We start from the raw sequence: 114,576 nt of genomic DNA, 5'->3' as shown, positions 1-114,576 counted from the left end.
GCGCAGTGATGTGCCTCTGTTGGTGGGCATTGTGTTTTTCAGCGCCTTGTTTGTCTATGCCGGCAATACCCTAGCTGACCTGTCCTACCAGATTGTCGATCCACGCATTCGCCTTGGCGGGAGGATAGGATGATCCCTTTTGCATCGCCTCGTGTTGCTGCTGCTGATGCCGATGGGGGGATGAAATTCTCAGAGTCCTCTGTCAAAGGAGAGCGCAGGCGGCAGACTCTGTGGGCAATTGGACTGTGTGCTTTTTTTTTGGTGTCTATCCTCTGCAGCGCTGGGCTTATCGGCGATACCGGACTGAGCCCGAACCTAACTCAGCGGAATCAGCCTCCTTCCCTGGCCCATCCCTTCGGCACCGACTGGCTGGGGCGGGATATGCTGGCCCGATCCTTGCACGGGATGTCCCTTAGTCTGTGGGTAGGCATGCTGGCTGCCGCCGTCAGCGTGGTGATCGCCGCTGTTTTGGGTTTGGTGAGTGGCACGGTGGGAGGCTGGGTGGATGCCTCGATCTGCTGGATGATTGACCTATGTTTCAGCCTGCCTCACCTGGTGGTGCAGATCCTTATAGCTTTTGCTGTCGGCGGCGGAGTTCGGGGAGTCATTGTTGCCGTTGCCCTCACCCACTGGCCCAGCCTAGCGCGCCTGGTGCGGGCCGAGGTGTTACAGGTCAGCAGTTCTGACTATGCCCAGAGTTCTTACCGACTGGGCCGCTCTTCCCTCTGGGTTGCCCGCTACCATATGATGCCTCACATTTTGCCCCAGCTCCTAGTGGGACTTATTCTGCTGTTTCCCCACGCCATTTTGCACGAAGCAGCCCTCTCATTCATTGGGGTAGGTATTTCGCCGCACCTACCGGCCATCGGCATTATTCTGGCCGAATCCATGCGCCACCTCTCCACCGGCTACTGGTGGCTGGGGGTTATGCCTGGACTGCTGCTGCTGCTGTCGGTCAAGGCTTTTGACTGGCTGGGAGAAAACCTGCAGGCCCTTCTCAATCCGCGTACGGCTCAGGAGTAGGGAAATGTTGGTGGTCTCCGGCCTAAACATTAGGTTCAGCCGATACGAGCGGGGGCTGCGCCGCCGCTACCTTCAGGTGATTACAGATCTGGATCTGGAGGTTAAGGCAGGGGAGGTGGTGGCAGTGGTGGGGGCCAGCGGATCGGGCAAAAGTTTGCTGGCCCATGCCCTCTTGGGTCTTTTGCCAGAGAACGCTACCCTGCGCGGTACTCTCCTATTTCAGGGGCAGCCCTTGACCCCTGAGCGGTGTAGGCAACTGCGCGGCAAGGCCATTGCTCTCATCCCCCAGTCTGTGGACTACCTGGATCCCCTCATGCAAGTAGGATCCCAGGTACAGCGGGTAGCTCGGCTCAGCGGTGCCTCCCAAGGCGAGGCCCGTAGAGCAGTGAGCCGCATCTTTGCCCGCTATAGCTTGCCGCCGGGAACAGAGGGCCTCTACCCTTTCCAGCTCTCCGGAGGCATGGCACGGCGGGTGCTGGTATCGACGGCGGCAGTTAGCAGAGCCAAGCTGGTGATAGCCGACGAGCCCACGCCAGGCTTGGACGCGGAGGTGGTGGCTGAGACCCTTGCCCATCTGCGGGAACTGGCCCAGGAGGGCCGAGGCGTTATGTTGATTACACACGATATTCAGGCGGCGTTGTCGGTGGCAGATCGAGTGGCAGTCTTCTATGCGGGCACTACAGTCGAGTTGGCCTCGGCTCAGGATTTCGAAAGGGGAAACTTGCGCCACCCCTACACTCAAGCTCTGTGGCGATCCCTGCCCCAAAATGAGTTTGCTCCCCTGCCGGGCAACCAGCCTGACCCTGAGGCACTGCCTGCGGGTTGTTTGTTTGGGGATCGCTGCCCCTGGGCAAGTGAAATCTGTCGAGCTGAGCATCCGCCTCTGCGGGCGGTTGGAGGAGGGTGGGTGAGGTGTATCCATGCTCAAGGGTGAGCATCTCTGGTTTCGCTATGGACGGCATCTGCCTTGGGTGGTGCAAGATCAGACCCTTCAAGTAGAACTTGGGGAAGTCGTAGGGCTGATGGCTCCCTCTGGTTTTGGCAAAACTACTCTGGCCAAGTTGCTGGCGGGCTACCTTACCCCCAGCCAAGGTCGGGTGAGTGTGACAGGGCAGCCTTTGCCTCGGCGAGGGTACTGCCCAGTGCAGCTTGTCTTTCAACATCCAGAGCAGGCCGTTAACCCCCACTGGCGCATAGCTCAGGTCTTGCGGGAAGGGCCTCCTCCCCAGCCAGAGGTTCTCCACACCTTAGGCATTTCCCCCAGTTGGCTCAACCGCTATCCCCATGAGCTAAGCGGGGGAGAATTGCAGCGGGTTGTCATCGCCCGGGTTCTCAACCCACAAACTCGCTATTTGATTGCAGATGAGATGACAGCCATGCTCGACGCCAATACCCAAGCCCTGATCTGGCAAGCTGTCTTGGCCTATGGGCGGGCACATCAGATGGGGCTTTTGGTCATCAGTCATGATCGCTTTCTCCTGGAACGGCTCTGCAGCCGCTACGTCATCATGACCAGCCATGACCCCTATCTGGTGGAGCGGGCCGGCCACCGGGTGGTGCGCATGGAGGGAGGGCGCCTGTATGATCTGCGCTGAGGGCTGCCGGGATCCCTATTTTGCTCTCCACAGGCTCTGTTGAGCTCCAGGGGGCAAGGGTCTGAGCCCATTGATTGTTGGATGGAGAACAGCATGCAATCTCTCTCCCGATTTCTCAATAAAATCCGCTATCTCCTACAGGAGACTTTTTTGGGGTTGCGGCGGGGGGGCTGGCTGAACTGGGCCGCTGTGAGCACCCTGCTGGTGTTGCTGTTCTTGGTGGGGATCGGCGTTGAGCTGTCCTGGGGCCTGGATGCCACGGTGCAGTCGCTGGGAGGACAACTGGAGATCTCCGTCTACCTGGAGCCGGAACGGCAGGGGGTGGAGCTGCAACCTCAGGTCGCCCAACTGCCTCATGTGGCCGAGGTGAAGGTCATCACCAAAGACCAAGCTTGGCGCACCCTCTTGATCGAGATGGGGATCCAAGACGAGGCGGCCATGGAAACCCAGTTGGGGGAGAACCCCTTGGTGGATGCTCTGCGGGTTAAGGCGGATTCCACCGAAGCCTTGGGGGAAGTGGCGGAGCAGATTCGCCAACTGGAAGGGGTGGATGAGGTCTACTACGGCGACCGCATTGTGGAGCAACTGGCCCAGCTCCAGGACATGCTACGGCTGGGATCCCTGACCATTACCGGCGTGTTGGCCCTGACAGCGGTGGCGGTCATCACCACCACCATTCGCCTCATCGTCATGGCGCGGCGGCGGGAGATCGAGGTGATGCAATTGGTGGGGGCGACGGCAGCCTGGATTTACTTGCCCTTTATTTTGCAAGGGTGCCTGTTTGGGGTGATCAGCGCAGTGGGAGCTTGGGGATTGATCTTGGGATCCCAGCAGTTGCTGCAGGAGCTGCTGGAGCAGTTGATTGTCTTGCCCTTCCTCAAGGTGATGCAGGCAGATCGCAGCCAACTGGAGTTTTGGCTCTTGCCGTCGATGTTGTTGGGGATGGGGGTTTTTCTGGGCACCACCAGCAGCTTGATCGCGGTGCGCAAGTCGGCAGGGCGATGAGCTGGAGGCGATGCTGAGGAAAGCCCTGGATATTCCAATCTGAGGATCGCCATAGGATAAGATGATGGACTCTACTTCCCTGGCTTTCCAAGATCTGGCCGCCATGAACCCATTGCCTCCTCCCGCCCACCCCTACCAGTTCCGCGCTTTGGGCCTGATTAAGGGATCCCTGAAATCGATCCCCAAGACTTATGCGCAGGCAACCTTGGTTGCCTCTGACGGAGCAGAATATCCGGCTACCCCCGGACGCGCCGAGCTTCTCGGCCCCTTCGAGCACTGCATCAAGAGCGGCCATACCTACTGGTACTACGTGCAGCCGCAGCCGCGTTCAGGGGGGGCTTTGGGCTTGAGCATCATCCGCATCCTGGCCCTGCCGGAAGAGGAGCAAGACCCAGAGTGGGAAGAAGAACCGTTTTTGCCTGCCCCTGAGGACACAGAGGAAGGCTTTAACATCCGCGGCATTGTCGAGCCCCACGATGGCTTTGTTGAGGTGACCGTGCGGCGCAAGCCCCAGGGAACCAAGCAATTTGCTCCTCTGCAATTGCGCTTGGAAGGGTTCTTGCCCGGAGCTGTGGCGGGCGAGTTTTGGGATCTGTTGGCAGAGCGAGAGGGCAACAAACTGCTGTTGGTGGATGGTACCCGCCTGTTGACCGCAGTAGCCTAGCTATCTAGATTGGCCCTGCTTGAGAACCTTAAAATAAACCAAAGAGCTTCCCAACCGATGGTGTCTGCTGCCGGCTTGTCCCAACGGGTCGCCCATCTATCCCCTTCCCCCACGCTATCCATTTCGGCTCTGGCTAAAGCCATGCAGGCAGAGGGGCTGGATGTGTGTAGCTTGAGCGCGGGCGAGCCGGATTTCGATACGCCTGACCACATTCGGGCCGCGGCCATCCGTGCTCTGGAAGAGGGCAAAACCCGTTACGGCCCCACCGCTGGGATCCCCGCCCTTCGCCAAGCAGTGGCCGATAAGCTGCGGCAGGAAAACGGCCTGGAGTTCAGCCACGACCAAATCCTGATCAGCAACGGCGGCAAGCAAACCCTGTTTAACCTGGCCATGGTGCTGCTGGATCCCGGCGATGAAGTGATCCTGCCTGTTCCCTACTGGGTCAGCTACCCCGAAATTGCCATTTTGGCAGGGGCAAAGGTTGTGCAGGTGCAGACGGAAGAGGCCCAGGGGTTCAAGCTCACCGCCGCCCAACTGCGCCAGGCCCTCACCCCCCGTAGCAAGCTGCTGATTCTCAACTCGCCGGCCAACCCCACCGGAGCCGTTTACCACCAGCACGAGCTGGCAGCTCTGGCAGAGGTGATCCTCTCCGCCCCCCATCTGTACGTGATCTGCGACGAGATCTACGAAAAGCTGGTTTATGGACAAGCCCGCCACATCAGCCTGGGATCCCTTTGCCCTGACTTGATGCCGCGCCTGATTCTCAGCAGTGGCTTTGCCAAAGCCTACGCCATGACCGGCTGGCGGGTGGGCTACTTGGCCGGGCCCAAGCCCATCATTGAGGCGGCCATCAACCTGCAAAGCCACAGCACCTCCAATGTCTGCACCTTCGCCCAGTACGGTGCTCTGGAAGCCCTGACCAGCCCCCTATCGGCAGCGGCTGTGGAAAAAATGCGCCAAGAATTCTGGCAGCGGCGGGATCTGATGCTGGACGGGATCCGCACCTTGCCAGGGGCGACTTGCCCGGAGCCAGAAGGTGCATTTTATGTGTTTGTCAACATCGGCCAAACCGGGTTAAGTTCGGTGGAGTTTTGCCGGCAGCTGCTCAAGGAACACCACGTGGCTGCTGTGCCGGGGGTAGCCTTTGGGGCAGATTCCTACATTCGCCTTTCCTATGCTGCCGATCGCACCACCCTCGAAAAAGGGCTGCAGCGGCTGCACCGGTTTGTGTCTTCCCTCTGAGAATTCAATCCGAGGATCGAAAAGAACTGAGGAAGCTCAGCTCCCAGCGGCTGGATCCCTGTAGGCCATTCCCAGCGGCGGGATCCCTATCTGAAGTGTGAACACTATTGCTTAACCCTAGCTATAGTGTTAGGGGATGGGCTACGAGGGGATAACTCATGTCTGGCAGAACGGCGCTTGTCATCACCGTTGCCTGTTTGAGTGGGGGATCCGGAAAGACCACAGCCGCCCTCAACCTGGCCATCATGTTGGCCGAGCATGGCAAGACGCTGGCCGTTGACTTTGACCCACAGGGCAACCTGAGCCAGTGGATGGGCTGGACGGATCTGTCGGAGTCGGCCACCATTGCCGAGACGATTTTGCCGGGGGCGGATCGGGTTCACATTCGGGAGATTATCCGTCCGCCGTTGAATGAGGATCGCCAGGAGCGGCTGTGGTTGGCCCCCAGCGATTACAGTCTCTCGCGGGCTATGGATGCGATCGTGATGGAGCCGGGGCGGGAGCTGTTTTTGAAGCGGGCTTTGCGACCGATTCTGCCGGAGTATGACTTTTTGGTCATCGACAGCCCCCCCTCGAAAGGGTTGCTCACCTACAACAGCATTCTCAGCGCCGATCTGCTGGTGGTGCCGACGGAATGTACCCAAAAGGGGGTGATGGGGGCCCTAAGTACCCTGGTGCTGTTGAAAGAATTGGAAGAGCTGGATTTTCATGTGCCCAAGTTTTTGGGGGTGCTCCCCACACGGGAACAGTGGGTGGGCAACAACCGCACCAAAATGTCGCGGGCCGCGGTGGAAGCCTTGGCGGAAATGATGCAAGGGATCCCCATTTTCACGCCGGTGCGGCAAAGTACAGTGGTGCAGCAAACCAACAGCATGGGCTGGTCCTTGGCGGAGGCGGGGGAAGATCTCCTGGCCCAACCTTATCGTGAGGTCCTCAAGGCTGTGTTGGAGGCCCGCTAACATGGCTACCGCCAAGAAGCCTCCCAAAAAAAAATTGCCCACCGGCCCCACCAAGGCAGATTTGCTCTCGCGCATGGGGGTGAATAAGCAGCCAGAGCCGATGGAACTTGCGCCTACGGCTGCCGATGGCGTTGAGGCTCCGCACCGTCCAGAGGACAACAGGGGGACGGATTCCCTGGATCTGCCTCACCCTGCGGCATTAGATGTTGAGCCCGATCCATCTGCCGCCGCCTCGTCCCCTCTGTGCCAGGTTGCCACAACCCCACCAGAGGCAGGACGGATGCCTCTCCTGGCCAGTGTGCTCTCCACACCTGAAGCTCCTTCTCGGGATGCGGATCCCTTGTCCAACTTGTCGCCCGCTCCGGTCGAGGTGGAAAGGGTTGTCTCCCCACCCCAGGTCAGTCTGGCCAAATGGGCCAATACTTCGCTGCCAACTGAAAAGCCAGCCGAGCTTTTGCCCCCTGCTACTGCTTGCACCGACAATGGGGTTCGCCGCAATGGCACCCCCAATGGGCAGGGTGCCCAGTCGGATCCCCGCGAGGCTCTGGATGCACAACTGGGCCTGCAAAAGCTTACCCTCAAATGGTCTGCCGAGAGGGTAGAAAAGCTGGGATCCCTGGAAAGCGCCACCGGCCTACCGGGCGAGATTTTGCTGGAAGTCTTGCTGGATCATTGGGAACAATTGCCCAAGCCCTTGCAGCAAGATTGCCTCCTGCAAGCCCACCGCATTCGCGTCGAGCGGCTGGTGATCAGCCAAAACTTCACCATTGCCACGATTGAGCAACTGCTCTTCACGTCAGCGTTGCGCAACAACAACGAGCAGCATCTGCTTTGAGTTCTGGCCGGTTGGCCTGGGAAATTCCCCCTCAAGATCTCCGCCAGTATGCCAGACAACAGGGATCCCTGTTCCTGTGCTAGGGTCAAAATGGTTCTGTTGGCTTTTCGCGCTTTTCGGCCTGTGCTCTCTCCCCCTCGCTACCTGGCGGCAACCCAACCTCATTATTCTCAAGCGTATTTCCCACTGATTTTCTATTTTTTCCTTCTCCGTATTTCTCCCATCCTTTAGGGGACAACATCGCGGCGGAATCTTCTTTAAGGCGACCAGGTTGTAGTGGAGCGGCAACAGTTGATGAAAGAACTTGATTTGGCCAAAGCTGTAGAGCAACGGCGCACCTTTGCCATTATTTCCCATCCCGATGCGGGGAAGACCACCCTCACCGAAAAGCTGCTGTTGTACGGGGGGGCCATTCAAGAAGCGGGAGCTGTGAAGGCCCGTCGGGCGCAAAAGCGGGCCACTTCCGACTGGATGGAACTGGAAAAGCAGCGGGGTATTTCCATCACCTCTACCGTCCTGCAATTTGATTACCGCAACATTCGTCTCAATCTGCTGGATACTCCCGGCCACCAGGACTTCAGCGAAGACACCTATCGCACCCTAGCAGCGGCTGACAATGCCGTGATGCTGGAAGATGCCGGCAAAGGGTTGGAAACCCAGACCCGCAAGCTGTTTGAAGTGTGTCAGATGCGGGGGCTGCCGATTTTTACCTTTATCAACAAGATGGATCGCCCAAGTCGGGATCCCTTGGAGCTGATGGATGAAATTGAGACAGAACTGGGCCTCAAGCCCTATCCTGTCAACTGGCCAATTGGCTCAGGCGAGCGGTTTACTGCGCTATTTGACCGCCGAACTCAGGAGTTTCATTTCTTTGAGCGGGTATCTGGGGGGCGGCTAAGAGTTCAAGATACCGTCATTAAACTTGGGGATCCGCAAATTGAGGAGTTGATCGACAAGGACTTGTATTACCAATTCAAGGAAGAGCTGGAACTGCTGGATGGTCTCATGCCCACCTTGGATCTAAAACAGGTGCATTCTGGCAAACAAACCCCGGTCTTTTTCGGCAGTGCCATGACCAATTTTGGGGTGGAGCTTTTCCTCAATGCATTTTTGGAGTATTCCTTACCGCCAATGCCTCACGAGAGCACTGCTGGGCTAATCCCGCCCGAACATCCTGAGTTTACGGGCTTCGTCTTTAAACTGCAGGCCAACATGGATCCCCGCCATCGGGATCGCGTTGCTTTTGTGCGCATCTGTTCCGGCAAGTTTGAGAAGGATATGGTGGTCAACCATGCCCGCCTCAATCGTCCCATTCGCCTATCTTATCCCCAGAAGTTGTTTGCTCAAGAGCGCATCTCCATCGATGAAGCTTACCCTGGGGATGTGATCGGCCTGAATAATCCCGGCATCTTCACCATTGGGGATACCATCTACACCGGCCCGAAGCTGCGCTACGCCGGGATCCCTAGCTTTTCTCCTGAGCTGTTTGCCTACTTGAAGAATCCCAATCCTTCCAAGTTTAAGCAGTTCCAGAAAGGGGTAGCGGAACTGCGGGAAGAAGGGGCTGTACAAATCATGTACTCTATCGACGATTCCAAACGGGATCCGATTGTGGCAGCGGTGGGCCAGTTGCAGTTTGAGGTTTTGCAGTATCGCCTTGAAAGTGAATACAACGTCGAAACCCGACTGGAGATGTTGCCCTACACACTGGCTCGCTGGGTCGAGAATGGCTGGAAGGCGCTGGAGAATATTCCCAGCTTGTTTAACACCCTAGTTGTTAAAGACATTCAAGACAGGCCCGTTCTTCTGTTTAAGAACGAGTGGACTTTACAGCAATTTGCTGCCAGCAACCCTAAAATCAAGCTCAGCAAAATTGCCCCTATCTCGGATCTCGGCCCAGAATTGGGTGACGGCCAATAGATCAACCTAAGAGAATCCGTCTCAAAGAGCCTTAGGTTCTGACATTCAGTCGAGATGCCATTGGTCTCCACATCAGCGGTGTTGATAGGTGTTGATATCTTCGGATTTCTGAGCAAACCCCTCACACAGATCGCAGCAATTCCCCCATCTTTTTCCTGCATCGTCCAGGGACAGAGGGAGTGAACCATGCCTTTCTTCTCCAACCTGGGATCCGATTCTCCCCACTTTGGCGCTGCCCTCAGTGCTTGTGCGCCACTTTGCGAACGCTCCTTGTGGGGACTGGATCCGCAAGCCGTTTTTTTGAATCACGGCTCCTACGGCGCGACCCCGAAAAAGGTGTTGCAGGCCCAGAGTGTATGGCGGGAACGCCTTGAGGCTCAGCCGGTGCAGTTTATGGGAGAGGAACTTCCTCGAGCCTTGCGGGCGGCGGCAGCAGAACTGGCCCATTTCGTCGGGGCCGAACCCGAAAATTTGGTGTTTGTGGAAAATGCCACCAGCGGGGTCAATGCCGTTTTGCGCTCGCTGCGGTTCCGGCCAGAGGATCAGATCGCCTGCACCAATCACGGTTACGGGGCCGTTCGTCAGGCATTGCAGTACATCTGTGCCCAGTGGGGAGCCATCCCAGTTGAGGCGCAGATCCCTTTCCCCATTGCGGGGCCAGAGCAGGTTATCGCGGCCTTCGAGGCCATCCTCACTCCCCAAACTCGCCTGGCGGTGTTGGATCACCTCACCTCGCCTACGGCTCTGATCTACCCCCTGCCTGAGCTGATCGGCCTCTGTCGGGAGCGCGGGATCCCGGTTTTGGTGGATGGCGCCCATGCCCCCGGAGTTCTCCCCTTGGAGTTGGAAAAGCTAGGAGCCGATTGGTACACCGGCAATGCCCACAAGTGGCTGTTTGCCCCGAAAGGCTGTGCCTTTTTGTGGGTGGCCCCCTATCGACAGGCCCAAACCCATCCTACGGTGATCTCCCACGGCTATAGGCAAGGGTTCACAGCGGAGTTCGACTGGGTGGGCACACGGGATCCCAGCGCTTGGTTGGCCATTTCAGCAGCCCTGGCGTTTATCCAAGGGGTGGGACTGGACAATATCCGTCAGCACAACCACACTCTGCTGCTGCAGGCGCGGCAGTTGCTCTTGGAGGCTCTTGAGGGGATCCCGCCCGCCCCCGAAAAGATGTTGGGCTTTATGGCCACCCTACCCTTGCCGCCATTTTGGCAGCAGTGGATCCCTGAGCTTCCTCTTGAGGAGCGCGCCCGTCGGCTTCACGATTACCTCTGGTACAAGTACCGCATTGAGGTTCCGATCATCCCCTTCGCCGGGCAGCTTTGGGTACGCATCTCGGCCCAGGTCTACAACCGTTTGGCAGAGTACGAACAGTTGGCGCTGGCCTTGCAGCATCTGCCCTGAGGTTTTGTCGGTTGAGCCGCTTTCACGACATTGCAAGTATAGTTGCTTCGCACACCAGTAAAACGATTCCAGATCTATGGTCAATTCAGTTGAGGATGAGATGACGTTACAGGTAGGATGGCATGCCAGTAGACCTCAGAAAGAAGCCTTGACTGAGAGAGTCGTAGGGCATGTCCAGGAAGGGAGCAGACCCACAGACGTACAAAGCCGGTCATACAGCGGAAGGGAAGGGTATGGGAGTCGGTAAAAGCAGCGCGGAACGCTTGGGGAGCGTCTCAATCTAGTTTGAAGCGACCGCAGTGCTTTCAAGAGGGCAAGGATGCATGCAGATGGAGGAACTTCTGTTGATGAAGTGACAAGGCCTGCTTTTGCGAGTCGGACTATTCTACTGGCCAGTGTCTCATTGCTATTTGAATTGACTATCTGAAAAAGTCAGAAAACGTATCCCGCAGATCCGAAAGCCGATCGTTGAAGCAAGTCAGCCGATCCCCTGCGGAGTTCACCAGCGTCAGATCTGCCCGACCGGTTGTCCCTTCAAATCCCAGTAGAGGAACGCTCATGCGGCTGGGATCCGTGGGATTCTGGGAAACGCGGATGACGGCTCGATCGCGGTTAAATTGATAAGCCTCGGCCACATAGCGGATGGGCTCGCTCAAGGTGGGATCTACCGGCAGCCCTGGGGCCGGCAGGAGATCCACCAGCTCGGTGAACGTGCCACTCCGCAGGCCCACCACGGCAGCAGCTCCCAACTGGTTACAAATGGCAATGAGAACCGGCTCTTGGGCAGTGGCGGTGAGGTTGGCCAAGGTAACCGTGACCGTGGCGCGGCTGGCTGCCGGCGGGTAGGTGACCTCAAAGGTGCGGGCAAAGGCATTGCCCAGCTCGTCGCGGGCGCGAAAGCGAAGCTGCCCGGTGTAGGGCAGGATGGAAGAAAAGTAGATGCCAAAGCGGTCGCTGGGACTCCGTCCGGGGATATTGGCCTGTCCGGGGACATAGGCAAGGGCAGCCCGGCTTTGCCACTGATTGGGCGGGGTGTAGGGCAGCAGCGGGCCACTGGTGAAGTTAGGGGGTTCTTTGGGGGGCAGATCCGGCTGGCCATCTCTGTTCAGATCCAGCCCATTGCCCAAGAAGGCCACCGAGCGCTGTAAGAGAATAGGACGGTTTTGGTTATCCAAAAGGGGATTCCGCCTTTCTGCCAGCCCGGCATTGTCCACATAGACATTAAGGGGGCGATTTAGGATTTGGTTATCCCGCTGCCGCCGCATGTTGAACTGTAGGTAGGGCCCCACTGCGCCCGCTGCCGGGGATCCCCCTGTAATTTCAAAATCATCTGCCCGCAGAAAGACATTTTCCAGTGGGCCCAGAGGAGTTGTTCCCTCGCCGCAACCGACCAAGCCAAGCGCTAAAATGGCCAAGGCTGTATAAGCTACAACAGAGCATCCTTTTTCGATAGGGGAATCCGAGCTCCCACAAGTCGGCAGCAGGGGCCGGCAGGCATGCTTTGGCTTCAGCATTCATCTCCTCTCCACAACAGACACCTTGGCGAGGGTTAAACCCAACCGGACTGAGTTGAGGATGGGCGGGGATCCCTCTGCACTCATCGGATTCGCCTGAACCACTATACCGTGAGCCTCGGTTCAGCTAGAAATCGCAGGAGCCCCGCACTGTACCCGTAGGGTCAGTGCCGGGAGGAATGCGCTTTGATGAAGTACAATGAACTTATGAGCCAAGTCCTGACCATATCCTGTAAGCTCAAGGCGTCCCAGTCGCAAGCCGCCAAATTGGACGCGACTTTGGAGGCTTTTGGCCAAGCCTTGAACTGGGTCAACCAGAACACGCCGGAGAAGATCGTCAACGCGGTCAAACTGCAATCCCTTTGCTACTACGAGATTCGAGCCCGGTTCGGCTTGTCCAGTAACTTGGCTCAACAGGTGTGCAGACGGGTGGCAGGCGCTCGCAAAGTGGCGAGACAGCGCAACCGTCCGATTAAAGAGTTCAAGCGTAGGTTCGTTACCTACGACGCACGTATCTTCTCATTCCGCGAGAAAGACTGGACGGTGTCGCTGACCACGGTTGAAGGGAGAGAACGCTTTGAGCTAGCCATTGGTAACTACCAGAGGGGAATGCTGGCTGGCTCTAACCCCAAATCGGCCACCCTAGTCCAGCGGAAAGACGGCTCCTACGACATCCAGATTTGCGTAGAGAAAAACCCGCCCAAGCAACAAGATACCGACAGGGTGATCGGGGTGGACTTGGGCAGGACGGATATCGCCCATACGTCAGAGGGGGACAACTGGAATGGACAGCAGTTGAACCGAGTCCGCGACCACTACTCCAAGCTGAGGGCGGCACTCCAACGCAAAGCCAGTAAGGGCACACGCAGTTCGCGGCGCAGATGCAGAGAACTGTTGCAACGGCTGTCTGGCAAGGAGAGACGCTTTCAGTCGCGTCAGCGTTGCGTAGCAAAAACGTGGGTCAATCATCGCATCTCCAAAGCTATTGTCTCTAGGGCAAAAGCTACCAACAGCGCTATTGCTCTGGAAGACCTGACAGGGATCCGGGAAAGGGTCAATCAACAGCCACGCAGCAAAGCCGAGCGGCGTAGGACCAACAGTTGGGCGTTCTACCAACTACGTCAGTTTCTGGAGTACAAGGCGAGGGTTGCAGGGGTTGCTCTGATTCTTGTGCCGCCCGCCTACACGTCGCAGACCTGCCACAAGTGTTTACACATCCATCCCGATCCTGCGCAATCCTACCGCAGTGGCAAGTCGTTCAAGTGTGGGCACTGTGGATGGGAAGGGGATGCGGATTTGAATGGTGCGAATGTGATTGCGCTCTTGGGGGCTGTCGTAAACCAGCCTAGAGGTCCGGGCTTGTTTTGTTCTCTGGTAGAGCAGAACAGGCTCAGGGCTACTGAAAGCCCGCTCCGTACCGCTTAGCGGTCGGAGCCGGGTAGTTTACCTCCCACCATCCCTAGGGGGCTGGCGGCAACGAGCAAGAAATGGTGGCGATCCCTGGCCTCATCTCCCGAACAGGCTTGATAGCCTAGAGGAAGCGAGATGTGGATACCCATGTCAGATACTCCTGCGGTCTTGGTAGAGCAACTTCAGAAGCGCTACGGATCCACAGTGGCCGTGGCGGACGTCTCATTTCAGGTGGAACCCGGCCAGATCTACGGCATTCTCGGCCCCAATGGGGCCGGCAAGACCACCACTTTGCATTGCCTCTGCACCTTGCTTCGTCCCGATGCGGGCCGGATAGAGGTGTACGGGATCCCAGCCAGCGAAAACCCCAAAGCGGTACGAGAAAAACTGGGGTTTGTTGCCCAAGAGGTGGCTTTGGATAAGGTGCTGACCGGGCGAGAATTGTTGCAGTTGCAGGCCGACCTCCACCACCTGCCGCGCCCCTTGGCTCAAGAGCGAATCGCTGCCGTCCTGGAGCTGCTGGGGCTGACCGACCGCGCCGACCAGCGCATCGGTACCTACTCCGGCGGGCTGCGCAAACGCTTGGATCTGGCGGCAGGACTGCTCCATCAACCCCAGGTGCTGGTCTTGGACGAGCCCACGGTGGGCCTGGACATTCCCAGTCGGCTGGCCATCTGGGATTTTTTGCGCCAACTCAAGAACACAGGGATCACGGTGGTGCTCAGCAGCCACTACCTGGAGGAGATCGACCTGCTGGCGGATCGGGTGGCCATCATCGACCGGGGCAAGGTGATTGCCGAGGGAACCCCCGAGGAGCTGAAAACCCGCGTCGGCGGCGAGCGCATCACCGTCAAGCTGCAGGAATTTGCCCCGGCGGAACTGGCCCAACGGGGTGCCCAACTGCTGGGATCCCTGCCCTTTGTCCAGAAGGTGGTGATCAACAGCGCCCAGGGCAACGCCTTGAACCTGGTGGTGCAGCGGAATGGGGAGGATCCCCTCAGCCAGATCCGCGCTCACTTGCAAGCTCATGGGCTAGAGGTGTTCAGCAGCACCCAGTCTCGTCCCAGCTTGGATGATGTGTATTTGGCGGCAACCGGGCAAACCCTCATGGATGCGGAGCTGGCCGCTGCCGAGGCCAATCTGGGCAAAAAGAAAAAGTAACTTCATCACCTCATGATCGAGCCCCATTGATCCCTGTACAAAGGCATATCGAGATATTTATTGGTTGTATTGGTTGATGGATTAGATACTGCATTCATTCATCACACATTCATTGATCACAACTCTACAGGAGCTTGGGTATGACCTCTGCCTCTTCCCCGGTTCAATCTAACCCGATCCCCCTTCTGACGGCTGATTTTTGGCAGGAGACCTTTGCCCTCACCCGCCGCTTGTTTATCCAACTGCAGCGTCGCCCCACAACCTTGCTGGCCGGCATTATCCAGCCGTTGCTCTGGCTGATTCTATTTGGAGCCTTGTTTCAGAATGCTCCTGCCGGCATTTTCGGGGCCGGACAAAACTACACCCAGTTTTTGGGGGCGGGAGTCATCGTGTTTACGGCTTTTGGTGGAGCCTTGAATGCCGGAGTGCCGGTGATTTTCGACCGAGAATTTGGCTTTTTGAACCGGTTGTTGGTGGCTCCCCTCACCTCTCGTTTTTCCATTGTTCTTGCTTCTAGCCTGTTCATCGTCAGCTTGGCGCTGCTGCAGACGGCGGTGATTGTGGGGGCAGATTACGCCCTTGGGGCCGGGATCCCCGACGGGCCAGGCTTGGCGGTGGTGGCCCTGATCGTGGGCCTGTTGGTCTTGGGCTTCACGGCGCTGAGCTTGGGCTTGGCCTTTGCCATGCCGGGGCACCAGCAATTGCTGGCTTTCATCTTTTTGGTGAACTTGCCCCTGATCTTTTCCAGCACGGCCTTGGCTCCCCTGAGCTTTATGCCCACCTGGCTGCGTTGGGTGGCCAGCCTCAACCCCCTCACTTTTGCCATCGAGCCCATCCGCCATGTTTACCGCAGCAGCCATTGGAGCTGGGCCGATGTGGTGCTGCAGGCTCCCTGGGGCGATCTCACCCTGGCGGGATCCCTGGGCCTTTTGACGGGGTTTGTGGGGGTGTCGGTTCTACTGGTGCAGGGGGTGTTGCGCAAAAGCTTGGCCTGAGCATCTCTGCCCAGGCTGTGCCGCTCAAAGCCACTGGCGGGAAACGGACTTCTCCATAGCTGCCTGTGCCCGCTGCACCAGAGCCAGGGGGCTGTCCTGGGCTGGGGAAACGCTGAGAGAAGGAGTAAGGCTGCGAGCCTGCAGAGCCATGTGGAGCTGCAGTTCGGTTACGTACTCCCGCAGGCCAAAGTTAGACCCAGAAGAAGAAGGAGCCGCTGAAGAGGGGTGAGACACAGACATCACGGCAAAGAGTCCTTCGCGAAATGGCCACTGTTGCTCTGCTAAGGTATCACGCCCACCCCTTTTCCGAAGCTTCCAAAATGTTAGCTTTGATTAAGATTTGCAACCGTTTGGCCATGGTGGTGCTCAAGGATTGGCAGCGCTCCAAGTTGGATCCCAGCGACGATGCCCTCTTTTACAGCTATCCTCGCTTCGTGACTCATGTGGATTCTGGCTTCATCGGCCAGCTCACCGATCTATACCGCGAGCATTTGCGGCCCCAGACCCGGATTCTCGATCTGATGAGCAGTTGGGTCTCCCATTTGCCGCCTGAGATGGAGTTTGCCCATGTGGAGGGGCATGGGATGAACCCGGAGGAACTGGCGGCCAACCCCCGGCTGGATCACTTCTTCATCCAGAACTTGAACCAAAACCCAAGTCTGCCCTTCCCTGATCAATCCTTCGACGCGGTGCTAAACACGGTCTCGGTGCAATATCTGCAGCAGCCAGAGCAGGTGTTTGCCGAGGTGTATCGCATTCTAAAGCCCCAGGGCCTGTTCATCGTCAGCTTCTCCAATCGCATGTTTTTCCAGAAGGCGATCCAGGCTTGGCGGGACAACTCTGAGGCGGGGCGGGTGGAGTTGGTCAGGCGCTATTTTGAGTCGGTGCCAGGGTTTGCGGTGGTGAAGGTGATCCAGCGGCCTGCCCCTATGGGTTGGCTGGGCTTTTGGGCAGGCGGAGGCGGGGATCCCTTCTATGCCCTGATTGGACAGCGGACGGCGGGGTAGAATTCTCCAGCTTGCCTGTGGCGTGCAGGCGGGATCCTTGGAAATATCCAACAAGAACCCATCATCCATCAGCTTTTTCAGCTTTGCTATCCTCGCTACCCTCAGAGGTCTGTCTTGTTCTCCGGTCTTCCTGACAGTGCTTCCCCACAAAACGGCAATCCTTCCCCCCTACCCATCTCGGCAATTGGGGAGGCAGGGCTGCTGCAGATCGTGCAGCGCTACTGTCCGGCCCAGGTGGTGGGAGACGATGCGGCGGTGTTGGCTGCTCCGGAGGGGCAGTTGGTGGTGACAACCGATGTGTTGGTGGAGGGAGTTCACTTCAGCGATCTGACGACCCCGGCCCATGCGGTGGGCTGGCGCGCGGTGGCCGCCAATCTGTCGGATCTGGCCGCGATGGGATCCCGTCCGCAGGCGTTGGTGGTGGGTTTGGGCTTGCCGGGCTCCACACCGGTTGCTTGGGTGGAGGAGCTTTATCAAGGGATGCGGGACTGTTGCGCCCGCTGGGAATGCCAACTGGTGGGAGGGGATCTGTGTCGGTCGCCGCATCGATTTGTGGCAATCACGGCCCTGGGATCGGTGCAGCCGGGGCGGGCCATTCAGCGCAGACGGGCTCAACCCGGCGATTGGCTGGTGGTAACAGGGCCCCACGGAGATGCGCGGGCAGGCTTGGAGCTGCTTCTCCATCCTGAACAGGGATCCTCAGCTACGGCGGCCGAGCGCGAGCAGTTGATCAGGGCTCACCAATACCCACGCCCGCGCCTGGATCTGGTGCCCCTCTTGGAAAGGATCCCGGATCCCTTGCGCATTGCCGGCATGGATACCAGCGACGGTTTGGCAGATGCCCTGGTGCAGGTGTGTCAGGCCAGTGGGGTGGAGGCAAGGATTGCCGTGGAGCGGATCCCGATTTCAGAAGCTTTGCGGCAGGCTTTTCCGGCCCAAGCCTTGGAATGGGCGCTTTATGGGGGCGAAGATTTTGAGCTGCTCCTCAGTGCCGAGGTGTCGGTGGCCAAGCATCTGTTGGAAAGATTGCCGGGGGCCGTTTGGATTGGAGAAGTGACAGGCTGGGATCCGCAGGGAACCGTCTGGCTGAAGGACGGGCAGGCCCTCAGTCGTCAGCAAGCCTTCCAGCATTTCTAAGAGGCGTTGTGCTGCAGGATGGTCACCCAAACTGCCAACAGTTGAAAACAAATCGACTTGTGGGAGAAAACAAGCCCTAGGAAGGATTCGATAACCTAGAAGTGGAGAGAAGCTGAGACAAGGAAGCAAATTGACTTGGAATAGCTTCAGGCAACTGCTCAGAACTCGGCAGAACTTGGAGAAGCATTGGAGACTCTACTCATGAAAGCTATCTTAACAGCAGCCCTTATTGGCCTGGCCGGGATCCCTGCGTTGGCCCCCTTGCCCAGTTCGGCTCAGCCGCTTTTTGAATTGGGTGCCTACCGCCTTGAGCAGGGGACGATTATCCCGGTCGGCAGCCTGAGTAGCGAAGGGCCGCAATACTTTTACCCCGACACCGTCTATCCCCTGGAAGTGGCCGTTACTCAGAACATTTTTGACAGCCAGGGGCGCTTGGTGATCCCGGCGGGTAGCCGCATTTTTGGACAGATGGAACCTGCACCGGGCGGATCCCGCTTTGTCGGCACTTCCATTGTTCTCGGCGGTCGTACCTACAGCCTGCGGGCTTCCTCCAACATCCTCCACGACGAAAAGGATCCCCGTCAGTATTCGGCTGAGGCCATCGCTCAGGATGCAGCCATTGGGGCAGCCGCGGGAGCCATTTTGGGGGCCATCACGGGCAGAGTATCAGTGGGCAATGTCCTGGGAGGTGCCGCGACCGGAGTGGTGGTGGGCAATGTTACCGCTCCGCAGGTGGTGGTGCTGCGCCCCGGCCAATCTTTCAATCTAACTTTGGAAGCTCCGCTGACTTTGTGAGGTGCCGTTTGGAGATTCCTCTGGGAGTGTTGAGGGTCGGCAACTTGTGATTCACTGGGGATCAGACTGCGGATCCCTGTTTTCATGGCTACTGAATCTAAGCCCACTTCCCCCCTCTCCTCCACCGAGCACAGGTTTACGGCTGGAGAGGAGAGCTTTACCTACAGAGCGCTGGCCGGTTGGCAGACCCTTTTTCAGCGGGAAAAACCGGTGGCCGAGATCTTTCACGTCGCCTATCTGAAGCAAGACTCCGCCTCTCAGCACCGCCCTCTCACTTTTGTGTTCAACGGTGGGCCTGGGGCAGCTTCTGCCTACCTGCACATGGGAGCGCTGGGGCCCAAACGGATTTGCTTCGGGCCCAACGGCAGTTTGCCCCCCTCCCCGGTGCGGCTGGTGGACAATGCCGAAAGTTGGTTGCCCTTTTCCGACCTGGTCTTTGTCGATCCGGTGGGGACAGGGTTCAGCCGCGCCCTGCCCAAGGATTCTCAAGACCCCAAAGATTCCCGGGAGAAATCCGATCCGGCATCCAAGCCCCCTCAGCCGGATGCTAAGGCGGAGGAGCCTCCTAAGGAATCGCCCTTCTGGGATGTGGAGCGGGATTTGCAATCCTTGGGCGAGTTCATTCAGGGCTTCCTTTCCCGATACAAACGCTGGCTCTCCCCCATTTTCATTGCCGGCGAGAGTTACGGTGGGTTTCGGGTGGCGCGGCTGGCCAAGGAGCTGCAGTCCAGGTTTGGCGTGGGCCTGTCGGGGGCCATTCTCATCTCGCCTGCGATTGAGTTTGGGTTGCTGGAGACCAACGATTACAACCTCAGCACCTGGGCAGCCCTTTTCCCTTCCTATGTGGCCACAGCAGCCCATCATGGACGGTGTGGCTGGGGGGAGGATTTGCAGATCCTGCTGCCCAAAGCAGAACACTTTGCCCGACAACGTCTGCTGCCCCTCTTGGCCATGGGGGAGGCAATGCCAGAGGCAGAACGGCAAGCGGTGTATCAGGAAATGGCAGCAGGGATCGGCCTATCTCCAGAATATGTAGCCCACAGAGGCGGGCGGATCGATATCGCCAGTTTTGCCCGCGAGCTGTTGCGGTCGCAGCGACTGGTGCTGGGGCTCTACGATGCTTCTGTAACCACGGTGGATCCCTTTCCGGATCGGCCTACCTTCGAGGGATCCGATCCCACCTTGGATGGGATCGATCGCCTGTTCACGGCAGCCATCAACAGCCACTTGCGAGAGACCTTGCAGGTGGAAACGGAGTTGACCTATCACCTACTGAACCTGGAGGTGTTCAAGTCCTGGCGGTTCACCCCAAAAGGAGAGTTTAAGCAAGGATTCATCGGGGCAATGGACGAGCTGCGCAGCAGCATGGCCCTCAACCCCCACATGCGGGTGAGCATTCATCATGGCTTTTACGACCTGGTCACGCCCTACTTTGCCTCGAATCACCTGGTGGATTTGATGAAGTTGGATCCGCGGTTGAAGGCCAACCTCACCCTACGTCATTATCGCGGCGGACACATGTTCTACACCTGGGATCCCTCGCGATTGGAGTGGTTTACAGAAATGCGTGAGTTTTACTCGAAAACAGCTTCCAGCTCAGAGTCATAACATACTCGCCGGGCGAGGATTCTGGTTCCTGGTTTTGCAGCAGCACTTATAGTCAATTCAAATGGCAATGAGACACTAGCCGGTGCAATAGCTCCGCTAGAAAGTTCCTCTATAGCGTGCATCCTTGCCCTCTTGAAATTTAGGCCAGGACAGTGGCCCACACCCAAAACGTTGCATGCACAGGGCCATAGGGCTTTTCTCAGTAGCTCAAACGACCCTACTCCCTACAACCAGTCGCGTAGCTCTGAGCTGGGGATCTCACGGCGCTCCCCGGTAACCGTGAGAAAAATCGTGAGAAAAATAATGAGCGGTTTTGATTCCTGTCTTTCCCTCTTCTTGAGAGAGAACTCAGATGGGATCCCTGTGGGCTAAGGGGCTTGTTGTTGATTTTGAACAGTAGGGATCCGGCGCAAATTCAAAAGCACCATTGCGCTAAGGGGGCGCGTGTTGGCCAGTAGCCCCACGATCAGCAGCAGCCAACTGTTCAAGGTAGTATTGTCCAGCAGCCAACCCATCAACAGAGCCGATCCTGCCCCTTCGGCAACTGCCGCCAAGATCCAAGCCCGGCTACCTTTCCAGCGCTGAGACCACAAGGCCCATTGCAGCCCACCAACGCCGACCCCCACCAGCAAACCGCGCAGCGCATCTCCCATTGCCTGCAAGACATTTTGGAGCCAGGGATCCGTCGGGTTAAAAGCAGAGGTTGCTACCCCCACCTGGGGAGCGAGGAAATCCGCCGCCGCCCAGCCCAAAGCCGTGGCCAGCAAAGTTGCAGCCACCCATCCCACCGAAACCTGCCGCCGCAACACCAGCCACTGCAGCAGCCCCATCAGGAAGCCAAGGCCGGCTCCAGCCACCGCTTCTTGTAGTGATCCCAAAGCCGCCAGCAGAGGCGCTGATGCCCCCAGCCCCAGGTAGCCGATCCCAGCCGCCCCCAAATTGGCCAAGAGCCAACTCAACGCCGACCCTTTGCCCAGGCGGGGTGCATTCAGGGGTGCATCCAACAGATGAGAGCCGGACTTGCTGTTGATATGTTCCTGCCCAACCTTCTGTTCCACCTCGCGCAGCCCCTGTTCCGCTGAAGGGTTACCCGGTTCCAGCCGCAGCACCCCTTGATAGTCCATCTGGGCAAGGCCCCAATGCCCCTGTCGTTGGTGGGCCAGGCCGCGGTAGAGATAGTAGCGGGCTTCGTTGGGGGCGCTCTGGATCAGCTCGTTGAGCAAATGGACGGCCATCTTGTACTCGCCTGCCTCGATCAGACTGACCGCCTGCTGGAGCTTTTCTTCCTCAACTGGGGCAGTTCGGGGCTGTTGGGAAGTCGGCTGGCCAAATCCGGTCGGGATCCGCGGGGGGCGAACACCTTGAGGTGAACGAGAGGAATTTGAGGGGACGAACGGGGCAGGAGGGGCAACCTTGTTTCCATAGACAGCCTGTAGCTGCTGGCCGAGCACTTCCATGTTGGCCGGGCGGAGGGCAGGGTCTTTCTCTAGGCACTGGAGGACAACCTTCTCCAGGGCAGCGGGGATGGGGTGGGCTAGCTTGTGGTCTTGGAAGGGGCGGGGCTTTTGAAAGTTGTGGACGTGGTACCAGCCTTGCAAGGTGTCGGTATCCGGCTCGAAGGGCAACGCACCAGTTAACAGCTCGTACAGCACCACCCCCAGGGAATAGATGTCGGAGCGGCCATCCAGCTTTTCTCCGCGCATTTGCTCGGGCGAGGCATAGACCATCGTGCCCAAAAAATAGCCCGTCTGCGTCAGGCCACGAGAGGTCTCCCCCATGAGCTTGGAAATGCCGAAGTCCAGGATCTTGACCCGCTCTTTCCCATCGGGCCCTTTCTGCACAAAGATGTTGCTGGGTTTAATGTCGCGGTGGATGACGCCGCGAATGGAGTGCTTGCCCAGATCCATCTGAAAGTTGTGGGCGTGGTGCAGGGCAGAGCAAATTTGCAGAGCCAAGTTCACCACTCGCTCTGGGTGCAAGGGGCCTTCCCGAGCCAGCACATAGTCCAACCCCTGGCCGCTGTAGGGTTTGGCATTCAGGTACTCCATCACCAGATAGGGCTGGTTTTGGTACAGGCCGTAAGAGCGCACCTGCACGATGTTGGGGTGCTCGCCCAACAGAGCGCTGACCCTGGCCTCATCCATGAAGCGTTGCTGCAGTTGCTGGTAGTACTCTGGGCCCATGTCCGGGGGCGGCGGGCGCAACAACTTGACGGCCACCAGCTCGTCATTGAGCTGGGTATCCACCGCCTCGAACACATTGCCGTAGCCACCCTCGCTGATGTGGCGGGTCAGCCGGTAGCGGTTGCCAATCAGTTGTCCAATCAGGCGCTGGTTCATGGAGGAGGGTGGCCAGCTGGGGAGTTTACCTATGATTTGATTCTATTCAGCTTATGGGCCTAGAACCTGCTTGTGAGGGATCCGCTGCCATTGCGACCCCTTTTCCACCCCAAAAGCCAGGGATCCCGCTAGGATTGGGGCATGAGTGCTCCTTCTGCAACTGCTGCTCTATCCCCTTTCTGGCTGGAGGTTACCGAGTTTGCCTTGCAGGCTACGGCCAGCGTGGGATCCCAGCTCTTGGCAGACTTTGGCCAGGCCCACCCTACGGTTCGCGCCAGCGGGACGGAGTCCTTAAAAGCCGACGGCAGCTTGGTAACCTCTTCTGACCAGTGGGCGGATCGCGCTTTTCAAGGGGCCATTGCCGCTGCCTACCCCGATCACGGTTATCTGAGCGAGGAATCCAACCACATTTTTCCCGAGAAGGAGTGGTGTTGGGTAGTGGATCCTTTGGATGGCACCACCAATTTTGCCCGTGGGATCCCCATTTGGGGCAGCTCCTTGGCTTTGCTGCATTGGGGCGTGCCGGTGTTTGGCTGTGTCCATCTGCCGCCCATCCGCCAGACTTTTTACGGTTATTGGCCTCGGTTTCCTGGGGATGCAGCAGCAGGAGCTTTTCTCACCCGCCACGACCGGGATCCCGCCTGTCCCCAGCCAATCCGTCCTAGCACCGCCTCACCCGGCCCCAACCAATTGTTCAATTTCTGTTCCCGCAGCAGCCATTGGATTAGCCCGCAATTCCCTTGCAAAGCGCGGATGTTGGGGGGCGCTGCCTACAACCTGCTGGCGGTGGCCGGTGGCAGCCTTTTGGGGGCGGTAGAACGCTCGCCCAAGATCTGGGATGTGGCGGCAGTGTGGGCCATTGTCAAGGGGGCCGGCGCCGTTTGGGAACCCCTGAGCTGTGCCGATCCGGATCCCGGCCAGCCTCTCATTCCCGGCAAGGATTATGGCCGACTCACTTACCCCGCCCTGGTGGCAGCTCAAGCCGAGTGGATCCCCTTATTTCGCGCCTTCATCGCTCTGTAGCTTTCGTAAACGGCCTGCACGTTGTACCAGTTGAGGAAAAAAATCCGGCACAGCTCCAAGGCCAACTGCGAGCGGCCATGCCGGATCAACCAGCGCAGCAGCGGTTCCACCCGCTTCTCGTTCAGCCAGCCCCCCAGGGATAAAAGGCCCCACAGGAATTGGTGCAGGGGCGTCAGTTGGATCATCAGGCGCACGGCCCAGGTGGGGTGTTTTTGGTAAAAGAGAATACCCATGCGGCCCCGCTGCCGTTCCCGCTCAATCAATCCTGGGATCTGCTGCAGCTCAAAGGGCGGATGCCAGTGGTAGCCGGTGGCCTGGGGGCACTTGACCAGGCGCAGGCCCAAACGTTTTAGCCGCACCCCCAGCTCCAGGTCTTCCCAGCCGTAGAGGTGAAACCGCTCGTCAAAGGGGCCGGCGGGGGTTTCGCAGGCCAGCTCCAACCAATGGCGGGCAATGGCCACGTTGCCGGTGGCGAAAAAGGCTGCCGAAAAATCGGTGGGCTTGAAGGGTTCGGAGCGGGGATCCTGAAAATTGCTCGTGTTGATCACCCGCCCGTAGGTGAAGACCTTGGCCTCGTGGGGGGAGCGGGGATCCCCTGTAACGCCGTGCCGCCGCAGCATCTGGGCGTGGCTGGCCAAGAAGTGATCCACCACCACCAGGTCGCTGTCGATAAAGACGATGAGGGATCCCTGGGCGTGGCGAAACCCCAGGTTGCGGGCAGCGGCGGGGCCGCGGTGCTCCTGCTGCAACAGTTTCCACTGGGGCAAGCCAACGGGGTTGTTCTGCAGCCATTCCACTGTGCCATCGGTGGAGCCATCGTCCACCACCACCACCTCGTAGCCCTCGTAGGGGCCGGGCTGCTGCTGCGCCAGGGCCCGCAGACACTGCTCCAAAATGGGACGGCGGTTGTAGGTGGGAATGATGACGCTGATGTACACCGGGGATCCCTGGAGATGGCCGTGCAACCTTAGAGCAAAAGTTGAGCAAAACGCTTCAGGGAGGAGGGGTTCGCGCTGCCTGTTAGGCTAGAGGGCTTTTAGGAGCATGACTCTAGTCAATAATAAGCTCAACTATACTGAAAATAATGTATAATATGTTCATTACGGATTACTACCAGTTGATCTTTCTGTTTACTTTCGAGTCTGCCAACATGGTAGCCAAAGCAAAGCAGAAAATTGGTAGTAAGACGACACGGAAACTGCGCTTTGGGTATTCTACTCAAAGCTTTGCGGGATACCGCCATTCTGTTTGGACTCCGTCCCGCTAACGCGAATGGAAACAAACAGAATGCTATCGCTGCATAGTTGAACAGTGATGTTCAGCAGTGTTCAGCGTAAATGTATCAGCTCTGCCGACTGGCGCACCGTCTCGAAAAAGTAATGGACATTGGCCTCTGGAGTGCTTGGGTGAATGCCGTGGCCCAGGTTCATGATATGCCCACGGGATCCGGCTTTTCGAATCACCTCTAGGGTGCGCTGCCGGATGAACTCCGGGGATCCCAGCAACACCATCGGATCCAGATTGCCCTGCACCGCTAGGGATCCCAGGCGAGCCCTGGCCTCTGCCATGTCGCTCATCCAATCGAGGCTGAACACGTCGATGCCGGCTTTGCCCACCCGCTCCAGCAAAGCGGCGCTGCCGTTGATGTAGAGGATCAGCGGCACCTGCGGATAGCGAGCTTTCACCTGATCCACAATTTGCTTTTGGTAGGGCAAGGCCCAACACTCGTAATCGACTGGGCTGAGCTGTCCGGCCCAAGTATCGAACAACTGCACCACCTGGGCACCGCCCTCGATCTGGTAGATCACGTAGCGGGCAATGCTGTCGGCCAGCTTGCTCAGCAACTGATGCAGCAATGGCGGCTGCGCGAAGGCCAAGCTCTTGATGTGGGCGTAATCTTTGGAGCTGCGCCCTTCCACAGCATAGCAGGCCAGAGTCCAGGGGGAGCCGACAAACCCCAGCAGCGTTGCTTTCCCTTCCACCTCGCGGCGCAGGGTGCTGAGAATGGTCTTGATAAAGGGCAGACTTTCTTCCGGTTCCAGGAGGCGGATGCGTTCAATTTGGGCTTGCGAACGAATCGGCGGGTCGATGATCGGCCCCTGATGCTCCACCAGCTCAAAGGGGATGCCCATGCCCTCAAGGGGGGTGAGGATATCGCTGAACAGGATCACTCCATCAGGGGCAAAGGCCCGAAACGGTTGCAACGAGATCTCGACGGCCAGCTCCGGGATCTCGCAACGCTGCTTAAAGGTGTACTTGCTTTGCAGCTCGCGGTAGGCCGCCATGTAGCGACCCGCCTGGCGCATCATCCAAACTGGAGGGCGATCCAGCACTTCCCCTCGGGCCGCCCGCAGCAAACGGTCACCCAAGTGCTCCGCACCGCTGGCGGTGGAGGAGGTGGCGCTGAGCTGAACAGGCGAGTGGGACATAGGAGGGCAATCCGGCTAAAGATCCTTATGAATCCTGACATTGTGGCGACAGCAACCGCAAGTTGGCGGCTCAGGATCCCTGCAGTTTCTTCATCGGCTGCAACTTGCTGTTACTTCTTACCCTTTTGGCCTCTGGGCTGGGATCCCCAATTAAAGTGGACATGAGATAATGACACCTGACAAGTCTGTTGAAGAACGGCTCGACAAGGATCCCCCCATTGCCGAGTTGAGAGGAAACCCCGCTTGGTTGCCCAAACCTTTAACCTGAAAGCCTACCTGAGCCAGCGTCAGCAACAGGTGGAAGAAGCTCTCTCTGCAGCTTTGGTTCCCGCCTATCCGGAGCGCATTTACGAGGCGATGCGCTACAGCCTATTGGCAGGGGGGAAGCGCCTCAGGCCCATCCTCTGTCTGGCTGCTTGCGAGTTGGCCGGCGGCACTGTGGAGCAGGCTCTGCCTACCGCCTGTGCCCTGGAAATGATCCACACCATGTCGCTCATCCATGACGACTTGCCGGCCATGGACAATGACGACTTTCGCCGCGGCAAACCCACCAACCACAAGGTGTTCGGCGAAGACATTGCCATCTTGGCAGGAGATGCCCTGCTGGCCTTTGCCTTTGAGCACATTGCCAGCCAAACTCAGGGGGTACCGCCGCAGTTGGTGTTACAGGTGATCGCCCGCATTGGCCATGCTGTGGCTGCAACCGGTTTGGTGGGGGGACAGGTGGTGGATCTGGAGTCGGAGGGCAAGGCCATTTCCCTGGAAACTCTGGAGTACATTCACAGCCACAAAACCGGCGCTCTATTGGAAGTCTCGGTGGTTTCGGGAGGGATCCTGGCGGGGGGAGATGAGGAGCTGCTGGCCCACCTGAGCCGCTACGCCCGCGATATTGGCTTGGCCTTTCAGATTGTGGACGACATTTTGGACATCACCGCCACCAGCGAGCAACTGGGCAAAACGGCAGGCAAGGATCAAGCTGCCGCCAAAGCCACCTATCCCAGCTTGTTGGGCCTAGAGGCCTCCCGGCAAAAAGCCGAGGAGCTGATTCAATCGGCCAAGGAAACGTTGCGCCCCTACGGACCGCGGGCAGAACCGCTGCTGGCTCTGGCGGACTTCATCACTCGCCGTCAGCATTAGGGCAGGACAAGAGGACAAGTTAGATGGGATCCCTGGAGACCCTGCTCGCATTCCTGTGCTGGAGAGCCGTATGCTGCAACAGTTGATGGCCAATCATGTCCTCTGGGTTGCTTTGCTGGCCAGTGTGTTGGCCCAAGCCATCAAGCTGATCCTTTCCTATGTGCGGTCAGGCAAGGTTAACCTGCGAGTCTTGGTGGAAACCGGGGGAATGCCCAGCTCCCACGCAGCGTTGGTGACGGCTTTGTCCGTTGGGGTGGGGATGCAGGAAGGCTGGGACAGCCTGCTGTTTGCCGCGACGGTGGTTTTCGCATTGGTGGTGATGTACGATGCCGCGGGGATCCGCCAAGCCGCTGGAAAACAGGCGCGGGTGCTGAATCGCCTCCTGGAAGAATGGTTTGAAGAAAAGGGCGCCGACCGTTTTCCAGAACCCTACCTGAAAGAATTGCTGGGGCACACTCCCGTTCAGGTCATGGCCGGCGCGGCTTTGGGGGCAGCCTGTATTACATTGTCGTTTGCCCTGGGAGTAAACTGAGAGCCATTGGGGCATGCTAAGGCAGAAGTACCGCGGGGTGGTCATGGCTTCCAGTTCTCAACCTCGTCCGATCCAACGTTGCCCTTCCTGTGGCAAGCCGATCCCAGCCTACCGGTTCAAGTCTCCCTACTGCGACCACTGCGGTTGGCGGGCGGCCCCGGCAGCGCAAGCCCCTCAAAAAGGCGGATCCCTGGGCCAGAAAATCGCAGCTCAGGTAAACGGGATCGGATCCCAAGGTCAACGCCTCAAGGTGCCCCCTCTGCTACAGCCGCTGCTGAACTTCAACTTTTACCTCTATCTGCTCTGGGGGATCAGCCCTCTGTTTCCGCTGGTGGTGGATCGACCCCTGCTGGCCGAATCCAACTATCTGCTCCTAATCCCGCTTTTGTTGAGCTGGGGGCTGCTTTATTTGGCGGTGCGAGATCTGCCGCTGCCGGACAATTTGCGGCTGCCGCGCCTGTTGTTGGATGTATCGTTCATCCTGCTGCCCTTCTTCCAGAAAATTAATGTGTCCAAAGCCCCCAACCGACCCTATTGGAATGCTCTGCTGATTTGGGTGATCGGGATCCTGCTGCTTGCCGCTTTGCGGCTTTGGAGCTTTAGCCTGCTCCTGACGGCGGTGACCTTGCTGTTGACCAGCTTTTGCACGCTGCTGTTCTAACCGAGATCCTTGCAAAGAACCTTAATATTTAATATTTAACATTTCATGAGCATTCCTGCTGCCCGTCAACGCTTTGCCCTTGAAATCCAATCGGAGCCCATCGATCTGGGTCGGGCGGCCCTCTGGATTGCCCAAGAAGCCTATCCCGATCTGGAGGTGGAAGAGTATGTGGCCGCTCTGGATGAGATGGCCGCAGAGGTGCAAGAGCGCCTTCCCCCGGAGCGTTATCCCCTGCGGGTCATCAAGATCTTGAATCACTATCTCTTTGAGGATCTGGGCTTTCGTGGCAATCGCGAAGATTATTACGACCCACGCAACAGCTTTTTGAACGAAGTGATCGATCGGCGCACCGGGATCCCGATTACGCTGTCGCTGATCTATCTAGAGCTGGCGCGGCGGATCGATTTTCCCATGGCAGGAGTGGGCATGCCCGGCCACTTTTTAATCCGGCCCCTGTTTGCAGGCGCCGAGATTTTTGTGGATCCCTTTCAGCAGGGGGAGATTTTATTTCCAGAAGATTGTCAAGAGCTTTTGTCGCAAATCTACGGGCCTGGGATCCCTTTCCAAGAACACCACCTACGCCCCACCCCTCCCCGCCTGATCTTGGTACGCTTGCTCAACAACCTCAAGCAAATTTATCTGAGCCGCGCCGAACTGGAACCCGCTTTGGCAGCAGCGGAACGGATCTTGTTGTTGATCCCTGAATCCTTGCCCCACCTAAGGGATCGCGGGCTGTTGTATTATCAGTTGGGCCGTTGGCAGCAAGCCTGCCAGGATCTCAAGCGCTACTTAAAACAGGCGCCTTTCCACCCCGAGATCAATCGCTCTGATGAGCATTTAATCCGGGAAATTGTCGAGAGATTGGAATCTCATCCCGACTCATGATAGGAGCATGCACAATTGCTCTCAGTTGTGCGTTGTGTAAGTGTGTAAGTTTTGAGCAAGATCTGCCGTCGTTTGCAAGCAAGGCTAGGTTTCTAGCAGGGATCGGAAGCAGCCCTTACCTCTTGGCGCAAAATGGCTTCTACCAACTCATCCAGAGCCTCTAGATCAGATGGATCATAGTTTCTTTCCCAGAGGATTTGGTTAATGTTGGACTCCTGCTGCAGAGTTAAAACCGAAGATTGTAAAACCTCATCGATGATCTGGCGAATGCTCATCTTAACCTCGCAATCGTGAGAAGAATTGATGGCTTTGGCTCATAAGCCTAGAATGCTGGAAACGCTCTGCGATAGCCATCGTGAGGATCACGTATTTTGACATCAGAATCTGGGGCGACTCATCCAAACCCTTTCGGGGAAATCGCCAATAGTACTTTTACGGACTTGAGCTATGGATGGCGCTGAAGTCTGCGAACTTCTCAGGATCTTCTGAGACAGACCTGCTCCCCATTGAGGGCAGCTTGGGCCTCATCGTCTGTTGCGAAGGCGGTGCGAATGATGCGCTCACCGGGATGGCGATCCCCTGCCGAAAGGCCGAGATCCCGCACCACAAATGAGCGCTGGATCCAGCGGTCGAAGCCATCGTAGCGGGGAGAGAAGGCAGTCCGTCCGTGGACGGTGCGGCGGTTGTCAATACAGAGCAGATCCCCTGTTTCCAGCTTGATGCCTCGGTAGACAGCGTGGATTCCCTTCCTCAGGGCTTCTAGAGCCAGACTGGCTTCGGGGGTGAGCCCCACCATCAGGTCTTCGTCGTAGTTCCAGAAGGGATCCTCTCGACGGCCATACAACACCGGCAAAATGGGGCCATTGATCAGGGCTTGCCGGTTGCCGAAGGAGTAGTCGATGCCGGTGCGATACAGGGGTTCAAACAGCAGCTCTCGATCGCGCTCTCCCAGCAAAGGCAGGACATGGCGGATGCTGGCGTAGGTGGTTTCCGCCACACGATCATGGTCGGGGCGCAGGCAAAACAGCAGCAAAAACTCCGGTGAGTGGGGATGAAAAACCGTCTCGCGGTGAAACTGTAGCCGAGTGCGGGATCCCTCGGAAGATTGCACCTCTTCGCTGTCGGGAGTAGGCACCAAGTTTTGAAACAGATCCCCGTTTTTTTCTTGGATGTAGGAGACCAAATGCCCCAAGCGGCTGCCGATCATCGCCAAGCAGCGTTCGCTGACAAAAGTGGTTTTCTCCTCAGAGCGCTGCGCCAGAGCCGGTGTGCGGGTATGGTCTAGTCCGGGATCCACGGGCAAGCCCCGCAGCAGCAGGATCCCTTCCGAATTGGAATACAACTGAAACTCCAGCAAGGCCCGCCGCAGATAACGGGGCAGCTCATCTGCCCGCATCTCGCAGTCCAGGAGAAATTCCTCTGTTTCCCGGTAGGGATCGGGCCCAGGTGCCAAAAACAGGTTTATCGTCTTTTCATCAAAGTCCCGACAATCGATCAGCAGGCATCCTTTTGCAAGCTGTGAAGTCTTCATCACGATCCCTCACCACCCACTGCCCTAGTCATAGCAGCCACAGCAACTTTTGGGCAGGGATCCTACACTCAAAACCCAATCTCGGCGAGTGTAGCGCACTACCCTTCGGTGCTAGAACCTCAGTCTGAGGCGGGGCAGAGTTTTGCCTGCTGCATCAGAAGTTAACTGGGGATCCCCATGTCTGGGCAAGATGTCCATTAGGATGAGTTCCAGGGGCTGGCCAGCGCAGGGAACCGGCGTGAGGTGGGCAAGTGGGATCTGCCGGGTTGTGGGAAAAGCTCCAACAAAATCGCAGGCGAGGTTGCAACACCATGGCACCAACTTGGCAAACCGATGGGCATACTTGGTTCCTTCTGCCCCCTCAACCCCGCGCCGTCGTTCACTTTCTGGGTGGAGCTTTTGTGGGAGCTGCCCCGCAAGTGTTCTACAGCCGCCTGCTGGAAGAACTGGCCCGTATGGGCATGGCCGTTGTTGCCACCCCCTACACCACCGATATCGATCACGCCCAACTGGCGCTCAACGCAGCCCAATCTTTGCACAGAAGCCTGCAAAGCAAGGGTTTGCTGGAGTTGCCTCTGTTTGGCTTGGGTCATAGCCTGGGCTGTAAGTTGCAGATCCTCTCTTGTCTAGCCGTTCCTTCTCTGGGATCCCGTCGGCGAGGCAATATTTTTCTGGCCTACAGCAATGCCGGGTTGGATCGGGCTTTGCCATTGCTGCGGCTGTTGACCCAAGCTTGGCCTCAACAACAGCTCGCCGATCTGTGGCGGATGTGGATGGGATCCTCCTCGCCGCCTGTGAACCTGTGGTTGGAGTTCGAGCCTTCCCCGACAGAAACCAACCGCTTAATTGAGGAGCAGTATCCGGTTAGAAACAACCTGCTTGTGGAATTTCGACAGGATGATATTGACGACATTCCTCTGCTCTACCAGCAGCTTTGCCGCAAGTATCAAGGCCACACCGAGTGGCAGCATCTCGAGGGGGATCACCTCACTCCACTGGGTTTTAGCTATCCTTTCCAAGTCGGGGAGGAGTTCAGCCCCATCGATGCTTTTGGACAGTTGATCTACCAGAACCTACTGGCCCCCAACCACCAAATGATCCGAAGCATCCGAGCCTGGCTGGCAACCCAATTGGCCCATTGACATTCTTCCCACGGCTCAAGTCAACGGATTTTTTCACAGCTTGCAGGATTTCTCCCGCTCACTGTTGGCAAGCGGGCGGCAGGTCTTGCTACTCCATCCTTGCGGATGCAGGAGGATGCCATAACCCCAGATACTTTGGCCTTCCATTTCAAACTAGATTGAAACACTCCCTAAGCGTTCTCCGCTGCCGCCCTACCCCCAGCAAGAGAGGGGAGCTAGATGGAAATGTTTCATTCCGGCTTAAAACGACTATAAAAGCTGCGTCACAACCTCGCTAGCGGAGCTACTGCATTGGTGTAGCTCATGACCGCCCATTTACTGATCAAGCCAGCTCAAATCGGAGAGCAGATCTTGAGAGTAGGAAGAGGGGGACTGCGCTTGCAGATGAAACAACATCTGAAGGGTATCGCTCATCAGAAAGTAACAGGTCAAGACGCCGCCGGCAGCCACAGCCACCAGTGTCCCTGCCAACATGCGCGAGAACTCCTGACTCTGAAAAGCCTGCTCCATCAAGCGCAGCGCCCAGAATCCCAGGAGGACAACAATGGCAAGGATGATCAACATATCGTAATTTATTGTAACAAGCCTGCTGCTCAACGGCCATTGACAGAATTGAATAAGAACATAAGGACTCCCCTTGTCCCTCATGCTCCATGACTCTGAGTCAGTGTACAGAAGGGCTTGGCGTGCCTGGATTTGCAGCCCTTTTCGGTTGCCCTTGCTGCAGGCCATGAGCACAAAAGGGATCCCACCAGCGAAGATTGCAGGTTGGGCCGGCGTTCAAGCGGGCTACAGCCGACGCCCGTTATCGGAAATGCGGGTGGATCAGGAGCTGATGTGGCTGATTCAGGTAGGGCTGTTGCGGCGGGAAGTGGATGGGCAGGGGATCACGGATCGGTATCGTCTGGCACCTCTGGGTCGGCAGTTGCTGCAAGATCTGGAGAGGGATGAAGCTTTTGCCGGGATCTCGGCAAGCTGGGCAGACCACCTGCAGAATAGGCTGACCCGCTGGCGGCTGCTTCCCTGAGGATCCCCTACACTGGATCCAACGTTCAACGCCGCTCTCGAGGGGGGATATGGTACGGCCAAGGTTGATGCGTGTGCCCGGATCCCTGGCACTCCAACGTCCACTCCAAACCTCTTTGCAGCGGCGCAGCCAAGCAATTAACCGGCGCAGCAAATCTATCTACCGCAAAACCCGCTCCCTCTACCGACGCAACTTGCCCCTTTATCTGCGCAATTTGCTGTTGCAATACCGCACCAGCCTTATCTACAACCTCAAAGCCAGGCCTGTCAGCAGAACCCGTCGAGGATAGCAAGCCCCCCTCTGGATCCCAGCACAGCGGTCTTCACCCCGTCGGAGTTGGTGATGGAGATTGTCCACCCCCAAGCCTGTGTAACCCCGTAGGAGGGGTACTTCTTGCAGGAGACTACCGGATCGTGAAGCGGCCAACTCCCACCTTCTCGCCGTTGACATGAATCTCGACGCGGTAGCGGCCGGTGTAGGGTTGGCTGAAGCTCAGAAAGCCTCGCACGGTATCGGCCAAGGGATCCCAGGGAACATCTAGCCTGCGGATCAGTTGCTCGCCCCCGGCTTCTCCGCCCTCGTAGTACCAGAGTATCTCCACCTTGGCGTTGGCAGGAAGGTTGCCCACCGGCAAGATGGCCCAGATCAAGGTGTCAGTGGTCTTGAACTCGGTTGTGGCCTCGCCAGGGCTGCCGTCCCCCCGACCTCGGTACAGGCCGATTGTCCTTAGCCCCGCCTCTTTGGGGGTTCCTTGGCTGTAGGCACGGGCATCCGCCTGCGCTTCCTGACCTAGGCGATCCAGCTCGGCCAGCAAATCTTCCTGCTGCTTCAGGGCATCGGTTGCTTCCTGCAGCCACTGGGCGATCTGCCGCTCTGAGGTTGGGACTTCTGAAGCCGGGGAAGAAGGCTGTGCAGCCGCCCCGCTGAGGTTGCGAATGGGAAAACCCTGAGCTGTCCCCACCTCGCTGCCCAGTAAGTTCAGCCAGCGGCTGCGCAGTTCAGGCATCATCTGGGGCTTGGCGGCGTAGGCAATGCGCACACTGCCGCGCGGGCCTCGGGTGATCCGGCCAATCTCATGTTCCTCAACTCCACTCACCGTCCCACGGCAACCAGCACTGCGGAACTCGTAGAGCACATCTTCTTCGCTCTCCCGATGAAACTCCCAAGTCGTTTGGGGGCAGCTAGCCAGGATGTTGTCCCGCATGTGGTTGGCGAGAAAGCGCGGCGATCCCTGGACATGAACGTCCATGACGGAGAGCATTTCTCTCCAAGAGGCCAAGCTCTCTCCGGGCCGTGTGAGAAGGGTTAGAGTAACCCCTTCTAGGACTTGATGATCGGCGAAAACCCATTCCCCCGAATCCCCTTCGATAACAACGTTTCCCGAGGGGCTGATGAAAGCGGATGCAAACAGCAGGCCGGCAAAAAGATTCAACACAATGCCCTTCCTTATCCTGGGATTTGCACCTGAAAACGGGACAGGAGAGCTTTCAAACTGCTCACTGGGCAAGCAAAGAAGGGCTGAACAAGGTCGTTGCCGTTTACAAGGCTCACCTCAGAAGAATCTTGATAGATTCCTATAGCTTGATTTTGCTAACCTTACCCAAATGTTATTGACTCCCCAGAACGCCGACTAGCTTAGCACAATTTAGCTCAATTCTGAACCCTATTGTGCAGAAATGTTGTGTTTTTCTGATGAGTATATCCATTTACATTGAACAGATATCAGCCTGTTCGTTCAGAAACCTGAAGCTCCCTGTATGGCAATCGAAAGCTGGTCACTTTAGTAGGCTACTGTGGCCAACTGAAGAGGAGATCTTTCCGATGATCAACCAGTTATCCCCCAAGGTCTCCAGCCGGGGCTCCACCAGTTGCCAGCTCTGGTTTACATCAGGGATCCCCTCCCCTGCTACCGGGGTTGGCGCAGCGGCTCCGCCTAGGATCTTGGGAGCGATGAAGGCGGCTACTTTCTGGATCGCCCCATCTTTGAGGGCTGCCCAGGCCAGCGTGCCCCCGCATTCCCAGAGGGCACTCAGACACCCCCGCTGAAAGAGCACCTGTGCCGCCCGCGAGGGGGTTACTTGGGGCAGATGCAGCAGCTCCACCCCCTGCTTGGCCAGGGATCCCCACAAAGGATGGGTTGCCACAGCTTCTGTGATCACCAACGTCGGCGCTTCTTCCACCTGCCACAGATGGGCGACGGGAGGTAGGTTCAGGGAACGGCTGAGGACCACCCGCAACGGCTGGGATCCCTGCAACTCCGCCAGGCGACAGGTGAGGCGCGGGTTATCCTGCCAAACGGTTCGGGATCCAACGATGACGGCATCATGCCAGGCCCGCTGTTGGTGTACCCACTGCCGCGCCGGAGAGTTGCTGATCCAGCGGCTGTGGCCGGTGGCGGCGGCGCTCTTGCCATCCAGGGTCATGGCGTATTTCAGCAGGCCGAAACACTGTTGCCGCACAATGGCGAAGGCAAACCCCTCGTTCAGCTCCTGGCACTCCCGCTCCAGCACTCCCACCGTCACGTCGATCCCCGCCTCCTGCAGGCGTCGGATCCCTTTGCCGGCCACCAAGGGATTGGGATCCTGCATCCCCACCACCACCCGCCGGATCCCGGCAGCTAGGATGGCCTCGGTACAAGGGGGAGTGCGCCCATAGTGGTTGCAGGGCTCCAGGTTGACGTAGAGCGTTGCCCCTCTGGCCAGGGATCCCGCCTGTTGCAGAGCCAACACCTCCGCATGGGGCTGCCCTGCCCCCGGATGAACGCCTTCCCCCACCACCCGATCCCCCTGCACGATCACGCAACTCACCCGCGGATTGGGAGAGGGACGCTGAGGTGTGGAACGGGCCAGGGATAGACACCGTTCCATCCACTGCTGATCCGAAATCATAAAATGGGCATCCGCTCCAGAGCGGCTCAAGCCGGTGACAAGGCTGCCAACTTGCGGTTGAAAGCTGCAATTGCCTTGGATTCTAGCTCTGCCACCTGCAATGCGTAGTCGCGGGCGCGGGCCTTTTGTTCGTTGCTAACAATCTCTCCCGAACGCAGGCGATCCAACAAATCGAAGGGATCCAACACCTCATCCATCGGGAAGCGGCCCAGATGAATCATGATCGGCAGGCATATTCTTCGCCAAGAATCAGAGCGGAAGTGAGCGTGGGTGATTCCCTCTCTCCCAGCTTGAGGGTGGGACGAGCCTTGCGGCCAACCACCACCTGGCGATGGGTCTCGATCACTGCTCTGGCCCGATCCAGATCTTGATTTTTCCAATCCACAGCCAGCCTGAGGCGGTGGGCGATGAAATCCGCAGTGGCGATGTAGAGCAGAGAAGAATCAAAGCATAAACCCGCGTCTGGGCAGTTGACGCCACCGTTGCACAAAACGCCGGGAAGGTGATCCCCGCCTCCACCACCGTGGTCACCCCTGAGCGGATCCCCGCCTCATCCGCCGGCAGACAAAAATCCCCCACCGACGTGAAAACCCAGTTGCCCGATCTCGTCCAATCCCTGGTCGGGATCCAGCAGATGTGCGTTGATAAACAGGGTGGCAGCCACCAGAACTCCTGTCAACAAGGCGTTAGACCGGTATTGCGGCAAGGTAAAACACTTTTTTCTTGCAATTTGTAGGCTCAACTACAAAATCCGACGCGGAGAAGACCGCAATCTGAGCGTGATACCTGCTACATCTGCCGTTTCGACAAACAGGCTCTAATATTGGGATGGTTATTCTAGGAGCTGCCTTCATGACCTCTTCCCCCCACCTGACCGCTGCAGAGGGGGCAGCGGGTTCTGCCAACGGGCTGAAGGAGGCATCCCTGTTTGGGGAACGGGATCCCTTGGCCCATTCCCTTCAAGTCAACGAAGCCTTCAACCGCAGGAACAACCTGTTGAACCGTCGCCTGCAATTGGTGGAAGAACTCTGGGAATCGGTGATCCTGCAGGAGTGCGGTCAGTCTCTGGTGGATCTGTTGCAGCGACTGCGTTCCATGTGTTCCCCAGAAGGACAAGCCCTGGAGTACCCGATCCCAGAGGTACTACAAATTATCGAGTACCTCAGCCTCGACGCCACCATCCAAACGGCACGGGCCTTTGCCCTCTTCTTCCAGTTGATCAACATTGTTGAACAGCACTACGAACGGGCAGAAGACTCGGACATGCGCATGGTGGATAGCCAACAACGTACCGTGCGAGAAAACGAAAAATTTGAACGGCTGTTCCCTTACCTGCGGGCTCAAGGGGTGCCGCCGGGCCTACTGCGCAGATTGCTGGAGCAGTTGCACATTCGCATGGTTTTTACCGCCCACCCCACCGAGATCGTCCGCCACACCATCCGCGAGAAGCAACGAGCTTTCTCTCGCTTGCTCAGCCAACTGGATTGGGCAGAACAAACCCAGCCTTTGCAGGCCCAGATGATAAAAGAACAGATGGCGGAAGAAGTTTTGCTTTGGTGGCGCACCGACGAGTTGCATCAGTCCAAGCCGACTGTTTTGAACGAAGTCGATTACACTTTGCACTATTTTGAAGAGGTGTTGTTTCAGGCCATCCCCCTGCTGCACGAGTACCTCAGCCGCAGCCTGAAAAAAGCTTTTCCCAGCGTCGAGCCACCGCCGGCAGGATTTTGCAACTTCGGCTCGTGGGTAGGCGGGGATCGGGATGGCAACCCTTCCGTCACCGCCGATGTTACCTGGCAAACGGCTCGCTATCAGCGCAACCTCATCCTGGGCAAGTACATCGAATCGGTGAAGGCTCTTACCAAAACCTTGAGCATTTCCCTGCACTGGGGGGATGTGGACAGCCAACTGCTGGATGCCCTTGAGCAGGATCACCGCCTCATGCCTGAGGTTTACGAATCGTTTTCGCTGCAATACCGCCAAGAGCCCTACCGCCTCAAGCTCAGCTACATTCAGCGGCGGCTGGAGTTGACGCGGGAGCGCAATCGCAACTTGGCCGACTCCGCTTGTTTGCCCACCCCTCCCCCTGTGGACAACGCCTATGCCAACGCAGAAGAATTTCTGGCCGACTTGCAGCTTATCCAGAAAAGCTTGAAAAACAGCGGCCTTTCCTGCCGTCAGTTGGATCATCTCATTCAACAGGTACAGGTGTTTGGCTTTCACCTGGCCCATCTGGATATCCGCCAAGACAGCAGCTACCACGAAGCCGCTCTCACGGAGATTTTCGAGTACTTGCGCATTTTGCCGCGTCCCTACAACGAGATGACGGAAGAGGAAAAAACCGCCTTTCTCCTGCAGGAGCTACAAACACGTCGGCCTCTGATACCGCTGGAGATCGCCTTTTCCGAGAAAACGGCAGAGCTGATCGCCACCTTTCGCACCCTGCGCCGCCTGCAGCAGGAATTCGGCTTGGCCATTTGCCAGACCTATGTGATCAGCATGAGCCGCCAGTTAAGCGACCTGTTGGAGGTGCTGCTGATGGCCAAGGAGGTGGGTCTCTACGATCCCATCAGTGGTCGCGGATCCCTGGCGGTGGTGCCGCTGTTTGAGACCGTCGAAGACCTGAAGCGGGCCCCGGAAGTTTTGCGGCAGTTGCTGGAGATCCCTTTCTATCGCCAGTACTTGGCTCAGCAGGGGAATCTACAGGAGGTGATGCTGGGCTACTCCGATAGCAACAAAGATTCCGGCTTTTTGAGCAGCAACTGGGAGATTTACAAGGCTCAACAACGCCTGCAGACGGTGGCCGAATCCTACGGGGTGAAGCTGCAGATCTTCCATGGCCGGGGCGGTTCGGTGGGCCGTGGAGGGGGCCCGGCTTACGAGGCCATCTTGGCTCAGCCAGGGCGCAGTGTGGGGGGCCGCATCAAAATTACCGAACAGGGAGAGGTGTTGGCCTCCAAGTATTCCCTCCAGGATCTGGCCATTTTTAACCTGGAAACCGTCACCAGCGCCGTGATCCAGGCCAGCCTACTGCGCACCTACCCCAACGATCTGCACGAGTGGTCGCGCCTGATGGAATCCTTGGCGGAGCGCTCCCGGCAGGTGTACCGTAACCTGGTCTACGAGCAGGAGGGCTTTGTGGAGTTTTTCCACGAGGTCACCCCCATTGAAGAGATCAGCCAACTGCAGATCAGCTCCCGTCCCGCCCGCCGCAGCGGTAGCCAAAAAGACATCGGATCCCTGCGGGCCATTCCCTGGGTATTCAGTTGGACGCAAAGCCGCTTTCTCTTGCCGGCCTGGTATGGGGTTGGCACCGCCCTACAAGAATACGTGGCCAGGGGCGAGCACAACCTCAACCACCTGCAGCACCTCTATCGCGAATGGCCTTTCTTCCGCATGGTGATCTCCAAAGTGGAGATGACTCTGGCCAAAGTGGATCTGCAAATAGCGCGTCACTACGTGCGGGAGATGAGCTCTCCAGAGCGTCTAGAGCGGGCGATGGAGCTGTTTGAGTGTATTGCCCAAGAAATGCACCGTACTCGCACAATAGTGTTGCAGATTACGGGCCACAGGGAACTGTTGGAGAACGACCCTTATTTGAAGCGCTCGGTGCAGTTGCGCAACCGCTCTATTGTGCCCTTGGGCTTTATTCAAGTCTCTCTCCTCAAGCGCCTGCGGGAGCGTCAGGGATCCCGCACCGGACGAACACGCTACGACCGAGCTGAACTTCTGCGTGGGGCTCTGCTCACCATCAACGGCATTGCCGCCGGGATGCGCAACACGGGCTGAGGGATCCAACCGGATTCACCACACCTCCCAAGCAAGGCTGGCGCTGTCCCTATTGAGTTTCAGAGCAGTGTCGAGAGCCTATCAGAACAGATCGTCATCATACTCTTCTGGCTCCACTTCTACTGGCTCTACTTCGACAACGCGGCGGGAAGGACGGCGGGGAGGTTCATCCGCGTAGCTTTCCCCTTGGTCTTGGGGCAACCGTGGGGGACGGCGGCGGGTAGCTGTACCTGTGCTGCGCTCTTCCTGCACATCCACATCCTCTGGATACTCTCCGGCAGGGCGACGGGGGCGACGGGCCTCTGGCGGCGGAGCCGGCTCATCGTAGTCGGTGTCCTGACGCGGGCGGACTCCTGGCTCCTCGTAATACTCATCCCCTTCGGGTCGGCGGCGTGGACGCACACGGGTATCGCCGGTCAGTTGGGGCCTGGGGCGACGGCTAGGATCTTCACCACTGCGCCCAGGAATGGAGCGACTGTAAGAGGATGTATCGCGGATACGGGATCCCTCGGCTCGAGTGGAAACCGTGCGTCCTTGGGCATAGCCATCCGGGGGATAGGTGCGGCTGAAGCCTTGCCGCCGAACGGTCGGACGAGCCCCGCCCACCTGCCGTGCTTTTTCGCTTAAGAGAATCCGCAAACGGAAGGTTTCGATGGCAAACCAGCCGGCCATCACCGCCAGCAACACCTGCGCAAAGAACAGCAACGGGATGAGCCGCTGACCTTCCAAGAGCAAGCAGACGGAATAGATCAGGCCCATCGTGGCAAAAATCACGTCGTACTCAGCGGAGGCCTCGCGCTTGATGAACCGAACCGCGAAGATGGCTCCACTGGCAATCGCCACCAGCGCTGCCATCAAAAAGTAGGGGCTTTGGGTGAGAAACATGCCAGGGATCCCTAAACGATGAAGACGGGAGAGCGTTGAGCCTTATCCATTCCACAGCCGATCCTAGCATTGATCCTCCTGGTGGCACGGACAACAAAACCCAGGTTTGGGTGTAGGGACGGGATCCCTCTTCAATAAAAGGGATCGGTGCTAAAATCGGCAGCATCTTCCTGCATGTTCCATGCTGTATCTGGCACGGGTACACAAAAAAAGTCTCTTCGGCCAGGGGGAGCTGCAGCTCTTGGCCCGGCAGGCCGAGGACGGTGTTTGGATGCCGCTGCGCAAGCCAGAAGGGGTCACCTGCAAAGAGGTTGGCCCTTACAACATTGGGGTGTTGCTGCTGGTTGAGCTTTCGGAAGAGCGGCAGGTACGGCGGGCGGAAGAGGCAGCCATGAAGCTGGTGGAGATGTTGCACAACCTATCCCGAACCCACAGTCTGGTGGATCTGTCGGAGATTGAAAGCTGGCGGCAATCCTTGACTCGGCAAAGCCAAGAGCTGAGCCGTCGCGAAGCAGAGGTGGCCGCTCGCCAAGAGCAACTGCAACAGTGGGAAAACCGTCTGCGAGAAAAGCTGTCTCCTTGAGCTCTCAGATCTACTCTTATCTTAAGTAGAGTCATTTTAAGCTAATTGAGAAGCCCCCCAAGTGCTCTGTGCCGCTGCCATCACCCCATCTCCTAAAAAGAAAGGGGAGCTGGATGGAAATGTTTCATACCTGTTTAAAATGACTGTAAGTCCAAGTAAGTCTATGAGTGAATCTGGATGTTCTGCGCCTTCCCAAATCAGTAGTGATACGACCCGGATCAACTTGAGTTAAGCCATTCTTTTCCCCCAGAATAAGCGGGGCAAATCCGGGATCCATCATGCCCCATGTTGCCCATGGCAACAGACTGTCCCACCTCCAGTGTAGAAATCCCCCGACTTTAGTCGGTGAGAGTGTCAACCCTGTGCTGGTGCTGTATGGATCGATCAAACAGTGCTGAGATCTGGCCTTAACTCGCGGGCACCTCGCAGATAAACATGCTGCATGTCCGCTTGAGCAAGTGGAGTATTCAACTGGATCAAAACCCGAATGCAACGGGGTAAGTCGCCGCTCACCTCCATCTGTTGCACATCCAACAGAGGCACCGACTCCCAACCGGGGCGACGACGAGCAAACTGGGCGGGAAAAGCTGCATTTAAATCAGGAGTAACGGAAAAAATAACGCTGACTAGTTCAGCTGGATCGAGGGCGTTGCGGTGCTCTAGCGTATCCAGCAGCTCAGCCACCGCCGCGCCAATGGCCTCGGCACTGTTTGTAGGTACGGTGATGGCTCCCCGAATTGCTCTGACTCGCCACCCCAATGGCCACACCCTCGCGCGCTTGAGCTCGCCTTGCTTCCAGAAAATTATACAGACTCATCCCTGTTGGGATCCCATCCCTCTGGGGAAAACCAGCCCCCATCGCCTAGCTGGGCTGCAGGAGCTTTTCCAGGATCTGCTCGTGGCTGAGGCCGGAGTCCACCCAGGCTTCTCCCTCTTTGAGGCGGGCAGCAGCGGTTACGACAAACAAATTGCTCTTCGCTCCCAGAGCCTCGCTGGCGGTTTGCACGCAGAGCAAATCCTGGCCGGTTAGCTGGCTAAACCAGGTGGCCAACAGCCCTGCCTCCAAAAAGCCCATCGGACGCTTGAAATGGGGAGGGGTGACAGCAGCGAAGGGGGAATTGCGAATCGACACCACCAGCACTCCTTGATCTTTGTAAGTCCAGTCGATCTCGATCAATCCCCAGCCATGAGCTTTCCAGGCTTGTCTCAGACTTTGCAGAAAGGTGCCCATCTCTAGCTCGGCCAAAGGCTTCTGGTAGTAGTCGGAGAGTTCTTGGGCAAAACGGCGGAAAAACTCCTTGCCCCACATCCGACCACAGTTGCGCAACACCAAACGAGCAGCCTGGCCGGTCTCGTATTCCAGGCCCGTGTAGATGCCCCGCAGCAATGCCTCTGGAAGGGCCAAGAGACGTTCACCGTGGCGACTTTCCAGTAAGCCCGATTCCAAATCGCTTCGCAGATAAGCGCTGGGTGTGTAGTAGTTGGCCAAAACGGGCGTGTAGGGATCAAAGGTGACTGAGCCATTGGAGATAGAGCTAGTGCCGGTCATAAGGGATCCCCTGGTTATCCAATCCAAGTCGTTATTGAGCTTTAAGCATCCAAATAGGAGCAGGGTGCAGTTGACAGTTCGTTGGTTGTTGAGCTGGGAGAACGGTTGTTTACGCTCCAAATCTTATGGCGATCCCTCCAGCAATTGAATACCCCTTGGGCAGATTTACTACAACGCTAACATTAACTCCAACGACACTGAAGTCTCCGGCTAGTTGAGATAGAGCGCTCTAGCACCGAAAAATGCAAAAAGCAAAAAAGTATCTAGCTCTAAAACAGCAAGGCCACCTGTACCTGGGTGATCAAAGGGCGGATAAACTCCAACTCTCCAGGAGCCAAATGGTCTCTCAGCTCTTGCTGGAAAATCCGATAGGCAACCTCATAAACCCTCTGCAGCCCGTACAGGCGCACCTCTTCCTCCATCCACTCGAGCAGCCGCTCTTTCAGGAGGTTTTCGTCCTGCAGCAACATGGCCATAGCGCTGTGACGCAGCAGCAACAGCAGGTGTCGCCGGCACAGATCCAACACTTGGGGAGAAAGGTCGGGCATCTCCTTTTGCAGGGCATCTAGGGTTTTACTCACCACCTGGCTCTCCCGTTCCCGCAAAACTCGGTACACATGTTGTCGTTTTGGCCAGCCGAGAACATAGGCCTTCAGATGCTCCAGCTCCTCTGGCTTGAGGTAGCGGGCTTCCGACTCGATCAGCATCTGCTCCAAGGGGCTTACCATCTCGCTTCTTCCGGATGTCAGTGGGTGCTAGGAGACTCAAAACAAGCTGAACAGATCTGCCAAGGTGATCTGTTCTTCTGCCGGCTCGGGTTCTGGTGCTGCCGACAGGGATCCCAGAGAATGCGCAGCCAAACTCAGGGGATCCCCGGCCCAGGGAATGGAGCCAAAATGCTCCTGCACTTGCAGAAAAGGCATTGGCAGAGAGCGCATCTGTAGGGGGCGGTTATCCCAATTTAGACGGGCAAAAAAGCTCTGCACCGAATCCTCTAAAGTAATCTTCCAGGTCATGCCTTAGCTACTCCCTGACCTGAACGCAATTTTTGGGCAATTTCACCAGCACTGGCCCCTTCGTTCAGCCAGAAGGCAGCCGCATCAATGCGATCTTTGCTGCCGAGCAAAAACTTGCAGTAGCTTTCCCCCATAGAATAGCACTGGATCTCGATGCAGTTGAGCTGCCGTTCCACCATGGTGCTAAAAAAGCCGGCAAACAATCCGGCGTAAAGATGACAGACAGGTTTGCCCACATCCCCCAGGGTGCGGGCCACGGCGGAGTCAAAGAGGTTGATGAAAATAAACCCTTGCCGCCGACTCTCGGTTTCTACCTCCCAGCGCCCCCATCCTTGCGAGGTCAGAGGCCACCACCAGGTTTCCAAGAGAAACATGAGATTACTCTGCTTGGGGTGGCGCCGATATTCCTCCTCAAACCAGCGGGAAAAATGGACAGCATCGTTGCGTCCCCACTCTCGGCCAATGGTGTACATCAGAGAAGCTGAGGCATCTCCCACTTCTTCTTCCAGGCCCTGCTGCAAGCCCAGAATAAAGTCTTCGCTCACCAAGACATTGCGGGCGCCCGTCCAGTCCACAAGGGATCCCTGGGAGAGATTAAAGCGGAAAAAGTCTTCGCGGCTGTAGTGGTTATGCCGTTGGGCGGCAGGCTGAAGAGGTATCTCAATGGGGGCAGTCGTCATGGTTGGGTGAGGAGAGATCAGATTTTTTAACACTCCTTATCATACCCTTCTTAATTGGCATTTTTACCAAAAAACTGGGTCTAAAGCCTCGTCCTCAAGGCCTACGGCCCGCTGACGCAGTTGCAACAGCGTTGCGGAGCAATGGGGGACGGCTTTGGGATAGACTCAGGGCGACGGCAGGGTAGTCAACCACTCCAAAAACCCAGCAGGAGTGGGTCAACTGGAGAAAACTGCCCTCAGAGGGAGACAGAAAAGCCCTGAGTTGTTGTAAAGATTTATTCAAAAATTGGGAAGAAGAGCTGTACAGGGATCCGGAGCAGTACTTAAGACTGAGGCCTGACCTTGATGAAAGCAATGGCAGACCGCCACAGCAGCGACTCCCGCCCCTCGGCATCGGCTAAACAGAGGCAATCGGGATCCTGCCAGCGCAACTGGCCGACGAAGACATCTCCGGTATTGAGTTTGACCTCGAGGGTTTCCCGATCCTTGATGACCTTCTGCAGGCGACGCACGCTCGGGATCCCGGTGTTGAAATCGGTCACGACAGCCCTATCAGCCAGCGAGAAACGGTATGTCAGCAAGCCCACTGCCCCCAGTATAGGGGATCCCTGCCGCTTCCCACTGCCCCTCCACCACACTTCCACAACTTGGGCTCAAAACTCGCCCTCATCTTTGCCCATTTTTTCTGCTGGCGAGTACTATGTAGGGGGGATGGCGCTTAGAAAAGCGGTAAACCTTTCGAGTTCGCCGTCTTTTTTAAGCGAATCTACGGGTGTTCTCCCCGAAAAAAGCCAGCACAATAGGGCTAGGGTGATAGAGGGTGCGGCTGTCGCCCTAGGGAAGGTGAATCCTCAGCTGGGATCCCTTCTACATGCCATTTTGCCGCCGAGTTGTCTGTCCTTTTCAACCCTCATCAGTATCAGCAGTATCAGTGCAGGAGAGATCGTTATGGCAGTAGAGAAAGTGAACTCCTCGTCCAGCTTGGCCGAAGTGATCGATCGCATCTTGGACAAAGGTATCGTGGTCGATGCCTGGGTGCGGGTTTCTTTGGTTGGGATCGAGCTGTTGGCCATTGAAGCCCGCGTCGTTGTGGCTTCCGTGGAAACCTACCTGAAGTACGCTGAGGCTGTGGGTCTGACGGCTACTGCTGCTGCTCCTGCCGTCTAAATCTGCCTAACCAAAATCACTCAACCAAGGAAAGTGCCCACAACCCTCTCGCCTTGAGCATCGCAATGGTTGGATGAGTTATGCTCTCTGGGCGGAGGCGTAGGAAGCTAGCCGTCGGAAAGCGAGGCAGGGATCCACCGCCGGTCTCTGCCTTGCTTCTGCGGGTTTTGTTCGAGGATTGAGTCTTGCAGCCGCACTGAGCTACAGGTTGGCAGTGCCATCCAGTTGGGAACAGGCAGAGAAGCTGTATCCACCCAAGCATTGAAAACGACGTGAGGGATTGGAGATCATGAGTTTGCAGGAACAATGGGCCATAGCTCGCAGCCGGCGGGTGACTCAAAACCGAAGTTTGTTAAGCCGATCCCGGCAGCAGCGCCTAGAGCAGCACCAAGCCCTGATGGTTGAGCTGGGGCAGCGCCGCCAGCAACGACAAGAAGCAATACGGCACCAGACGGAGCAAACCCGCAGCCAATTGCAGAAACTGAGGCAGGAGCGGGCTGTGAGGCGATCCCTGGACGAATGCTCCCGTTCGGAAGCGGCGGCTCAGCGGGCCAAGTCGGTGGCAGAGAGTCTGGCTCGCCTGGAGCAGGAACGAGCTGCTCAATTGGAAGTCAGCCGGCAGCAATTGCAGGCTTTCCGGGCTAACTTGACTGCGGCTGTGGAGCATTTGCTGAGCACCTATACGCAGGCTCGGCAGGCGATGGCCGACAAAACTCAGCAAGCGCGGCAGTCTTTTTGCGCCGATTTGCGGCAGTGGGTACAGGCTCTCCGGCAAATGGCTCGACAGGAGCTGGCTCAGATGGCTCAGGAACAGCAAGCCCAGGCCCAGGCCCTACGGAGATCCCTGGCCACTTTCCGGGCGGAGTTGCATAAGCAGGTGTGGGGCAATGGGATCCCTGACCTCATCCCAGAACCTGAAGTCTCCACTTCCAGTGCAAGCTCTAACAGTGCCGTTGCGACTGCCGGTGAGACTGCTTCCGACTCAACGCCTGTAGCCGAAGGTCAAACCCCGGTGGAGCCGTCCGCCCCGGTCTCTGTTTCCCAACCCCCAGGGGGTTTGACAACGCTCGAACCCCCTGAAGTTCCGCCTACTGTTGAGAAACAGGTGGATCCCATCCTTGACTATGTCAACAAGTATGTGAGTGATCTACAAGCGCAGGATCCCAACTTGACCCTGCTGCAGGTAATTGGGGATCGGGAACGGGTGCGGGATTTGTTGGCCCGCGGCGCGGTGGATCTGGGGTTGGATCCCTCGGAAATCTTGGCTACGCTGCGGCGCATGGTGTCGGGGACGGTCGCAGTTTAGTTGAACAGAGCGCAGGAAGAACATCCGAGCTATAGTCAAGGCAAAAGAGTCCAGGGCAGCAAAGAGGTTGGGTATCTCTATGGCCACAGTTCTGCAGGCGCGTCCCCGCCAGTTCGTGAACACCCCCTACATTGAGCGGATTACCCGCCGCGCTTTGCGCTATTTGCAATCGGGCTTTGCGGTGCATTTGCGGGGGCCTTCGGGTACGGGCAAAACCACTTTGGCGATGCATCTGGCCAGCCTGCTGGGCCGCCCCATCATGCTGATCTACGGGGATGACCGCTTCGATTCTTCCGACCTCATCGGGGGGCGCACCGGTTTTACCCATCGGCGGGTGGTGGACAACTTCATTCACTCGGTGGTGAAGACGGAGGAGGATGTGCAGCAGCGCTGGGTGGATGCCCGCCTCACCTTGGCTTGCCGAGAGGGGTTTACCCTCATCTACGACGAGTTCAATCGCTCCCGCCCTGAGGCCAACAATGCTCTCCTGAGTGCCTTGGAGGAGAGGCTGCTGGTGTTGCCGCCGGACAGCAACCGCTCGGAATATCTGCGGGTGCATCCCCAGTTCCGGGCCATTTTTACCTCTAACCCGGAGGAATATACCGGGGTTCACAGGGCCCAAGATGCGCTGCTGGATCGGATGATCACCATCGATATGGGGGAGCCGGACATCGAGACCGAAAAGGAGATTCTCACCTCGCGAATAGGCTTATCCGGCCCCGACGCCCTCAAGATCGTCCACATTGTGCGGGCTTTTCGCCGCAAGTTGGATCTGACGCGCCACCCCAGCCTGCGCAGTTGTTTGATGATCGGGCGCATTGTCAAGGAACATGAGCTGGCAGTTAGCAAAGAGAATGCCGATTTTCGCGCTTTGTGTGCGGATGTGCTGTTGCCCCGGGCTGGCAAGCGCTATGAAGAGGGATCCCAGCTGCTGAATTATCTGCTAGACCAACTGCCTGGCTGAGTCTTTTGCCTGTTGGTACACTTTGGAGGTCGATGAACTCTGTGCCGATTAGCTCTCAACCCTTGACCACGGCTACTCACGGCTCCTCGCTGGCCGATGTGTTGGAGCGGGTGCTGGACAAGGGCATTGTGATCGCCGGAGACATCACCGTTTCGGTGGGCAATGTGGAGTTGCTGAATGTGCGCATTCGCCTGCTGATTTCTTCGGTGGATAAGGCCAAGGAGATCGGCATCAATTGGTGGGAGTCGGATCCCTATCTCAACAGCCAGGCGCGGGAGCTGCTGGAAGCCAACCGACAGCTCATGCAGCGCGTTGCCGAATTGGAAAGACAGCTTGCCCAAGCTCTGCCCCAGGGGGGAAAGGGAACGGACCCATAGGCTGCCCCCCGCCATTGTGACCTGGATTGACGGGCTAGACTGGCTGCTGGGGTGGTTTGACGGGGTGATGGGGCATGGCTTTGGAGATGGCGTTTGACCGGAAGGGTTGGCAGCGGCTAGGGACGCTGGGCTGGGCTGTGGGTGTGGTGCTGGCCCTTGGAATCCCGGCTTGGGGTCAGAATCCCCGTGCCATCAGCATCAGCGCCGATGTGCAGGAGGCCAACGCCAACACAGGGGTTTTTACGGCCATTGGCAATGTCACCCTCAGTTTTCCTGCCGAGCGGCTTACGGCCCGCGCCCAAAGAGCTGTGTATTACAGCCAGGAGCAACGCATTGAGCTGGAGGGCCAGGTCATCATCAACCAAGGGGAGAATCAGTTGCAAGCGGAGAAAGTCATTTACCACATCGACAAGGGCACCATCCAGGCAGTGCCATCGGCAGGGCGGCAAGTGGAGTCCATCTACGTTTTGCCGGAGCCCAGCTCAAGTCCTTAGCTGATCCCCACACTTTTTTCCAGCAGCACGGACTCAGCCAACACGGCTATACCGTGATTTCGTCACCGATCATCCCAGCCTGCAGGGTTTCCCTCACCCCCAACCCCTCTCTCAAAAGGAGAGGGGAGCCAGGGACAGACATAACAAATCGTTTCATTGCTGTTTGAAATGACTACATTTGAAATGACTACACATGGGGCAGCGCTGGAAACGAGCTCGGGGAATGTCGGCTTAGATCCGTTTAGGATGTAGTAATTCATTTAGGATGTAGTAGTTCGGGCGGCAGACTTTTTCCCTGACTCTGAATCAAAGGATGGCTGATGGATGTTCGGGATCCGAGTTCCTCGCCCCTGGCAACGAGAGGCACAGGTCACTCCAGAAGAGATGTTTTTCAGCCGGCGGCAATTTCTAGCGCAACTGGGATCCGTTGGGGTGGGAGCCAGTTTTTCTATTTTTGGGTTTGGCAGCAGGGGATCCGCTCCCTCGGTAGAACGAGAGCTGACGGGGATCCCACTCAACCCCCACTTTTCGGATGTGGGCAGGCCCGTCACCGAGGAGATTGTAGCTACTCGTTACAACAACTTTTACGAGTTTGGCTCCGGCAAGCGCGTCTGGCGGGCTGCACAGGCTTTGCCCACGGATCCCTGGACTGTCGAGATTACCGGGCTGGTGCGGCATCCTCAGCGGTTGGGCCTGGAAGATCTGTTTAACTTCCCCCTCGAAGAGCGCATCTATCGCTTTCGCTGTGTGGAAGCCTGGGCGATGGTGGTGCCGTGGTTGGGCTTTCCGATGCGGCTGTTGCTGGAACGGGTGGATCCTTTGCCGACGGCTCGATTTGTCCGCTTCACTTCCTTTTACGATCCGGAAATTATGCCTGGCCCAATCTGGCCCCCCAACTTGCCTTGGCCCTACACGGAAGGGTTGCGGATCGAGGAAATGGCTAACGAGTTGGCCTTTTTTGCCCTCGGCGTTTATGGCAAGCCGTTGCCCAAACAGCACGGAGCGCCAATTCGCATGGTGGTTCCCTGGAAGTATGGCTTTAAAGGGGGAAAATCCATCGTCAAAATCGAGTTTTTGGCCCGTCAACCCTCCACGTTTTGGAATACCCTCGCCCCTGAGGAGTATGGATTTGAGGCCAATGTGGATCCTAGGGTGCCCCACCCCCGCTGGTCACAGGAGCAGGAAGTCTTGATCGGTTTCGGATCCCGTTCCCAGTGGCAAATCGTTCCCACCTTGCCCTACAACGGGTACGGAGAGTATGTTGCCCACTTATATGGGTAAACTACCCGACCCTGACTGCTTCGCAGTACAGGGCGGGCTTTCGGTAGCCCTGCAGTTGGCAAGCCAACCACGAACCTCTAGGCTGGTTTACGGCAGCCCCCAAAAGCGCAATCACCTTCGCACCGTTAAAATCCGCATCCCCTTCCCAACCGCAGTGCCCGCATTTGAACTGCTTACCCTTGCGATAGGATTGAGCGGAGTCGGGATGAATATGCAGGCACTTGTGGCAGATCTGCGAGGTATAGGCCGCAGGGACAGCTACCACTTTGACACCCGCCCTCACAGCCTTGTATTCGATAAACCGCCGCAGCTGGTAGAACGCCCAGCTATTGCTACGCCGCCGCTCCTCACGACTGCGGGGGTGTTGATTGGTGCGTTCTCGAATGCCGCTTAAGTCCTCAATGGCAATGCAGGCAGAAAGAGATTTTGCTGCTTTAACGATGCGCTTAGCGATACTGTGGTTCACCCAAGCTTGAAAGCGTCTCTCCTTACCAGACAGCCGTTGCAGCAGTTGACGGCATCGCCGCCTGCAACTGCGGGTGCCCTTACTGGCCTTGCGCTGAAGAGACGCTCTTAACCGACAGTAGTGATCTCGGACTTTGTTCAGCTGCTGTCCATTCCAGTTGTCTCCTTCGGAGGTATGTGCAATGTCTCGCCGTCCCAGGTCAACACCAATCACCTTGTCGGTGTTCTGTTGCTTGGGGGGCTCTGCCTCGACACAAATCTGGATGGAGTAGGAGCCGTCTTTGCGCTGGACTAGGGTGGCCGATTTGGGGTTAGAGCCAGCCAGCATTCCCCTCTGGTAGTTGCCAATGGCTGGCTCAAAGCGTTCTCTTCCATCAACCGTGGCAAGCGACACTGTCCAGTCTTTCTCGCGAAACGAGAAGATACGTGCATCGTAGGTAACGAACCTACGCTTGAACTCTTTAACTGGACGGTTGCGCTGTCTCGCCACTTTGCGAGCGCCTGCCACCCGTCTGCAGACCTGCTGGGCCAGATTACTGGACAAGCCAAACCGAGCGCGAATCTGGTAATAGCAAAGGGATTGGAGTTTGACTGCGTTGACTACTTTTTCTGGTGTGTTTTGGTTGACCCAGTTCAACGCCTGCACAAAGGCATCCATTGTCGCATCCAACTTTGCGGCCTGGGACTGGGACACCTTGAGTTTGCAAGCTACAGTCAGGACTTGGGTCATGGTTCTATCATAACTTCCGCATTCCTCCCGACACTGACCCTACGGGTACAGTGCGGGGCTCCTGCGATTTCTAGCTGAAGACGCCCACGAAAGGATTCGAACCTCCGACACCTGGGACCGGAACCCAGTGCTCTAGTCCACTGAGCTACGTGGGCAATGCAACTGCACTAACCATCATATCTGCTGACTTTCAGTTCTGCCAAGGGGGCAAAGCTGCGGCGGTGCTGCGGGGTGGGCCCCAAGTTCTGCAACGCCAGTCGGTGCTCCCGCGTGCCATAGCCAGCGTTGGTGCGCCAGCCGTAGCCGGGGTACTGCCGATCCCAGCTCTGCATCAAGGCATCTCGCCAGACTTTGGCCACAACTGAAGCAGCGGCAATGGAGAGGCTGATGTGATCCCCCTTGACCAGGGCCGTTTGCCGGGATCCCAGCTCGGCCAGCGGCAATCCATCCAGCAAAATGTGTTCGATTGGATCCAACTTGGCCAAAGCCCGCTGCATGGCTAGCACCGTGGCCTGGCGAATGTTGAGCCGGTCGATCTCAGCAGCAGAGGCACTGCCAACGCCCACAGCCAAAGCCACCTGCCGAATCCGTTCCGCCCATTGAGCGCGTTGCTGCGGACGCAGTTGTTTGGAATCCCTCACTCCCTCCAGTTCTTTGGGATCCATCTGGGCGGGCAAAATTACCGCCGCCGCCACCACTGGCCCAGCCAGGGCTCCCCGCCCCACCTCATCCACCCCCGCCACCCGCAGGATCCCCTGCTGCCAAAGGGATCCCTCCCAGATCAAACTCGGCCTTGCCCGCTCCACCATACTCCCATGCCTGCCCCTGGGCTTGAGAGCAGCGCCTAACTGCTGCGGGAGCGCCGTCGCCTGGAGGCTGCTGGAGATTGCTGGGCAGGGCTGATCCCCAGTTCCGCCGCTGGCTCGGCCAAGCTGCTCTGCACGGCTGACGGGAACGATTCAGCAGAGGAGATTTCGGGTTCCGAGGGTTCGGGTGGAGAAACGGTATCCAGCGGCTCCTTCTCCTGCAAGGCATCCGGTTCGGGCGCCAACTCCTCCGCCTGAGAAGTTGCCTCAGTCTCCACCTCTGGGCTACTTTCCACCTCGAGAGTTCCCGGCAGAACCACCCTAACCGCCGTGTCTCGGCCCCAAGGCGGCGGCTGGTCAAGCAGCAACAGCGGCGACAGCCCCAACTCCGAGTAGACCCGTTGTTGTAACGGGGTCATCTCCACGGTGACGGTTTGCCGTACCGGAGCCGGACGGCCTTCTGAGGACTCCGTCCCGCTGGCGCGAACGGTGCGGGCTGGGGAAGTGTGATCTTTGCGTGAGGCGGATTCTGCCTCTTCCCCAGGGCCAGAACGGCGGGGTTCTTGACGCTTTAGGTCTGCTCCGCCCCCTGGCAGTTGCATCGGCTCTGGGGCTTCCTCTTCTACAGGAGTATCCAGGCTCCGGGCAACGAGGCGCTGGCCAGTGCGGGGATCCCCCCAGTCTTCACGGGGACGCTTGCGTCCCGTTTCAACCCGTGGCTCTTCCTCCAGATCGTCTGAAGTCGTAAAGGGATCCGGGCTGGGGCGTCGTTGTCCGGGGGCAGAGCGCGACCGCCGCAGCAGCGCACGGCTATCGCCTCGAGACAGCCCATCGCTCCCCACTCGCAGGCGTGCCCGTTGGGGGTTGCCATCGCGGGGCAGGATCGGGCCGGCCTCTTCCTCATCCCCTCCTTCCGCCTCGGTGGGTAGCGTTACCGTCAGGCCGCTTTCTATTGTTAACAGATGCCCTGGCTCGGCCCCCGGCAAGCGGGCTAGGATCCCCAGCCCCTCACAGGTGGGGCAAGAATAGCCGAAGATCTCGTAAAGGCTTTGCCCCTGCCGTTTGCGGGTGAGCTCCACCAGCCCCAATTCCGACAGTTGGACCACCTGTGGGCGAGCTTTATCGCTGGAGAGGGCCTTGTTAAAATGCTCCAAAACCAGCAACTGGTCGCGGCGGGAATCCATATCGATGAAGTCCACCACAATCACACCGGCAATGTTGCGCAGCCTCAATTGGCGGGCAATCTCGGTAGCCGCCTCACAGTTTGTCCACAGCACTGTCTCCCGAGAAGTGGCCGATTGGGTGAAGGAGCCCGAGTTAACATCAATTACCGTCAGGGCCTCGGTGGGCTCGATGATGATGTAGCCACCAGAGGGCAGATCCACCCGTGGCCGCAGCGCCTGCCGAATGACCGCGTTGACCCGAAAATACTCCAGAATGGGGGTGGGCTCGCGGTGGGCATCGACAACGACACCGGGGGGCATTTGGCCCTTGTTCCAGCCCTGCAGATAGCTACGGACTCGCTTCGCTCCTGCCGCAGAGTCGGTCACAATACGGTTCACATCGTCGGAGTAAACATCCCGCAGCACCCGCTGAATAAAGTCGTCATCCCGGTTGAGTAGCCCCGGCCCCCGTGCTGCCTGATACTGCTGTTGAATATCTTCCCAGAGTTTCTTCAATTGCTCCAGGTCGTCGATCATCGCTTCTTCGGACACACCTTCCGCTTCGGTGCGCACCAACAGGCCCATCTGCGGGGGTTTAATCAAAATGGCCAGCGACTTCAAACGGTTGCGTTCTTCTCGATCCTCGATGCGGCGGGACAGATGAACGCCTTTTCCGTAGGGTCGCAACACCAAATACCGCCCTGGAAAGGCCAAATCTCCGGTAAGCCTTGGCCCTTTGTTGCCGGTAGGCTCTTTCATCACCTGTACCAGCACCTTTTGCTGCGGCAAGACCAGCTCAGAAATCGAGGCATGACTTCGCTTGAGGCGCAGCGGGCCCAGGTCGCTGACGTGGATAAACCCATTGCGCTCTGCAGGGCCGATGTTGACGAAAGCGGCATCGATGCTGGGCAGAACGTTCTCGATGATTCCGACGTAAACGTCTCCCACTTGGTGAGCGCCGCTGGCGACGATCAGCTCTTGCACTTGATCTTCGGCGAAGACGGCTGCCACGCGATGTTGCTCGGCAATGACAATCTGCCTGGGCATTAACTTCCCTCCCCGCCCCAAGGGCACGCGGTTACGGATTGAACCCTCGTTCTGGCGAGGTGTTGTCCTTTTGCTGGGATCTGCTCAAGTTTCTTTAACCAGGATCGAGTCGTCATGGGGCTGTCCATTACCCTCAGCTCTGCTTTGACGCTTGGCTTTGTTTCCTCTCCAATGGGTGAGGTGAGTTTAAGTGCATGTGAACTACCCAATGCTGGCTCTGGTGGGTACAGCGGGGGGCTTCTGCTGATTGGAAGGAAAACTCATCGGATGGGATGAATGGATTCGGTGAGGTTTGCATGGAGATTCATGGATGGGCTCAATCGATAGGCTCAGGGAGCAAGACGGCTCCGCCTCGGGAGATCGAACGCTGGCCCATTGCAGAACCCCAGTTGTGCGGCCCAGCCTGTTCGCGAAAGCGTCGCGTAGCGATAGTCCACAACAAGACAGGGTTTGCGCGCGGAAAGAAGCACCTTCTCAGGGTAAAATTTTCTGGTTAGATCTGGGCTAGGTCGAAGAGGCACACTTTTCTGTTGCACCTATCGACTCGACCCCATCACGCCTGTTACCTGCCCTGGGTACTGAGTTAAGAGTGTCTCCATTCCAGAATCCGGCCCAGCTTTTGCCTGCTGCTCACCCCGCCCTTGGTCAAGTTGATGCTTGGCGAGCCCCACAGCGGCAGGAGCCAGCAATAGCAGCATTATAGCGCTTGTGGGATCCCTCAGCCCAGACAGACCCTTAGCCCTTGGGTTGCTCCCAGAGGAAGTGCTCAATCTGGATCGGCTAGGGGGTTCTCCCACAACAGGCGCAGCCGCTTTGCCGTCTGTAGTGTCCAGTGGGGCAACCCCAATGACTCGGCCATTTGAACCAGATGGGTGGGCCGCAGGTAGGCACCGTCGTTGCGGCAACTGCCCCGGTAAAGGAGGCAAGCGCTGCCCTCGGGGGTCAGGCCCTGAAACTCTAGGTAGTAAAGCAGGGCGCGGGCATTGAAGGGAGAGGACTTGCCAGACTTGGAGGTTTTTTCAATCCAGATTTCCTGCGCGTCTAGGATCTGGGTGACCCAGGCAGGCCAAGAGGACTCCGTCCCGCTGCCGTGAACGGCTTTGGGCAACTCGCAGCTCACCGTGAGCTGATATTCGGCGGCGTAAACGGCTGCGGTGGCCGAGGGATCCCGAAGGCTAATTTCTTGGACCGCTTGGATGGGGATCTCCGGGGGCAGCTGTTCGCTCAGAAGGGCGCGCAGTTTCTCAGGCGTCAGAGGACCTTCAGGCCGATCCAGCAGCTCCAGATCCAGGATTTCGCCGTAGCCTTCCTGGCCGATGGGCAGAGCGTTGGCGTTGGCCAGGCGGGGCATGGGGTGGTAGCCGCCGCTGAAGGCCAGAGGTAACCCCGCTCGCCGACAGGCCCGTTCCCACAGGCGCATGAGATCCAGGTGGCCCAGCCAGCGCAGATCCCCGATTTTGCCGTAGGTGATGCGGAAACGCTGGGCAGGTGGCTCCGGCTCCAGGGGATCCGGGGTGGGGGTGGGTTTGCTCTGCAGGGGCGGGACGGGCGGAGGGGGAATGACGATGTTGTGGCCGAAGCCGGGGCCGCAGATGCCGCAGGCGGAGCAGCCCTCGAAGGAGCAGTCTTCCACGGTGAGGGCTTCCAGGGCGCGGCGGTAGTCTTTTTGCAGCCATTTTTTGTCGATGCCGGTATCGATGTGATCCCAGGGCAAGGGATCCTCCAGGCCCAATTCCCGGATGGGGAGATGGGCGCAGAGGGCGACCGGATCGGCGGCAGGATCCACCTCTTCGCCGCAGTAGGCCCTCACCCAGGCAGCATAGGCGGTGTCGATGCTTTCCCACCAGGCATCCATGCCGGCACCGGCCCGCCAAGCCCGCTCGATCATCTGTCCCAGGGAGCGATCCCCTTTGCCGATGAAGTCTTCCAGGATGCTGAAGCGGATATCGGTGAAGTGGGCTTTGACGCCCCGCAGCCGCCGCAGCTCCTTCTGCAGCAGGGCCTGCTTCCGCTGCACGTCGGCATAGTCTACCCGGTGCCACTGGAAGGGGGTGTGTGGCTTGGGGGTGAAGTTGGAGAGGGTGAGGGTAAATTCCACCCGCTTGCGACCCAGGGCTGCACATTCTCGCTGCAGCATCTCGACGGTGCGGGCGATCCCCAGGACATCGGCGTCGGTCTCGCCGGGCAGGCCAATCATGAAATAGAGCTTGATTTTGTCCCAGCCCTCTTGGACGGCGGTGCGAATGCCGCGAATCAAGTCGGCATCGGTGAGGCCCTTGTTGATGATGTCCCGCAGCCTTTGGGTGCCAGCTTCGGGGGCAAAGGTGAGGCCGGAGCGGCGGGATCCCTTCATGATGGCGGCAATTTGCTCATCAAAACGATCCACCCGCTGGCTGGGCAGGGAAAGGGCAATGTGTTCTCTGAGGAGACGGTTGTGCAGCTCCGCTCCCACCGCCGGCAGGGAAAGGTAGTCGGAGCAACTGAGAGAAGAGAGGGAAAATTCGTTGTAGCCGGTCTTGCGCAAGCCCTGCACCACAGCCTCCACCACTGCTTCCGGAGCCACATCCCGCGCTGGGCGGGTAAGCATTCCCGGCTGGCAAAATCGGCAGCCCCGTGTGCAGCCCCGCCGCACTTCCATCACCAGGCGGTCGTGGACGGTTTCCACCAAAGGCACCAGGCCGACGGAGTATTGGGGTTGAGGCAGGGCCACCCGACGGCGGATGCGCTCCGGCACCCCAGGCACGATGGGCCGCGGTGGGATCCCTTCGTAAAACTGGGGCACGTACACCCCCGGCACCTGGGCCAGCTCCAGCAAGACCTCTCGGCGGGGCTTGGACAGGGATCCGGCCAGCACTTGGCCAATTTCCGGCAGCACCTCTTCCCCATCTCCGAAGACGAAGAAATCGAAAAAGTCGGCAAAAGGCTCTGGGTTGGAGGTGGCGGTTGGCCCACCGGCAAAGATCAGAGGGCACTCTTCCGGGGTAAAGGGCTGCCGCTCCCACCACTTGAGCGGGATCCCGGCCAGGTCCAGCATCTCCAGGATGTTGGTGCCCCCCAGCTCGTAAGCCAGGCTGAAGCCAATGATATGGAAAGCGCGCAGAGGGCGGCGGGACTCCACGGCAAACAGCGGGATCCCCAACTGCCGCAGGCGGGCCGCCAGATCCGGGCCTGGCAAGTAGGTGCGGTCACACAGTTGATCCGGCTGGGCGTTGAGGATGTTGTAAAGGATGAGGTGGCCTAGGTTGGAAGCTCCCACCTCGTACAGCTCTGGATAGCTCAGCACCCAACGCACCCGTGCCGAATCCCAAGGACGGTGGACGGCGCCAAACTCTTTGCCCAAGTAGCGGGCTGGCCGCTGAATCTCAGGGGTGAGCAGGCAATCCAGATCGATGGGACTCAGATCAGTTTGCGCAGTAGCTGGAGAAAGCATTGAGATCCGCCGAGACGTTGACACAGTCACTGATCTGACTCTAGCCGAACTTTTCCAGCAACCCAAACGAAGGGAGAAGCACTTTGCCCCTCTGAGCCCCTAGGTTACAGCCACATCCATTTTGAATGAGCCCGAGGAATGCTCCTCAACCCCTATTCTCGCAGCCAACGGGTGGTGCCATCTTTTTGATCGATGAGGGTGATGCCCAGGGCTTTCAACTGATCCCGAATGCGATCTGCCTCTGAAAAGTTTTTCGCCTTACGGGCTGCCGAGCGCTGCGCGATCAGCTCCTCGATTTTTTTAAAGTTAAGTTCCCCATTTGTAGCTGCTTCTTTGGATCCCTCGAATTCAGAGAATGAGGGCCAACAGAATCCCAAAGTAGCCAAAATCTCCAGCAAGGCAGCGCTTTTTTGTTTGAGGGCCTGGGGCTCCAGATGGGTTTGGCCTTGATGGGTGAACAGGTTGTGTTCGCGGGTGAGTTCTTTGGCCAATTCAAAGGCGATAGCCAGCGCTTCAGGGGTGCCAAAATCATTGTCCATAGCAGCTTGAAAGGCTTGCATGGCCTCAGCATCAGGGGATCCCTTTTCTTCTTTGCAGAAGTGCTGGGCACAGTGGATCCCTTTCTGGAGGGTTTCCCAGCCACGGCTAGCCGCCTGCATGGCTGCCTCGGTGAGATCTATGGGGCTACGGTAGTGGGTCTGCAACAGAAACAGCCGCAAGGCCATGGGGTGATAGACGGCGAGGGCCTGTCGCAGGGTGGTGAAGTTGCCCAAAGATTTGGACATTTTCTCGCCGTTGATGTTGAGAAAACCGTTGTGCATCCAGTACTTGGCCATCGGCTTGCCGGTGATTGGCTCCGATTGGGCCAGCTCATTTTCGTGGTGGGGGAAAATCAAATCTGCCCCGCCGGCGTGAATGTCGATGTGATCTCCCAGGGTCTCCCGCACCATGGCGGAACATTCGATGTGCCAGCCCGGTCGCCCCCAACCCCAAGGGGAGGCAAACCCCGGCTCAGAAGGGGGGGCCGCTTTCCAAAGGGCAAAGTCGAAGGGATCCTGTTTCTCAGCTCCTTCTTCTCCTACCCGGCCACTGGCTCCCGCCTCCATCTCCTCCAGTTTTCGACCGGATAGCTGGCCGTAATCCGGGAACTTGCGGACAGAGTAGTAAACAGAGTACTGAACAGAGGCGGGGGTCTCTGGCTGGTGTCCCGCTTGCAGGAGGGAAGACTGGTCGGTCTGGTGTCGAATGGGATCCCGTACCCGGTAGGCAAAGCCTTTGAGCTCCAAAGATTGGATCAACTGGAACATGGCTTGCAGCGATTGCGTTGCCCTCGGGTAGAAATCGGCCCGCTTGATGTTCAGGCAATCCATATCTCGGAAATACTCGGCGATGAAGCGCTCCGCCACCGCTTGCATGGATTCGCCACGTTCCAACGCCCGCTTGAGGATCTTGTCGTCCACATCGGTAAAATTCTGCACATACTTCACTCGGTAGCCGCGCCACTCCAAGTAGCGACGCACCATGTCCCAAACCACGTAGGTACGCGCATGGCCGAGGTGGCAGAGGTCGTAAACCGTTACACCACAGACATACATCCGCACCAGGGGCTTCTCCTCCGCAACTGGAGCTGCAGATCCCTGGGAATTGCCGACGGAAACGGATTGAGATCCACCTGCTGCCAGCGGCTGAAACACTTCCTTGCGGCGAGTCAATGTGTTATAGACAACCAAATCCATGGGTATCCCTAGTTTGTAGTTTCAGCTACAGCAAAACAGGCTTTGTCTTCCAAAAAAAGACGATGGCGCACTTTGTCTTGAATCGGATGAGGCTCGACAAAATCTCAACGAGCCAAGGGCTGGAACCATTGTGAGGCAAGCATTGTGGCTGAAATTACCTGCCAAGACTTGTCTAGATTTGTTAACTACGGTACTCTAACCTGAGTGCGAGCCAGCCTGTTCATTAGCGAGCTCCACCCCGGCTTGAGTCACCCCTGGGGTGCTCGGTGCCAAGGGGCTTATGCCCCTCATTTTGACATCTTCTTCTCTTGCACTCTAGTGTCAGCCTGTTGGTGTGAGGATGCCTTTAAAACCCACTTTCCCCAATCCCCAAAACGGGGAGCTGGATTTCCGCGGTGCTGCCGTGAGCACCCTTTCCCCCCCACCCCCAAAGGGCTCGGCAGGGATCCCTTCAGAACAGTCCTGGACTTCTGCGGATTCATCTGCCGAGGAAGCCTATCTTCTGGAGTGGGCTCCAGCCCCTCTCTCTGGGCGGTCGAAGCCAAGATGGGTTGGTTTGGCCCTCTCTCTCAGCTTAACGGGCCTGGTATGGCTTCTGAAGCTGGAGGCGGATCCCTGCGCAGAAGCTGGGGAAGAGCAGCTGCCGGCCACCCCCAGGTGCCCAACCGAGCCTGAGACAGCCCATCCAGAGCCGGGGGATTCTGCTCCTGCGCGTCGGGGATATCCGGCTTGGGCCACTGGTCTTTTGCTGATGCTGGGCTTGGCCGGAGTCGCTACCCTACAGCAGCGACAGTTGAATCGCCCCCTGTCTCCGGCGGTAGAGCCGATCCCACCCTCTGTGCATACGCTATCTGGCGCTCTGCAGCAAAACTACGAGCGGAAAAAGGAGCAGCTGCGCCAAGCCTTCGCAGAAGGGCGAATCCCGACAGGAGAAGGGCCCAGAGGCATTCTGGAGCATGAAATTCAGCCGGGGGAAACCCTCTGGCAACTGACCCAGATGTATCAGCTCGACGCGGCTGCCATCACCGTCTCCAATGGTATTCAGGCCAGTACTGAGCTGAAGCCGGGGCAAGTTCTCCTCATCCCCAGCCAACCGGGATTGATCTACACCGTCAAGCAGGGAGACACACTGGAGGACATTGCCAACCGCTACCGAGTTCCCCAGCAGCGGATTATCGAAGCGACTCCTCTGGATCGCCCGGAATATCTGCGCATTGGCCAACGCCTGCTCATCCCCGGCGATGTGGGCGAGTTGATCCAGCGTCAGAAGGAGATGATCGCTGCCCAGAAAGCTCGCGAAGAGGAAGAGCGCCGCCAGCAAGAGGAGGAAGCCCAACGCCAAGCCGAAGCCCAAGCTCGATTACAGGCGGAACAGCAACGCCGGGCCCAGCAAATGGAACAAGAACGGCAGGCCCTCTTGGCCGGTGGATCCCTGACCCACACAGTTGGAGCCAGTGACACCATCGAACGGATCGCCGCCCGCTATGGGGTAACTCAGCGATCCATTATTCAAGCCAACAACTTGCGCAATCCCCACTGGCTGCGCATTGGCCAACGCCTTACGATTCCGGCGCCGGGTACGCAGCCCACCCCTGCTCCTGCCCGACAGGCTCCGCCAGCGCCCCCTCCAGCCCCTCCCCAGGTTCGCAGCAGTGGGTTTGTCTGGCCGGTCTCCGGGCAAATCACCTCTGGCTTTGGCTACCGTCGCGGTCGCCTTCATGCAGGGGTAGATATTCCTGGCCCCGTGGGATCCCCCATTGTAGCCGTTCAGGAGGGAGTGGTGATCTTCGCGGGGAATGCTGGGGATGGCTACGGCAATCGAGTGGACATTCGCCATCCCAACGGAATTGTTACTCGCTATGCCCACGGCCATCAGATTTATGTTTCCACGGGACAGTACGTGCAGCAGGGGCAGACAATCATGAGCCGCGGCAGCACTGGCTGGAGCACAGGGCCGCATCTGCACTTTGAAGTCCGCCCCGGCGGGGGCGCGCCTGTGGATCCCCGGCCTTATCTGCCCTGATCCTGTCTTGAACAGAGACCGTGCAGAACAGCCAGCCTGGCCATAAATTGCTAGCCTAAAAACAGCAAACTCCAGACCGTAGGAACACGCCGATGCAGTGGGTGAACGCGCTCTCCCAGCTCCCTTCCCTAGAAGCGGCTCTGCGGCAGGTGGTGGAGGAAGCCAAGGCCAAGCTTCAGGCGGCCCAGCTGAAAAGTGCCTTGAGTCGGCAGGTGCAGACGGTGGGATCCGGCAGCTTGCCGGGGCTGCTGACGGGGTATGTCCCCTCTCAGCCTCTGCGGCCCAACCTGGGGGTTTTGTTTGTGTCGGCGGCCTTTGCCAGCGAATACATCCGGGTGTTGCCGTTGCTGTCGGGGCTGCTGGAGGTGGACGTTTTGATCGGCTGCTCCGGGGGTGGCATTGTGGGTGGCGGGCATGAAATTGAGGATGGCCCGGCTCTCTCCTTGTCTTTGGCGGTCATGCCGGAGGTGGTGCTGCATCCTTTTCATCTGCGGGGGAACCAATTGCCAGACTTGGATGCGGCTCCTTCTGCCTGGGTCGATTGTGTTGGGGTTTCGCCGCAGAGCAAGCCTCATTTTCTGCTCTTGGCCGATGGATTTTCCTCTGGCATCTCAGAGTTGCTGCAGGGGTTGGATTTCGCCTATCCGGGATCAGTCAAAGTGGGGGGATTGGCCAGTGGGGGCCGCGGCCCTCGGGGCAATGCTCTGTTTTTGCTGGATGCGCGTACCCTCACACCTCGGCGGGAGCTGTATCGAGAGGGCACAGTGGGGCTAGCGCTCTACGGCAATGTGGTGCTGGATGCAGTGGTGGCCCAGGGGTGTCGCCCCATTGGGGATCCCTTGCGGGTGACGGAAGCAGAGGGGAATGTGATTCTTGGCTTGGAGGGTCGCCCTCCTCTAGCGGTTTTGCAGGACTTGGCAGAGCGGCTCAGTCCCGTGGATCAGCGATTGGCCCGCCACTCTCTCTTCATCGGCCTGCTGATGGATGAGTTCAAGTCGGAGCCGACGCCGGGAGATTTCCTCATTCGCGTAATCTTGGGCGTTGATCCGCGCGTGGGGGCGCTGGCCATCGGGGATCAGGTGCGCCCTGGCCAGACGGTGCAATTTCATCTGCGGGATGCCCAGACTTCGGCAGAAGATCTGCGTTGGGCCCTCAGCCGCTATTGTGCCGAGCGCAACTTGAGGCAAAGCCCCTCTCAACCGAGGCCGGAGCCTTGTGGGGCGTTGATGTTCTCCTGTTTGGGGCGAGGCAAGGGCCTGTACGGCACTCCCGATTTTGACTCGCAACGGTTTCGGGAATTGCTTGGAGAGCTGCCCTTGGGGGGGTTCTTTTGCAATGGTGAGATCGGCCCCGTTGGGGGATCCACCTTTTTGCACGGCTACACTTCCTGCTTCGGGATCTTCCGGCCCGCCCACTAGAGGGGGGATCCCTTGCCCTAAGAGCCGGCAAAATTAGATAAACTGAGGATCTGCTGTCAACAGCTTGGTCAAGGGTTTCTCATGCAGCTTCATCTTAGCGAGCCGCCACTCACTCAAGGGGAATGTGCCCTGGTCTATTGCTTTGCCGCTTCCGGCGGGAATGGCCGCTTTCCTCTGCCCCCTGAGATCGCCTCTTGGGATGAAAAGGCGTGGTCAGGGCTGGTGGCGGAAACCGTTCAGGAGCAGGGGTTTCAGGGGAAGCCGAATAGCAGTGTTGCCCTGCGCCTGACAGGAGAGATCCGCAAACTGGTGTTGGTGGGGCTAGGGGATCCCGCCGCCCTAACGCTAGAAGCCCTACGACGGGCCACAGCCAACGGCCTGCGCCAGGCTCACAGCCTAAAAGCCAAGCAGGTGATGCTGTCTTTGCCGGAGACGGGGTTGGATCGGGTGCGTGGGGTTCAGGCGGTGGCCGAAGCCTGCCTACTGGTGGCGCACCGGGACAATCGGTTTAAATCTTCAGCCAAAGGGGAAGAGGAAAACAGCTTTTCTGTGCAGGAAGTAACTCTCTTGGTGCCGGGGTTGGCCCAGGCTCGCCCCGATTACGAAGTCGCGCTGCAGCGGGCCATTGAGATGGCGGCAGGAACCATCTTGGCTCGGGAATTGGTGGCTGCCCCCGCCAACATTGTTACTCCTCTTGCCCTGGCCGATACCGCCCGCCAACTGGCCCAGGAATATGGTCTAGAGGTGGAGATTTTGGGACAGGAAGAATGCGAAGCTCTGGGGATGGGGGCTTTTTTGGGTGTGGCCAAAGCCTCTGACCTGCCGCCCCAGTTCATTCACCTCACCTACAAGCCGGCACAAGGGGATCCTGTTACCAAATTGGCCCTGGTGGGCAAGGGGCTGACCTTTGATTCCGGTGGGCTGAACATCAAAACCGACTCCCGCAGCATCGCCATGATGAAAACCGACATGGGGGGAGCAGCGGCAGTTTTGGGAGCTGCACGGGCCCTAGCCGCCCTCAAGCCGCAAGTGGAGCTGCACTTCATCGTCGCTGCCACGGAAAACATGATCAGCGGCCATGCCATCCACCCAGGGGATATCCTCACCGCCTCTAACCAAAAGACCATCGAGGTCAACAACACCGACGCAGAAGGTCGCCTCACCTTGGCGGATGCACTGGTGTTTGCGGAAAAGCTGGGCGTTGATGCCATCCTCGATCTGGCTACCCTGACCGGTGCCTGTGTGATTGCCCTGGGGGAAGAAATTGCCGGCTTGTTCACCCCGGATGAGACGTTGGCCCAGGAGCTACAGCAAGCTGCCAACCTTTCCGGCGAAAAAATCTGGCGCCTGCCGCTGGAAGAAGGCTACTTCGAGGGTCTCAGCTCCATTGTGGCCGACATGAAAAACACCGGCCCCCGCTCAGGGGGATCCATCACCGCTGCCCTGTTCCTGAAGCAGTTTGTGGAGAAAACCCCTTGGGCCCACCTGGATATAGCAGGCCCCGTTTGGACAGAGAAGGATGCAGGCTACAACAACAAAGGGGCCACCGGTTATGGGGTGCGCACCCTGGTGGAGTGGGTCTTGGCGCGGCAAGCCGCAGCAGCTTGCTCATAACCCCGCCTTTCTGGACGTTGGGCCTTGAAAAAGCATCTACTGAGGGAGGAGCCAAGGGCTGCTTGGCTGGAGCTGTCCGATCCCTAAAATAGGCTTAAAAAAGAGTCTAGGTATTGAGTAGCACTTTGCAAGGCTTCCCCTCAGGGAATAGGATCCCCGCATCAAAGTAGCTGGCACAAGGCCCCCTGCGCCGGATCCTCCCATGAAAGACCTTTACCGCGAGCTGGAATTACAGCCCAATGCAACTCTAGAAGAAATTAAAGAGAGCTACAGGCGGCTTGCCAAAGAATACCATCCCGATAAACTTCACCCAGATACACCTGTTAAGGGGCGGCAGTACATTGAGGAAAAGTTTAAGTCTATTCAGGAAGCATACTCGGTCCTGAGTGATCCTGTGAAGCGAAAAGCCTATGACTCCCAAAGGCTTTCCCAGACTTCGCCCACAAAAGGGAGCGGGTATGACCAAGACTTAAAAGCAGAACGCGGTTACAGCACACAAGATGGCAAACCTTGGCCCTTTGACTTCGACAAGATAAAGGAAGCTGCAGAAGAGATAGAACGTCGTAAGAAAAACATCGAGGCCAACTATAACCAAAGAGTAGAGCAAGTTAAGTCTGAGTTAAGGAGAAACTTGATCTCTATCGGAATAAAACAAGAGGAAGCTAAAATTGATCATACCTTTGCCACCAAAAGTGACACTATACTGGGTGCCCTCTCGCTTTTAGTCCTGAGCTTGTTCATTGGTGCCTTAAGTAGCTCAATCGGGCTTGTGCTCTTTCTAATCTCAGTTATTAGTCTTTTTATGGCCATTTTTGATAAAGGATATAGCAAGTCGCAAGTTGAGAGCGCTAAGAAGCTACAGGAAGAGGCAAAATCAGTAATAGCCCAGATAGAGAAAGATAGGAACTCGAAGCTTTCCCAGCTTGAGCTTCACTGTAGAAGTAGGATCGATCATTTTAAAGCTGTCCCTATCGAATCTATATCCCCATTTTATAAGTGGGCTGAGTGGGGAGGATCAGCTATTTTTGCTAACTGCAATGAAGGAAAAGGCAGATGCTAAAAGCCTAGAAGAAAACTTGAAGATAGCGGCTGGAGTTGCTGTGGGTATTGGCATACTAGCCGCCTTATTTGGGCTGGGAGGTGGATTTCACCCATTCTGAATCTCAAGAAGAGGCAAAACACTGCTTCATCTCCTGCAGCACCTGGGCATCTTGAGAGGCCGTTCTCGCGCCCGCTTGAGCAGCCCAGCACTTAAGACTCTCGATTTGGTCGCGGGCAATCGAGGCCAAAGGCACGGTTTCGCGGATGGCCTGCAGGATATCCTCTTGGGTAAAGTCCCGCCGGGCGCCGCTGCCACTGCCCCCAAAGGCGTTGTACATGGCATCTACAATGGCTTGCTCGATCTCGGCACCACTGAAATCCTGAGCTGCGGCTGCCAAGGCTTCCAGGTCGAACTCTCGCAGGCGGCTGGGGCGCAACCGCTGCAAATGCACCCGGAAGATCTCTTTGCGCTCAGCGTGGGTGGGCAGGTTCAAGAAGAAAATCTCGTCAAAGCGGCCCTTGCGCAACAGCTCTGGCGGCAGCAGCGGCACGTTGTTGGCGGTGGCCACAATGAAAACAGGGCTGGTTTTCTCCTGCATCCAGGTAATCAGGCTGCCAAACACCCGGCGGCTGGTACCAGAATCTCCATCGGCACTGCTGGTGATGTTGCCAAAGGCTTTGTCGATCTCGTCGATCCAAAGCACGCAGGGGGCCATCGCCTCTGCCAGTTGGATCATCTGCCGCACCCGGCTTTCCGACTCGCCGACGATGCCGGCAAACAGCCGCCCGGCATCCAATCTCAGCAGGGGCAGCCGCCACTCATTGGCGATGGTCTTGGCGGAGAGGGATTTGCCGGTGCCCTGGATCCCGACCAGCAGCACGCCTTTGGGGTTGGGCAGGCCATAGCGCCGCGCCTCTTCGGTAAAGGCTTCCTGGCGCACCCGCACCCAGGCCTTGAGATTATCTAGGCCCCCCACGCTTTTGAGGGTCTCGCGGGCGGTGAAAAACTCCAGGATGCCGGTTTGGCGGATGGCCTGCTTTTTTTCCTCTAGCACCAGGTCGATATCGGCTTCATTGACCTCCTGCTTGGCGGCCAAAGCGCGGGCCAAAACGCGGCGAATACGTTCTCGGCTCAGCCCTTGACAGGCTTTGACCAGTTGCTCGCGGGCCAGAGGGGTAAGCTTGAGCTTATCTGGAGCCACATAGAGCTGGATGAGGCGGCTGATCTCTTCGCTGTTGGGCAGGGGAATATCGACGACGGTGATCTCCTCCGTCAGGTCGCTGGGCACTTCCAGGGTGTGGCTGAGCAGGATCAGCATCTTGCGGGTGCGCTTGAGCTCGCGGCTGAGGTTTTTCAGCTCCCGGATGATGGGAGCGTTTTTGTCGCTGCTGGCGTTGCGCAACACAAAGTGCAGATCCCGCAGCACAAACAGGGTGTCCTCGTTGGGGGCAGAGCGCCACACCCGCCCCAGAGCTGCCATGATGGAGCCCCGATCCTCGCCTGTATCTTGCCAGCCCCGCACCAAGTCCCAGAACAACAATTGCCGCGGTGGGTCTGTCCGTCTGGCTACTTGGGTTAGCACGGCATCGGCAGGCTCTTCTTCTGGAGAGACCAAGTAAACCAGGGGGTAGCGGGCCCGGATCATCAAATCCAGCTCTGTCACCAGCCCTGCTTGCAGCTCCGCCGGGATCTCGACCAGGGCAGGATCCCTGCTGTCTGGATTTGTTTTTCTTGCGGCTTCTGTCATCGCCTCTGGAGTTTAGAACATCCTTACTTCATCTTCCTCTCACTTGTTCAGAAACCATTTGGATTGGAACAGCCAATAAGCAGCAAAATGCTCACGGTTGAGCTTCACGGTTGATCTTTAGGATAGGGCAGGGATCCCTTGCAGTTCGGCCAGCATGGTGCGGGCTGTCTGGGTGGGATCGGCAGCTTCCATCAAAGCCCGCACCACAGCTACACGGGTGGCCCCAGCTCGACGCACCTCGGGCAGGTTGTGGGGATCGATGCCGCCGATGGCAAACCAGGGCAGGTGGGCTTTCTCGGCAGCCAGGCGCACGTACTCCAGGCCGGCAGGGGGTTTCTCCGCTTTGGTGGGGGTGGGGTAAACGGGGCCGACGCCAATGTAGTCCACGTCGCTGTTCAGGGCTTGGGCCAGCTCTTCGGCGTTGGTGGTGGACAGGCCAATGAGCCGCTGGGATCCCAGGAGGTGCCGAGCTTGGGCGACCGGCAGATCCGTCTGGCCCAGGTGAACCCCATCAGCCTGGCTGACCAGAGCCAAGTCCACCCGGTCGTTGACGATCATCAGCGCCTGGTAGCGGTCGCACAGCTGCCGCAGCTGTTTGAGATCCCGCAGCATCTCGCCGTCGGGGAGGTTTTTGCGGCGATATTGCACCAGGGTCACCCCGCCCCGCAGGGATTTTTCCACCACCTCTAGCCAGTGGGGCACAGGGCTGGTCACCAAATAAAGATGGGCTGCCAGGAGACGCTGCCGCAGGGATCCGCCCAGCAGTTCACTTTCCAAGACGTAGAGCCGATAGCGCATGTCTTTGGCCAGCTTGGCCAGGCCAGGGGCCACCCAGTGGTGGGATTCGGCCAACTTGCCGTATTCTTCTAACACCCGCAGGGCTTCTTGCACACGGCTGCAATTGGCTTGCAAGAGGTGGCGGAGATCCCGCCGTTGCTCCTCTTGCGGGTGGGAGATCTGGGTGCCTGGATCGGCGGAAGTATCGCGGGCCAAACGCAGGGGATCGCTGTGCCAGCGGGCCAGGGCTTGGCGCATGGCCTTGCATTCGGCAGAGAGCTTTCCCTCTTCCAGGCCGAAACGAAACCATTCTTCCAATACCCGTAGTCCTTCACGAGCTCGATCGAGGTTGGCATCCAGAATACGGGCGACGGCCTGGGGTTTCATGTTCCCTATACGTGGGAAGAGAGTTGCTTAATTTTTACCAAAAAAATGCGCCTAAAGCCCCGTCCTACCCTTAGCCGGAAGCAAGTCAGTAGGGTGGAGAGTAGTCAATTCACTGTAAATCGGAATGGTTTCCCTGAGGCTGTCCTTGGCCCTGAGGAGAAAGAGGGTGATGCCATAAGGCGTTAAGAAAGGCTTGCTGCGGCGTGTGTCCCCAGGCGAAGGCCCGTGGGCCGGCCCCTTCCGGCAAGTAGGCCCAAGCATAGCGCTCGCAGGCGGGAAAGTAGCGGATCTCCCACCAAGTTCCCCCTACAGGCACATCTTTCACTGCCCGCAAGAAAGGGCCGCGATGGCGGGCGAGGCGCTCTTCTATAAAGTAGGGGCCTTCCAGCTGAAGGGCTTCTACCGCTGCAATAAGCTCGGCTCGTTGTCGCTCATTTCGGATCATCTCCCGGGTTCCCCTCTTGGATTGGCTCTATTCTATGAGGAGATTTCTGGTGAGCTGGGGGATCCCTCTTGATTCAGCCCAGATTGCGCCTACGGCAAGCTGTGGAAACCCAATGGAATCCAACGAATCCACCGCAGGTGCTGTGTCTGAGCAATGGACACGGGGAAGATGAGGTGGGCAGTCGCCTTGCTGTTGCCCTAGTCCAACTGGGGATCCCGGTGCAAGCCTTGCCGATTGTGGGAGAAGGGACAGCCTACCAACGCCAAGGGATCCCCCTGCTGCCCATTGCCCAGGTGATGCCGTCGGGGGGGTTTATTTATCAGGATTGGCGGCAGTTGTGGCGGGATTTGCGGGCCGGTTTGCTGGGGCTGACGGGGCGGCAATTGGCGTTGGTTCGGCGGGCAGCAGCCCAGAGGAACCTGGTGCTGGCCGTGGGGGATATTGTGCCCTTGCTGATGGCATGGTGGAGCGGGATCCCCTACGCCTTTGTGGGCACGGCCAAGTCGGACTATTACTGGCGGGATGAACGGGGGCCCTACCGACGCCCCTGGATCCCTTTTGGGCAGCCGATTTCCGATTACCTGCCCTGGGAGCGCTGGCTGATGGCCCACAAGCGCTGCCTGGGTTCTTTTTTGCGGGATGAGCTGACGGCTACAGCTTTGCAAAAACGGGGCCTAAGGGCCTTTTACCTGGGCAACCCGATGATGGATGGCCTAGAGCCACGCGGGACATTGCCTTTGGATCCCCACCGGCCGGCCTTGCTGCTCTTGCCCGGATCCCGTCCGCCGGAAGCCTATCGCAACTGGGCCCTGATGATGCAGGTGGTGGAGCGGCTCCCAACGGAGCTGCAAGTCTATGCTGCCCTCAGCCCCAACCTGGAGCGAGACCCGCTTCAGGCTCGGATCCCATCTCAGCGCAGCGATGTGCTTCTGGTTTGGGGGGACTTCGGCGCCTGTGCCCAACGAGCAACGGTGGTGCTGGCCATGGCGGGAACGGCCACCGAGCAATGTGTGGGCTTGGGAAAACCGGTGGTGACCCTGCCGGGAGAGGGACCGCAGTTTACCCCGCGCTTTGCCGAAGCACAGACTCGTCTTTTGGGATCCGCCGTCCACCTGACCTCAGTGGAGCAGGCTCCCGCCGTGGTTGGCCGGATTCTGGAACGCCTGGCCGCCGATCCCAACTACGCGGCTGAGTTGCGGGCCCATGGACGCCGCCGCATGGGATCCCCAGGGGCCGCCCGGCGCATTGCCGCTCAACTTCGAGATTGGCTCCGGCCAGCCGGCCCGGTTTTGGAACCGTTCGAGCCAGACACATTGTGAGCCAGACACATTGTGAAATATATTGTGAAATGGGGAGCAGGTCGTTAAAAGGCCCGACTTATTGCTGTTAAGTTTAGTTTTCCGTTTTTAAGTATAAGTATTTGATGGCCTTGAACCTTCTTTTGGGGTTGGAGAGCAGTTGGTGGATCCCTTGCTATGGGTGGGCGGGAACAGCTTTGGCCATTCCCTGGGCAACGGGGTGGGTCAAGGGCAGTGGCCCGCGCCCGGCAGCTTACCTCAACATCCTTCTGACTTTTGCCGCCTTTGCCCATGGCCTTTGGCTGTTGCGGCAGGTTTGGGGTCGGGATCCCCAGATCCTGAACTACCCCTGGTTTCGGGTGGCCGATTTGGATTTGACTCTGTCTTTGGAGATCTCGCCCCTGACAATGGGGGCCGTCGTCTGGATCAGCGGTTTGAGCCTGCTGGCCCAGATCTATGCGCTGGGGTATTTGGATAAGGACTGGGGCCTGGGTCGCTTTGCCGCCCTGATGGGCTTTTTCGAGGGGGGAATGACAGGGATCGCCCTCAGCGACTCGCTGTTTTTCAGCTATGCCCTGCTGGAGATGCTCACCCTTTCCACCTATTTGCTGGTGGGCTTTTGGTACGCCCAGCCTCTGGTGGTGACGGCGGCGCGGGATGCGTTTTTAACCAAGCGGGTAGGGGATCTGTTGCTGCTGATGGGGGTGGTGGCAATTTCCAACTTTTCTGGGGCCTTGACCTTTTCCGGCCTGCGGGACTGGGCGGCTACGACTAGCTTGGATCCGGCCTGGGCGGCTTTGATGGGGTTGGCTTTGATTGCAGGGCCTTTGGGGAAATGCGCCCAGTTTCCGCTGCACCTGTGGCTGGATGAGGCGATGGAAGCGCCCAACCCGGCTTCGATTTTGCGCAATTCGGCAGTGGTGGCCTGCGGGGCTTTTGTGCTGATTAAGCTGCAACCGCTACTGGCCCTGTCGCCGATTACGAATGGGGTCTTGGTGGCCATCGGCACGATCACAGCCCTGGGCGGATCCCTGGTGGCCTTGGCGCAAATCGATATCAAACGCACCTTCTCCTACTCCACGAGTGCCTACTTGGGGTTGGTGTTTGTGGCAGTGGGAATGCAGCAGCCGGAGCTGGCCCTGGAGTTGCTGCTCATGCACGGCCTGGCTAAGGCGCTGCTGTTTATGGGGGTGGGATCCCTCATCTACACCACCGCTACCCAAAACCTGACGGAATTGGGAGGGTTGCGCAGCCGTATGCCGGCCACAGTTGCCGCCTTTGCGGTGGGATCCCTGGGGATGGTGGCTCTGCTGCCCCTAGGGTGCTTTTGGACGCTGACCCGCCTGGCGCTGGTCTACAGCGGGGTGCAGCCGGCCCTGGTGGGGGTGCTGCTGCTGGTGAATGGGCTGACGGCTCTCAACCTGGCGCGGGTGTTTGGCCTGGTCTTTTTGGGATCCCCGCAACCCAAAACCCGCCGGGCCCCTGAGGTGGGCTGGCTGATGGCTCTGCCCATGGGCATCCTGACGGTGCAAACCTTGCTCATGCCCTGGCTGTTGGGGCGCTGGGGGCTCTATCCCGACTGGAACCCGCAGCTGAGGTGGATGGCGGCTCTGCTGACGGCTGCTGGGCTGGTGGGGGCAGCCATTGGCGGCTGGCTGTACTGGGGGGACCAACGGAGGGTATATCTGCCCTGGCCGGAGTTGCAGGATCTGCTGGCCCACGACTTTTACACGGGGCACCTCTACCAAGCCCTGGTGGTGCAACCGGTCAGCGCCCTCTCCCGCGGATTGGAGTGGCTGGATCGCAACGGAGTGGACGGCTTGGTGAACGGGGTGAGCCTGGCCTTTTTCTTCAGCGGCGAAGCCCTCAAGTACACCCTGTCGGGGCGGATGCAACTCTATGTGCTGGTGATTGTCATCGGGATGGTGTTGGTTACAGCTTGGCTACTGCGTTCGCCCCATTTGGGGTTGGCCTATTGATGGGAGAGAGCCATGTTGAGCCTTTTGATTGGGATCCCGTTGTTGGGGAGCATCTTGATTGGGTTGATTCCCGAGCAGGCGGGGAAGGGCTTGCACCGGGCTTTGGCCTTGGGGTTTGGGTGGGTTTTGTTTGGCCTGAGCGCGGGGCTGTTGCTGATCTTTGACCCCCACCTTGGATCCCTGCAATTGGCGGAAAGGATGGCCTGGATCCCCCAGTTGGGCTTGGTTTATGAGGTGGGAGTGGATGGGATCTCTCTGCCTTTGGTGGTGATGACCGGGCTGCTGGTGCTGATGGCCATTTGGGCCAGTGGCCAGGTGGAGCGGCCCCGCCTCTACTACAGCTTGGTGCTTATGCTGGCGGCAGCGGTGGCCGGAGCTTTTTTGGCTCAGAATTTGCTGCTGTTTTTCCTGTTCTATGAAGTGGAGCTGATCCCCCTGTATTTGCTCATCGCCATCTGGGGAGGGCCGCGCCGCACCTATGCCGCCACCAAGTTTTTGGTTTACACCGCTCTGTCGGGGATCCTCCTCTTGATTGGCTTTTTCGGCCTCAGTTGGCTGAGCGATGCCCACAGCTTTACCTACACCGTCCTGCAGGCCCACCCTTTACCTCGGCTGTCGCAGATCCTTTTGCTCATTCCCATTCTGCTGGGCCTGGCCATCAAGATCCCCTTGGTGCCCTTCCACACCTGGTTGCCGGATGCCCATGTGGAGGCTTCCACCCCCATTTCCGTGTTGCTGGCGGGTTTGCTTTTGAAGTTGGGCACCTACGGCCTGGTGCGCTTTGGCCTGCAGCTCTTGCCGGATGCCTGGGATCAAGCCGGGCCTTGGCTGGCCGGTTGGGCGGTGGTTAACGTGCTCTATGGATCCCTGAACGCCTTGGTGCAGCAGGATATGAAAAAGCTGGTGGCCTACAGCTCCATTGCCCACATGGGCTACATCCTCTTGGCTGTAGCAGCAGCCACTCCCCTCTCCCTGGTGGGATCCGTCTTCCAGATGGTCAGCCATGGCCTCATCTCCTCGCTGCTGTTTCTTCTGGTGGGAGCCGTCTATGCCAACACCGGCACACGGGATCTCAAGCTGCTGCGGGGATTGCTCAACCCGGAGCGGGGCTTACCGCTTATTGGCAGCTTGATGGTGCTAGGGGTGATGGCCAGTGGCGGCACACCGGGCATGGTGGGCTTTATAGCTGAGTTCACCCTCTTTCGGGGCAGCTTTGCCGTCTTTCCCCTGCAAACGCTCCTGTGCATGGTGGGGACGGGATTGACGGCGGCCTATTTTCTGCTGATGGTGAACCGTGTCTTTTTTGGGCGCCTCTCGCAAGTGGCCATAGCCATGCAACGCCACGCCACTGAAGAGCGCCTGCCTGCTGTTGTTTTGGCAACGCTGGTGGTGTTACTGGGCCTGCAGCCTAGCTGGGCAACCCGCTGGGTGGAGTCCACCACCTTGGCCTTGGCCAAGGCTAACCTAGCTGGTGTTGCAGGACTGGTCACTGCCTTTCAGTTTGGGTTGTCTTCCTTTTGATGATTTGATGAGATCGACGGAGTTTCTTTTGCTCCCATGACTGCCACTCTTGCTCCTGCTCCTTCCTGCTTCTTTCTGGCCGGCTTATCTCCTCTGGAGCAACTGCAACTGGCTCCTATTGTCCAGCGCCTAGAGGCAGGGGGAGCCCTTGTGCCGGATGCCCCTGCCAATCGCCTAGAGGTCATTGGCATCCTGCATAGCTACGGCGAGGTGCTGGATGCCTATTCGCGCAATTTGATCTTTATTGCCGACCACCAATTTTTGGAGCTTTTTCCGGCGTTCAAGTATTTCAACGGCGAGATTACCCTGGGCAAATGGCTGCGCTACCTGTGGCATGACCGCATCAACTACGAGTTTGCCGAATACTGCATGAAGGCTATGCTCTGGCATGGGGGAGGGGGGCTAGACCGCTACCTGGATACCCCTGAATTTGTCGAGCGGGCCAAGAGAGCCATCCGGGCCAAAATCCGCTTCAATCCCTTCTTGCAGGGCTTGGGGATCTTGTTTCCCGACTTTGCTCTAGAACAGGTGCGCATGCTGGCTATGTACAGCGGCTTGGGCCAGTTTTGGCGGGTGATGAGCGATATTTTCCTGGCGCTGGCCAAGCGCTCTGAGACAGAACCCCACCTCACCATTCCCGACGTGGTGGCTCACATCCAGCAGGGGTTGGTGGCAGCTGCCGACAAGCCTATCACCTACGCTCCCTGCATCTGGGGCCGCCGCTACGAGATCATCCCTCTCTCGGCGGGTCTGACTTTCCTATCAGATACGGCTATTCCCTATGTGGAAGCGGTGTTTTTCCGCTCCTTTCCCTTTATGGGCACGGTTTCCTACAACGCCCAGGCCCACCAGATCCCGGCTGAGCAGGCTGACTTTGCCTACGGCGCCCTCTACGCCGATCCGCTGCCGGTAGGCAGCGCTGGGATCCCGCCTACCCTGTTGATGCAGGATATGATGCGCCACCTGCCCCCCTACTTGCGAGAGCACTACCGCCGCCAGCCTCGCGGGGATGATGACCTGCGGGTGAAAATCTGCCTCAGCTTCCAAAAGGCCATGTTCTGTGTTACCACTGCCGCCCTGCGGGCTCTTGCCCCCTTCCCTCTGGAAACTCAGGATCCCCAGCAGCAGTTGGCCAACCGCAAGTTTCTGGCTCCTTGGCTGCAGCGCCTGCTGGGATCCCGTCTGTTAAAGGTGCAGGAAGAAAGGGTTGAGGCCTAGCTGAGCTGGGAACTGCTACTTTTGGTTACTGGAAGGGGGATCCCCTTTTCGGATACAATATCTGCGCCCAGTTGAGCAATGGGGTGGCGTAGCCAAGTGGTAAGGCAGAGGTCTGCAAAACCTCTATGCGCCAGTTCGAATCTGGCCGCCACCTTTTAAACCTCACTTGCATCCCAAGCAGGGCAAGCATGAAAGACAAGCTGATATTGATGATCCCCGGCCCCACTCCCGTTCCCGAGAGTGCGCTGCTGGCGATGGCACGGGGGCCCATCGAGCACCGCAGCAAAGAGTTCACCGCCATTTTGGAAGAGGTCACCGATGGGTTGCGCTGGCTGCACCAAACCACCTCCGATGTGTTTGTCTTTTCCGCCAGTGGCACCGGCGCTATGGAAGCCGGGATCCTCAACACCCTCAGCCCTGGGGATCGGGTTTTGGTGGGGGTGAACGGCAAGTTTGGGGAGCGCTGGGCGGAAATGTCCGAGCAGTTTGGCCTTCAGTGTGAGCGGGTGGAAACCCCCTGGGGGATCCCTTACCCCGTCGAGATCTTCCAAGAAAAGCTGGCTGCCGACCGGGAAAAAACCATCAAAGCCGTCATCCTCACCCACTCGGAGACTTCCAGCGGCGTAGCCAACGATGTCCAAGCCATTGCTGCTGCTGCCCGCGAGCACGGGGAAGCCCTCGTCCTGGTGGATGGGGTCACCAGCGTGGGGGCAATGCCGGTGTTAATGGACGAATGGGGCTTGGATGTGGTGGCCTCGGGATCCCAGAAGGGCTATATGATCCCACCAGGGCTGGGATTTGTGGCCGTCAGCCCGCGGGCCATGGCCGCTACGGAGCGCTCTAGGTTTCCCAAGTACTACTGGAGCTTTAAGCTGGCGCAAAAGGCCCTGCGCCAAGGCACCACTCCCTTTACACCGGCGGTGAACCTGTTTTATGCCCTGCGAACGACGTTACAGATGATGCGGGCAGAGGGTTTGGAGGCCATTTACCGGCGTCATGCCAGGTTATCCCAAGCCACCCGTGCTGGCGTCAAGGCTCTGGGGCTAAAGCTCTTGGTTGATCCAGAGTCAGCGGCCAGTCCTTCGGTAACAGCTGTACTCGCTCCCGAAGGGATCAATGCCGATACCCTTCGCAGCACCTTGAAGAAACACTTCGACATCGCCCTTGCCGCTGGACAAGACCACCTCAAGGGCAAAATCTTCCGCATTGGCCATTTGGGCTTTGTGAGTGACCGCGATGTGCTGATGACCTTGGCTGCTCTGGAGTCAGCTTTACACACCGTGGGCTACAGCGACTTCACCCCAGGGGCGGGAACTCGCGCCGCCGAGGAAGTACTGGCCCACGGCTTCTGAGCCCCCAGCTCAGTAGTCTTTGACCCATAGCACTGACCCTTGCCCCTGGCTACAATGGGGGGACATGCTTAATAAAACTTCAGAACCCAAGGGTGGCTATGGTTGTCAGCTTGGAACGGGATCCCTGCGTGGTGCCTTCTGCTGGGGAGTTGCGGCAGGTGCTACAGGGGGTTGGCCCTCGTTCTTGTCCCTTGCAGTACAACTTTCACCTACACACTCGTTGTTCGGATGGGCAGATGGATCCCGTGGATCTGGCGGAGCAAGCACGCCGGCACGGTCTGAAGGGACTGGCCATCACCGATCACCACACCCTGAAGGGCTACGAGCGAGCCCGCGCCCACCTGGATCGTCCCGACGACCCCATCCTGTGGCCGGGGATCGAGATCACCGCCAACCTGTTGGGCTGTGAAGTGCATATTCTGGGCTACGGCTTCGATCCCACCGATGGTGTCCTGGATCCCTTTGCCCAAGGGGAGCAGGTTCCCGGCTTGCCCGCCGCCGACGCGATCCAGGCCATTCAAGCGGCAGGAGGCTTGGCGGTGTTGGCCCATCCCTTTCGCTATTGCCTGCCTGCAGAGGAAATTGTCCCAGCCGCAGCGGAGTTGGGAATAGATGGCCTTGAGGTCTACTACGCCTACAAAAACCCGGAGATTTGGATCCCTAGCCCGGAAGTGACGGAGAAAGCCGAAGAGCTGGCCGAGACCTACGGACTTTTGAAAACCTGTGGCACCGACTCTCATGGCCCCAGTATTCTGAGGCGGATTTGAGCCAGGCTACCCAGGTGGAGAACGGGCTGCTACGGGCGTGGATAGAGCAGCTGACCAAGCCGGCGCAACTGCTCTGCAGTGCCCATACACAGCAGCAGATCCCCCGGCTGCAACAGGGTTTCTCCGCTGGGGCCACCGATCAACTGGCCATCGGCCCGCCGGATTGCCACCACTAAAGCTCCGGATCGGTTGCGCAAATCGGCTTTCCGTAGGGTTTGCCCGACATAAGGACATTCTTGGGCTGCCAGCTCGTACTCCTCCAGGTAGAAAGTGCGATCCCGACCGGCAAGGATGCCATCCACAAAGTCCACAACCCGAGGACGCAGGGCAGCCGCCGCCATGCGTTTTCCGCCCGTGATGTAAGGAGAAATGGCATGGGCAACGCCCGCCCGCTGCAGTTTTTGCAAAGCCTCCTCCGTATTGGCGCGGGCAATGGTGCGAATGCGGGGGTTCAAGGTGCGGGCCGACAAGACCACGTAGAGGTTCTCGGCATCGGAAGACAGGGCGGCAATCAGCCCCTCCGCCTGTTGCACCCGCGCTTCGAGCAAAGTGGCATCCAGAGTACTATCCCCCTGGAGAGCCACATATCCCAGCTCTTGAGCCACCTGAATCGCCTCAGCAGACTGATCGATCACCAAAAATGGCACCCCTTCTGCTCGAAACTCTTGAGCCACCTGCCGCCCAATGCGCCCGAAACCGCAAATGATGTAGTGGTTGTTCAGCGCTTCCATCTGTTTCTTCCATTTCCGTTGCCGGATCCCTTCCTGAAAATGTCCCTGGATGAGGGCCTCTGTAAAGCGATTCACCATGAACCCAATGCTCAAGACCCCCATCAGGATCAAGGCCACCGTAAATAAACGCCCCCGCTCCCCCAGCGGCCCCACCTCCATGAAGCCCACGGTGGTTAGGGTGATAACGGTCATGTAAAAAGCTTCCACCCAAGGCCACTGCTCCACCCCGTGGTACCAGAGGGTGCCGATCAGCACCACACACACCAATGCCCCCACACCCAAGCCGAGGTCTCGCCGGATCCCGGGATCCCTTTTGGCAGCCTGGAAGGGGGGACGAGCAGAAGCCATAGAGCCCAGCCAGATCTAGCCCAGGAAAAGGAAGCAAGAACTAGAATGGGGAAGAACCCGTTGTTGTTCGGTAACAAGTGGAGTGCGGATGCCTGAATACATCAAAGTGGAATATCGGATCGACAAAAACGGACAGGTCACCGAGACCGTACTGAATGGTTCTGGCTCCAGTTGTACCCTAGCTACCGCCGGCTTGGAATCGGCTCTCGGAACTGTGCAGAAACGGGAGCTCTTGCCGGAGTTTCACCAACTGACTGAAATCGAGAGGGAGTCAGAAGTCTCTTTGAAGCAAACCCGCTGACTCCATATCCATTTGCCTAGGGTTCTCACCATCTTCTCACTTTTTCTTTTTGCTCCCCTTTCCGGCCGTATTGCCGGCCCGTGCCGCTCCAACCGCAGCCTGAAACAGCCAAACAGCCAATGGAGCAGCGACAACCAAGATGATGCTGGTGGGGCCGACGCCAAAATCCGGCTCGCCAGAAGCCAACTCGAAAATTGAGCCAACAGCAGCAATGGCGCTGAGGCAGGAAACGGCCAAGAGCAGGTAACCTTTAACGCTGGTGGTCATAGAGAACCCGTTTGTGGACTAAACTTGTGCAGTACAGGGCAAGCCGGTCGAATGCGTATTCATTCACCAAAAAGCCCTCCCACTCCTGAGAGGGCTAACTTTTATGCTAAAGGCAGGGATCCCTGTCCAGCAAGGCAAAACCAAAAGTGGGATCCCTAGAAGTTCAGCACTTGGGGTGTGGATTTAGCCGTTCACGATGATCTTGCCGACCATTCCGGCCCCACGGTGGGGCGTGCAGTAGTAGGTGTACTCACCTGGAGGAACATCGACAAAAGCTGACTCCACAACCTGCTTGGGAGCTGTAAGCAGCGCCTTGTGGGAGAGTTTGGCCGCCAAAGCCGCATCTCCACCGGGCACCTTGTCAAAGACGACGTTGTGGGGATAGACCTTGTTGTTCACCCATTGGACGGTATCCCCTTGATTGATGGTGAGAGAAGGCGGATCGTAGACCAACTGGGCCTTGTCAGATCCCATTTTGACAATGTAGGTCTCGGCAGCAGCAGGGTTGGACAAGAACGCCACAGCCAATCCCCCAACCACAAGGCTGAGCAGGATGAGCTGCAAACGCTTCACCAGGTTAAAAACTAGAGACATGGATTCCTCTCAAAACGCAACAGCAGCTATCCCGGACTTTGCGGCTCGGTTGTTCCCTTGTATGCAGTGAAGAGAACCCAGCCAGGCGGAGGGACAGCAGGGACACTTGGATTCCTAATGTTCATTATAAGGGGGCTCATCCCAAAATAGAGCATGCCCACCTATGGAGCGGTAGCATCCGTTCTTTAACAGAAGGCCACAGCAGACCGAACCCGTCAAACAACAGAACTCTCTCGCGGGTCTATGGCAACACTTCTGCTGGGCAACCCGATGCGGCTGGATCCCCAACCACTTGGGGTAGAGCATCTTGGCAGTTGGCGAGCGTGCGCAGGGAACCGAGAGCCAGTTTTCCGGGTCGTCCTCATCTCTACCCAAAAGTGCTTCGCAAAGTTTCGCAAAGTAGAGATTCTTTTTCCGTGGGATCCCTTAAAGTCCAAGAGTGTCTTGCCTAACAAATCCGTAGGGTTGTCGATGCACAAGAAGGGCAAATCATCCTAATCTCAAAGAGCAGGTTCTTGGATGCTGCTGGTCGGTATTCCTTTGAGATTCCTCAATAACATCACCTGAAAGTCAGTTGGTTGTTCAGCCCTCACCAAAATAGGGAGTCTGTTAAGATGAGCGTACAGCGTTCACCCGTAGTTGGTCCAAGCAAGAGTCGGCTTGCAACAAGTTTAGAATCGACGGATCAGCGGCTTAACATTCAAATCTTGGCCCGTTGCATCGGCAGTGCCTTGAACCTGGGCGCTCCCCTCAGGGTTGAAGTACACTACACCTCAAAAGTGCAGCAGTAAGGTTTTCTTACCAGGCCGATCTGGAGGCACAGCTTCATACTGCAGTTTTTACTTATCTGAGCCTGGAGTGAGTTTTTGGACTTCTTACTTCACTGTATAGCCATATAGCCACTGCTAGCTAAGACAACGCATCTAGCGTATGAGGAAACTCCTCTGGCTCTCTAGAAGAGAGGAGCGAGCGTAAGCCAATTTCTCGGCCAGAAGGTTGTATGGCAGTCGGCTACAGGGATCCCTGAACTTCCTGATCCTGAGATGCTTTGGGGATGAGTTACATTGCCATCGGCCAAACCCTTTGCCAGAGGTTGAAACTCTCTCCCTCTGAGGTGCGGGATCCAGAAACCCTTCTGCCCCGGAGGGCAGGGTGCTCTAAGTTGGCTTAACATTATTTCATGACCGGGCCTGGCCCTCACCTTGCCAAGGGCGGGTGGCCAATATCAGTGCCTAGGGATCCGGCTCAACTTCCTTACCCATTGCAGGCAAAACGACCATGGTAGGCATCTTCAAGCGCTTGTTCGGCTCGCGCGGCAAAGCTGCGGCCACGTCCTCACCGGAAACTGTTGCTAAGCCAACCCCAAAGAAAGCGAAAAACGACAATACTTTTTTTCTCGACCCAGATGAAGCCAAAACCCTTGGCAACATCGAGTATATGCGCACCCCCAGGATCGTGAAGCACACCTTCCAGGATTTCGGCAGCAAGGAGAAGGTGGAGGTGGTGGAGCAGGTCTCTTCCCTCAGCAAAGTTAAGTTGTCCACAGAGCAAGCCAAAACTCCTGAAACTGCTGCTGAGCAGGGATCCTCCGCTTCAAGCAGCAGCGGAGCAAGCCCACGCCGTCAGGGGGGATCGGACATGGATACCTTCCGCAATATGGCCCGCAGCCTGAGACGCAAATAGGCCAAATTCAGGTTGATCCCCGTCAGAGCCGAGCCAGAGGCTGGATCCCAGCTTTCTTCTTCACGGCAGCGGCAGGCGTGATACAACTGCTATCGAACCGGCTAATCTGCGACTGAACTGAGGAGGAGCAATGGCGATTAAGCGAGGCACCTTGGTGCGGGCTATCCGCGAGAAACTGGAGGGTAGCTTAGAAGCGCAGGCAAGCGATCCTTTTATTCCCAACTACGTTTTCGAGACCCCCGGAGAAGTCGTGGATATCAAAGGTGACTACCTGCAGATTAAGTTTGGGGCTGTTCCCACCCCTACGGTTTGGCTGCGGGCGGATCAGGTTCAGGAGATGGCGGGTTGAGTAGAAGCACGGAATGTTCCCCATCTGCATACCCCGTGATGGGGTGAAGGGGGATCCATGGCACTCCTGGCTGCTCCCAACCGTGAACAAATCCTGCAGCGTAGGCAGCTTTTGCGTCGGCAACGGCGCAGCCGATTCTGGCAGGGATCCTGGCGCCTGACCGGTTCGATGACCCTCTTGGCGCTGCTGGTGCTGGGCCTACGGCAGCCCCACTGGCAAATTCGTCAGCCAGAACAGATTCAGGTAAAGGGTGCCCACTGGGTCGATCCCGCCTGGATACGGGCACAATTGCCCCTGCAGTATCCCCTCAACATTTGGCAGGTGCAACCGGCTGTTTTGGAAAGGGCTTTGCTGGGATCCCCGACCCGCCCCTCTCCCATCGAAAGCGTCCAGGTGCAGCGACGGCTGCTGCCGGTGGGGGTAATCGTCCAGGTGCGAGAACGGCAACCTGTTGCGCGGGCGCGATGGGGCGACCAGATGGGCTGGGTGGATGTCCAGGGCAACTGGCTGTCTCCGGATCCCTACCGTTCCCCCAAGTCTTGGCCTGATCTGGAGCTGCTGGGCTGGGAGAACCACACCCCAGACCAATGGGCGCTGTTGCTCAAGGCTTTGCAGCAATCCGAAATCCAGATTAGGGCAGTGGATTGGCAATCTGGAGCGGGAATTACCCTGCATACTGAGCTGGGCAACGTCTACCTGGGGCCGATTTCCGACCGCTTGCCCTTGCAAATTCAGACCCTCAACCAAATGCGGGATCTGCGCCGCTACTGCGAGTGTACGCCCGACGACATCGTCCAGATTGACCTCACCAGCCCCAGTGTGCCCACCTTGCAACTTACCCCCACGGCCACCCAGGAGCGCTGGAAAGACGTGCGGATGCCCTAGCTTTGCTATGAACCCGGTGCCGGCGGTGGAGGTGAACCAATTGTGGACAGCTTATCCCGGTCATCCGCCGGTGCTGCAAGGGCTGGATCTACGGGTCGAGGTCGGGCAACATCTGGGGGTGATCGGCCCCAATGGCGCGGGTAAAACTACCCTGTTCCTCACCCTCTGCGGCCTGTTGCCCCCCTGCTCTGGCCAGGTGAGTTTGTTTGGCCAGCCGCTGCGGCCCGGCCAGTTTCGCCCTGAGGTGGGGTTGGTGTTTCAGGATCCCAACGACCAACTGTTTGCCCCATCGGTGGCCGAAGATGTGGCCTTTGGACTGCGCAATTTGGCCCGTCCTGAGGCGGAGATTGCGGCTGCCGTTCAGGCCGCCCTACAGATGACCGGCACCCTCCATTTGGCCGATCGTCCCCCCCATCACCTCTCTGGTGGGGAAAAGCGCATGGTTGCCATTGCCGGGATCCTGGCGATGCAGCCCCAGTTGGTGCTCTACGATGAGCCGACAGCCAACCTCGATTTGCGAGCCCGGCGCCGGTTGATGGTTTTTTTGCAACAGGCCGCCCACACTTTTCTGCTGGCTTCCCACGATCTGGAGCTGATCTTGGAGGTGTGCGATCAGGTCATCCTGTTGGATCAAGGGCGGATCTGGGCCCAGGGATCCCCAGCCCACCTGATGGGCCAAGCCGACCTCATGGAAGCCCACGGCCTGGAAGTGCCCCCCTCGCTGCGCCGATGATCCAGGAGTCGATGAGCGGTGAAAGTTGAAAAGATGTCAAGAATTATTTTTGAATTGATAACAATTTTGCCTCTCTTAATAAAAAGCTATCGTGCTAATTAAAAATATTGATTTTCGTCCAGGATTGAGTGGGGATATCATTTTGTTAAGTCGGGGATCCCTTCTCTGAGTCGTCCTAATCGATTTTGTATGATCGATTGTGTACAAGAAAGATGTGGACTTAGCTCAGAGTTGGCAGCTTTGCCCGCCTGAGTGACAGTTGCGGTTAACCCTGATGGCTCCTACAACCTGTTCTGACTTCAGTCGGAGGTCTGTGGCTCAGAGCCTTCTCCCCTCAGAGGGGGGTCTCTGGTGGCTGGGGTAGGTGTCGCCGGGAAAAGCTGTCAATCGAGATTTGGGCAGAGGATCTCTCTGATGAAATCGAAAGGAGCATGACTCTAGTCAATAATAAGCTCAACTATACTGAAAATAATGTATAATATGTTCAGTACGGATTACTACCAGTTGATCTTTCTGTTTACTTTCGAGTCTGCCAACATGGTAGCCAAAGCAAAGCAGAAAATTGGTAGTAAGACGACACGGAAACTGCGCTTTGGGTATTCTACTCAAAGCTTTGCGGGATACCGCCATTCTGGTTGGAAACAAACAGAATGCTATCGCTGCATAGTTGAACAGTGATGTTCAGCAGTGTTCAGCGTAAATGTATCAGATTGCATGAGCGAACCCAATAAGCGAGATCAATTTACCTTGTTGCTGGGTTCGACAGCGTTCAGGAACTGAGTGTGTTCAAAAGTGGAGAGTTGATATGCCTATTGCAGTTGGAATGATCGAAACCCGCGGGTTCCCGGCAGTGGTAGAAGCTGCCGACGCCATGGTCAAGGCAGCCCGCGTTACCCTGGTGGGTTACGAGAAAATCGGCAGCGGTCGGGTCACCGTGATCGTGCGGGGGGATGTCTCGGAGGTGCAAGCCTCGGTGGCTGCCGGTTTGGAGTCTGCCAAGCGGGTGAGCGGGGGTGAGATTCTCTCCCACCACATCATTGCCCGTCCCCACGAGAACCTGGAGTTTGTGTTGCCCATCCGCTATACCGAGGCGGTAGAGCAGTTCCGCACCTAGTCCCCACTTCAGTAAAGTTCGCACCCCAGAAAGTTCGCACCCCACTTTCACTTTCAGCGTAAGGAGTACCTATGGCTATTGCAGTTGGAATGATCGAAACCCTGGGCTTCCCGGCAGTGGTAGAAGCTGCCGATGCCATGGTCAAGGCCGCCCGCGTTACCCTGGTGGGTTACGAGAAAATCAGCAGCGGTCGGGTCACCGTGATCGTGCGGGGGGATGTCTCGGAGGTGCAAGCCTCGGTGGCTGCCGGCATTGACTCGGTGAAGCGGGTGAACGGCGGCCAGTTGTTGTCTTGGCACATTATCGCCCGTCCCCACGAGAACCTGGAGTACGTGTTGCCCATTCGCTACACCGAGGATGTGGCTCAGTTCCGCGAAGGGGTAAATGCCATCCGTCCCTTCACCCGTCCCTGATGCGTATTGCCATTGTGCGGGGCACCGTCACCAGCACCCAGAAGGATCCCAGCTTAACGGGCGTGAAGTTTTTGTTGGTGCAGTACGTCGATCTCGAGGGCCAGCCGCAACCCGATTACGCTGTGGCTGCCGATCCGGTGGGGGCCGGCATTGACGAGTGGGTGCTGGTTAGCCAAGGCAGTGCCGCTCGCCAGCCGCAAGGAAACCAGACTCGCCCGCTGGATGCGGTGGTGATGGCGATCATCGATACCGTCAGCGTTGGCGGTCGCTCTCTCTACAACAAGCGCGATCAACGCTAGCTGGGATCCCTTCCCTTCTCATCTCTCTTGCTGCCCTTGTCCGCCCTACTGCGTTCTAGAGGCTCACGGTTATGCCTGCTCACACCTATGCTGCACCGCCAACGCCCTGGTCTCGCCGACTGGCGGAGCCTAAGATCGATCCCACAGCCTACGTGCATTCTTTCTCCAACCTCATTGGGGATGTGCGGGTGGAAGCGGAGGTGCTGATCGCCCCGGGAACTTCCATTCGCGCTGACGAGGGATCCCCCTTCCACATTGGCGCCAGATCCAACATTCAGGATGGGGTGGTCATCCACGGCCTGGAACAGGGGCGGGTGATAGGAGAAGACGGCCAACCCTACTCCGTTTGGATTGGCAGAAACACTTCCATTGCCCACATGGCTCTGATCCACGGGCCGGCCTACGTGGGCAACGACTGCTTTATTGGCTTCCGCTCGACGGTGTTCAACGCTCGGGTTGGGGATGGCTGCATCATCATGTTGCATTGCCTGATCCAGGATGTGGAGATCCCCCCAGGCAAGTACGTGCCTTCTGGATCCATCATCACCACCCAGGCCGAGGCCGACCGGCTGCCCGACGTCCAGGATAGCGATGCCAAGTTTGCCCAACACGTGATCGGCATCAACCAAGCCCTGCGAGAGGGCTACCAGTGCAGCGAAAACCTCGTCTGTATCGCTCCCATCCGCAACGAACTGCAGCGCACCTCTAACTCAACGGCTACGGAGACGGCACCCATGACTCATTCTTCCCATCGCGGCAATGGCCGGAACGGCGGCGGATCCCCTCTCAAGCCGGAGGTGGTGGAGCAAATTCGTGCCCTGTTGGCCCAAGGCTATCGCGTGGGGCTAGAGTATGCCGATGCTCGCCGCTTCAAAACCTCTTCCTGGCAAAGCGAAAGCCCAATCACCAGCACCCACGAGGCGGAGGTGGTGCAGTCATTGGGGGCCATCCTGGCAGAACACCAAGGGGAATATGTGCGCCTGCTGGGGATCGATCCCAAGGCTAAACGGCGGGTGCTGGAGCAAATCATCCAAACCCCCGATGGGCCGGCGCTGGTTTCTGGGATGCCCAGCCGCGTCTCGGCAGCCGCTGCTCCGGGTTCTGGGGCGGTCGGCTCTCGCTCTGGCTCAGGGCTGGAGGAGGAGATCCGGACTTTGTTGGCGCAGGGGTATCGCATTGGCCTGGAGGTGGCCGATGCCCGCCGCTACCGCACCTCTTCTTGGCAGACCTTGGGCAATTTGAGCGGTCAGCCGCAGGAGATCCTGGCCGCTGTTCAGGCTGCCCTAGCAGAGCACCAGGGAGAATATGTGCGCCTGTTGGGGATCGATCCCAAAGGCAAGCGGCGGGTGCTGGAGAAGGTCATTCAAACCCCGCAAGGCCAGGTGAGCAGCAGTCCTGCAGGAACCGGCGTGGTGGCAGATACGGCTCCTGCGGCAGGGGGCAGTGCCGGCCTGGATCTGGAGGTGCAGGAGGAGGTGCATCGGCTGCTGGCCCAAGGCTACCGCATTGGCTACGAGTATGCCGACGAGCGCCGCTTCAAAACCTCTTCCTGGCAGAGTGGGCCGGCCATTCGCGCCACCCGCGGGCCAGAGGTGTTGGCTAAGCTGACGGCTGCCCTGGCGGAGCACCAGGGAGAGTATGTACGCCTGCTGGGGATCGATCCCAAAGGCAAACGGCGGGTCTATGAGCGCATCATCCAAACCCCTAGCGGAAAATCTGCTGCTGCTGCCGCGGCTCCTGCTTCTGCCCCCAAGGGATCCCTTTCTGGCACCCGCCTCAGCGCCGAGGTGGTGGCTCAGGTGCAGCAGTTGCTCAGCCAAGGCTACCGCATCGGCACCGAACATGCGGACAAGCGCCGTTTTCGCACGTCTTCCTGGCAAAGCTGTAGCCCCATCGAGGCCACCCAAGTGCCGCAAGTGGTGGCGGCTCTAGAAGCCTGCCTGGCGGAACACCAGGGAGAATACGTTCGCCTGCTGGGGATCGATCCCAAGGCCAAACGGCGAGTGCTGGAGCAAATCATCCAAACCCCTTGAGGGATCCCAGCTTTTTTTGACCTCTGTTGGTTCAAGCCCAACCCCCCAGCGATGAGGAGCACTTTGTTGGCCTCTACTTTGCCCAACTCCATGACGCTCCGCGCCTTGCCTGGCCAGAACGACGAAACTCGCTATTTTGTCAGTGGTGAGGTACAGGTGGAAGCCGGGGCGGGGATTGGGGCAGGGGTGCTGCTGCGGGCCAACCCCGGCTGTCGAATTCACATCGGGCGCGGCGCGTGTATCGGCATGGGATCCGTTCTGCACGCCTGTGGGGGATCCCTCATCGTGGAGGCGGGAGCAACCTTGGGAATGGGGGTGCTGGTGATCGGGCAGGGCACCATCGGCAAAAACGCCTGCATCGGCTCAGAAACCACAGTGCTGAATTGTTCGGTGCTCAGCCAAGCAGTCATTCCCCCCGGCTCGCTGATCGGGGATCCCACCTATGGTTTCGATCTCCAGGAGGCGGGCGGCAGCAAGCCCATCCCGGCAGAGCCCTCGCCGGCGGCAGTGGAAATGGCTCCAGAGATGTCGCCTGAGCCGTCTCCCCCACCCAGTTCTCCGGTGGCCAATGTTGAAAAGCAAACCCGCCGCTGGCAGGAAGCTGCCGAGCAAACCCAAGAAAAGTCCGGTTCCCCAAGGACCAAAACGCGCAACCTCAACGGGATCCCTGGCCATTGGGAATTGGATCGCCTCTTGAGCAAGATTTATCCCCATCGACAGGTGCTCTCCTCTGGGGATAGCCGGCTCTGATGGCTAAACTGGCGTGAGTAGTTAGGATGCCGATGTCAACCTCCCTGGGCCTGATTCAGACGCGCAGCTTTCCGGTCATCGTGCGCATTGCTGACGCCATGACCAAGTCGGCAGGCGTGACGCTGATCGGCTTTGAGAAAACCTCGGGGGGCTATTGCACAGCCATTGTGCGGGGGGGAATTGCCGATGTGCGCATTGCCATTGAGGAGGGAATTGAGCTGGCCCGCCAGTTTGACCAAGAGGAGATCTCCAGTTTGGTGATCCCGCGCCCCCTGCCCAACTTGGAAGTGGTACTGCCGATCAGCAGCAAGCTGTCTCAACTGGCACAAAACCGCGGCTACAGCCGCCTCAGTAACTTGGCCGTGGGCCTGCTGGAAACTCGCGGCTTCCCGGCAATGGTAGGAGCTGCCGATGTCATGCTCAAAACCGCGGATGTCCAACTGGCGGCCTACGAGACCATTGGGGATGGCCTATGTACGGCCATTATCCGCGGTACGGTAGCCAACGTGGCCATTGCCATCGATGCCGGCATGTACGAAGCAGAGCGCATTGGGGAACTGCACGCGGTGGCGGTGATCCCGCGCCCTCTGGATGAGCTGGAGCAAGCCCTGCCGGTGGCCAGTTGTTTTGTTGCCCAGCCAGTGACCTTGCCGGTGACCCTTCCTCAAGTTCAGGAACAGGAAGTGCAGCGCAACGATACGGCTGTGGAACGGATCCCTGTTTATCTGGAGCCGCCTGAAACTCCCTAGCCCCCTGAGCAATCCATCTGTTGCCCAAGAAAGCCGAGCAGGGCAGAACGGAAAAATGCTAGGCTACTGAAAGACCTGGGTCCGTGCAGCTCCGACGCCCAAACCGTGTCAGGATCGGAAGATAGCAGCACCACGGGATGCTCAGAGCAGGCGCGTCAACCCGGGTCGCCCTTTGCTACCCCACTTTCCTCTCTGCTGGGTCATTCCCCTTCTCGCCTTTCTCCCCCTTGTCCTAGCAATGTCCGAGACAGACAATCCCCTCGCCAACTGGGCTCAAAAGGCTTTCTACCTCGGCATGGGTCTGGCCGCTGTGGCCGCGGATAATGCTGCCAAGGTGGCTGGCAAAGCGGGTAGCCGTCTGATGGAATTGCGCAAGCAGGCGCAAGCTTTGGTGGACGAGCTGGTGGAGCGGGGGGCGATGACCGCTGAGGAGGCGCGGGCTTACATGGATGCCATCGCTGCCAACGCCAACCGCAAGGGGGAATACAGACAAACTGCCGGCCCCCGCAAGATCACCATTGATGACATTAGCGATACCGAGGGCGAGGCAGGCACGGCCATCGAACTTTCGGAAGCGGCCCGTCTGCGCCAGAAGATCGCCGAATTGCAAGCTGAGTTGGATCGCCTCAAGGGCAAATCTTGAGCGGAAGGACAGCCCGGCAGGAAGGTAGGAATGCATTGCTTCCTAGCTCCTCTCCCCTTTTGCATAGCGGAAGCGGTACCGCAGAGCACTTGGGAAGTGTCTCAACCTAACTTGAAATGACCCTAAAGATTGAGGCTACCGTCAGGTGGATCGTCTCTGTGAAGTGTTAGGGATCCTCGCCCTTTAGAGCCGGGGGCAGGTCAAGGTTGTTCATTTCAGAGGTTTCAAAAAACTGCCGTGAGACAGCTTGCAATTCTCCGTCGTCGGAGAAAAGATGGGAACACCCGCCTATCTGGGCAGGAGCATCTCAATCCAATCTTGTTGAGTTTGAGCTCAGGCAGCAGGAATGAGGATCCCGTCTTCCGAGAGAAACCGGGAGCTGAGAAAGGGACGCAGCGCCTTGGGAATGCGAATCGAGCCATCCGGCTGTTGGTGATTTTCCAGCAGGGCAGCCAGAGAGCGCCCCACCGCCAAGCCAGATCCGTTCAGGGTGTGGACAAACTGGGTGCCTTTCTGGCCGGCTTCTTTGTAGCGCAGGTTAGCACGGCGGGCCTGAAAGTCCCAGCAGTTGGAGCAACTGGAGATCTCGCGGTATTGATTTTGGGAGGGGAACCACACCTCCAAGTCAAAGCAGCGGGCTGCCGCAAAGCCCAAATCGCCGCTACACAGCTCCACCACCCGGTAGGGCAGCTCCAGCATCTGTAAGATGGCCTCGGCATCCTGCACCAGCTTCTCGTGTTCGGCTTCCGATTGATCTGGGCGAGTGACCTTGACCAGCTCCACTTTTTGAAATTGGTGCAATCGGATCAGCCCCTTGGTGTCGCGGCCATAGCTGCCCGCCTCGCGGCGAAAACATGGGGTGTAAGCACAGAAGTAGAGAGGAAGAGACTCTGCAGGGATCATCTCATCCCGGTACAGGTTGGTGAGGGGAACTTCCGCGGTCGGGATCAGCCACAGGTCGTCATCAGCACAGCGAAAACTATCTTCGGCGAACTTGGGCAATTGCCCCGTCCCCTGTAAAGCAGCGCTGTTGACCAAAAAGGGCGGGATCACCTCGGTGTAGCCGGCTGCAATGTGGCGCTCCAGCATCATGGCAATCAAGGCCCGTTCCAGGGCCGCGCCCGCCCCTACCATAGCCACAAAGCGGCTTTGGGCCACTTTGACCGCACGGCCAATCTCCAGCAACCCCAGTTTTTCGGCAATCTCGTCATGGGGAAGGACAGGATGGGCCGGCTTTAGCTCCTCACCCCAGCGGCGCACCTCTACATTGTCGGCCTCATCTCGGCCAACCGGCACGCTGGGCAGGGGCAAATTGGGCAGGGTAAGCAGCCGAGCACGAATCTCCTCTTCCAGCTCCCGTTCCTGCTGCTCCAGTTGGGCAATCTCGGCCTTGAGATCCACCCCCCGCTGCCGCAGGGCCGCCACTTCGGGGCCTTGGGGATCCGCCCCCTGGCGGATGATCTCGCCGACTTTTTTGCCGAGGCTGTTGCTTTCGGCCTGCAGGGATCCCTTGCGGGTCTCCAACTGCCGCCGCTCCCGATCCAACTGCAGGATCCCGTCCAGATCGACTGTGGCCCGGCGATTTTGCAGGGCTTGGCGTACTTGTTCAGGGCGATCCCGCAGCAGCTTCAGATCCAGCACAGAGATGGTCTACCCTCAGCTCCAGATACCCGACTATTTCTTTAGCCAGCTAAACATGGCCCGCAGCTCCCTGCCCACCTGTTCAATGGGGTGTTCGGCCTCGCGGCGCCGCATCGCAGTAAGCCCTGGCTTGCCGGCCTGATTTTCCAAGACAAATTCACGGGCAAATTGGCCGCTTTGAATCTCGGCGAGGATCCGTTTCATTTCAGCGCGGGTTTGCTCCGTGATGATGCGGGGGCCACGGGTGTAGTCGCCGTATTCTGCCGTGTTGGAGATGCTGTGGCGCATTTTCTCCAAGCCCCCCTCGACAATGAGATCCACGATCAGCTTCACCTCGTGCAGGCACTCGAAGTAGGCCAGTTCCGGCTGGTAGCCCGCTTCCACCAAGGTTTCAAACCCCGCTTTGATCAGAGCCGTCAGACCACCGCAGAGCACCACCTGCTCGCCAAAGAGGTCGGTTTCGGTCTCTTCCCGGAAGGTGGTTTCCAAAATGCCGGCCCGCGTGCCACCGATGGCTTTGGCATAGGCCATGGCCCGCTCCCGTGCCATTCCCGAGGCATCTTGATAGACGGCAAACAGGCAGGGCACCCCTTCCCCCGCTTGGTAGGTGCGCCGCACCAAGTGCCCAGGGCCTTTGGGGGCAACCATGATGACATCCACGTTTGCCGGCGGCTGGATCTGCCCGAAGTGAATGTTGAAGCCATGGGCAAAGAGGAGCACGTTCCCCGGCTGCAGGTGGGGACGGATTTCGCCCTGGAAAACGGCCTTTTGCACTTCATCGGGCAGTAAAATCATCACCCAGTCGGCGGCAGCGGCAGCATCCGCCACCGTTTTGACCATCAAGCCGTCTTGCTCGGCTTTGGGCCAGGAAGGGCTGCCAGGGTAAAGGCCAACGATGACCTGGACACCGCTATCGCGCAAATTGAGGGCGTGGGCGTGGCCTTGGCTGCCATAGCCGATGATGGCAACGGTTTTATCGGCCAAAGGCTCCAGATTGGCGTCGGTGTCGTAGTAGAGGCGGGCCATGGTCGAGCAGGGCGTGAGCAGGTGCTTGACTAGGATAGCAGGATTGGATCCAACTTGCTGACCTCAAGCGCCGTGATGAACAGTTTTCACCCACCTTAGGCGCTTGGGCTGTACACACATGCGAGCGGTTGTGGCGATCATAACCGGCAGCCAGTGGAGCATGTAGACCAAGCCCAGGGCGGTGTGCCACCAAAGTCGCCGTCCGCGCAAGCCCTCCACCTGGCGTAGCCCCCGGTAAAAAGCCACCGTCAAGCAGCCCATCACCAGAGCGTTCAAGGGGAGCAGCACCGAGGAGTGGCCCGTCAACAGCACCCAGAGGGTATCGGGAACCAAGGCCATCGGCAGCAAGTACTGAGAAATAAAGAAGGCCCAGAGATCTACTGTTTTGGCCATCCCCATCCGGCGACCGAGGATCCCTGGCCAGTAGTCGAGATAGCGCTGGTAGCCCCCTTCTGCCCAGCGGCAGCGCTGGTGCCAGAGGCTTTTCCAAGAGGTGACCCCTTCTTCGACGATGGCCGGCTCTGGCAGAAAGGCGATATCTACGCCCGCCAGGTGCAGCTTAAAGGTGAGATCCAAGTCGTCAGTGAGGGTGGCCTCGTTCCAGCCGCCGCACTTTTCCAAAACATCTCGCCGCACCAGTTGGCCATTGCCGCGTAGCTCGCCAATACCCCTCACAGCCACGCGCTGCTGCTGGAAGTAAGCATCAGAGGCCATTTCCGCCACCTGCCCCAGAGTCCAGAAGTTGACGCTGGGGTTGCTCAGGGCCTTGCGCACCTGGACAGCGCCTACCGTCCGTCTGCTGAAACGGCTGCGCAGGCTTCCCACTTGAACAAACAAGGGCAGAGTGCGGGCAAGAAAATCCGAGGGCACCACAGCATCGGCATCGCAGACCAGGATGATCTCCCCTTGAGTCAGGGGCAGTACCTCGTTGAGGGCACCGGACTTGCCCCCGCCCCGCCCCGGCTGCCGCCGGTAAACCCGCAGATGCGGGATCCACTTTTGGGCTTCCCGCAGAACTTCAGGGGTGGCATCGCTGCTGTTGTCGTCGATGGCCCACAGCTCCAGATGGCTGGTGGGGTAACGGAGCTGGGTCAAGCTGTGCAACAGCCGTGGGAGCACTGCGCTCTCATTCTTGGCTGGGATCAACACAGCCACACGGGGCAAGGCCAGCCCGCCCAACTCAGAAAGCCCGCTCTGCCCATCCCGTTGCATTGGCAGGACAGAGTCATTGTTGTTAGGGTCATCGCTGTTATCTGTTGACCTGGGATCCCGGCGGGTCGCAGCGGCAGGAGGAAGTCTCAGAGGGGGCAGGGAGGTCGCCGGTTGCAGGCGAAATAAGCGGCTAATGTGGATCACCATGAACGTGGCCAAACCAACGGTGATCCAACGGGCCGTCGGCACCACATGCATCAGGCTGACCAACCCCCACACCATGGCCAGAACCAGCAGAGCCTTGAGACGGCGGCGCTGGGCCGAGGTGAGCAACCAATCGGGAAGATGAAGATCCTCGAGAGGCTCTGGCTCTGACCAGACAAACTCAGACATGGGGATCCTCCCACGGGCGACAACGCTACCCAACCTCACCAGCCTGCCCAAGCGTTAACCCAAAGGCCGTTAAGAGGTTGTTACCTATTGTCACCCATTGTGTTGGCGAAACGGAGTTCTCGAGAACCTACAGGCGAGAAAAATTGGGGATCCCGACTGCCGCTTCTCCGGCAAGGGGGTGAGTAGCCTATGGGTTACCGCGAATCTCTTTGATCACCCCATCTTCCAGAAGGATCTCGACCTGCATTTTCTGGATCAGGTTGTCTCCTTTTTGGACTCGGAAGAAGCTCTCCACATTGCCTTGCAGCACTTCTTGGTTAAGCTCCAGGGTGCTCAGTTGGTTGATCTGCTGCAACAATTGGTTTTTCTGATCCAAGAGGCGGATTTTCTGCTCGTTCACGCGGCTTTTCACCGCTTCCACCTGTTGGAGCACTTGGGGGCTGTTGGGGTTGGGGCTCTGTTTCTCCAGTTCGGCAATAGCCCGCTTGCCCTGAAACTCCAGCTGTTGCATCTGAGCATCGGTGGCTTCGATCTGCCGCTCCAATTGCTCCTGCATTTCCTTTTTCCAAAGGGGTGTGACCACCACCTTAACGGGAATGTTGCGTTTGAGCAGTAATTGAGTGCCGTTGCTGACGTTGTTTTCTTCCATAAGACTCATCCAGGCAGACGACCAACCAAACCAGGGGCTTGTGCCCATTGTAGAAAGCTCCCCTCAAAAGCTCTGGGGTTGGGGAAGAGGAGCTTGACAGACCGGATCCTCCCCCGCCGAGCCGGAGAATCCATCTACTTATCCTACCGGCTGGGATCCCTGCGGTAAAGTCTTGATTTCGGGAAACTGCAATTTTGGTTAAGGATCTTAAAGGCCGCCGCCTTGCCCTGGCACAGATTCGGCTAGCGTGAGAGGCAGTGTTCTTTTTTGCGGCAGCCATGAGTGAACTGGCTTCGACCCCCTTCAAACCCTCTGCTGGGATCACCAAGCCGGTGCGGATCGCCTCTCGAAAAAGCGAGTTGGCTTTGGTGCAGACCCAGTGGGTGATGGGTCAGTTGCAAGAACACCATCCGGGATTACCTCTGGAGCTCAACACCCTCTCCACCCAGGGAGACATCATCCTGGATGTAGCCCTGGCCAAAATTGGAGACAAAGGTCTCTTTACCAAGGAATTGGAGGTTAGCCTGCTCAACGGCAGCAGCGACTTGGCGGTACACAGCCTTAAAGACTTGCCCACTCGCCTGCCGGAGGGCTTGGTGTTGGGGGCGATCACGCGGCGGGAGGATCCCCTGGATGCTTTGGTGGTGGGGGAAAAGTTCCGGGATTACCGACTGGCCACCCTGCCAGAGGGGACGGTGATCGGCACTTCATCGCTGCGGCGGCTGGCCCAACTGCGCCATGCCTTTCCCCACTTGCACTTTAAGGATGTGCGGGGCAACCTCAACACCCGCTTGGCCAAGCTGGAGCGGGGAGAGTACGACGGCCTGATTTTGGCGGTGGCCGGCTTGAAGCGTCTGGGCAAAGCCGACCGGATCCACGAGGTGCTGGATCCCGGCGTGTCTCTGTACGCGGTTGGGCAGGGATCCCTGGGAATCGAGTGTCGGCAGGGAGATGAGCGGATTCTGGAGCTTATCCGACCCTTGGCCGATGCGGAGGCCACAGCCCGCTGCTTGGCAGAGCGAGCTTTCCTGCGGGCTTTGGAAGGAGGGTGTCAAGTGCCCATTGGCGTTCACAGCCAAGTCCAAGGGGAGGCGCTGCACCTAACCGGTATGGTGGCCGACCTGGATGGCCGGCGGCTCATCCGCGATACTCAGACGGGATCCACCGCCGATCCCGAGGCAGTGGGGATGGCTCTTGCAGAAAAGCTAAAACAGCAGGGGGCCGACGAGATTTTGCAAGCCATTTTTGCCCAGGCCCGCCGTTAGGCTTTCCTACTTTTTCTGAGTAGGCTTTGAGAACTTCAGCTAGGGTCAGCTGAAGAAAAGGGGGAACAATGAAGTCCCCCCTACGTGAATTGCACTCAAATAGGAAATTCGCATTCGCAGCAGCAGTATCTAAGCTCTAGCTTAGCTTGCAAAACCGCCGTATCATCTTGAACTACTAAGGTCACTCGGTTGTTGGCAATCTCTGCCGGCGAGAGGGTTAGAGTTTTGGTGAAGGTTTGGCCAGGCGGACTTGGGGAAGTATACAAAAACCCCGCTTGAGTTAAAGTCCCGCCGTTGTATAGGTAGTACTTGTCGTTCCCGGCATCAGGAGTTGTGTTACTTGTTGCCTGCAAGTTATTGCGATAGGTAAACGTAAGGGTGCCTCCCATCCGGCAGCCGGTTTTACAAGGGGGGCTCCATTGGAAGGTATGAGCAAAGAGTTTATTGGCTTGGGGCTCTCCCCAGTTGACTGTCCCGAAAGGGCCCTGGAGAGTTGTCCAAATCTGGGCTGGAAGCTCCGATTGAAGGGGTGAAGCAGGGTTTGGCGGAGGAGCGCTGAGGGTTACTGAGCGCAACACCATGGGTCTCGAGCACGGAAGGCCAGGCAGAGGTCTTGGCGAAGGGGGGAAAGGAACCTGGCGGAATAGCTCATCTACAGTTTCTGAGGATTCTGCCGGAGCTATGGGAACTGGGGAGGGTATCGATCTAGGCACAGAAGGCATAGGCTGCCTAGCTGGCTCCGGGGCCTGAGCCACCAAAAAATGATCTCGAGCCAAGGCAGTACCTGGAAGAAAACCACTCTCCCAAAACGGTGTGAGTAGTAGAGCCAAAATGCCCAAGTGAAGTCCTGCTTTCATCTGTGTTCTCCAAACCTTAAAAGTATAGAGATGCCCGTTCTTCCTCAGTTACAGCTAAAGCCGACGGAGAGGAAAAATAATCTGGAATCTGGTAGCAAAGACTTTCCGGAATACGAGCAGGTTCCTCAAACCTTGTGAAATTTAATTAAGCTTAATTTAGGTCTTTGCCTTAAGGTGCGCTTAGTTAAACCAAATTAAACCAAGCGGACTTGGCTTCCCAGAAGGGAAAGAAAACTTAGGATCTGGAGAAGATGCGCCGCTCAAACTTCAGCCCAATCCAGATCACCCCGATCCCACAGGCCACCAACACCGCCGACTTGGCCAACAGGCCGGTTGGGTACTCGAAAAAGCGGGTCAGCACCACCAGGGTTAGCCCCAACAGTCCCTGCCAGAAGCGCCCCCGCCGCCCTTGCTGTAGCCCTTCCCAGCAGAGCACTGCTGACAGCCCCAGCAACAGCAAGGTCACTATCCAGGGGGCAAAGAGGACCAAGGCTGCTCCTGCCGTCACGTTCAAAGGCACAGCGCTGCCGATCCCCAGCAAAAGCGCCAAGGCAACCAGAGAAATCAGAACAGCAGCATCCTTCAGCCAAGACGAAACGGGCTGGGATCTCTTCTCCTGCCAACCCTGCCACCAGCCCCAGCCCGTCAGCAGCAGCAACCCCACTGCCGACAAGCTCGCCCAGGGATCCCCAGCGTTCCAGAGGGGATCCTCGGAAAGATCGACCCACGTCCCGACAAAGCTCCAGACATAGAGCAGGACACCCAACCCCAGCAGAGCCAAGTTCTGGGCCGTCGGGGCCAAATCCAAGCCTTGCTCCAGCTCGCCGGGAAGCTCTGGATCCCTTCCTTCAGTTAAAACCCGGCTTAGCCAAGGCTTATGGCGTTGGTGCCACAGACCCAACCCCCACACAACTGCAACACCAAGCAGATGCAAAAGGGTTAAACCTTGGAAAGAGCTGCCCAAACGCTCGGCTAACCCTTGCAACGCCAGGCCAAAGTTCACCACGGCCAGGGCAAAAACCCAGCGAGAGCAACACCAATAGGCCAGAGGAACCAGCAGGCCCAGGGTCAACCAAGGATAGAGGATGACTCTAGTCAATAATAAGCTCAACTATACTGAAAATAATGTATAATATGCTCAGTACGGATTACTACCAGTTGATCTTTCTGTTTACTTTCGAGTCTGCCAACATGGTAGCCAAAGCAAAGCAGAAAATTGGTAGTAAGACGACACGGAAACTGCGCTTTGGGTATTCTACTCAAAGCTTTGCGGGATACCGCCATTCTGTTTGGACTCCGTCCCGCTAACGCGAATGGAAACAAACAGAATGCTATCGCTGCATAGTTGAACAGTGATGTTCAGCAGTGTTCAGCGTAAATGTATCAGAGAAGGAATTGGGATCCCACTGCCTGAAGCACCCGCTGCAACACCTCTTGATAGCCAGCCACCGGATCCCCCAGATCAAAGCGAAAGAGATCTTTATCCAGCACCCGCGGCTCAGATCCCCCCCGATCCCAAAGACGGCAGGTATCGGGGCTAATCTCGTCGGCTAGCAGGATCTCTCCCTTCTCGTCCAGGCCAAACTCCAGCTTAAAGTCCACCAACTCTAGGCGGCAGCTTCGCCAGAAAGCCTGCAGATGGTTGTTGATGGCCAAAGCCAGGGATCCGAGGCGCTCCACCTGCTCCGGCGTGGCCAGCTGCAATAGGCGGATGTGGTCGGGGGTTACCAAGGGATCCCCCAAGGCATCGTTTTTGTAATAGAACTCCACCAGCGGCGGCTGGATAGGAAGCCCCTGCTCCAGGCCCAGGCGCTTGCAGAGGCTGCCGGCGGTGCGGTTGCGCACCACCACTTCCAAAGGCAGGATGTGCAAGGCTCGCACCTGCATCTCGGTGGGGCCGGTCTGGGCCAAGAAATGGTTGGGGATCCCTTGCTGCGCCAGGTAGGCAAACACATGGCTGGAGACGGTGCAATTCACCTCTCCCTTGCCGGCGATGGATCCCCGCTTTTGGGCGTTGAAGGCGGTGGCGTCGTCTTTGTATTGGCAAAGATAAACCCTGGGATCGGCAGTGCGGTAGATGCGCTTGGCCTTGCCCTCGTAGAGCAGCTCTTGGGGGGAGAATGGCATACGCTAACCCCTAGTATCCGGCCAGCCGTCCGCGGATCCCTTGCCAGAAGGTGATGGCCAGGATGCGCAGATCCAGCCACAGCGACCAGTTTTGCACATAGTAGAGATCATACTGGGTGCGGCGGGCAATGCTGGTATCTCCCCGCAGGCCGTGGATCTGGGCCCAGCCGGTGAGGCCACTTTTTACCAAATGCCGATCCGGATACTTGGGGATCTCCTGGCTAAACTGCTCGACAAAGTAGGGCCGCTCTGGGCGGGGGCCCACTAGGCTCATTTCCCCTTTCAGGACGTTCCACAGTTGGGGCAGCTCGTCCAGGTTGGTGCGGCGCAAAAAGGCTCCTATCTTGGTTCGGCGCGGATCCCCGGGGCGCGTCCAGCCCGGCTGGCCGGCTGCCTCAGCATCCACTCGCATGGTGCGGAACTTGGCAATCCAAAAGCGACGCCCGTCCAAGCTCACCCGCTCTTGCCAATACAGAATGGGGCCAGGACTGCTGCAGGCTACCAGCAGGGCAATAATCAAAAACAGAGGGCTAAGCAAGATCAGGCCCAGGGAAGCTCCTAGGATGTCTACAGCTCGCTTGAGGAACCGGTTGTGGGCGTAGCGCAAAGGGGGCTGACGCAGAGTTAGCAGCGGGATCCCGTCGAGAGACTGCAGGCTGAAGTTCACCGTTAAAAAACTTAAGATATCCGGCACCAAGCGCACCTGCACCGACAATGTTTGCAAACTGAGCAACAGAGGAGCAGTTGCCAGCTCCGGTTGCCCAAACCACACCTCCTGCACTTCTGGGTGGGCTTGCAGATAGGCAATCAAATGGACCAGATCCAGACGCTCAAGAGCCGACCAGGAAGGCTCAAGCTGACTGCACAAGCAGGAGAGGGTTCCTCGGGATGAGCCGGACAGAGTCCTGTCGGCAGACTCAACCCCGCCAGAGGTAGGGCGGGCGGTGTTTAGTACTGGATATGAATCTTGACAGGGATCCCCATTTTGAGATGGGGGATCTTCCTCAAAAGAGCCTTGCTCTACGCCTGCCCAGGCGACTACCTGGAAGCCCAACTGCGGGGATCGCTGCAATCGCTCCAACACTTCCGCCAACACCGACCAGGATCCCACCCAGATGACCTGCCGCCGACCGTAGCCCCTAGAGCACAACCAGCCCATGCCCAGCCGCAACCCCACCCGTACCAAAGTCAAACTCAGCAGAGCCAACAAGCCGGCGTAGCCCACCACCAGCCGCGACAAAGAGACCGAGCGAACGAAAAAGGCCCCTGCCAGCACCAAACCAAACGTCAATCCCAACCCCACCAGCAAACTGGCCCATTCTTCAAAGCGAGACAAGCGCTTCGACTCACCGTATCCGCCCAAGCCCGCCTGAATGCCCCAATAACTGAGGGCGGTCAACAATCCCAAGGCCGCGTAGACATCCCAAGGCAAGAGCTGATGAGGACGCAAGCTGCGCAGCCAGTAGCCCGCCCCAAAGGCCAACCAAATACAAAGGCCATCGCCAAAACAGGCCAAGGGCACCCACAAACGATGCAGATCCAGACGAGTTTTATAGCCGCGTTCGGCCAAGGGTTATCTCCTTCGGCATCAAGACTGTTGACAATCTTACAGAAAAGATTGTGCATCTGAGGCTATTGGACAAGATCAGTGTTGACCAAAACTTGAATGGGTAGCCCTCACCAGATAATTCTATTGACGGCCCTTCCCAGCTTCAAAGGACTTCATGCTGCTAACACAAAATAAGTTCTTTAAGTAATTGGGATCCTCATCATGCAACAGATAAAAATCCCTGTTGAGTGGGTTAAGTACCGTCGGAAAAGGCTGTTGTAGAAACTACCAGAATTGCAGACATTGGATGTCGAAACATGAGAGTTTAAGCAATGATCAAAGTGCAGTCTGAGAACAGCAATGATGACAGGATACTACGATTTCGTTGCCGGGCCGGCTACTGCCAGCAGAGATACACCAAAGGGCAGAGAAAACTTAGGTATCAGATAGGCTTCTGCAGCAAAAATACCCGTCAGCAGTCGATTGAGCCAAAGCGGCGGCATTTTCAGATCTTGGCTTTCCCTCAGGCGAAGCACTTTCTGCATTATGCGGATCCCTGAAATGATTGGGAAAAGAAAACTGTTGAAGAAAACAAGGGTATAAACTTCTAGACCTGAGCTTTTAAGCAACGACAAAAGTTGCCCGCGGGTATATCGTCTCTTGTGATGATTAAGCTCATCATGTAAACTCCACAGCCACGGATAAGCCGGAACAGTTACAACTAAGTAGCCAGATGGGGTTAACCTTTGACTGAGGGCTAGGAGAGCTTCTTTGTCATTCTCCAGATGCTCCAGCACATCCAGCAAAGCAATCAAATCAAATCGTTGAGAACCAAAGGGGATCCGGTTTGGCAACTCCCCCTCTGCCACGATCCCAATACCGCGAGCTTGGGCCAGCGGCAGTGCAATTTCACTCTTTTCCATAGCCCAAACTTTGCCAAATCTGGACAACATCTCCAGGTTGCCGCCGCTACCACAGCCAGCTTCCAAAATATAAGCAGAGGGGGGAAGCGACAGGGATCCAATAACCCGACTCAGAATGTGACGGCGACCCAAAAACCACCAATGCCGGTCTTCCAAGCCTGCCATTTGCTCATAAGCTTCGGGATCCATACCCGTAACCCAACAAAAGATCAAAAACAGGATTAGCCGCAGAAGGGGTTAGCAGAGCATATCTATCTAAACTAAGTTTAGGGGGATAATCTAGCCTTTCCCCAGCGATGCTTACGATACCAGGCCGCCACGTGGGGACACCACGCTTCAAAGTGGGGCCAAATCAGTTCACACAGATGTTGAATTTCTCGTTGAGCATCTTCTTTGGCTCGTAAATCCAAAAAATGCATTAGACTACGGCAATTGAAAGAGACCACGAAGTGTTGTCGGATCCCGTAGCCAATGATGTTGCGAGCATCTTCATAGGGCAATCCGCACTCTTCTACCAGGCGATAATAAGCAATGGCCTGGCTGCGATATTGCGCAAGAATGATATCCAAAGCTGCGGGGGAGATGGGCTTGCAGCCTTGGCGGGTTTTGGCTTTGCCCTCCTTGACGCTGGCAGGAACGTAAAACAGAGTTTCCAGCTCTTGCAAAGACAAGGAGGACTCCGTCCCGCCACTGTGCTCCGCAATGTGCTCCGCACCGCTGTCGCGATAGGCCTCCGGCCCGCTGACGCGATCGCTGACGCAACCGTAGCCGGTCTCGCCAACAGGAGCAGCAGTCTCGGTTGTGCTCCGCACCGCTGACGCGAACAAGAGCTTTTTGCCCAAATCGGCAATTTGCTGGCCTGTATATCGGAAGGATTGAACATCAAAAGAAATTCCCACCCGATGAGTACGGGCCTGTTGCATGACGGCGTGGGGAAAATAGCCCACCCCAAAGGTGATCTGAGGATGCTCTAGAGGCCCATAGTGGCCACGGTTGCCCTCCAGCAAATGCCGCACCACCGCCTCTCCATACTTTTCCGGGATCCGGCTTTCTGAGGTGACAAAATCAGGGCTGTAATCCTGGTGCATTGCCTGGTAGATGACCCGTTCTGGATCTGGGGTTTGATTCAGCACCACAACTTGAAACAAAGCATCCACAGGCTGCATCCCCTAGTGCTTCGCACCGCATGTTAGGATTCTGAGATCCTTTAAGATCATATTGGCAGCGGAGAACGCCAACGGCATTGGCCTGCTCCACCACAGAGCATATTCCCTATCTGCCCCCACCCTGAGGTATTCCTTAACTCAGTGTAAGGAGAAGAGAGACCGAAACACCTTGGCTATAGGAGCCTGCGAGCTCGAGTTTCCTCTGCCAGCACCAGGCTTAGGGCCGGATTGCTGCGCAACAATCCCGCTACATAGAGGGTATAGACTTTCCCCGCCTCCAGCTGCAGGTCAAACCGCTGCAGGGGAATGCTCCGGCTGGGAGCCGACTGCACACCTGGCGCGGAGGCTGAAGGGGCTATGGCCACTTGAATTTGGGTAAAGCCGGGGCGCATAGCTTGAAAGGTGGATACTTGTCCAAACGCCAACTGGGGCAGCAGTACCCGCCCCTGCTCCCCTTGCCATTGCAGGGCCGGCGCATCAGGGGCAGCGTGGACGAACCGCACCAGGGCTTGATCAAAGGGCGGATGGATGTTGTCTTCCAGCACCAGGGCCGTCATGCGATTCGGCTCGTTGGCAGCAACCACCGAGAATACTCCCCCGCCCCTGAGATTGGCTACGGTTCTGGCCGCAACCGCAGAACTCGCAGGCTGGCCAGGGTTGAGAGTCTCAGGTGTTGAAAACAAAACGATGTCGTACTCGCCCGCCGGTATGCGCACGTATTCGCTCACCGAGCCATAGGCTACACCCCGAGCAGCCTTCACCCCTCCCACCTCCAAGTCAATTCGAGGGGCATTGGGGGCCACATGCACCAACCGCACCTGCACTTCAGAAACCCCTGCAGATGCCGAAGGCATCGGGATGGCACAGCCGGACAACAGCCCCGGCATCAACGACCCACCCACCACGCAGAGCACTGCGCCCACCCACCGTCGCACCATGTTCACGCTCACTCCTACTCCTCACACCCAACGCTCACCGGGGATCGAGCTGCTGTATTTCTGCAAACCCAAGGAGGGCACTCTCGCTCCCCAAAAGTTCGTATTGGCACGCCAAGGAACCTGCTCTTGTCTTACTCCACTTTTGCGCCCAATGCCATAGAGCTATGGAACGGGTTGGGATCTAGTTCCTTTTAACTAAACCAAAGGCAAATCACCGGACTCGGCCCCACCTGCAGGATCTGGGTTGGGGGCAGGGATCCCTGGCTGTTCGCGCTCGCGGGACGGAGTCCTTGGAGACCGACGGCTAAACAAGCGGAAATAAGTGCTCACAGCCAGCTCTTTGAGCGGGAAAAGCAAGTAGGTCAGGGGGTTGATGGTGACGATGATGTTGCGGCAGTCTCGTTTGGCCTGGGCCAAGATCTGAGCGGCCACCCAATCTCCCGACATAACCCCAATGGGATTGAGCTGGCTCTTGAAGGGGCCGAGGATGAGCTTGCGCACTGTGCAGGGAGCATCGAGGCGGCGCAGAGTAACCAGATCGCCTAGGGCCCGCTTGGAGAGCTCGTAGAGGGGACTGAAAGCAGGGCTAGCCTCAGCCTCTGAGGTGTTCACCCACACCTCTTTGGTGGCCATCTCAGGGTTGCCGCGCACCGTCTGGAAGAACAGCTCCATTAGGCGCCAACTGGAGAAAGTGTTGACGGCATAGGACTGGCGGACAGACTCGGGATCCCGTTGCCTGTGGACGTTCAGGCCGTGGTTGAGCACCAAGATATCCACCCGCTCCAGCAGCTCTGCCAGGGATCCCTCTTGCCCCACCTGCCAGCGAACGGTCTCCACCGGCTGGATCTGGCCGTCCACTTCGATGTGAACCGAATCCGAATGGGAGCTGAGGGCGATGACTTTGGCCCCCTGCTGGTGAAAATGCTTGAGCAAGGCCCGGCCCAGGGTGCCGGAGGCGCCGGTGACGGCTACTCGCTTGCCTTTCAAGGAGAGACTGGTGCCCATGAGCCGATCTACGAGAGTCAGGGTGCCGCAAAAATAGGCGTTGGTATCGTCGAAGTGGTGCCGCCAGTGGTAGGCGCGGTTGACATGCCATTGGCTGGGAGGAACGGGGAAAGGCCCCGGCTGGTGGGTGATATCCGTCTGCAGGGCCAGCCCCCAACCCCGCAGCATACCAGCCACCCAGAAACTGGCCGAGTAGACCACCCCCACCGCTGCCGCCAGGCCGTACAGCAGGGATCCCTGGCCCAATACCACCACCCAAGGGATCCCGGCCAGGATCATCGTCGCTGCTTCGGGAACGTCGTGGTGCCACTGGGATTCTCGGTACAGCTGTGCATCCACCACGCTAAGGTCGGGGCGGAACAGGCGGTGGTGCAGGATGTGTTTGGGCATCAGCCAGGGCCACCGGTGGGCCAGCCAATGGCGTACATCCCGCACGATCTCAGCCCAAAGGATGGAGGCTAGGGCGACAGCCCCCACCCCTATCCAATGACTTACGCTGCTGACATCCATAGACTCGCTTGCGGTGGCCAAACTGCTCTTGGGCTTGTCGTCGCCTCTTCTGTAGGCTTAGTTAGCAACCCTCAAAAATCATCGCAAAGATTCTTCAAAAGATCATCTGCGAGCCTGTCTTCCCTCACCCCCGGCCCCTCTCCCTCAGGGAGAGGGGAGGTAGAAATCAAGGGGCTACGGGCTGAAGCTGATACATTTACGCTGAACACTGCTGAACATCACTGTTCAACTATGCAGCGATAGCATTCTGTTTGTTTCCAACCAGAATGGCGGTATCCCGCAAAGCTTTGAGTAGAATACCCAAAGCGCAGTTTCCGTGTCGTCTTACTACCAATTTTCTGCTTTGCTTTGGCTACCATGTTGGCAGACTCGAAAGTAAACAGTAAAGATCAACTGGTAGTAATCCGTACTGAACATATTATACATTATTTTCAGTATAGTTGAGCTTATTATTGACTAGAGTCATGCTCTCGGATCTCGACCGGATCTCCAACGGCCAAACCCAAAGCAGCAGCCGTCCCGCCGCGGAACTCCAGCACACCGTCCACCAACTGGGAAGGAGGCGGCCCATAGGTGGGGCAGGGTTGGGCGGGGCAGCCGGGCACATCGGCGGCAATGTACACCACCTTGCCTTGGTGAAGGAAAATGATGTCCAGGTTGATCAGGGTGTTGAACATCCAAAAAGAAGCTGGCTGGGGCGGATCAAAGGGAAACCACATGCCCCGATCCGGCGGCAAATCGGTGCGAAACATCAGGCCCAAGCGCTGTTGCTCAGGGGTGCGGGCCACCTCTAGCTCAAAGCGTTGGCCGGCAAGGGTGACTTCCGCTTCAACCGGCAGTTGCTGGGGCTGCCCTATGGCTGGGGGGGATGGAGAGATGGCTTCGGTTACCTGAGTTTGTGAGGCGGGAGATCTCTCCGTGGCAGCAGTACATCCCAAGCCGGATCCCAGGAGCAGTAGAGCCAGGCCCAAGGCGACTCTGCACCCTTTTGGAACGTGTATCGTGAACAGAACCATGTGGCACTCTCCTGTGCAGGCTTCATCCTATCGCGCCGGACGCTGCTGCCGCGACTTGGCCAACCGGATGCAGGAAGTTCCCCCCTGGGAGAGCCTTGCCAATTCTTGCTTGCCGGAAGCTGCCTGTGCTTTTCCCCCTTGAGCGCAGCCGGAATGGCGGCCCTGGGCAAGAGCAGCCCGCAACCGACCCGATAGCATAGCCATAGACTCTGCCAGGAGAGCCCTATGAAAGACCTGTTTAATCGATCCTTGGTGAGCCGGATCCCTCTTCTGGCTCTGCTGGGTTTACTGAGCCTGGGCCTCTGGCCCACTCACGGGATGGGATCCCGTTCACAGGAAACCCCGGTGCGGATTCCCTTTGAGCCAACGGTGACCTATGGGGAAGGGTATGGGGAAAAGACCGTGGCCCAACAAGCCCAAAGCCGCTTTGCGCTGAAACTGTTTGATCACCTGCTCCGTCAGCAGCCCCAAGAGAACCTCTTTTTCTCCCCCTTGAGCATCCGCCTGGCCCTGAGCATGCTCTACAACGGCGCCTCTGGGGAGACTCAAACGGCAATGGCCGAGGTGCTGGAGGCACAGGACCTTTCCCTCAATGAGTTGAACTGGAGCAATGCCCAAATGGTGGGCTGGCTGGCGGAGGGATCCCCGGCAGGAGGGCCAGTCCAGGTGCAAACGGCCAACGGCCTCTGGGTGGATCAAACCCTCACCTTACAGCCCCAGTTTTTGCAGGCTTTGGCCACCTACTACCAAGCGGTGGTGAATCGGGTGAATTTGGGATCCCGGCAAACGGTGAACCAGATCAACGGCTGGGTGGCCGAGCGCACCCAGGGCAAGATCAACCGCATTGTGGATCGCCTCAGCCGCGAGGATTTGATGGTTTTGCTCAATGCCATCTACTTCAAAGGCGAGTGGACTCAGCCCTTCGATCCGGAGCGCACCCAAACTCAGCCCTTTACTCGGTTGGATGGCCGCCGCGTCCGAGTGCCCATGATGGTTCAATCAGGTCGTTACGACTACCTGGAGACCGAGCAGTTGCAGGTGGTGAGCCTGCCCTACGGGGAAGGGGAGCTGGAAATGTTGATCCTGCTGCCCAAGAAGGGAGTGGATCTGGAATCGCTGCGGGCAGAGCTGAGCCCGGAAACTTGGCAAGAATGGACGGGATCCCTGCGCCCCCGTGCAGGTTCGGTGCGGATCCCGAGATTTGAATTGGCTTATGAAACGGATCTCACTTCCGTTCTGCAGCAGTTGGGCCTGGGAGTTGCCTTTTCCAACCGAGCCGATTTCAGCCAGATGACCCCAGAGCCAGCGCGGATCAGCAAAGTCCTGCACAAAGCAGCAATTGAAGTGAACGAAGAGGGATCCGAGGCGGCAGCCGCTACTGGGGTGATCGTCTCCCGGACTGCTGTCGACCGGCAAGAGCCCTTTCAATTTGTGGCAGATCGGCCCTTCTGGTTTGCCATTGTGGCCTCCGGATCCGGCGGCAACCCAGCGGCCCAAACCGTGTTGTTCATGGGATCCCTAGTGGATCCTGAATAAGGGGATCCCTCAGGGCAGCTTGCTGACTTCTTACCGGGCGTGCAGATCGCTCTTCAGGATGTGTTGACCCCAGACCGGCTCCCTTGGTTGGTTTAGCCGTTTTTCATTGCGGAGGTCATGATGGTCGAGGTTTTGGAAAGAGAAAAATTGGCCGAGGCACCTGCTGATAGTTCTCCGGCAGCTTCTCGAAAAATTTGGACTGACGAAGAGTTTATGGCTTTACCGGAGGATGGCAATCGCTATGAGGTTGTGAATGGAGAACTGGTTACTGTGGGCTCGGCAGGCGCAAAGCATGGGTACTACGTAAGTTTGATTCATATCATTCTAGGCTCGTACGTTCGCAGTCAAAGGATTGGATTTACCTTCGATTCCGATACTTCCTTCAAAATGAAATCCGGTAATCGCCGCTCTCCGGATTGTTCTTTTTTTTCCAAAGAACGACTGCAATCTCTGGGCGGGATCCCAAGGGGTTATATTGAGGGATCCCCAGACTTGGCTGTAGAAGTTCTCTCCGATGCCAACACCATTGGAGAGATCCATGATAGGCTCGTTGAGTATTTTGAGAATGGATCCCGGCTGGTCTGGATCATTCATCCTGAAGAGAAATACGTTCTGGTCTATCGCCGGCCTGAGCCTGAAGCATTGAAGAAACCCGGCGACATCCTGGAAGGTGGAGAGGTGATCCCTGGATTTGCGCTGGATTTATCAGAGTTTTTTGCCGAGCCGGAGTTGTAGTTTTTCACCAACGCAATGCCCGGATAAGATGCCTTCAGCGCCTAGGGAAAAGCAACCCCTGTTAAGCTAGCCTAAGCAGTGGGATCCCATTTCATGGCACCGGTCTATCCGCAGGTTCTGGAGCGCAATCCCAAACGGCTGCGCATTGCCCTACAGCGGTTTACCTCTCAGCAACTGGCTTGGCGGGCGGCAGCAGGCTTGGTGCTGCTAATTTTGGGATCCCAACTGTGGGCTCGTTCGCCGCTGTTGGGTTTGGTGGCTGTGGGGATGGGCCTGTGGGCTGGGATCCCTTGGGGGTTGGGGCAGATCCTGAATCTAGATTGCCAAAGCCAACGGGTGACCCTGACCCACCTGCGTGGCCCTTGGGGCTTTTGGCGGCAGCAGGTGTTTTCCTATCCCTTGGCTCAGTTGCAAGGGGTGCGGGTACATCGGGTAGGCCAGGAGGTTTTGGACAACCAAGCTCAAGAGAGTTTCCAGGTACAAAGTCAGGTTCGGTTGCAGTTTCACAGCGATCCTTCTAAACCGGAGCTGAACGAGGAGGTCATCGCCTGCTTTAGCAGCCAAGTCGGCATCAAAGGGGACGAACCAGAAGCTTTCGTGCTCTCTCAGCGGCTGGTGCGCTGGATTGAGAACTATCTATCTGAACACTCAGGAAACCTAAGAAACAACTCTTCACCCTGAAAGCCCCCTTTTCGAGGATACTGCCCCACCGTTCCAGTAGACTCAAACTTTGCTCTCCTTTTCGGGGAGTTTTCGGGGAGATGGGGAATTGTTGTCACAGTGCTTGATCCTGGGTTAGAAATGCTACCGAAAAGCAGCGTACTCCTTGACTCTTTCTAAACTTAACTTAATCGACAACCTTCATGAGCGCCTCCTGGGATCTGGTCAACCTGCTTACCTTACTCAACCGGAACACTCTGCCCGGATGGCTTTGGCTGCTCCTTTGGGGATCCTCACTGGCCGTGGTGATGTACTGGCAAAAGCGCTGGCTGCAGCGGGATCAGGTGGGTTTTCCCGATGTCATCATGCTGGCGCGTGCAGATACGACGGTGGTGGAATGTAACGAAGCTTGCCAGAAAATCTTGGGGGATTGGCGGGGCAGGCGCTGGATCGACGTGCTGCCGGCAGAAGAGCAAGAGCAGGCGCAGCAAAAGATAGCCCAGCTCACCCCTCAGCAGCCCACCTTTACCCGGATTAGCAGAGTGGCGGATGCAGCGGGGCAGGTGCGGTGGTTCGAGTGGATCAACCAAGGCATTTTTGACCGGCGGGGCCGCTTGCAGTTCATTCGCGGCGTGGGCCGAGACATTACCGAGAAGAAACAGTTGGAAGAAAACCTGCGGCTGCGGGAGGCCCAACTGCGCACCTTGTTGGATGCCCTGCCATTGGCGGTGTGGGCCAGGGATCCCCAGGGAGTGCTGATTTTGCAAAATGCCACTGACCGCGCCTGGTTTGGCGATCTGCTGGGTACTTCTCTGGAGGAGGTGGCTCGAGAATATCCCCACTGGCCGGAGTACACCTCTCAAGTTCTATCCGACGTAGAGCGGCAAGGGTTTTGCCAATTCGAAGGTAAGGAAATGATTCAAGGTCAGGAGCGCTATACTTATCGCCTGGCCGTAAAGCTTCAGGATCAGTCTAAAGGTTTGGGACTTCTCGGCATTGTCCTAGATATCACCGAACAAAAGCGCCTGCAACGAGAGCTAACAGATCAACAAGAACGCTTTCGCGCCTTTATCAACAACAGCCACGACATCTTGCACCGGGTTGATGCCCAGGGCCGGCTGTATTGCCTTAATCCCCCGGTGGCGGAGAAGATTCTAGGTCTTACCCCCCAGCCAGGAGAGCCTCAACCCCTGGAGCTGGTTCATCCCGAAGACCGCGAGGCCATCGCGTCTGCCTGCGAGCAACTCCTGTCCCAGCCCGGCCAGACTCTCTGCTTTGTCTATCGGATGCAACATGCCGACGGCCATTGGGTGTGGCTGGAGAGCCTCTGCACCAATCTCTTGGATGATCCTTTGGTTCAGGGGATGGTTGCCAGTACCCGCGATATCACCCAACAAAAGCAGGTGGAACTGGCTTTGCGAGAGAGCGAAGCCCGCTTCCGGGAAATTGCAGAGGCTGTACCGGTGACTTTCTTCCTACAGTCGGCAGACTTTAGCCGCGCTCTTTACAAAAGTCCTCGTTGTGAACAGATTTTCGGATATACACCAGAGGAGCTTTATCGCCAGCCGGATCTGTGGAAGGAAAGGATCCACCCAGAGGACCTGCCAAGAGTGATGGAAACCCTGTCTCTTGCCACCCAAGGCAAAATGTCAGTTACCTATCGGATTTTCCACCCAGATGGCAGGCTGCGCTGGTTGCGTACCTCTTGTTACCCTGTCTTGAACGAGCAGCAGGAAGTCGTTCACATCGCAGGCATTACCGAAGATATTACGGAGCAGAAAGAAGCAGAGCTGGCTCTACAAGAAAGTGAAGCTCGGCTTAGGGCTATTCTGGATGGGATCCCTTTTTCTATCTTTCTCAAAGATCTGGAAGGGCGCTATCTTCATGTAAACAAGACTTATCTAAAACAGAGAGGCTGCAAGGCAGAAGAGCTCTTTGGAAAGTTGGATAGTGAGCTGTTCGCATCAGAAGAGGCTCTAGAATTTCGAGATCAGGATCAAAAAGTCCTGCAATCTCCGCATCCTGTCAGCTACGAGCGAACCTTTTTCCGCGATGGCAAGAGATTGACCCAGTGGGTCACCAAGTTTGCCCTGCGGGATCAGCAAGGGGATCCCTATGCCGTTTGCGGTGTTGTTGTGGACATCACCCCCCTCAAAGAAGCTCAAGAAGTGCTTCGGCAAGAGGCAGAGCGGGAGCGACTGTTGGGGGCCTTATTGCGGCGGATCCGCCAAGCTTTGGACTTGCAAACCCTCTTGGAAACAACGGTTGCGGAAGTGCGAGAGTTTCTCCAGGTAGATCGGGTGATGATCTATCAGTTGCAGGAAGGTGTAGGGGGGTTTGTAGCTGCTGAGTCGGTGGCGGATCCCTGGCCCAGCCACTTGGGCCGCTACGTGTGGGATGAGTGTTTCCAAAGGGATCCGTGCTATCGCAAGTACCAAGAGGGCTTTGTCCAGGCAGTGGGGGATGTAGCAATAGCCGATTTGGATCCTTGCTATCGGGAGTTGCTGGAGTCTTTCCAAGCCCAAGCCAACTTGGTGATCCCGATTCGGCGGGGAGAGGATCTCTGGGGCCTTCTGGTGGCACAGCACTGCCAATCCAGCCGCCCTTGGCAGGGGTGGGAAATCCGGCTTTTACAAGAGCTGAGCGATCAATTAGCCATCGCGTTGCAACAGGCCCAGTTATATGAACAACTGCAAGCCCTCAATCAAACCTTGGAAGAAAAGGTTCGGCAACGCACCTCTGAGTTGCAGCGATCCCTGCAATTTGAGGCCCTGCTGAAACGCATCACTGACCGGGTGCGCGACTCTCTGGATGAAGCTGAAATTCTCAACACCGCTCTGCGCGAGCTGGGAGAAAACCTAAATGCAGATGGCTGCGATATTGGCCTTTACAACGCCGATCTCACCCTTTCCGCCATCAGCTACGAGTATTGTCCTCGCTTGGGGTCGGCCTTGCATACTTGTATTCCCTTTGCCCAATATCCAGATCTCTACGCCCAGTTGTTGCGAGGAGAGCCCTGCATATTTTGTTTACTTCCTGACCATTGTTTACTTCCTGACGCCCCCCGCCAAGGATCAGTCTTGGTCTGCCCTCTGCGGGATGGGGAGCAAGTCTTGGGGGATCTGTGGGTTTTTCGCAGCAGCGAGGAAAGTTTTGATGAGCAGGAAATGAATCTCGTAGCTCAAGTGGCCAATCAATGTGCTATCGGCCTAAGGCAGGCGCGCCTATTCCGAGCTGCCCAAGAGCAGGTGCAAGCCCTAGAGCGCCTCAACCGCTTGAAAGACGATTTCATCAGCACTGTCAGCCACGAGCTGCGCACTCCTCTAGCCAGCATGAAAATGGCCCTGAAAATGTTGCAGATGGCTCCCACTGGGGAGAAACGAGCTCAATACTTAGCCATTGCAGAGCGAGAATGCCAGCGGGAGATCGAGCTGATCAATGACCTGTTGGATTTGCAGCGGCTAAAGGCAGGAGCCTATGCTTTGAATCTGCAAACGCTGACCTGGGAAGCCTTGTTGGGGGATTTGCTGTTGGCTATTGGCGAACGCGCCCGTACTAAGGGGCAAACCTTTCAAGCCAACGTGCCTCTGGAGAGCAGCATCACCACAGATCCTCTCCTTTTGGGGCGTATCCTGCGGGAGCTGCTACACAACGCGGTGAAATACACCCCCGGCCAGGGATCCATCCGCCTAGAAGTCAGGGTTGAGGCCAACCGAACTCGCATCCAAGTCAGGAATAGCCAAGAGATCCCGGCTGAGGAACTCACCCGCATTTTCGATCGTTTTTACCGGATCCCCAGCCATGATCCTTGGAAAGAAGGGGGCACCGGTCTGGGCTTGGCTTTGGTGAAACAAATGGTGGATCAACTGAGGGGATCCATTGAGGTCAACAGCTCTGCCGGTTGGACGACTTTTACGCTACATCTACCCGAATTGCCGCAATTTTAATTCCACTTCTTCCCCTCGCTTTGGGATACATTACTGGCAGGGATCCGGGGGGGCTTTGCCTAAACCTATGACAACTCGCCTAGATTTGGCTCTCACTCTTGAAGACTTCCTCAAGTTGCCTCACATAGAAGAGTCTCCGGCATGGGAGTACGTGGATGGAGTTGCCATTCAAAAACCGCTGCCCAAAGTCCGCCATTCCATTTTGCAAAAACGCCTCGTGGCTGAGGTTGACGGCAGCACCACCAGCTATACTGCCCTACCCGAATTGCGATGCACTTTTGCCGGTCGTTCCATTGTTCCCGATATTGCCGTAATTGCGTGGGATCGAATTCGCCTAAGTGAAACAGGCGAGCCAGAGGATGACTTCACCGCAGCACCCGACTGGATTATCGAAATTCTTTCGCCGGGTCAAAGGGTAAGCCGTGTAATCGATAATATCCTGCATTGCCTAAAGCACGGCAGCAAATTAGGGTGGATGGTGGATTTAGACGATTACTCTGTTTTGATATTTGCCCCTCAACAAGAGCCAGAAATTTGCCGAGGAGATCGTCAGCTTAAGGTGATCGATGGGATCCAGTTAGCATTGACTCCACAACAAATCTTTGTTCTCCAATACACTACCCCCGCCGCATGGCCGTAACCCCCGTGGGATCCAGCACCTTGCCCCGTTCCACCTCGGCATAGACCAGGTAGCGATCCCCGCAGTCCATCCAAGTTTTCACACGGCACTCCAGGTAAGCTAAGGCATCCAACAAAATGGGGCAGCCATTCTCAGCAGTGGCCGTGGCCAAGCCGGCAAAGCGATCTTCTCCAGGGCGCTGGGGCCGCTGAAAGTGCCGCTGCAAGTTGCTACCTTTGCCTTCCCGCAAGATGTTGAGCACAAAGGGTGCCTGGGGATAGGTCAGCAATTCGGCTTCTTGTTCCTTGTTCACCGACAGGGTTAGCCCTGGTGGATTGAAGCTAGCCTGGGCCACCGACCAGGTGAGGAAGCCGCGGCGGGTCTCTCCTTGCAGGGCGGTAACTACGCACAGGGATCCCACCACCCGGCTCAGGGCTTGCCCAACCCGATCCGCCTGAGTTTCGCTGCTGGTTTGGCGAGGGGCGCGGGCTCGTTTGGCTTTGCGCAGGGCCTGAGCAAACTGGGATCCCGCCTCTTGACAGGCTTCTAGGATTTCAGGGGTGGGCTTAAACTTGGCGCGGATCGTCTCAAACCCCAAGGAAAAGCCGGCATTGAGCAACTTACTCTCGATGAGATCCACCGCTTCTCCGCTCCAGCCGTAGGAGCCGAAAACCCCGGCTAACCGGGTGGTGGGAACCGAAGAAAGGATGATGCCAAGGGCGGTTTGGATCTGCACAGGAGGATGGCCGGCCAAGGTCGGGGATCCGATAACAAACCCTTGGCAGCGCTCCAGAGCTTGGGCGATCTCCTCCGGGGTGGCCCATTCGCAGTTGATCCGCTCCACCTTAACGCCGGCCCGCTCCAACCCTTGGGCTATGGCCATGGCCATCAAACCTGTATTCCCGTAAGCAGAAGTGTACAGAAGAGCTACCCGCTGCTCGCCGGGATCCTCCTCGCACCAAGTGTGGTAGTCCAGCCGCAAGCGCCGCAGGCTGTGGCGCACCAAGGGGCCGTGGGCAGGGGCATAGATTTGGGCGGGAAATTCTTCCAACTTGGCCAGGGCTGCCTTCACCTGGGGCAATTGGTTGCGGTGCAAGCAGTCGAAGTAGTAGCGACGGTCTTCGCTGAGCTGCCGCCAATGCTCGTCAAACACCTGCTCATCGCACACATGGGCGCCGAACAACTTATCGGTGTAGAGGATCCCGGTAGCCGGATCGTAGGTACAGAGGGCATCGGGGTGGCGGGGTGTGGGCACGGTGCGAAAGTGCAACTCATGCCCTTCCCCCAGATCCAGGCGATCCCCATCCCGGATGACCCGCAAACGGAAGGACTGGTGGCCATTGTAGAAAATGCCCAGATCGGCGGCTTCCTCTTCGTCGCGACTGCGGGGCAAGGGATCCATCTCTTCAAAGGCAGCCCGTAGCGTAATGGATCCCGGTTTGGAGCAGAGCACCATCGCATAGGGAGCCAGAGGCAATAGGGCCTTGAGAGTGGCAATGCGGTTAAAGTTGACGTGGCTGAGCAAAATAAAGTCCAACCGCTGTAGGTACTGGTGTTGGGCCAGCTCTTCTAAAAAGATGCTGGTGAACGATTCCCCCGGAGGATCGATGAGAAGGGTTTGGCGGGCCTGGATGAGGTAGCTATTGGCAGTGGTGCCCCGTTGCCGAGCGTATTCCAGCTCAAACTTCAGGCGATCCCAGGTGCGGGAGCGGAGAACCAACGTGGACGGGCCGATAAGGGCAACTTGGACATCGCGGGCGGGGATCTTGCTCTCCATAGCAGCCTCCGATGCGGTATCTGTCCTCACCTTGCCACGAAACTGGGGGAATGGGGATCCCTTTTCAGAGTTTCGGGAGAACAGGGGTTGGCTTACCCAAAAGTTGGGTCTGAAGCCCCGTTCTACCCCTACGCGGAACTCAACCAGTAGGGCGGCTTTTGTGCTACAGCAAATACAGTGGCGAGAAGACTCAACTGCCCAAAAAACCACACGACTGTCTTAAAGCTGTTCACGCAGTGTTGCTAAGAAATACCAGTAATTAAGAA

At 57.7% G+C, this 114,576-nt stretch carries 106 protein-coding genes, 2 tRNA genes, 1 other RNA gene and 1 pseudogene (1 of these 110 running past the window's edge); 65 read left to right on the top strand and 45 right to left on the bottom strand.

Annotated elements, in window-relative coordinates:
• From CYB_RS08960 to CYB_RS08910, 11 genes are all read left to right on the top strand, one after another.
• Positions 1-133: the 3' end of an ABC transporter permease gene (locus CYB_RS08960; protein WP_011433479.1), read on the top strand. 869 nt of this gene lie to the left of the window's left edge; the window shows 133 of its 1,002 coding nt (coding positions 870-1,002); its start codon lies off the left edge, out of view; it ends in the stop codon at positions 131-133.
• A complete protein-coding gene (locus CYB_RS08955; protein WP_011433478.1) occupies positions 130-1,023 on the top strand; it encodes an ABC transporter permease in 894 nt (297 codons plus the stop codon). Before CYB_RS08960 ends, CYB_RS08955 begins: the two co-directional genes overlap by 4 nt.
• 4 nt (positions 1,024-1,027) lie before the next feature.
• A complete protein-coding gene (locus CYB_RS08950; RefSeq protein WP_011433477.1) occupies positions 1,028-1,957 on the top strand; it encodes an ABC transporter ATP-binding protein in 930 nt (309 codons plus the stop codon).
• Entirely contained in the window at positions 1,944-2,618 is a 675-nt protein-coding gene (locus tag CYB_RS08945) for an ABC transporter ATP-binding protein (protein ID WP_011433476.1), read from the top strand. Before CYB_RS08950 ends, CYB_RS08945 begins: the two co-directional genes overlap by 14 nt.
• A gap of 93 nt (positions 2,619-2,711) precedes the next feature.
• Entirely contained in the window at positions 2,712-3,623 is a 912-nt protein-coding gene (locus tag CYB_RS08940; RefSeq protein WP_011433475.1) for a cell division protein FtsX, read from the top strand.
• A gap of 61 nt (positions 3,624-3,684) precedes the next feature.
• Complete coding sequence (locus CYB_RS08935; RefSeq protein WP_238376736.1) at positions 3,685-4,287, top strand: hypothetical protein; 603 nt, start codon at positions 3,685-3,687, stop codon at positions 4,285-4,287.
• Between the two features lie 57 nt (positions 4,288-4,344).
• The gene (locus CYB_RS08930) at positions 4,345-5,529 is read left to right on the top strand and encodes a pyridoxal phosphate-dependent aminotransferase (protein ID WP_041436608.1); all 1,185 of its coding nucleotides are present in this window, start codon (positions 4,345-4,347) and stop codon (positions 5,527-5,529) included.
• 158 nt (positions 5,530-5,687) lie between these two features.
• Positions 5,688-6,488: a ParA family protein gene (locus CYB_RS08925; protein WP_011433472.1), complete on the top strand. Its 801-nt coding sequence runs from the start codon at positions 5,688-5,690 to the stop codon at positions 6,486-6,488.
• A 1-nt stretch (position 6,489) separates the two neighbouring features.
• A complete protein-coding gene (locus CYB_RS08920; protein ID WP_041436605.1) occupies positions 6,490-7,323 on the top strand; it encodes a hypothetical protein in 834 nt (277 codons plus the stop codon).
• A 294-nt stretch (positions 7,324-7,617) separates the two neighbouring features.
• Entirely contained in the window at positions 7,618-9,243 is a 1,626-nt protein-coding gene (locus tag CYB_RS08915; protein WP_011433470.1) for a peptide chain release factor 3, read from the top strand.
• A 186-nt stretch (positions 9,244-9,429) separates the two neighbouring features.
• Positions 9,430-10,650, top strand: a complete 1,221-nt coding sequence (locus CYB_RS08910; RefSeq protein ID WP_148202741.1) for an aminotransferase class V-fold PLP-dependent enzyme — start codon at positions 9,430-9,432, stop codon at positions 10,648-10,650.
• Between the two features lie 419 nt (positions 10,651-11,069).
• Here CYB_RS08910 and CYB_RS08905 read toward each other — a convergent pair whose 3' ends face one another.
• Positions 11,070-12,065 carry a hypothetical protein gene (locus CYB_RS08905; protein ID WP_238376735.1) on the bottom strand — a complete coding sequence of 332 codons (996 nt, stop codon included), beginning with the start codon at positions 12,063-12,065 and terminating at the stop codon, positions 11,070-11,072.
• A gap of 306 nt (positions 12,066-12,371) precedes the next feature.
• On the opposite strand from CYB_RS08905, the gene CYB_RS08900 reads away from it, so the two are divergent.
• From CYB_RS08900 to CYB_RS08890, 3 genes are all read left to right on the top strand, one after another.
• On the top strand, positions 12,372-13,589 hold the full coding sequence (locus tag CYB_RS08900) for an RNA-guided endonuclease InsQ/TnpB family protein (RefSeq protein WP_011433467.1): 1,218 nt from the start codon (positions 12,372-12,374) through the stop codon (positions 13,587-13,589).
• A 132-nt stretch (positions 13,590-13,721) separates the two neighbouring features.
• Entirely contained in the window at positions 13,722-14,735 is a 1,014-nt protein-coding gene (locus tag CYB_RS08895; protein ID WP_202943698.1) for an ABC transporter ATP-binding protein, read from the top strand.
• Between the two features lie 140 nt (positions 14,736-14,875).
• Entirely contained in the window at positions 14,876-15,730 is an 855-nt protein-coding gene (locus tag CYB_RS08890) for an ABC transporter permease (RefSeq protein WP_011433465.1), read from the top strand.
• 24 nt (positions 15,731-15,754) lie between these two features.
• Here the strand turns inward: CYB_RS08890 and CYB_RS08885 are convergent, their stop codons facing one another.
• Positions 15,755-15,970 carry a hypothetical protein gene (locus tag CYB_RS08885; protein ID WP_011433464.1) on the bottom strand — a complete coding sequence of 72 codons (216 nt, stop codon included), beginning with the start codon at positions 15,968-15,970 and terminating at the stop codon, positions 15,755-15,757.
• Positions 15,971-16,086: 116 nt separating this feature from the next.
• On the opposite strand from CYB_RS08885, the gene CYB_RS08880 reads away from it, so the two are divergent.
• From CYB_RS08880 to CYB_RS08865, 4 genes are all read left to right on the top strand, one after another.
• Positions 16,087-16,737, top strand: coding sequence for a class I SAM-dependent methyltransferase (locus CYB_RS08880; RefSeq protein ID WP_011433463.1), 651 nt, complete (start codon positions 16,087-16,089; stop codon positions 16,735-16,737).
• Positions 16,738-16,851: 114 nt separating this feature from the next.
• Positions 16,852-17,874, top strand: a complete 1,023-nt coding sequence (gene thiL / locus CYB_RS08875; RefSeq protein WP_011433462.1) for a thiamine-phosphate kinase — start codon at positions 16,852-16,854, stop codon at positions 17,872-17,874.
• Positions 17,875-18,075: 201 nt separating this feature from the next.
• Positions 18,076-18,669 carry a hypothetical protein gene (locus CYB_RS08870; protein WP_011433461.1) on the top strand — a complete coding sequence of 198 codons (594 nt, stop codon included), beginning with the start codon at positions 18,076-18,078 and terminating at the stop codon, positions 18,667-18,669.
• A gap of 84 nt (positions 18,670-18,753) precedes the next feature.
• Positions 18,754-20,277, top strand: coding sequence for a S10 family peptidase (locus CYB_RS08865; protein WP_011433460.1), 1,524 nt, complete (start codon positions 18,754-18,756; stop codon positions 20,275-20,277).
• Positions 20,278-20,645: 368 nt separating this feature from the next.
• On the opposite strand, the gene CYB_RS08860 is transcribed toward CYB_RS08865, so the two are convergent.
• Positions 20,646-22,616, bottom strand: a complete 1,971-nt coding sequence (locus CYB_RS08860; protein WP_011433459.1) for a serine/threonine protein kinase — start codon at positions 22,614-22,616, stop codon at positions 20,646-20,648.
• 141 nt (positions 22,617-22,757) lie between these two features.
• Between CYB_RS08860 and CYB_RS08855 the strand changes: the two genes are divergently transcribed.
• Positions 22,758-23,639 (top strand): inositol monophosphatase family protein, encoded by an 882-nt coding sequence (locus CYB_RS08855; protein ID WP_011433458.1) that lies wholly within the window; start codon positions 22,758-22,760, stop codon positions 23,637-23,639.
• Here the strand turns inward: CYB_RS08855 and CYB_RS08850 are convergent.
• A complete protein-coding gene (locus tag CYB_RS08850; protein WP_011433457.1) occupies positions 23,594-24,577 on the bottom strand; it encodes a glycosyltransferase family 2 protein in 984 nt (327 codons plus the stop codon). The two genes, CYB_RS08855 and CYB_RS08850, sit on opposite strands and share 46 nt — an antisense overlap.
• Before the next feature lie 390 nt (positions 24,578-24,967).
• Positions 24,968-26,068 (bottom strand): uroporphyrinogen decarboxylase, encoded by a 1,101-nt coding sequence (hemE, locus tag CYB_RS08845; RefSeq protein ID WP_255344537.1) that lies wholly within the window; start codon positions 26,066-26,068, stop codon positions 24,968-24,970.
• 243 nt (positions 26,069-26,311) lie between these two features.
• Here hemE and crtE point away from each other — a divergent pair, with 243 nt between their 5' ends.
• From crtE to CYB_RS08825, 4 genes are all read left to right on the top strand, one after another.
• Complete coding sequence (crtE, locus tag CYB_RS08840; protein ID WP_011433454.1) at positions 26,312-27,205, top strand: geranylgeranyl diphosphate synthase CrtE; 894 nt, start codon at positions 26,312-26,314, stop codon at positions 27,203-27,205.
• 70 nt (positions 27,206-27,275) lie between these two features.
• A complete protein-coding gene (locus tag CYB_RS08835) occupies positions 27,276-27,737 on the top strand; it encodes a divergent PAP2 family protein (protein ID WP_011433453.1) in 462 nt (153 codons plus the stop codon).
• Positions 27,738-27,750: 13 nt separating this feature from the next.
• Positions 27,751-28,398, top strand: a complete 648-nt coding sequence (locus CYB_RS08830; RefSeq protein WP_011433452.1) for a hypothetical protein — start codon at positions 27,751-27,753, stop codon at positions 28,396-28,398.
• A gap of 45 nt (positions 28,399-28,443) precedes the next feature.
• Entirely contained in the window at positions 28,444-29,283 is an 840-nt protein-coding gene (locus CYB_RS08825; protein WP_011433451.1) for a SirB1 family protein, read from the top strand.
• A 92-nt stretch (positions 29,284-29,375) separates the two neighbouring features.
• Here the strand turns inward: CYB_RS08825 and CYB_RS08820 are convergent, their stop codons facing one another.
• Positions 29,376-29,558, bottom strand: a complete 183-nt coding sequence (locus tag CYB_RS08820) for a hypothetical protein (RefSeq protein ID WP_011433450.1) — start codon at positions 29,556-29,558, stop codon at positions 29,376-29,378.
• A gap of 200 nt (positions 29,559-29,758) precedes the next feature.
• Entirely contained in the window at positions 29,759-30,814 is a 1,056-nt protein-coding gene (locus CYB_RS08815) for a TauD/TfdA family dioxygenase (protein ID WP_011433449.1), read from the bottom strand.
• 311 nt (positions 30,815-31,125) lie between these two features.
• Between CYB_RS08815 and CYB_RS08810 the strand changes: the two genes are divergently transcribed.
• Positions 31,126-31,956, top strand: a complete 831-nt coding sequence (locus CYB_RS08810) for a DUF1350 family protein (RefSeq protein WP_011433447.1) — start codon at positions 31,126-31,128, stop codon at positions 31,954-31,956.
• Between the two features lie 315 nt (positions 31,957-32,271).
• Here CYB_RS08810 and CYB_RS08805 read toward each other — a convergent pair whose 3' ends face one another.
• Positions 32,272-32,520, bottom strand: a complete 249-nt coding sequence (locus CYB_RS08805; RefSeq protein WP_011433446.1) for a hypothetical protein — start codon at positions 32,518-32,520, stop codon at positions 32,272-32,274.
• An 82-nt stretch (positions 32,521-32,602) separates the two neighbouring features.
• Between CYB_RS08805 and CYB_RS08800 the strand changes: the two genes are divergently transcribed.
• Positions 32,603-32,983, top strand: coding sequence for an Npun_F0494 family protein (locus CYB_RS08800; RefSeq protein ID WP_011433445.1), 381 nt, complete (start codon positions 32,603-32,605; stop codon positions 32,981-32,983).
• A 67-nt stretch (positions 32,984-33,050) separates the two neighbouring features.
• Positions 33,051-33,272 carry a hypothetical protein gene (locus CYB_RS08795; protein ID WP_011433444.1) on the top strand — a complete coding sequence of 74 codons (222 nt, stop codon included), beginning with the start codon at positions 33,051-33,053 and terminating at the stop codon, positions 33,270-33,272.
• A 114-nt stretch (positions 33,273-33,386) separates the two neighbouring features.
• On the opposite strand, the gene CYB_RS08790 is transcribed toward CYB_RS08795, so the two are convergent.
• From CYB_RS08790 to CYB_RS14880, 4 genes are all read right to left on the bottom strand, one after another.
• Complete coding sequence (locus CYB_RS08790) at positions 33,387-34,418, bottom strand: hypothetical protein (protein ID WP_238376732.1); 1,032 nt, start codon at positions 34,416-34,418, stop codon at positions 33,387-33,389.
• A 340-nt stretch (positions 34,419-34,758) separates the two neighbouring features.
• The gene (gene ribD, locus CYB_RS08785) at positions 34,759-35,871 is read right to left on the bottom strand and encodes a bifunctional diaminohydroxyphosphoribosylaminopyrimidine deaminase/5-amino-6-(5-phosphoribosylamino)uracil reductase RibD (protein ID WP_011433442.1); all 1,113 of its coding nucleotides are present in this window, start codon (positions 35,869-35,871) and stop codon (positions 34,759-34,761) included.
• 26 nt (positions 35,872-35,897) lie between these two features.
• On the bottom strand, positions 35,898-36,092 hold the full coding sequence (locus tag CYB_RS08780; protein WP_011433441.1) for a hypothetical protein: 195 nt from the start codon (positions 36,090-36,092) through the stop codon (positions 35,898-35,900).
• A gap of 121 nt (positions 36,093-36,213) precedes the next feature.
• Positions 36,214-36,450: a hypothetical protein gene (locus CYB_RS14880; protein ID WP_148202738.1), complete on the bottom strand. Its 237-nt coding sequence runs from the start codon at positions 36,448-36,450 to the stop codon at positions 36,214-36,216.
• A gap of 273 nt (positions 36,451-36,723) precedes the next feature.
• On the opposite strand from CYB_RS14880, the gene ppc reads away from it, so the two are divergent.
• Positions 36,724-39,660 carry a phosphoenolpyruvate carboxylase gene (gene ppc / locus CYB_RS08770; RefSeq protein ID WP_011433437.1) on the top strand — a complete coding sequence of 979 codons (2,937 nt, stop codon included), beginning with the start codon at positions 36,724-36,726 and terminating at the stop codon, positions 39,658-39,660.
• Positions 39,661-39,741: 81 nt separating this feature from the next.
• On the opposite strand, the gene CYB_RS08765 is transcribed toward ppc, so the two are convergent.
• Positions 39,742-40,545: a Ycf66 family protein gene (locus tag CYB_RS08765; protein ID WP_011433436.1), complete on the bottom strand. Its 804-nt coding sequence runs from the start codon at positions 40,543-40,545 to the stop codon at positions 39,742-39,744.
• A 181-nt stretch (positions 40,546-40,726) separates the two neighbouring features.
• Here CYB_RS08765 and CYB_RS08760 point away from each other — a divergent pair, with 181 nt between their 5' ends.
• Entirely contained in the window at positions 40,727-41,128 is a 402-nt protein-coding gene (locus CYB_RS08760) for a hypothetical protein (protein ID WP_011433435.1), read from the top strand.
• A 384-nt stretch (positions 41,129-41,512) separates the two neighbouring features.
• Here the strand turns inward: CYB_RS08760 and aroH are convergent, their stop codons facing one another.
• From aroH to CYB_RS08730, 6 genes are all read right to left on the bottom strand, one after another.
• Entirely contained in the window at positions 41,513-41,887 is a 375-nt protein-coding gene (gene aroH / locus CYB_RS08755) for a chorismate mutase (protein WP_011433434.1), read from the bottom strand.
• A gap of 103 nt (positions 41,888-41,990) precedes the next feature.
• Positions 41,991-42,677: a V4R domain-containing protein gene (locus CYB_RS08750; RefSeq protein WP_011433433.1), complete on the bottom strand. Its 687-nt coding sequence runs from the start codon at positions 42,675-42,677 to the stop codon at positions 41,991-41,993.
• A gap of 269 nt (positions 42,678-42,946) precedes the next feature.
• Positions 42,947-43,405: a hypothetical protein gene (locus tag CYB_RS08745; protein WP_041436599.1), complete on the bottom strand. Its 459-nt coding sequence runs from the start codon at positions 43,403-43,405 to the stop codon at positions 42,947-42,949.
• Between the two features lie 36 nt (positions 43,406-43,441).
• A complete protein-coding gene (locus tag CYB_RS08740) occupies positions 43,442-43,693 on the bottom strand; it encodes a hypothetical protein (RefSeq protein ID WP_011433431.1) in 252 nt (83 codons plus the stop codon).
• A complete protein-coding gene (locus CYB_RS08735; RefSeq protein ID WP_011433430.1) occupies positions 43,690-44,373 on the bottom strand; it encodes a V4R domain-containing protein in 684 nt (227 codons plus the stop codon). Before CYB_RS08735 ends, CYB_RS08740 begins: the two co-directional genes overlap by 4 nt.
• 323 nt (positions 44,374-44,696) lie before the next feature.
• Positions 44,697-44,915 (bottom strand): Hfq-related RNA-binding protein, encoded by a 219-nt coding sequence (locus tag CYB_RS08730; RefSeq protein ID WP_041437389.1) that lies wholly within the window; start codon positions 44,913-44,915, stop codon positions 44,697-44,699.
• Positions 44,916-45,321: 406 nt separating this feature from the next.
• Here CYB_RS08730 and gvpA point away from each other — a divergent pair, with 406 nt between their 5' ends.
• The 6 genes from gvpA to msrP all read left to right on the top strand — a co-directional run bounded on the left by gvpA (position 45,322) and on the right by msrP (position 49,962).
• Positions 45,322-45,540 (top strand): gas vesicle structural protein GvpA, encoded by a 219-nt coding sequence (gene gvpA / locus CYB_RS08725; protein ID WP_011429717.1) that lies wholly within the window; start codon positions 45,322-45,324, stop codon positions 45,538-45,540.
• A gap of 289 nt (positions 45,541-45,829) precedes the next feature.
• On the top strand, positions 45,830-46,846 hold the full coding sequence (gene gvpC, locus CYB_RS08720) for a gas vesicle protein GvpC (protein WP_011433427.1): 1,017 nt from the start codon (positions 45,830-45,832) through the stop codon (positions 46,844-46,846).
• A 79-nt stretch (positions 46,847-46,925) separates the two neighbouring features.
• Complete coding sequence (gene gvpN, locus CYB_RS08715) at positions 46,926-47,810, top strand: gas vesicle protein GvpN (RefSeq protein ID WP_011433426.1); 885 nt, start codon at positions 46,926-46,928, stop codon at positions 47,808-47,810.
• 32 nt (positions 47,811-47,842) lie between these two features.
• A complete protein-coding gene (locus tag CYB_RS08710) occupies positions 47,843-48,187 on the top strand; it encodes a gas vesicle protein (RefSeq protein ID WP_049749583.1) in 345 nt (114 codons plus the stop codon).
• 74 nt (positions 48,188-48,261) lie between these two features.
• Positions 48,262-48,681 carry an LptA/OstA family protein gene (locus tag CYB_RS08705; RefSeq protein WP_011433424.1) on the top strand — a complete coding sequence of 140 codons (420 nt, stop codon included), beginning with the start codon at positions 48,262-48,264 and terminating at the stop codon, positions 48,679-48,681.
• Positions 48,682-49,005: 324 nt separating this feature from the next.
• The gene (gene msrP, locus CYB_RS08700; RefSeq protein WP_011433423.1) at positions 49,006-49,962 is read left to right on the top strand and encodes a protein-methionine-sulfoxide reductase catalytic subunit MsrP; all 957 of its coding nucleotides are present in this window, start codon (positions 49,006-49,008) and stop codon (positions 49,960-49,962) included.
• Between the two features lies 1 nt (position 49,963).
• Here the strand turns inward: msrP and CYB_RS08695 are convergent, their stop codons facing one another.
• The 6 genes from CYB_RS08695 to cysS all read right to left on the bottom strand — a co-directional run bounded on the left by CYB_RS08695 (position 49,964) and on the right by cysS (position 59,339).
• A complete protein-coding gene (locus CYB_RS08695; protein ID WP_011433422.1) occupies positions 49,964-51,157 on the bottom strand; it encodes an RNA-guided endonuclease InsQ/TnpB family protein in 1,194 nt (397 codons plus the stop codon).
• 81 nt (positions 51,158-51,238) lie between these two features.
• A tRNA-Arg gene (locus CYB_RS08690) sits at positions 51,239-51,312 on the bottom strand.
• Positions 51,313-51,324: 12 nt separating this feature from the next.
• Positions 51,325-51,966: a ribonuclease HII gene (locus tag CYB_RS08685; RefSeq protein WP_011433421.1), complete on the bottom strand. Its 642-nt coding sequence runs from the start codon at positions 51,964-51,966 to the stop codon at positions 51,325-51,327.
• Positions 51,967-52,001: 35 nt separating this feature from the next.
• A complete protein-coding gene (locus CYB_RS08680; protein ID WP_011433420.1) occupies positions 52,002-54,173 on the bottom strand; it encodes an Rne/Rng family ribonuclease in 2,172 nt (723 codons plus the stop codon).
• Positions 54,174-54,939: 766 nt separating this feature from the next.
• Entirely contained in the window at positions 54,940-57,603 is a 2,664-nt protein-coding gene (locus tag CYB_RS08675) for a TIGR03960 family B12-binding radical SAM protein (protein WP_011433419.1), read from the bottom strand.
• Positions 57,604-57,755: 152 nt separating this feature from the next.
• The gene (gene cysS / locus CYB_RS08670; RefSeq protein ID WP_041436596.1) at positions 57,756-59,339 is read right to left on the bottom strand and encodes a cysteine--tRNA ligase; all 1,584 of its coding nucleotides are present in this window, start codon (positions 59,337-59,339) and stop codon (positions 57,756-57,758) included.
• Between the two features lie 340 nt (positions 59,340-59,679).
• Between cysS and CYB_RS08665 the strand changes: the two genes are divergently transcribed.
• The 4 genes from CYB_RS08665 to CYB_RS15580 all read left to right on the top strand — a co-directional run bounded on the left by CYB_RS08665 (position 59,680) and on the right by CYB_RS15580 (position 65,454).
• A complete protein-coding gene (locus CYB_RS08665; RefSeq protein ID WP_238376731.1) occupies positions 59,680-61,362 on the top strand; it encodes a M23 family metallopeptidase in 1,683 nt (560 codons plus the stop codon).
• A 92-nt stretch (positions 61,363-61,454) separates the two neighbouring features.
• Positions 61,455-62,780 (top strand): FIST signal transduction protein, encoded by a 1,326-nt coding sequence (locus CYB_RS08660; RefSeq protein ID WP_011433416.1) that lies wholly within the window; start codon positions 61,455-61,457, stop codon positions 62,778-62,780.
• An 81-nt stretch (positions 62,781-62,861) separates the two neighbouring features.
• The gene (locus tag CYB_RS08655; RefSeq protein ID WP_011433415.1) at positions 62,862-64,394 is read left to right on the top strand and encodes a leucyl aminopeptidase; all 1,533 of its coding nucleotides are present in this window, start codon (positions 62,862-62,864) and stop codon (positions 64,392-64,394) included.
• A 202-nt stretch (positions 64,395-64,596) separates the two neighbouring features.
• The gene (locus tag CYB_RS15580; RefSeq protein WP_011433414.1) at positions 64,597-65,454 is read left to right on the top strand and encodes a DnaJ domain-containing protein; all 858 of its coding nucleotides are present in this window, start codon (positions 64,597-64,599) and stop codon (positions 65,452-65,454) included.
• A 103-nt stretch (positions 65,455-65,557) separates the two neighbouring features.
• On the opposite strand, the gene CYB_RS08645 is transcribed toward CYB_RS15580, so the two are convergent.
• The 3 genes from CYB_RS08645 to CYB_RS08635 form a co-directional block, all read right to left on the bottom strand.
• A complete protein-coding gene (locus CYB_RS08645) occupies positions 65,558-67,081 on the bottom strand; it encodes an AAA family ATPase (RefSeq protein WP_238376975.1) in 1,524 nt (507 codons plus the stop codon).
• A 219-nt stretch (positions 67,082-67,300) separates the two neighbouring features.
• On the bottom strand, positions 67,301-68,347 hold the full coding sequence (locus tag CYB_RS08640; protein WP_011433412.1) for a thiamine phosphate synthase: 1,047 nt from the start codon (positions 68,345-68,347) through the stop codon (positions 67,301-67,303).
• A gap of 109 nt (positions 68,348-68,456) precedes the next feature.
• Positions 68,457-68,792, bottom strand: a complete 336-nt coding sequence (locus tag CYB_RS08635; RefSeq protein WP_011433411.1) for a hypothetical protein — start codon at positions 68,790-68,792, stop codon at positions 68,457-68,459.
• Between the two features lie 68 nt (positions 68,793-68,860).
• Between CYB_RS08635 and CYB_RS08630 the strand changes: the two genes are divergently transcribed.
• From CYB_RS08630 to CYB_RS08600, 7 genes are all read left to right on the top strand, one after another.
• On the top strand, positions 68,861-70,111 hold the full coding sequence (locus CYB_RS08630; RefSeq protein ID WP_238376730.1) for a lipid-A-disaccharide synthase-related protein: 1,251 nt from the start codon (positions 68,861-68,863) through the stop codon (positions 70,109-70,111).
• 104 nt (positions 70,112-70,215) lie between these two features.
• Positions 70,216-72,069, top strand: a complete 1,854-nt coding sequence (locus tag CYB_RS08625) for an NAD(P)H-quinone oxidoreductase subunit F (protein WP_041436592.1) — start codon at positions 70,216-70,218, stop codon at positions 72,067-72,069.
• 12 nt (positions 72,070-72,081) lie between these two features.
• Positions 72,082-73,590 (top strand): NADH-quinone oxidoreductase subunit M, encoded by a 1,509-nt coding sequence (locus CYB_RS08620; protein ID WP_011433408.1) that lies wholly within the window; start codon positions 72,082-72,084, stop codon positions 73,588-73,590.
• Between the two features lie 36 nt (positions 73,591-73,626).
• On the top strand, positions 73,627-74,808 hold the full coding sequence (locus tag CYB_RS08615; RefSeq protein WP_011433407.1) for a CO2 hydration protein: 1,182 nt from the start codon (positions 73,627-73,629) through the stop codon (positions 74,806-74,808).
• A gap of 82 nt (positions 74,809-74,890) precedes the next feature.
• Positions 74,891-74,962: transfer RNA gene (locus CYB_RS08610), tRNA-Cys, on the top strand.
• Positions 74,963-74,996: 34 nt separating this feature from the next.
• Complete coding sequence (locus CYB_RS08605) at positions 74,997-76,160, top strand: pyridoxal-phosphate-dependent aminotransferase family protein (protein WP_011433406.1); 1,164 nt, start codon at positions 74,997-74,999, stop codon at positions 76,158-76,160.
• Positions 76,161-76,258: 98 nt separating this feature from the next.
• The gene (locus tag CYB_RS08600; protein ID WP_011433405.1) at positions 76,259-76,927 is read left to right on the top strand and encodes a PHP domain-containing protein; all 669 of its coding nucleotides are present in this window, start codon (positions 76,259-76,261) and stop codon (positions 76,925-76,927) included.
• A gap of 29 nt (positions 76,928-76,956) precedes the next feature.
• Here CYB_RS08600 and CYB_RS08595 read toward each other — a convergent pair whose 3' ends face one another.
• A complete protein-coding gene (locus tag CYB_RS08595; protein ID WP_011433404.1) occupies positions 76,957-78,006 on the bottom strand; it encodes a potassium channel family protein in 1,050 nt (349 codons plus the stop codon).
• Positions 78,007-78,094: 88 nt separating this feature from the next.
• Between CYB_RS08595 and CYB_RS08590 the strand changes: the two genes are divergently transcribed.
• A complete protein-coding gene (locus CYB_RS08590; protein ID WP_011433403.1) occupies positions 78,095-78,307 on the top strand; it encodes a DUF2997 domain-containing protein in 213 nt (70 codons plus the stop codon).
• Positions 78,308-78,343: 36 nt separating this feature from the next.
• Here CYB_RS08590 and CYB_RS08585 read toward each other — a convergent pair whose 3' ends face one another.
• Positions 78,344-78,574: a hypothetical protein gene (locus tag CYB_RS08585; RefSeq protein ID WP_011433402.1), complete on the bottom strand. Its 231-nt coding sequence runs from the start codon at positions 78,572-78,574 to the stop codon at positions 78,344-78,346.
• Positions 78,575-78,757: 183 nt separating this feature from the next.
• On the bottom strand, positions 78,758-79,168 hold the full coding sequence (gene petE, locus CYB_RS08580) for a plastocyanin (protein WP_011433401.1): 411 nt from the start codon (positions 79,166-79,168) through the stop codon (positions 78,758-78,760).
• A 1,278-nt stretch (positions 79,169-80,446) separates the two neighbouring features.
• Here petE and CYB_RS08575 point away from each other — a divergent pair.
• The 13 genes and pseudogenes from CYB_RS08575 (at position 80,447) to CYB_RS08525 (ending at position 88,819) form a co-directional block, all read left to right on the top strand.
• Positions 80,447-80,851, top strand: coding sequence for a hypothetical protein (locus CYB_RS08575; protein ID WP_011433399.1), 405 nt, complete (start codon positions 80,447-80,449; stop codon positions 80,849-80,851).
• Between the two features lie 130 nt (positions 80,852-80,981).
• Positions 80,982-81,200: an NAD(P)H-quinone oxidoreductase subunit O gene (locus tag CYB_RS08570; protein WP_011433398.1), complete on the top strand. Its 219-nt coding sequence runs from the start codon at positions 80,982-80,984 to the stop codon at positions 81,198-81,200.
• Between the two features lie 57 nt (positions 81,201-81,257).
• Entirely contained in the window at positions 81,258-82,085 is an 828-nt protein-coding gene (locus tag CYB_RS08565) for a cell division protein FtsQ/DivIB (RefSeq protein ID WP_011433397.1), read from the top strand.
• 7 nt (positions 82,086-82,092) lie between these two features.
• Positions 82,093-82,818 carry an energy-coupling factor ABC transporter ATP-binding protein gene (locus tag CYB_RS08560; RefSeq protein WP_011433396.1) on the top strand — a complete coding sequence of 242 codons (726 nt, stop codon included), beginning with the start codon at positions 82,093-82,095 and terminating at the stop codon, positions 82,816-82,818.
• 483 nt (positions 82,819-83,301) lie between these two features.
• Positions 83,302-83,485: pseudogene (locus CYB_RS15665) on the top strand (hypothetical protein); the annotation flags it as partial.
• Positions 83,486-83,623: 138 nt separating this feature from the next.
• Complete coding sequence (locus tag CYB_RS08555) at positions 83,624-83,932, top strand: carbon dioxide-concentrating mechanism protein CcmK (protein WP_011430450.1); 309 nt, start codon at positions 83,624-83,626, stop codon at positions 83,930-83,932.
• A 71-nt stretch (positions 83,933-84,003) separates the two neighbouring features.
• Positions 84,004-84,345 carry a carbon dioxide-concentrating mechanism protein CcmK gene (locus CYB_RS08550; protein ID WP_011433395.1) on the top strand — a complete coding sequence of 114 codons (342 nt, stop codon included), beginning with the start codon at positions 84,004-84,006 and terminating at the stop codon, positions 84,343-84,345.
• Positions 84,345-84,644 carry a EutN/CcmL family microcompartment protein gene (locus tag CYB_RS08545; RefSeq protein ID WP_011433394.1) on the top strand — a complete coding sequence of 100 codons (300 nt, stop codon included), beginning with the start codon at positions 84,345-84,347 and terminating at the stop codon, positions 84,642-84,644. Before CYB_RS08550 ends, CYB_RS08545 begins: the two co-directional genes overlap by 1 nt.
• Positions 84,645-84,715: 71 nt before the next feature.
• Positions 84,716-86,677, top strand: a complete 1,962-nt coding sequence (locus CYB_RS08540) for a ribulose bisphosphate carboxylase small subunit (protein WP_011433393.1) — start codon at positions 84,716-84,718, stop codon at positions 86,675-86,677.
• A 66-nt stretch (positions 86,678-86,743) separates the two neighbouring features.
• On the top strand, positions 86,744-87,427 hold the full coding sequence (locus CYB_RS08535; RefSeq protein ID WP_238376729.1) for a hypothetical protein: 684 nt from the start codon (positions 86,744-86,746) through the stop codon (positions 87,425-87,427).
• A gap of 26 nt (positions 87,428-87,453) precedes the next feature.
• Positions 87,454-88,176 carry a carbon dioxide-concentrating mechanism protein CcmK gene (locus CYB_RS08530; protein WP_369791754.1) on the top strand — a complete coding sequence of 241 codons (723 nt, stop codon included), beginning with the start codon at positions 87,454-87,456 and terminating at the stop codon, positions 88,174-88,176.
• A 72-nt stretch (positions 88,177-88,248) separates the two neighbouring features.
• Positions 88,249-88,346: signal recognition particle sRNA small type (gene ffs / locus CYB_RS14375), an RNA gene on the top strand.
• Between the two features lie 68 nt (positions 88,347-88,414).
• The gene (locus CYB_RS08525; protein WP_011433390.1) at positions 88,415-88,819 is read left to right on the top strand and encodes a hypothetical protein; all 405 of its coding nucleotides are present in this window, start codon (positions 88,415-88,417) and stop codon (positions 88,817-88,819) included.
• Positions 88,820-89,152: 333 nt separating this feature from the next.
• On the opposite strand, the gene serS is transcribed toward CYB_RS08525, so the two are convergent.
• The 4 genes from serS to CYB_RS08505 form a co-directional block, all read right to left on the bottom strand.
• Positions 89,153-90,460: a serine--tRNA ligase gene (serS, locus tag CYB_RS08520; protein ID WP_011433389.1), complete on the bottom strand. Its 1,308-nt coding sequence runs from the start codon at positions 90,458-90,460 to the stop codon at positions 89,153-89,155.
• Positions 90,461-90,493: 33 nt separating this feature from the next.
• Complete coding sequence (gene ilvC, locus CYB_RS08515; RefSeq protein ID WP_011433388.1) at positions 90,494-91,486, bottom strand: ketol-acid reductoisomerase; 993 nt, start codon at positions 91,484-91,486, stop codon at positions 90,494-90,496.
• Positions 91,487-91,549: 63 nt separating this feature from the next.
• Positions 91,550-93,031 carry a glycosyltransferase gene (locus CYB_RS08510; protein ID WP_011433387.1) on the bottom strand — a complete coding sequence of 494 codons (1,482 nt, stop codon included), beginning with the start codon at positions 93,029-93,031 and terminating at the stop codon, positions 91,550-91,552.
• A 187-nt stretch (positions 93,032-93,218) separates the two neighbouring features.
• The gene (locus tag CYB_RS08505) at positions 93,219-93,680 is read right to left on the bottom strand and encodes a YlqD family protein (protein ID WP_011433386.1); all 462 of its coding nucleotides are present in this window, start codon (positions 93,678-93,680) and stop codon (positions 93,219-93,221) included.
• A 278-nt stretch (positions 93,681-93,958) separates the two neighbouring features.
• On the opposite strand from CYB_RS08505, the gene hemC reads away from it, so the two are divergent.
• Complete coding sequence (gene hemC / locus CYB_RS08500) at positions 93,959-94,945, top strand: hydroxymethylbilane synthase (RefSeq protein ID WP_071818198.1); 987 nt, start codon at positions 93,959-93,961, stop codon at positions 94,943-94,945.
• A 1,092-nt stretch (positions 94,946-96,037) separates the two neighbouring features.
• Here hemC and CYB_RS08495 read toward each other — a convergent pair.
• The 9 genes from CYB_RS08495 to CYB_RS15165 all read right to left on the bottom strand — a co-directional run bounded on the left by CYB_RS08495 (position 96,038) and on the right by CYB_RS15165 (position 105,240).
• Entirely contained in the window at positions 96,038-96,901 is an 864-nt protein-coding gene (locus tag CYB_RS08495) for a hypothetical protein (RefSeq protein ID WP_041436585.1), read from the bottom strand.
• 284 nt (positions 96,902-97,185) lie between these two features.
• A complete protein-coding gene (gene purC, locus CYB_RS08490; protein ID WP_011433383.1) occupies positions 97,186-97,929 on the bottom strand; it encodes a phosphoribosylaminoimidazolesuccinocarboxamide synthase in 744 nt (247 codons plus the stop codon).
• A 10-nt stretch (positions 97,930-97,939) separates the two neighbouring features.
• Complete coding sequence (locus tag CYB_RS15380) at positions 97,940-99,499, bottom strand: sugar transferase (RefSeq protein WP_011433382.1); 1,560 nt, start codon at positions 99,497-99,499, stop codon at positions 97,940-97,942.
• Positions 99,500-99,852: 353 nt separating this feature from the next.
• Positions 99,853-100,590, bottom strand: coding sequence for a class I SAM-dependent methyltransferase (locus CYB_RS08480; RefSeq protein WP_041436582.1), 738 nt, complete (start codon positions 100,588-100,590; stop codon positions 99,853-99,855).
• A gap of 77 nt (positions 100,591-100,667) precedes the next feature.
• Positions 100,668-101,567, bottom strand: coding sequence for an FAD-dependent thymidylate synthase (locus CYB_RS08475; RefSeq protein ID WP_041436581.1), 900 nt, complete (start codon positions 101,565-101,567; stop codon positions 100,668-100,670).
• 173 nt (positions 101,568-101,740) lie between these two features.
• A complete protein-coding gene (locus CYB_RS08470; RefSeq protein ID WP_011433379.1) occupies positions 101,741-102,505 on the bottom strand; it encodes a DUF4397 domain-containing protein in 765 nt (254 codons plus the stop codon).
• Positions 102,506-102,700: 195 nt separating this feature from the next.
• Positions 102,701-104,020, bottom strand: coding sequence for a bifunctional sterol desaturase/short chain dehydrogenase (locus CYB_RS08465; RefSeq protein ID WP_011433378.1), 1,320 nt, complete (start codon positions 104,018-104,020; stop codon positions 102,701-102,703).
• A gap of 449 nt (positions 104,021-104,469) precedes the next feature.
• Positions 104,470-105,036, bottom strand: a complete 567-nt coding sequence (locus CYB_RS08460) for a DUF192 domain-containing protein (protein WP_011433377.1) — start codon at positions 105,034-105,036, stop codon at positions 104,470-104,472.
• A 27-nt stretch (positions 105,037-105,063) separates the two neighbouring features.
• Positions 105,064-105,240, bottom strand: coding sequence for a hypothetical protein (locus tag CYB_RS15165; protein WP_011433376.1), 177 nt, complete (start codon positions 105,238-105,240; stop codon positions 105,064-105,066).
• Positions 105,241-105,261: 21 nt separating this feature from the next.
• On the opposite strand from CYB_RS15165, the gene CYB_RS08455 reads away from it, so the two are divergent.
• The 5 genes from CYB_RS08455 to CYB_RS08435 all read left to right on the top strand — a co-directional run bounded on the left by CYB_RS08455 (position 105,262) and on the right by CYB_RS08435 (position 112,554).
• On the top strand, positions 105,262-106,572 hold the full coding sequence (locus tag CYB_RS08455) for a serpin family protein (RefSeq protein WP_011433375.1): 1,311 nt from the start codon (positions 105,262-105,264) through the stop codon (positions 106,570-106,572).
• A gap of 120 nt (positions 106,573-106,692) precedes the next feature.
• On the top strand, positions 106,693-107,307 hold the full coding sequence (locus tag CYB_RS08450) for a Uma2 family endonuclease (protein ID WP_011433374.1): 615 nt from the start codon (positions 106,693-106,695) through the stop codon (positions 107,305-107,307).
• A gap of 93 nt (positions 107,308-107,400) precedes the next feature.
• Positions 107,401-107,988 (top strand): hypothetical protein, encoded by a 588-nt coding sequence (locus CYB_RS08445; protein WP_011433373.1) that lies wholly within the window; start codon positions 107,401-107,403, stop codon positions 107,986-107,988.
• Between the two features lie 182 nt (positions 107,989-108,170).
• The gene (locus tag CYB_RS14110; RefSeq protein ID WP_011433372.1) at positions 108,171-111,914 is read left to right on the top strand and encodes a PAS domain S-box protein; all 3,744 of its coding nucleotides are present in this window, start codon (positions 108,171-108,173) and stop codon (positions 111,912-111,914) included.
• A gap of 67 nt (positions 111,915-111,981) precedes the next feature.
• Positions 111,982-112,554 carry a Uma2 family endonuclease gene (locus tag CYB_RS08435; protein ID WP_011433371.1) on the top strand — a complete coding sequence of 191 codons (573 nt, stop codon included), beginning with the start codon at positions 111,982-111,984 and terminating at the stop codon, positions 112,552-112,554.
• Here the strand turns inward: CYB_RS08435 and CYB_RS08430 are convergent.
• Positions 112,532-114,310: a diflavin flavoprotein gene (locus CYB_RS08430; RefSeq protein ID WP_011433370.1), complete on the bottom strand. Its 1,779-nt coding sequence runs from the start codon at positions 114,308-114,310 to the stop codon at positions 112,532-112,534. The two genes, CYB_RS08435 and CYB_RS08430, sit on opposite strands and share 23 nt — an antisense overlap.
• Positions 114,311-114,576: the final 266 nt, after the last annotated feature.

Source organism: Synechococcus sp. JA-2-3B'a(2-13), from assembly GCF_000013225.1.
GTDB lineage: Bacteria > Cyanobacteriota > Cyanobacteriia > Thermostichales > Thermostichaceae > Thermostichus.
The sequence above is the reverse complement of the archived record's forward strand: the minus strand, read 5'-3'. Positions and strand labels throughout refer to the sequence as shown.

Coding starts and splice junctions, on each gene's coding strand:
- CYB_RS08825 (WP_011433451.1), top strand. CDS start 28,444: ATGAGCATTCCTGCTGCCCGTCAACGCTTTGCCCTTGAAATCCAATCG.
- CYB_RS08860 (WP_011433459.1), bottom strand. CDS start 22,616: ATGAACCAGCGCCTGATTGGACAACTGATTGGCAACCGCTACCGGCTG.
- CYB_RS08590 (WP_011433403.1), top strand. CDS start 78,095: ATGCCTGAATACATCAAAGTGGAATATCGGATCGACAAAAACGGACAG.
- CYB_RS08575 (WP_011433399.1), top strand. CDS start 80,447: ATGGTAGGCATCTTCAAGCGCTTGTTCGGCTCGCGCGGCAAAGCTGCG.
- hemC (WP_071818198.1), top strand. CDS start 93,959: ATGAGTGAACTGGCTTCGACCCCCTTCAAACCCTCTGCTGGGATCACC.
- CYB_RS08695 (WP_011433422.1), bottom strand. CDS start 51,157: ATGACCCAAGTCCTGACTGTAGCTTGCAAACTCAAGGTGTCCCAGTCC.
- CYB_RS08800 (WP_011433445.1), top strand. CDS start 32,603: ATGCTCCATGACTCTGAGTCAGTGTACAGAAGGGCTTGGCGTGCCTGG.
- CYB_RS08450 (WP_011433374.1), top strand. CDS start 106,693: ATGGTCGAGGTTTTGGAAAGAGAAAAATTGGCCGAGGCACCTGCTGAT.
- CYB_RS08880 (WP_011433463.1), top strand. CDS start 16,087: ATGGTGGTGCTCAAGGATTGGCAGCGCTCCAAGTTGGATCCCAGCGAC.
- CYB_RS08740 (WP_011433431.1), bottom strand. CDS start 43,693: ATGACCTGGAAGATTACTTTAGAGGATTCGGTGCAGAGCTTTTTTGCC.
- gvpC (WP_011433427.1), top strand. CDS start 45,830: ATGAGTTTGCAGGAACAATGGGCCATAGCTCGCAGCCGGCGGGTGACT.
- CYB_RS08745 (WP_041436599.1), bottom strand. CDS start 43,405: ATGGTAAGCCCCTTGGAGCAGATGCTGATCGAGTCGGAAGCCCGCTAC.
- CYB_RS08600 (WP_011433405.1), top strand. CDS start 76,259: ATGGTTGTCAGCTTGGAACGGGATCCCTGCGTGGTGCCTTCTGCTGGG.
- CYB_RS08735 (WP_011433430.1), bottom strand. CDS start 44,373: ATGACGACTGCCCCCATTGAGATACCTCTTCAGCCTGCCGCCCAACGG.
- CYB_RS08910 (WP_148202741.1), top strand. CDS start 9,430: ATGCCTTTCTTCTCCAACCTGGGATCCGATTCTCCCCACTTTGGCGCT.
- CYB_RS08540 (WP_011433393.1), top strand. CDS start 84,716: ATGCCTGCTCACACCTATGCTGCACCGCCAACGCCCTGGTCTCGCCGA.
- CYB_RS08530 (WP_369791754.1), top strand. CDS start 87,454: ATGCCGATGTCAACCTCCCTGGGCCTGATTCAGACGCGCAGCTTTCCG.
- CYB_RS08765 (WP_011433436.1), bottom strand. CDS start 40,545: ATGTTTCTCACCCAAAGCCCCTACTTTTTGATGGCAGCGCTGGTGGCG.
- ilvC (WP_011433388.1), bottom strand. CDS start 91,486: ATGGCCCGCCTCTACTACGACACCGACGCCAATCTGGAGCCTTTGGCC.
- ppc (WP_011433437.1), top strand. CDS start 36,724: ATGACCTCTTCCCCCCACCTGACCGCTGCAGAGGGGGCAGCGGGTTCT.
- CYB_RS08675 (WP_011433419.1), bottom strand. CDS start 57,603: ATGCTTTCTCCAGCTACTGCGCAAACTGATCTGAGTCCCATCGATCTG.
- CYB_RS08815 (WP_011433449.1), bottom strand. CDS start 30,814: ATGAAGACTTCACAGCTTGCAAAAGGATGCCTGCTGATCGATTGTCGG.
- CYB_RS08925 (WP_011433472.1), top strand. CDS start 5,688: ATGTCTGGCAGAACGGCGCTTGTCATCACCGTTGCCTGTTTGAGTGGG.
- CYB_RS08555 (WP_011430450.1), top strand. CDS start 83,624: ATGCCTATTGCAGTTGGAATGATCGAAACCCGCGGGTTCCCGGCAGTG.
- CYB_RS08895 (WP_202943698.1), top strand. CDS start 13,722: ATGTCAGATACTCCTGCGGTCTTGGTAGAGCAACTTCAGAAGCGCTAC.
- CYB_RS08805 (WP_011433446.1), bottom strand. CDS start 32,520: ATGTTGATCATCCTTGCCATTGTTGTCCTCCTGGGATTCTGGGCGCTG.
- CYB_RS08935 (WP_238376736.1), top strand. CDS start 3,685: ATGATGGACTCTACTTCCCTGGCTTTCCAAGATCTGGCCGCCATGAAC.
- CYB_RS15165 (WP_011433376.1), bottom strand. CDS start 105,240: ATGGCTATGCTATCGGGTCGGTTGCGGGCTGCTCTTGCCCAGGGCCGC.
- CYB_RS08900 (WP_011433467.1), top strand. CDS start 12,372: ATGAGCCAAGTCCTGACCATATCCTGTAAGCTCAAGGCGTCCCAGTCG.
- gvpN (WP_011433426.1), top strand. CDS start 46,926: ATGGCCACAGTTCTGCAGGCGCGTCCCCGCCAGTTCGTGAACACCCCC.
- CYB_RS08625 (WP_041436592.1), top strand. CDS start 70,216: ATGGCCTTGAACCTTCTTTTGGGGTTGGAGAGCAGTTGGTGGATCCCT.
- CYB_RS08460 (WP_011433377.1), bottom strand. CDS start 105,036: ATGGTTCTGTTCACGATACACGTTCCAAAAGGGTGCAGAGTCGCCTTG.
- CYB_RS08940 (WP_011433475.1), top strand. CDS start 2,712: ATGCAATCTCTCTCCCGATTTCTCAATAAAATCCGCTATCTCCTACAG.
- CYB_RS08550 (WP_011433395.1), top strand. CDS start 84,004: ATGGCTATTGCAGTTGGAATGATCGAAACCCTGGGCTTCCCGGCAGTG.
- CYB_RS08950 (WP_011433477.1), top strand. CDS start 1,028: ATGTTGGTGGTCTCCGGCCTAAACATTAGGTTCAGCCGATACGAGCGG.
- CYB_RS08705 (WP_011433424.1), top strand. CDS start 48,262: ATGGCTTTGGAGATGGCGTTTGACCGGAAGGGTTGGCAGCGGCTAGGG.
- CYB_RS08445 (WP_011433373.1), top strand. CDS start 107,401: ATGGCACCGGTCTATCCGCAGGTTCTGGAGCGCAATCCCAAACGGCTG.
- CYB_RS08645 (WP_238376975.1), bottom strand. CDS start 67,081: ATGATCCGGGCCCGCTACCCCCTGGTTTACTTGGTCTCTCCAGAAGAA.
- CYB_RS08510 (WP_011433387.1), bottom strand. CDS start 93,031: ATGTCTGAGTTTGTCTGGTCAGAGCCAGAGCCTCTCGAGGATCTTCAT.
- CYB_RS08760 (WP_011433435.1), top strand. CDS start 40,727: ATGCTGTATCTGGCACGGGTACACAAAAAAAGTCTCTTCGGCCAGGGG.
- CYB_RS08640 (WP_011433412.1), bottom strand. CDS start 68,347: ATGAAACCCCAGGCCGTCGCCCGTATTCTGGATGCCAACCTCGATCGA.
- CYB_RS08545 (WP_011433394.1), top strand. CDS start 84,345: ATGCGTATTGCCATTGTGCGGGGCACCGTCACCAGCACCCAGAAGGAT.
- CYB_RS08945 (WP_011433476.1), top strand. CDS start 1,944: ATGCTCAAGGGTGAGCATCTCTGGTTTCGCTATGGACGGCATCTGCCT.
- CYB_RS08855 (WP_011433458.1), top strand. CDS start 22,758: ATGAGTGCTCCTTCTGCAACTGCTGCTCTATCCCCTTTCTGGCTGGAG.
- CYB_RS08795 (WP_011433444.1), top strand. CDS start 33,051: ATGCGTGTGCCCGGATCCCTGGCACTCCAACGTCCACTCCAAACCTCT.
- CYB_RS08475 (WP_041436581.1), bottom strand. CDS start 101,567: ATGCAGCCTGTGGATGCTTTGTTTCAAGTTGTGGTGCTGAATCAAACC.
- CYB_RS08565 (WP_011433397.1), top strand. CDS start 81,258: ATGGCACTCCTGGCTGCTCCCAACCGTGAACAAATCCTGCAGCGTAGG.
- CYB_RS08920 (WP_041436605.1), top strand. CDS start 6,490: ATGGCTACCGCCAAGAAGCCTCCCAAAAAAAAATTGCCCACCGGCCCC.
- msrP (WP_011433423.1), top strand. CDS start 49,006: ATGTTCGGGATCCGAGTTCCTCGCCCCTGGCAACGAGAGGCACAGGTC.
- CYB_RS08810 (WP_011433447.1), top strand. CDS start 31,126: ATGGCACCAACTTGGCAAACCGATGGGCATACTTGGTTCCTTCTGCCC.
- gvpA (WP_011429717.1), top strand. CDS start 45,322: ATGGCAGTAGAGAAAGTGAACTCCTCGTCCAGCTTGGCCGAAGTGATC.
- CYB_RS08435 (WP_011433371.1), top strand. CDS start 111,982: ATGACAACTCGCCTAGATTTGGCTCTCACTCTTGAAGACTTCCTCAAG.
- CYB_RS08820 (WP_011433450.1), bottom strand. CDS start 29,558: ATGAGCATTCGCCAGATCATCGATGAGGTTTTACAATCTTCGGTTTTA.
- CYB_RS08710 (WP_049749583.1), top strand. CDS start 47,843: ATGAACTCTGTGCCGATTAGCTCTCAACCCTTGACCACGGCTACTCAC.
- CYB_RS08870 (WP_011433461.1), top strand. CDS start 18,076: ATGAAAGCTATCTTAACAGCAGCCCTTATTGGCCTGGCCGGGATCCCT.
- CYB_RS14110 (WP_011433372.1), top strand. CDS start 108,171: ATGAGCGCCTCCTGGGATCTGGTCAACCTGCTTACCTTACTCAACCGG.
- CYB_RS08750 (WP_011433433.1), bottom strand. CDS start 42,677: ATGACCGGCACTAGCTCTATCTCCAATGGCTCAGTCACCTTTGATCCC.
- CYB_RS08885 (WP_011433464.1), bottom strand. CDS start 15,970: ATGTCTGTGTCTCACCCCTCTTCAGCGGCTCCTTCTTCTTCTGGGTCT.
- CYB_RS08685 (WP_011433421.1), bottom strand. CDS start 51,966: ATGGTGGAGCGGGCAAGGCCGAGTTTGATCTGGGAGGGATCCCTTTGG.
- CYB_RS08615 (WP_011433407.1), top strand. CDS start 73,627: ATGACTGCCACTCTTGCTCCTGCTCCTTCCTGCTTCTTTCTGGCCGGC.
- CYB_RS08660 (WP_011433416.1), top strand. CDS start 61,455: ATGCAGTGGGTGAACGCGCTCTCCCAGCTCCCTTCCCTAGAAGCGGCT.
- CYB_RS08505 (WP_011433386.1), bottom strand. CDS start 93,680: ATGGAAGAAAACAACGTCAGCAACGGCACTCAATTACTGCTCAAACGC.
- CYB_RS08570 (WP_011433398.1), top strand. CDS start 80,982: ATGGCGATTAAGCGAGGCACCTTGGTGCGGGCTATCCGCGAGAAACTG.
- CYB_RS08955 (WP_011433478.1), top strand. CDS start 130: ATGATCCCTTTTGCATCGCCTCGTGTTGCTGCTGCTGATGCCGATGGG.
- hemE (WP_255344537.1), bottom strand. CDS start 26,068: ATGTCCCACTCGCCTGTTCAGCTCAGCGCCACCTCCTCCACCGCCAGC.
- CYB_RS08470 (WP_011433379.1), bottom strand. CDS start 102,505: ATGGTGCGACGGTGGGTGGGCGCAGTGCTCTGCGTGGTGGGTGGGTCG.
- CYB_RS08835 (WP_011433453.1), top strand. CDS start 27,276: ATGCTGCAACAGTTGATGGCCAATCATGTCCTCTGGGTTGCTTTGCTG.
- CYB_RS08915 (WP_011433470.1), top strand. CDS start 7,618: ATGAAAGAACTTGATTTGGCCAAAGCTGTAGAGCAACGGCGCACCTTT.
- CYB_RS08585 (WP_011433402.1), bottom strand. CDS start 78,574: ATGACCACCAGCGTTAAAGGTTACCTGCTCTTGGCCGTTTCCTGCCTC.
- CYB_RS08680 (WP_011433420.1), bottom strand. CDS start 54,173: ATGCCCAGGCAGATTGTCATTGCCGAGCAACATCGCGTGGCAGCCGTC.
- cysS (WP_041436596.1), bottom strand. CDS start 59,339: ATGGATTTGGTTGTCTATAACACATTGACTCGCCGCAAGGAAGTGTTT.
- CYB_RS15580 (WP_011433414.1), top strand. CDS start 64,597: ATGAAAGACCTTTACCGCGAGCTGGAATTACAGCCCAATGCAACTCTA.
- CYB_RS08560 (WP_011433396.1), top strand. CDS start 82,093: ATGAACCCGGTGCCGGCGGTGGAGGTGAACCAATTGTGGACAGCTTAT.
- CYB_RS08655 (WP_011433415.1), top strand. CDS start 62,862: ATGCAGCTTCATCTTAGCGAGCCGCCACTCACTCAAGGGGAATGTGCC.
- CYB_RS08525 (WP_011433390.1), top strand. CDS start 88,415: ATGTCCGAGACAGACAATCCCCTCGCCAACTGGGCTCAAAAGGCTTTC.
- CYB_RS08465 (WP_011433378.1), bottom strand. CDS start 104,020: ATGGATGTCAGCAGCGTAAGTCATTGGATAGGGGTGGGGGCTGTCGCC.
- CYB_RS08635 (WP_011433411.1), bottom strand. CDS start 68,792: ATGATCCGAAATGAGCGACAACGAGCCGAGCTTATTGCAGCGGTAGAA.
- CYB_RS08930 (WP_041436608.1), top strand. CDS start 4,345: ATGGTGTCTGCTGCCGGCTTGTCCCAACGGGTCGCCCATCTATCCCCT.
- CYB_RS08480 (WP_041436582.1), bottom strand. CDS start 100,590: ATGGATCCCGAAGCTTATGAGCAAATGGCAGGCTTGGAAGACCGGCAT.
- ribD (WP_011433442.1), bottom strand. CDS start 35,871: ATGATTTCGGATCAGCAGTGGATGGAACGGTGTCTATCCCTGGCCCGT.
- CYB_RS08430 (WP_011433370.1), bottom strand. CDS start 114,310: ATGGAGAGCAAGATCCCCGCCCGCGATGTCCAAGTTGCCCTTATCGGC.
- CYB_RS08830 (WP_011433452.1), top strand. CDS start 27,751: ATGCTAAGGCAGAAGTACCGCGGGGTGGTCATGGCTTCCAGTTCTCAA.
- CYB_RS08780 (WP_011433441.1), bottom strand. CDS start 36,092: ATGATTCATCTGGGCCGCTTCCCGATGGATGAGGTGTTGGATCCCTTC.
- CYB_RS08890 (WP_011433465.1), top strand. CDS start 14,876: ATGACCTCTGCCTCTTCCCCGGTTCAATCTAACCCGATCCCCCTTCTG.
- CYB_RS08605 (WP_011433406.1), top strand. CDS start 74,997: ATGAAAGACAAGCTGATATTGATGATCCCCGGCCCCACTCCCGTTCCC.
- CYB_RS08455 (WP_011433375.1), top strand. CDS start 105,262: ATGAAAGACCTGTTTAATCGATCCTTGGTGAGCCGGATCCCTCTTCTG.
- purC (WP_011433383.1), bottom strand. CDS start 97,929: ATGCCATTCTCCCCCCAAGAGCTGCTCTACGAGGGCAAGGCCAAGCGC.
- CYB_RS08865 (WP_011433460.1), top strand. CDS start 18,754: ATGGCTACTGAATCTAAGCCCACTTCCCCCCTCTCCTCCACCGAGCAC.
- CYB_RS08665 (WP_238376731.1), top strand. CDS start 59,680: ATGCCTTTAAAACCCACTTTCCCCAATCCCCAAAACGGGGAGCTGGAT.
- CYB_RS08595 (WP_011433404.1), bottom strand. CDS start 78,006: ATGGCTTCTGCTCGTCCCCCCTTCCAGGCTGCCAAAAGGGATCCCGGG.
- CYB_RS08620 (WP_011433408.1), top strand. CDS start 72,082: ATGTTGAGCCTTTTGATTGGGATCCCGTTGTTGGGGAGCATCTTGATT.
- petE (WP_011433401.1), bottom strand. CDS start 79,168: ATGTCTCTAGTTTTTAACCTGGTGAAGCGTTTGCAGCTCATCCTGCTC.